The following is a 115,343-nucleotide window of genomic DNA, read 5'->3' on the forward strand; positions in this document are numbered from 1 at the left end:
CAAGGAAAATCAGTAGGTTAAAGATACATTAGGGAAGAAATATTTTTTTTAATATATTTTTGTAACAAATGTTTGACATCTATACAAAAGAAATCAAAAATAGAAAAGAAAAAATATATAAAAAGAAATCAAATTGTGATATAATAATGTTTGGAATATAATAATAAATAAGGAGAGGGTATAATGGCTAGAAAAAAAGCTGAAGAAAAAGAAAAGGATGATAAAGCGTTAAGCGAAAAGGAGAAAATGCTTGACTTGGCACTAAAGCAGATTCAGAAGGACTATGGTGATGGTGCTGTAATGAAACTTGGTGAAAATCAGAAAATGAATATAAGGGCTATTTCTACAGGAAGCTTGAATTTGGATATAGCGCTTGGAATTGGTGGGGTGCCAAGAGGAAGAATTGTTGAGATTTATGGAGCGGAATCTTCAGGGAAAACAACACTTGCACTTCATATTATTGCGGAAGCTCAGAAGGCTGGAGGAACGGTGGCATTTATTGATGCGGAACATGCTTTAGATCCAGTTTATGCAAAGGCTCTTGGAGTAAATATTGATGAACTTTTAATTTCACAGCCTGATACAGGGGAGCAGGCACTTGAAATTTCAGATATGCTTGTAAGAAGTGGAGCAATGGATGTAATTGTTGTCGATTCAGTTGCGGCACTTGTTCCAAAAGCTGAAATTGAAGGAGAGATGGGCGATCAGCAAATGGGGCTTCAGGCAAGACTTATGTCAAAAGCACTTAGAAAATTAACAGGAAGTATCTCAAAATCTGATACAGTTATGATTTTTATTAACCAAATAAGAGAAAAAATTGGAGGATTCTCATTTGTTCCAGGAGTCCAGACAACGACTTCAGGAGGACGTGCTTTAAAATTCTTTTCAACTGTAAGAATGGAAGTAAAAAGAGTAGGTTCTGTTAAGCAGGGAGACGATGTTATTGGAAGTGAAGTTGTAGTAAAAGTTACGAAAAATAAAGTTGCACCGCCATTTAAAGAAGCTAAATTTAATGTTATGTATGGAACAGGAATTTCTAAAATTGGGGAAGTACTTGATGCGGCTATTAATCTTGGAATTGCTTCAAAAAGTGGAGCATGGTTCAGTTATGGCGATGAGCGTTTAGGACAGGGACGTGTAAATGTTGAAAATATGCTAAAGGAAAACAAGGAAATATATGAACGGCTTGAAAAGCAAGTGCTTGATGCTATTCGTCCAAAACAGGAAACAGAGCAACTAAAAATAGTAGAAACTGTTGAATCTGAAAATACTGAAAATAAAGAAGCAGAAACAGATGAAGATTAATAAAATTTATCGTAATAAGATATATCTTGATACTGAGGAAATTATGGATATAAGTCCTCTTATCAGGCAGAAATACGATTTAAAGGTAAATGACAATATTGAGAGGTTTTATGATGAGATTTCGTATGAAGCCGCTCTTGAAAAAGGGATTTTTCTGATTTCATTAAAAGACAGGACAAAAAAAGAAATACGATTAAAGCTGGAAGAAAAATTTAGAAACAAGTCAGCTATTTTACAGGCAATAGAGAAGTTGGAAGAACTAAGGTATCTAAATGATCTAAATTATGCTATTTCGTATATTGAAGGCAGAACTTATGGGAAAAATCGTATTTCCTACAACCTTTTTCAAAAAGGAATTGATAAAGTCACAGTTGAAAAGGCTTATCTGACTTTAGATGAGGAAAAAGAAGAAAATGTCGATGACACAAAGTTAGAAAAATTAATTGAAAAAAATAGTAAAAAGATTAATATAAATAATGAGAGGGAAGAAAAAAAAGTAAAGGAAGAACAGAAATTTATACAGTACTTAGCAAGACAAGGTTTTTCCCTTGACAAAATTTTTAGAAAGCTGAAAGAATATAAAGAAAATTATGAATAACGGTAAAGGAGGAAAATCGTATGAGAACGATATTTTACCATCTTGTGTTAGTTGGAACTTTTGTTTATGGAAGTTTTGTTCATATATGGTATCTAATATTCAATAAAGGCGAAAAAAGATATAGATATGTATGCCGAGTAGCCAAAAATTGGGGGAAAAATCTAATTTGGGGAGCTGGAAGCAAAGTAAAAGTTATTTATAAAAATGGCAGTGAAGAAGAAATAAAAAAAATACGAGACACAAAAGAAGCAGTTATATTAATTTCAAATCATCAGAGTAATGTAGATATTCCTGCATTATTAGGATATTTGCCACTTGATTTTTCTTTCATTGCAAAAAAGGAAATGAAAAGATGGCCTGCAATTGGACGTTGGATGCGTTCCTTTGACTGTATATTTTTGGATAGAAAAAATGCAAGACAGGGAATGAAGGATATGAAAGATGCGATAAGTAAAATAAAAAAAGGGCATTCTTATGTAATTTTCCCTGAAGGAAGCAGAAGTGAGGATGGTACAATTGGTGAATTTAAAAAAGGAAGCTTTAAACTTGCAACAGATACAGATGCAAGAATTTTGCCAATCACAATTATTGGAACTTATGAAGTGCAAAGCCGTAAAAGTTTAAAGGTAACGCCAAATAAAAATATAAAAATTGTTGTGGATAAGCCAGTAGATTTAAAACCTATGTCAAGAGAAGAAAAAAAGGAAGTTCACAATATTGTAAATAAAATTATAAAAGATAATTATACAGAAGAAAAAAATCTTTAGGTGGGGGTAAGTATACCCCTATTTTGCGTGAGAAAGGAAAGCGATACAATGAAAGTATTTTTAGCGACTAAAAATAAGGGAAAAATAAAAGATTTTGAAAAACTGACAGAAGGGATGGATTTAGAAGTTGTAACAATTTTAGATGGACTTGATATTCCTGATGTTGTGGAGGATGGAGAAACTTTTGAGGAAAATTCACGAAAAAAGGCAAAGGAAATTGCGGATTATACAAATATTGTAACAATTTCAGATGATTCAGGACTTTGTGTAGATGCTTTAGATGGAGGGCCTGGAGTTTATTCAGCAAGATTTGGAGGAGAAAATGCGACTGACAGCGAAAAGAACCAAAAAATGCTGGAACTTCTGAAGGATGTGAAAAAAGAAAATAGAAAAGCACATTTTGTATCTGTTGTAAGTATTGCCTTCCCAAATGGGGAAATTCATTCGTTTCGTGGAGAAATAGAAGGAGAAATTTTGTTTGAAGCAAGAGGTAATAATGGATTTGGCTACAATCCAATTTTTTATTCGTATGAACTAGAAAAATCATTTGGAGAAGCAGATGACGAAGAAAGAAAAAGTGTGAGCCATCGGGCAAGAGCATTTAGAAAGCTCATTGCATCAGGACTTCTGGAAGAAAAATAAATATTAATTGTTTTTCAGACTAAAAAATAGATTTGGATAAATTATAAATTTTGATTTCAGTTTTTAGTATTGTTTGTTAAATAAAAAAAGGCTGGAAAGGAGCTGTTTATTATGGAAATTACTAATGAAAAAATTGAACTAAATGGATTAATTCACAAGGGAGTGGATAAAATTCTGATATTAATGGCGATATTGTCTATTGTTTATGGGATAGCATTTACTTTGCTGGAAAAAATTCCAGTTGCAAGGACAATTTCAGCTTTTTTGCCAGTTGCTGCCATTGTTGTCTGGATTTTGTTTATTTTTTTGAGAATTGACAAGTTAAAAGTTGAAAATGGGGCAGTTTCATTAAATGGAAAAAATTTGGATAGTAAAAATACGACAGGATACATGGATAAATATGTGGGAACACCAAGAATACATTTGACAGTTAATGGAGAAAAAATATTATTCGAACCGTATGTAAACCGTTACAGTAGAAGCGACACTTCTAATAAAATCACAGCAATCGGATTTTTCCTAAAAGAGAAAGGAATACCTGAAATACAGTATCAAAAAATTTATCGTAAAATCCTGCTTTTGAGATTAGTTATCCTTTTAGGAATAATGGCTCCATTAATAATAACAGTTTAGGAATTTGTCAAGGAGAGAAACAATAAAAAATGTTAGTAAATTTGGAAATAAATAGGGAAAATCTAAAAAGGAACTTGGGAAAAATACGTTCTATAAATAAAAATATCGTTTGTGTAATTAAAGATAATGCTTATGGACTGGGAATTGAAAATATTTTTCCTATATTGTTAGAAAATAATTGTAATTACTTTGCAGTGGCATATATTGAGGAAGCGATAAAAATTCGTGAAATTCTAAAAAAATTTGAAAAAGAAAAAAAACTAATTTTTTTGGAAAATAAAAAAATAAAGATAATGGCACTTAATTATATTGAGCCTAAAAATTTGAAATATGTGATAGAAAATAATGTTGAATTTACAATTTTTAATTTTTCACAATTATCCGATTACTTAAAAATTTTGGATAAATCCTTTGAAAATACAGTTTTGAAAATCCATATAAAAATAAACAGTGGAATGAACAGGCTTGGATTTAATGAAAATGAGATTTTGAAATTAATTGAAAAAATAAAAAAATATGAAATAAATTCTAAAAATAACAAACTGGAAATAATCTCGATTTTTTCTCATATTTCAGATGCAGAAAATCAAATTGAAACTGAAAAGCAAGTTGAAAAATATGAAAATATTTTAAAGATATTTGATAAAAATAATGTAAAATACCAGTACAAACATTTGCAGGCAAGCCCGTTACTCTTTAAATATGGACAAAAATACAATTATGATTTTGCAAGGGTAGGAATGGCACTTTATGGAATGGAGCCTTTATCTTATGATGTGGGATTATTAGACGTTATAACAGTAAAATCACAAATTATAAACATAAGAAACGTGAAAAAAAATGATAAAATTTCCTATGGAAGTAAAGGCATTGTAAACAGAGACTCTAAAATAGGCATTGTATCAATAGGCTATGCACATGGATTTCAAAAGCAAATTGAAAATTCAGAAGAAGCATATGTTTTAGTAAATGGACAGAAGGCAAAAATTATTGGAGAAATTTGTATGGATATGATTTTTGTTGATTTAACGGACATAGAAAATGTGGAAGTAAATGATGAAGTTGTAATTGTTGGAAGTCAGAAGAATATTGAAAATGGAATTACCAAGAGAATAACGTTGAGGCAAGTGGCAAAGTGGGCTGGGACTATACAGGATGATGTGCTGACTAAGTTTTCGGGAATAAAAAAACAGTAGATTGATTTGGATTTGAATTTTTTTATATTTATATCACGCGAATTACTAATGAAAAGAGGTGTTAGATGCCAAGTGAAAATGTGAAATGGAAACGGGAAAGCATTATAATGAAATGGATTGAAGTCGGATTTTTTCATGAAGATTTAGGCAATTGGATTTATAATGACAGGTATGAAATAGAGATGATTCAAATTATGAAAAAAGATAAGGTCGTATTTTGGGGTGAAGAATATAATTTAAAGTGGAGAAATTATTATGGAGAAAACAAAAATGAGGAGAAATACAACTGGGAACTTACTAATGGTGAGAATGTTTACTTGCGTAGATTTGGAAATATGATTTATACTGTTCCAAATTATCTTGAGGCACACGAAAAACATTATTTTTTCACATCTATGGGATTTACTGTGGAAAATATGAAACTGATATATTCTAATAAGGAAATATTGGAAATAGAGATTTTGACACTAAAGGATGTTATCTATCAATGGTTATTTACGAGTCATTACAGTGATGATTTTATAAATAATTTGAAAGAATATGCAAGTGCATTAATAAATCAGATTTATTTTGTTGATGATGAAAGAATAGATGAGAATATTGAAAAAAATTTTAGAAAAATAGTTAATTTGGAAGAAAAAGAAGTAAAACTTGAAAAAATAGATATTTCTAAATTTGAAACGGTTGATGTATATTTAGAAAATAGAACAGTTTGGAAGGCATTTTTACGAAAGAATGAAAAGTTATATTTAAATACGGATGTTGATGTCAGCATTCGGATATTGTAGAGAATTTTGAAATAAAATTTAAAGATTAGAATAATTTAGATTAAACAATAAATTTAAAGAGAAAACTTTATTAGAAAAAATACTAGAATCATGGTTTGAGTAACTGTGATTTTTTTATAATTTGATAACTTTGTTAAAAAAAATTAAATTTAATTCTTAAGTATCCATCTTAAAGATTTTTGTAATTTTATTTATAAATATTATTATTAATAAATGTTTTTTCTTATTTCATTTATATGTTTTTTTAACGTAAGGGCATCAGACGCCATGCCCTTACAACCCCGCTTACGCAAAACTTTCTTATAAAGAAAAAATAAAACTCGCTTCGTAAAACTACGCTCACTTTCGCAAATAAGAGTTATTTTAACATAAATAAGTTCTATCATTATAAAAATTATGGCGAAAGAAATACATTCGTATTTAGTTATTTTTCCTTTAACGAAATTTTGCTTATTTAATATTTTCTAAATACAAAAGCCTAGAATTTAAATATAGTAATCTATATAATTTAGCATAGAATGTCGTGATTTTTTTGGAATAAAAACGACTAAACACATTTATGTGTTTCTTTCGCCAGAACCTTCATAGTAAATATATTTTATAGAGCTGCTCTAATCTTTATTTGCGAAAGTGAGTGTTAGCGAGTTTCGTTTTCGTAGTAATTTAGGTTTATCCAAATAATAAATGTTTAGGCTACTTTCCCAAATAAAATTTGGGAATATTTCAAAAAAATGCTTAGACGAGCCAGGGTTAGTGCGTAGCACTTTCGCCATTCTCTTTAATATTCTATTAGTTAAATATGTTAAAATAACTATTATTGCGAAATGACGGGAAATGGCGATTGATTTCCCTTGCTTATATAAAAAGAAAAAACATGGAATTATGAAAAAATATTTATTAATAATCATAGATTGTATAATATATTGCGACAAACTAAAAAATGACTTTGATTTCATAACTTTTTTGATTTTTGCTCTTTAAATAGGAAATAGTATTAATAAAAATATTATTCTATAATTATATAGTTTATATTTTTATAAATTTATTTATAAATTATTTGATTAGCATTGAAAAAAACTGTAAAAAATTGTAAAATAGGTTATAATTATAAAATATGGAGAAAGTAGGGAAAATAAATGGATTTGAACAAATATGAAACATTAAAGGATAGATTTTTGAAATATGTAAAGATTGAAACTAGATCGAATGAAAAAAGTGAGAGTATTCCATCGACACCAACACAGCTTGAATTTGCCAAAATGCTTGTAAAAGAGCTGGAAGAAATAGGGATGGAAGATGTGTATGTGAATGAAAATTGCTTTGTTAATGCGACTTTGAAAAGTAATGTTGATAAAGATGTGAAAACTATTGGATTTATTGCACATATGGATACTGCTGATTTTAATGCAGTTAATGTAAATCCACAGATTGTGGAAAACTATGATGGGAAAGATATTGTCTTGAATACGGAACAAAATATTGTATTATCTACTCATGAATTTCCAAATTTAAAGGAATATGTTGGAAAAACTGTAATTACTACTGATGGAACAACACTTCTGGGAGCTGATGACAAGGCTGGAGTTGTGGAAATTATTGAGGCTATGAAATATTTGATTAATCATCCAGAAATCAAACATGGAACGGTAAAAGTGGCGTTTGGGCCTGATGAGGAAATTGGGCGTGGAGCAGATAACTTTAATGTAGATGAATTTGGAGCGGATTTTGCTTATACAATGGATGGCGGACCAGTGGGAGAACTTGAATATGAAAGTTTTAATGCAGCTGGAGCTGTATTTAAAATAAGAGGTAAAAGTGTTCATCCAGGAACAGCCAAAGGAAAAATGATAAATGCAAGTTTAATAGCTGCAGAGATTATAAATAGCTTTCCAGCAGATGAAGTGCCTGAAAAGACAGAAGGATACGAAGGATTTTATTTTCTTGAAAAAATTCGTGCAAATTGTGAAGATGCTGAATTATCATACATTTTAAGAGATCACGACAGACAGAAGTTTGAAGAAAAAAAGAAATTTGCTCAAAATGTCGCAAAAAAAATTAATGAAAAATACAAAAAAGAATTAGTAACAGTTGAAATAAAAGATCAATATTACAACATGGGAGAAATTATAAAAGATCACATGGAAATCGTAGAAATAGCCAAAAAAGCAATGGAAAACCTTGAAATAAAACCAATAATCAAGCCAATCCGTGGTGGAACAGACGGTTCAAAAATCTCATTTATGGGACTTCCTACACCAAATATTTTCGCAGGTGGAGAAAATTTCCATGGGAAATATGAATTCGTGGCACTTGAGAGTATGATTCTGGCAACTGATGTGATTGTAGAGATTGTAAGATTGAATGCATTAGAAGAGTAAATTCAAAAAGGGTATACGAAGGAGATATAAATAAATGAAAGTTATAATTTATTTTTTATTATTGCAAGTAGTAATTTTTTCTGAAGCCAAAAAATTAAGAGAAATAACTTATTATGAATATTATCCAGTTATCACAGAGAAAATTAAAACTGGAATGGAAATTCAAATAATAAAAGGATACTGTGTAATTTTTGAAAATAAATGTTCTAATTTTTTGTATGTTCCAAAGTATAAAATAGGCGGAGGATTAGATATAAATGCTATAAAAAAGATAAATATCGATTTATTAAATTTTAAAACAACATTATTTAGTAATGTTTTATTTGATAATAATTATCCATATTTTGACAATGAAAAGCAAATGATATTAAAAAATAAGAATATAAGACAAAAAATTCTAAACCTACGAAAAAAACTTTTAGACTTTGATAAGTTTAATGAAATTAAAAAGAATCAAATTTTGCTGGCAGAAGATGAGTGGATAGAACTTGATGAATTACCAAAGGTTTTTTCAAATTATATTGTAATTAAATTACCAGAACTATCTTTGCCATATATTTTAAATTATAATTCTGTTAAAACAAACAATAAATCTGATTTTGATGATAATCTTTATGAATTGAATGAACAAATTATAGAATTGGTTAATTTACTGGAAATACAATAAAATTAAACCTGAAGAAAAACTTATTAATCAAAAAAGTTTAAAAAAGTAAAAAAATTTGATTTTGAATGCTTAAGGGGGACTTAAGAGTTAAAAATAATAAAAAGGGAGTGATGAGAATGAAAAAATTTTTATTGGTTAGTTTTATTTTATGCAGTTTTTATGGATTTTCGGCAAAGGTAAATACATCAAAAAATAATACTTCGGTAACTGAAAATAAAACTAAAAATATTGGTGAAATGACTATAAAAGAAACAATTGAGAAACTTAGCGAAAGTGATAAGAAAAAATTTAAAGAGATAGACCTGGAAAAAAAGGAACAGAAGGAAGTAGAAGATTTGACTAGAAAAGAGTTAAATGAACTTGGCATTAATAAAAAGTCTATTGAAACAACATTTAAGGCTATTGAGATACAGGATGACTATGAAGAGGCGAAAAAATTGTTTTTACAGGCAATAGAGGAAGACAAAAAAAATTATTTACCATATTATTATTTGGGAATATTAGTTTATCAGCAAGAAAATAATATTAAACGTTCAATGGAGTATTTCGAGAAAGCTATAGAGGCTAATCCCAAAAATCCAATGGCATATAATAATCTTGCAGTAAGATATGGACAAGTGAATATGGAGAAAGAACAGTTGGCTCTTGTTAAAAAAATGATAAAATTATTTCCTGATTTTCCAGAAGGATATTTTTCGTTAGCTGCAATACATTTTCGGAATAAAAATTATTTAGATTCGATAAAATATGTAAAATTAGCAATAGAAAAGTATAAAAAAATGAATAAGCTTGATTACTCTTATATAACAGAATCATTAAAAAATAAATATGAAGCAGATGCTTATTATCTTTTATTTTTAAATTATATTGGAATGGAAAAATATGACGAAGCATTTGAAAATTCTAAAGAAGCTTATATATTTATGGCACAGAAGGATAATGAATTGAGATACACTATGTATGATACGCTTGTTGATATTGCACAAGAGATTAAAAAAACAAATAAAATAAAATACAAGGAATACAGTGCTGTTTTAAACAGTTTACAATTTGCAGAGCAACTAGTAAAAGCAAATAAAGATTTGCAAGAAAGGAAAAGTGGAGATAAAACAATAAACTCTAATCCTTTGAAAATTGATTAAATTAAAAAATTTTAATTTAAAATATGGAATGAAAGGTGTGATTAAAATGTTTGATCTGGCTGGGGAAGTTGCTCTTGTTACAGGTGGGGCAAAAGGCATTGGAAAGGGAATTGCAAAGGCATTGAAGCAGGCAAGGGCAAAAGTGATTATAGGAGACATTGACAAAAATAGAGGAAAAGAAGTTGCAAATGAGATGGGAGTTGAATTTCGTCATTTTGATGTTACAAATAAAGATTTGGTAGATTATACAATTCAAAGTATTTACGAAGAATACGGAAAAATAAGCATACTTTGTTCAAATGCAGGTATTTTTCCTAGAACAAGTATTGAAAAAATGACAGAGAAAGACTGGGATGAAGTACAAAATATAAACATGAAAGGGACTTTTTTTGTAACAAAAGCAGCACTAAAATATATGAAAAAGCAAAGTTATGGACGAGTAATACTGACCTCTTCGATTACAGGGCCTATTACAGGACTATCGGGATGGGCACACTATGGAGCTAGCAAATCCGCTCAACTTGGATTTATGCGAAGTGCAGCTATAGAATATGCAAAATATGGAATTACAGTGAATGCAATTCAACCAGGAAATATTATAAGCGATGGACTTTTAAGCATGGAAAATTCTAAAAGCTATATGAATCAAATAAAAGAAATAATACCAGTATACACTTTGGGAAAACCTGAAGATATAGGGTATACAGCAGTTTTTCTAGCAAGCCGAGAAGCTGGATTTATTACAGGACAAACAATAGTAGTAGATGGCGGACAGGTTCTTTTAGAAACTCTGACTTTTATTTAGCATCTAAATTAACATAAAATAGAAAATCTTTTGAAAAAAAGTATTGAAATTATGACTTATTTCGTGCTAAAATGGTATAATTTAAAAAAGAGTTTTTGTAAAATTTCACTTGGTTTACTAAACTTGCAGGATAAATAATTAAAATTTTAAAAATAAAATGAGGAGGATGTTTAAAATGAGTCAAAAAGATAAAATTGTAATTTCTGAAGGATTGACTTTTGATGATGTACTATTAATTCCACAGGCATCAGATGTGGTACCGCACGAAGTGTCACTGAAAACAAATTTAACTAAAAAATTGGTACTAAATATACCAATACTAAGTGCCGCAATGGATACAGTTACAGAATCAAAACTTGCAATTGCGCTTGCAAGAGAAGGTGGAATTGGATTTATTCATAAAAATATGACAATTGAAAGACAGGCTGAAGAGGTATCAAAAGTAAAAAGATACGAAAGCGGTATGATTACAAATCCGATTACATTAAAAGAAGATGCTATTTTAAAAGATGCAAATGACTTGATGAAAAATTATAAAGTCTCGGGACTTCCTGTAGTTGATAATGATGGTAATTTAAAAGGAATTATTACTAATCGTGACTTGAAATATAGAGAAGATTTATCATTAAAAGTTGTAGATATTATGACGAAAGATAATTTGGTAACTGCCCCTGTTGGAACAACTCTTGAAGGTGCAAAATCTATTCTTCTGGAAAATAGAATAGAAAAATTGCCAATAGTTGAAGGTACTAAATTAAAAGGTTTGATTACAATTAAAGATATTGACAATGTTATAAATTATCCTAATGCTGCAAAAGATGAACACGGTAGACTTAGAGTGGGAGCAGGAGTTGGAGTTGGAACTGATACAGTAAGAAGAGTTACAGCTCTAGTAGAAGCTGGAGTTGATATTATTGCTGTTGATTCGGCACACGGACATTCAAAAGGAGTTATTAATAAAATAAAGGAAATTAGAGAGGTTTTCCCTGATTTAGACATAATCGGAGGAAATATCGTAACTCCAGAGGCAGCGCTTGACTTGATAGAAGCAGGAGTAAATGCAGTAAAAGTCGGAGTTGGACCAGGTTCAATCTGTACAACTAGAGTTGTTTCAGGAGTTGGAGTGCCACAAATTTCAGCTGTAATGAATATTGCACAAGTTTGTAAAGATAAAGGAATCGGACTTATTGCTGATGGTGGAATAAAATTATCTGGAGATGTTGTAAAAGCTATTGCGGCTGGAGCGGACTGCGTTATGCTAGGAGGAATGCTTGCGGGAACTGATGAAGCACCAGGAGAAGAAATTTTGTACAACGGAAGAAAATTTAAGACTTATGCAGGAATGGGATCGCTTGCGGCAATGAAGAGAGGTAGTAGTGACAGATACTTTCAGCTTGAAGCAGCAACAGAAAAATTAGTTCCAGAAGGAATTGAATCAATGGTTCCATATAAAGGTGCATTAAAGGATACAGTTTACCAAATTTGCGGTGGACTTCGTTCTGGAATGGGATACTGTGGAACTGGTACAATTAAGGAATTAAAAGAAAATGGAAAATTTGTAAAAATAACAGGAGCAGGACTGAAGGAAAGCCATCCTCACGACGTTATTATTACAAAGGAAGCGCCAAACTACAATAATTCAAATAACTAGAAAATATCTAAAAAATTTAAAAATTGAATTATGAATTAATGAAAGGATGAGAATGAATAAAGTAAAGAAAATAGCACTTTTACTTACGTTGGTAATGGGAATAAGTGTTTTATCCTATTCCTATGAGGACTATTATGAAAAAATCTATAGTGTAAAAATTTCTAAAAGTGATTTGTTTAAAGCTATACATGCTAATAAAAATCAGCAAATAAAGTTATCAAAAATATTTGATGAATATCAAAAAAAAGCTGAAGGAGTAGAAAAAGAATTGATCCGATTCGACAAGAAAAAAATAAAAATTGGAAAAATAGAGCAGGAAAGATACAGAGCAATTGCAAAAATTTTGACAAATGAACAGTTTGAAGCCTATAATTCCTATATAAACTCTCAAAAAGCATTATTTGATGAAAAAATTGATAAAGTCAAAAATTTTGTTGATAGTATTAATTTGACAAACGAGCAAAAATCACGTATTTTAAAATACGAACGTGACTTTAAACGTGAAGTTGATAAATTGAAAGATCAAAGATTAACAGAAGAAAGCTTCATTGCAAAATATAATGAATTAAAGCAGGAAAGAAACGAAAAAATGCGAACAGTTCTACTTGATGATCAGGTAAAATTGATAGAAAGTTTTTAGAGTATTGACAAAAGTTATAAAAAAATGTTAGAATACTATGATTAATCACACTTTGTATTATTTAAGGATAGGGTGTTGGAATTTTAAAATTTATTTTTATAAATATTATAAAATAAAAAGTAAAAATTACAATCTGTCTTTTAAAGAAAAGTGGGAGAAAAACCAAAAAAAATTAGGAGGAAAAACGTAATGGCAGTAATTACAATGAAACAATTATTAGAAGTAGGAGCACATTTTGGACATCAGGCAAAAAGATGGAACCCTAAAATGAAACCTTACATTTTTACAGAAAGAAATGGAATCCATATTTTGGATTTACACCAAACTTTAGGAGCAACTGAAGCAGCTTATGAATTTGTAAGACAAATCTCTGAAGAAGGTGGAAAAGTATTATTCGTAGGAACTAAAAAACAAGCTCAGGAAGCAGTTAAGGAAGAAGCTGAAAGAGCTGGAGGATTCTATGTAAACCACAGATGGTTAGGTGGACTTTTAACTAACTTGGAAACAATCAAAAAAAGAGTAAAAAGATTAAAAGAACTTGAAGAAATGGATGCAGATGGAACTTTAGACGAAGCATACACTAAAAAAGAAGCTGGATTATTAAGAAAAGAAATGGCAAAACTTTCTAAAAATATTGGTGGAATTAAAGATATGAACACTTTACCAGCAGCATTGTTTGTAGTTGACATCAAAAAAGAATTCTTAGCATTAGAAGAAGCTAAAAAATTAGGAATTCCTGTAATCGCATTAATCGATACAAACGTAGATCCTGATTTAGTAACTTACAAAATTCCAGCAAATGATGATGCTATAAGATCAGTAAAATTATTTGCACAAGTTATTGCAAATGCTGCAATTGAAGGAAACGGTGGAATTGAAAATGTTGTTGAAGGAGCAGAAGTAGAAGTTCCTGCAAACGAAGAAATCGTTGAGGAAGTAGTAGAAGAAGTAGTAACTGAAGAATAATTTTTAAAAATCAAAGATATATATAAAATTTGATGTGCCAAAATACAAAATTATTTAATTTTTTAGAAAAGATTTACTTTTTCTTTTAGTTAAATAATTTACTATGAAATGTATTTTAGGAGGAAATAATATGAAAAAAAAATTATATAAATCATTAAAAGATAGAAAAATAGCAGGAGTTTGTGGAGGAATAGCAGAATATTTTGATATTGATTCAAATGTTATAAGAATATTCTGGGTTATTTTTGCATCTGCATTTGGAACTGGAATACTACCATACATTGTCTGTGCTATAATTTTAAAAAACAATCCAGACGAATATTAATCATAATCAAAATAAATATTTTTTTACCGAATTTAAAGGAACTGATAACAATAAATAGGAGGGAAATAAAGTGGCAATTACAACAGCACTTATTAAAGAATTAAGAGAAAGAACAGGAGCAGGAATGCTTGACTGTAAAAAAGCTTTACAAGAAAATGATGGAGATATTGAAAAAGCAATTGACTGGTTAAGAGAAAAAGGAATTGCTAAGGCAGCTAAAAAATCTGGAAGAGTTGCAGCAGAAGGATTGGTATTTGCAGCAATATCTGAAGATAGAAAAAAAGGTGCTATCTTAGAATTCAACTCTGAAACTGACTTCGTTGCTAAAAATGATGAATTCAAATCTTTTGGAGAAAAATTGGTAGGATTGACTTTAAGCCATGACTTGACAAGCGAAGATGAATTAAAAGCATTTGAACTTGAAGGAAAAACTGTTGAAACTCATTTGACAGAATTAATTGCTAAAATTGGTGAAAATATGAATATTAGAAGATTAAAAGTTGTTTCAACTGATGGATTTATCGAAACTTATATTCACTTAGGTGGAAAAATTGGTGTATTATTAAATGTTAATGGAGAAGCTACTCCTGAAAATATTGAAAAAGCAAAAGGTGTTGCAATGCACATTGCAGCAATGGATCCAAAATATTTAGATAAATCACAAGTTACAGCTGATGATTTGGAAAGAGAAAAAGAAATTGCAAGACATCAGTTAGAATCAGAAGGGAAACCAGCTAATATCATTGAAAAAATATTGGATGGAAAAATGAGAAAATTCTACGAAGAAAACTGCTTAGTACAACAAAAATATGTTAGAGATGACAGTGTTACTATCGAACAATTTATTGCCCCAAGTACAATAAATTCATTTGACAGATTTAAAGTTGGAGAAGGAATCGAAAAAGAAGAAGTAGATTTCGCTGCTGAAGTAGCTGCACAAATTTCTGGAAATTAATTATAAGGGGAATTATCCCCTTATTTTTTCGTAAATTTTTAAACGGGGGTTAGAGTATAACCTATAAAATTCATGGAGGCTCCTATAATGCTTAAATATAAAAGAATATTATTAAAACTAAGTGGAGAAGCACTTGCAGGGAACAAAGAATTTGGTTTTTCAAATGAAGTGCTTGAAAGTTTTGCAAAACAGATAAAGGATGTGCATGAAAAAGGTGTGCAAATTGCTATCGTTATTGGTGGTGGAAATATTTTTCGTGGAATAAGCGGGATGGAAAAAGGCTTTGACAGAGTGACTGGAGATACAATGGGAATGCTTGCAACAATCATGAATGGGCTTGCACTGCAAAATGCGATTGAAAGCATAGGAGTACCAACAAGAGTTATGACAGCGCTTCAAATGCCGCAAGTAGCCGAGCTTTATATCAGACGTAAAGCAATAAGACATCTGGAAAAAGGAAGAGTTGTTATTTTTGCAGGTGGAACAAGCAATCCTTATTTTACGACAGATTCTTCGGGAGCATTGAGAGCTGTGGAAATTCAGGCAGATGTACTTGCGAAAGGAACAAAAGTTGATGGAATTTATGACAAAGATCCGATGAAGTTTGATGATGCTGTAAGATATGATACAGTAACTTTTGATGAAGCTATTTCAAAAAATCTTGGAGTAATGGATACAGCAGCACTTTCATTATGTAGGGAAAATCAAATGCCAATTGTGGTATTTAACGCCTTGGAAGAGGGGAACATCTTAAAAATGGCTCAAGGTGATAATATAGGAACAACTGTAAAAAAATAATTGATATAAAATAAAAAAACAAAATATTTTAATAAAAAATAAAAAGGTGGTAGGAATGTTAGATGCAATTTTAAAAGAAGCTGAAGAAAAAATGCAAAAATCTTTAGAAAACACAAAAGATAAATTTTCTCACGTAAGAGCAGGACGTGCAAGCGTTTCTATGCTTGATGGAGTAACAGTAGAAGCTTATGGTGCTCAAACTCCTCTTAATCAAGTTGGAACAGTTTCAGCTCCAGAAGCTAGATTATTAGTAATAGACCCTTGGGATAAAACATTAATCCCAGTAATTGAAAAAACTATTTTACAGGCAAATCTAGGATTTAATCCATCAAATGATGGTAAAGTTATTAGGCTTGTCGTGCCAGAACTTACAGAAGATCGTAGAAAAGAATATGTAAAAATGGTAAAAAAAGAAGCTGAAGAAGGAAAAGTTGCAATCAGAAACGTAAGAAAAGACGTAAATAATAAACTTAGAAAACTTGAAAAAGACAGCGAAATTACAGAAGATGAACTAAAATCAAGCGAAGAAAAAGTACAAAAATCAACAGATAAATATATCGCACAAGTTGACGATGCTTTGAGTAAAAAAGAAAAAGAATTATTAACAGTTTAATTTTTTGAATAAAATTTAGGAATGAAATAAAAATAGGGAATTATTCTAGTTTTGGTAGAATTAGAATAGTTCCCTTTTTACATTTTTTATGCTTTAGTTAATACTTGAGTTTTATCTTTATTTAAAAATATTATTTCCAAAATAATTTATCGAATAATGTTTTTCGAGGTGGCATTCCATCAAGTTTAACTCCATTCTTAATCCAGTATGTTTTTTTGGAAATATCATAAAGTGGCTTGTCTGCTAGACTGTCAGAGTAAAATTTTATGATATCATATTCAAAATTATTTTGCTTTGCCCATTCGTTCAATTTTTTTACTTTTTCGTCTCCTTTATTATTTTCTCCATCAATTTTGGCAACGAAAGTTTCCTTGTTATCGTTTACAAAATTTGTACCAAAGACTTTGTCATAGCCAAGTGATAATAAAAATTTTTCTATTAGGAATAATGGGCTTGCTGAAGACACGATAACCATTTCGCATTCTTTTTTGTTTTTTTCCAGCTCGTCCTTTATCCAAGGATAAATTTTATGTTTTTTAGTTTCCCAGAAATCTGCTACTAATTTTTCAATTTCTTCTCTTGAATGGCTTTCTAAAAATTCAAAATATCTTTCTTTCAAAGTAGTCAGATTTATTATTTTTATCAGATAAAAAAGTAAATCTTTTGAATATTTTATCAAAAATAAAATAGATTTTAGTGGATATTTTTTTAAATAAAATGTAGAAAAATTAACACCAGTTTCTCCATCATATATTGTCTTGTCAAAATCATAAACTATAATTTTTTTTTTCATTAATTAACTCTCTTTCTTTAATTATATTCATTTAAAATCAATTTTTGATATACAGTTAAGTTATCGGCAGATTTATTAAAATTTTTGTATAGAAAATTCCAATGTTTTTCCGTACAAAACATATTTTGTATTTTGTAATTCTTTAATATTTTTTGCATTTAAGGCGCACATTATCATTTTGCATTCAGTTTTCCAGTTTTCCACAGTTTTGATTATGTTTTCAACATCATATTTTACAGCTAACTCTAAAATCGTTCTGGAAAGACCAACAGCCTTTGCTCCCAAAACTAGGCATTTTATCATATCCAACGGATTTCTTACACCGCCACTTGCGATAATTTCCACTTTGCCAGTATAATCTTTTAAATTTAAAAGGCAGGCAACAGTAGTTTGTCCCCAGTTATTTAGATAATCAAGGCTATTTTCACGTCGCATATTTTCAATAAAGGCAAAACTTGTGCCACCACGTCCGCTTATGTCAAAAGTTTTTATTCCTAGCTTAATTCCCTGTTTTATGGTATCTTCAGTCATTCCAAATCCAACTTCTTTTAAAATAATTGGAATTTCTATATTTTGGACAAATTCTTTTAAATTGTTTTCCCATTCGTTAAAGTTTCGGCTGCCTTCTGGCATAATTAATTCCTGCATTAGATTTACGTGAACTTGTAAAAATAATGGATTCAGAGCCTTTATAGCGGCAATTCCAGCTGTGTAATTTTTATCAATTCCAATATTTGTGGCAAGCTGTAAATTTGGATTTTCCTTTTTTACAATATTAAATGAATCATCATCAGAATTTTTTAGAGCGGCACTATACGAGCCTGTTACGAACAGCAAATTGCATTCATTTGCAACTTTTGCCAGTTTTTGATTAATCTTTTTCGCATTTTCGCTTCCGCCTGTAATTGCATTAATAAAAAATGGAAATTCAAAATCGTGGCTTGCAAAATGAGTTGATAAATCAATTTCATCCAGATTATATTTTGGAATGGAACTATGAATAAGTTCAACATCGTCAAAGCTGTTATATTCACTTTCGTGTTCCAATGCATATTTGATATGATCATCTTTTCTATTTTTCATATTTCTCCTATTTTTATTTTTAATTAATATATCATATATTTTTTCTTTTTTGATACGTAAAGGAATTAGTGAATTGAATACCATTTAAATAATGAAATTATTAAAAAGCTTGGTATTTCTAAATAATAAAAATATAATTTTAATAAAAGTCGAAGTCTAGCCATAGGTTATTGCGTAGCAATCTTGCCAAATATTTTGATTATCAGGATAAATCTTTACTGCAAGATAAGGATTTGTGGCAATGAGCAATCCTGCTAAAATAAATAAAGGAAAGATATTTATTTTAATGATATAAAGACAAATTTATAAAATTAATATTTTTTATAATTTTTCAGCATACAGCAATTCAATCCCAAATTTTTCCCATCTATCGATAATAGTTTTTGTATCATTTTTATTAAAGGAAAGGGCAATTCCGCAATCTCCACCACCAGCACCGCTACTTTTGGCACAAATATCCAGTTTTTGAGCAGAATTTACTAATTTTAATAATTTTTGGCTATAAATATTTTCATTTAAGTTTTGAAGTAATTTTCCGTTTTTATTAATGCATTTTTTTATCATTGGCTTATCTCCATTTTTCATGGCAATTCTCAAATCTTGTACGATATTTTCTACATCTTTTAAAAAATTTTCGTCAATCGAACTTTTTACAATGTTTATTAAATTACTAGAAATAGCAGGTTCTTTTGTCCATCCAACTAAAAAATTACAATTTAAATTGTTTTTGTTAAAGTGAAGCTCGGAAATTTCGTAATTCCAGTTAGTTTTTAGAACACTTTCCAGAGTTTCGTTTTTCATTAACTCACTAATTTTTTTTCTGTCAAAAGATCTGTAAAAAATTAAGCTTTCGTAGGAAATGCAGGCTATATCGCCCATAGATCCATTATCTCCACGTTTTAGCAGAACATAGGAAGACAGCTTGAAAAGTGTTTCCTTTGAAACTTTTAGATTATATAGACTTAAAATGGATTTTATTGTTAAAACAACAACACTGCCACTTGAGCCGATTCCTAGTTTTTTGTTATCTATTTCCATTTTTCCATTAATTTCCAGATTAAAAGGCTTGATTTCCAAATTTTGAAATTTTAAATATTCAGTCATAACGGATATTGTTTCACAGATGAGTGAATAATTTTTGTCAAAATTTTGTGAAGCTTTTTTATCGAAATCCGTTTTTTCAAGAGTTATGGTATAATCAAACATATCTGAAAAAATTGTATATTTATCAGCAAAATTTATTTTTGAAGTCATAAAAAGGTTTATGTTTTTTATGATTGCACTTTGTCCAGCTGTTAGAATGGAATATTCTCCAGCAATATAAAGTTTTCCGCAAGTTTGGTTAGTTATTATTTTATTTTTTGACATTTTTTTCTCTTTCATTTTTATAAAAGGTAAGGCATTAAAAATGCTTATAATAACCAATTATACCATAAAAAACGCCATAGTAAAACCACTTTGAAATTAAATTTTTAAATTATAGTTATTATGTCAAAATAATGATTTTTTCTAGTTTATATCATTATAATCTTGGAGAAATTTAATGTTTTCAAATAGTTTGACAATACAAATATAATGTGATAACATTAATTAAATAAATTTTAAAAAGGGAAGTGATTTGAATGAATGAATTGATAAAACAATTGCAAAATAGACGTTCTGTAAGGGAGTTTACAGGTGAAAAGATAAAAGAAGAAGATTTAAAGACAATACTTTGCAACTGCTCAAAGAGCGGCAAATTCAGTTAATGGACAGCAAACTTCATTAATTGTTGTAAGAGATAAGGAAAAATTAGCAAAAATTGCAGAACTTTGTGGAGGACAGAAGCATATTGCACAGGCTGACGCTTTTGTATTTGTATTGGTTGATTTTCACCGTGGAGTTTATGCATCAAATTCTCTTGGTAAGAGAAATATCGCTCCAAAATCTGCAGATGGAATTCTAGTTGGTGCAGTAGATGCGGGAATTGTTGTAAATGCCTTGCAGACAGCAGCTCTTGCTCTTGGATACGGAAGTACTGTAATTGGTGCAATTAGAAAGGAAACAAAAGAATTTATAAAAATGCTTGGATTACCAGAATATGTATTCCCAATAGTAGGGAGTACACTTGGAGTGCCTGTGGAAAGAAAATTAACTAGAGTAAAACCAAGAGTTCCGTTAGATACATTTGTATTTGAAGATACCTATGATGCGAAAAAAGTAGAAGAAGGCGTGGAATTTCACGAAAAAGATACAGTGGCTTGGCGTGAAGAAAATGGAACACCACAATTACCGTCATACAAGGAAATGACTGTAAGAATCTACGAAAATTTCTATAATACATCAAAACAGGACTTGGAAAGTCAAGGATTCAGATTTGCTGATGAACTAGATGAGAAATAATTAATGGAATTTTTTTAAGCTGACGGATTAGTTTATTTTAAAAAATGAAAATCATATTTTAATTATTTGAAAATATTAGGTTTATATCCTTTAGTTGGAAAAGTTTATAATAACTTTATTATTTAAAGGGCTTTAGTATGAAATTGCTAGATTGAATTATTTTTGAAATTAAATGAAAAAGTAGGAGAAATTCTAAATTTGTTTAATTTTTGTCATTTAATCTGGTTTAGTTTTAAAAGTAAAATAAGAAAGAGAAAAGATTATGAATTTTTTAGCACATTCACTAATTTCGCTTGAAATTGATGAGCAGGAAAATAAAAAGACATTATATGGAAATTTTGCAGGTGATTTTTATAAGGGGCTAGTTGATAAAATAGAGCTTCCTGAAGAATTGAAAGAGGGAATTGTTCTGCATCGGATAATTGATGGTATTTCTGACAGGAATGAGAATTTTTTGAATGAATTACTTGTGGAAAAATTTGGTATTTTTAAAGGAATTGTATCGGATATGTTTATTGACCATTTTTTAGCCAAAAATTTTGATAGGCTATTCAATGAAAATATTAATAATATTGAAAAGAAGATACTGTATAATATATCTGAAAATCAGAGTTTTTTTCCAAAAAAATTTGCAGGAACATTTAAATGGATTGAAAGTGAAAAAGTAATGTCTAATTACAAAAATATAGATTTTTTGGAACGTGCATTTTATGGAATTTCTCAAAGGGTCAGAAAAGGAGAAATTTTAAGGCTAGCTGTAAAAGAGCTGGAAAAAGATTATACTGCCTTTGAAGAAAAATCTATAAAAGAATTTTTTTATGTAAAAGAAGAAAGTGTAAAAAAATTTTTAGTATAATTGGCTAATAATTAATTTTTTATAGTTAATGAAGATAATTTAGACATCCATATAGGAAAAAATTGATTTTACAAAATTGCAGGAAGAAGGAGAATGATAAAGATTATGAAGATAAAAAAAATTTTGATGGGGTTAATGGTTTTTGGGGGATTGATGACTATACCAAATTTAGCGGTTGCAGCACCAGCTGGAAAAGAGTCTGTAGAAATAAAAAAATATGATACTTTAAATGCTGCAGCTGAAGATTATGCAAAAGTTTTGCAGGAAATATCAAATTATGGTTCAAGAAAAATGCTTAAATCAATAAATCCAGATGTGGATAAGTATGTGGAAAAAACAAATGATTCAACATTAAAAAAACAATGGGAAGAATCAAATACAATGCTTATTGAGCAGTTTGAAGTTTCTGTATATCAAGTAAATGAAAAGGGAAATAATGGGGAAGTTGTATTTTTAGTAAAAGGATACGATGAAAAAGCTTTGGATAAGTATTTAGGAGATAATGCTAAAAAATATGTAACAAAGGTTGATAACAGTAAGGATGAAGTCGAAGTTGATATTGAAAAATACATAAAATTACAATATGATTATTTGAAAAAAACTAAGAAAATAAATTTGGCAACATCAACAGTTAAATTTACAAAAGGTAACGACAATAAATGGCAAGTTGTTAAATAGTTAAACATAATTTAATAAAAAATCAATAAAATTTTTAAAACTTATAGGATTTGATATTCTATAGGTTTTTTTGTTTTTTATAAGGAAATTAAATTCATATTTTTTAGGTATTTATTGATATATTTGATAATTTTAAAAGAGGCGTCAACCTCTTTTACTCTTCTTTTGCCAAATAAATATATAAATGTCTACGACAAAATATCCAACCTAGTTGGATTAATAAAATATTAATAGTATTTTTTGAGGGGCGGATGTCTGTAATGATAAAATTCCCATACAATCATTTTAACCTTGCATACTGGACAGTAAAAAGGATTCATCCCGAAAGTCTTGTACATCTGCCTTTGATAAAATGAATATCTTGACACGGCAATGTTTTTCCTGAAAGTATCAATTGCCTCTTTAAGCCTGTCAGTAATAGTGTCAACGTTGAAGTATCTCATTTTCCTGAACTCAAGATTTTTATTGAATCCTCCTAATGAAACAATGGCATGAACATGAGGGTTCCATTTCAGGTCCCTGCCAAAAGTATGAATGACAGAAATGAGACCATAATGTACAATATTGGAATCAGTAAAGTAAAATTTTGAATGTTTAGAAATTTTGTTTTTTCTTTTTCTTTTACTGCTGATATTGTGAAAGATGAACTTGAATACCTGGTTAACAGCAGTGGAAAGTTTTGACAGAAGGGATCTGTCATAAAAGAAGAACTTTCTGGATTCTTCAGGGACAGTAAAAAGAACATGCCGGTGTTCAATATTGAGAATATGTTTTTGAATATTTTCAGACCATGTCATAGAATACTTGTAACCACAAAATCAGCCGAATTTCTATTCGGCTTTTTTTATTCTTTATTAAAAATTTATTCTCGTTTTTAAACGTTTAGTACGAACTAGAAAAAATCAAAAAAAATTGGTATAATTAAAATGTATTTAATACTATATTCGAACCCATTTAAAATTGAACTTCTAGAAATTATATAATTTAGGGTTTGAGTAAAATAGTCATAATTTTTGAGTTCTGTTTTAAACTAGTATTACTATAAATTCCGTTTAAAAATAGAAATAATTTTTTAGATATTTTGATTAATAAATATTTTTTTATTTTTATTTTCGTAGGATTGATCATTGCCGCAAAACCTTATCTTGCAGTAAAGGTTTGTCCTAATAATTAAAATTGTGGCAAGATTGCTACGCAATAACCTATGGCTAGTCTACGACATTTTTCTGCACTGACAAAAAACTCGCTATGCTCAAACAGTTTTGCCAGTTCAGAAAAATGCTCCGACGGATTATTTATATTAGACTTTATTCAAAAAATGAAAATTATATTTTGATTATTTGAAAATATTAGGTTTATATCCTTTATTAAAAAAGTTTGTAATAATTTCGTTATTTAAATGGGGTTTAGTATAAAATATATATTGTTGAAAGAAAAAAATAAATAATTTTGATTTTGAAATTAAATAGTTTATAAAAAGGAGAGTTAGTGTGAATAAAAAGATTATTTTTTTAATTATATTACTAATATTGACAACTTTTTCGTGTACTTCACTTTCGGAGGGGCTTACGATGAAAAGTGAGGTTTATAATGCGGATAATGTTGAATTTTACTACGATTTAACGTATAAAAAAGATGGAGAAACTCATTATGAAAGGCAAATTTGGGAGCAGGCTTATGATATTTTGGATAAGGCGGAAGACTTCTTCCTGATGGATATTTTTGTATTTAATGACTATCTTGGAAAAGGTGTTAAGGAGAAATTGCAGCCATTGCCTATTGCAGAAGAGTTTGCACAGAAGATACTTGAAAAAAGAAAAAGAGATCCGAATGTTGAAATATATTTGATACTTGATGAAAGTAACACTTTTTATGGAGCGTTTGACAACAAAACTCATAAGAAGCTGGAGGAGGCTGGTGTAAAAATTGGATATGTGGATTTGACAAAATTGAGAGATCCGATGCTTGTTTATTCGGCTCCATGGCGTCTTTTTGTCCAGCCTTTTGGAAATCCGAAAAATCGTGGGAAAACTAAAAATCCAATTTACGAAGGTACTGACAAAGTTACAATCCGTAGTATTTTAAGAGCGTTAAATGCAAAAGCTAATCACAGAAAACTTATTATGAATGAAACTACGGCAATGCTGACATCAGCAAACCCACACGCAGAAGGTTCAAAGCACTCAAATGTGGCATTTAAGTTTTCATCGCCAATTATTAGGGAAATTTACGAGGGAGAAAAGCCAGCTGCAAAAATTACTAAAAAAGATGGAAGCTTAAAGCAAAAATTACCAGATAAGGATTTTGGTAAAATTCCATTTTCTAAAAATGACAAGCTAAAATTACAATATTTTACAAACGGAGCAACAGCTAAGGATATTTCGGAAGAATTAAAAAACACACAGTTTGGAGATAAGGTTATTATTGCCCAGTTTTTCCTTGCAGACAGAGGAATAATTAACGATATAAGAAAAGCGGCACGGCGTGGAGTAAAATTTGAGATAATTTTGAATAATTCAAATGCGGGACTTCCAAATAAAGCTGCTGCTGGAGAACTAATGAAATATGCAAGAAAACATAATTATGACATAAATGTCAAGTTTTACAATAAAGGAGAGGAAATGTACCACGTAAAAATGCTTTCTATTTTGAAAAATGATTATTTGATAACTTACGGAGGTTCAACAAACTTTACAAGACGTAATATGCGTAATTTTAATTTGGAAAATGAACTAAAAATTATGTCAGCTTATGATCAGAAAATTTCCAAAGATATTTTGGATTATTATGACAGATTATGGACAAATAGGGATGGAGAATTTACATTACCTTATGACACAGAAAAAAATGAGAAATTGATGAATGATTTGTTATTCAGGTTTATGGAAATGAATGGATTTGGGGCATTTTAAAAGTTATTGTTTCTTGCCTTAAATCCTTATCTTGTGGGAAAGGTTTATTCCAATAAATAAAACAATTTATTTGAAAAAATTAAAGAATAAGTTATAAATTGTATTAAAAGAAAAAGAGTGATTTTTATGGAAAGTGTAATTAAGGCGAATAAGATTAAGATAGAAAAGATAAATGAGAATGACTATAATCGAATTTTTGTAATGTCAGATATTCATGGACAGTACGATTTGTTTTTGAAAATGTTGGATAAAATTGACTTAAAAAGAGAAGATTTACTTGTGATTATAGGGGATATTTGTGACAGAGGAAAAAAGTCTTATGAAATTTATATAAAATGTATCAAAATGATAAAACTTGGGTATAACTTGAAGTTTATTTTGGGAAATCATGAAGATATGCTTCTTGAAGACTTGGAAAATGATTATCCATTAAGATATGAAACAGAATATTCAATTTATAAACATTCTAAATATTTTGAAAATAAAACGATGACAGAATGGCACCAAGAAAATTTTTTTGATGAAATTAGATGGTTTGTAAAATGGCTCAAAAACTGTCCTTTAATAATTTATGGAAATAAAAATATTTTTGTTCATGCAGGGCTCGATTTGAATATAGCTTTGACAAAACAAGAAAAGGAAACAGTACTTTGGACTAGAGATGAATTTTGGATTATGGAAAATGTAGAGCTTGAGGAATATAGGGATAAAAACATATATTTTGGTCATACTCCTAATATAAATGGAAGAATCTCTAAAAAGACTGATAAAATAAAGGGAATAGACTGCGGCGCATTTTTTACGCATTTTTTAGGATGTATAGAAGTAAAAAGTCAAGAGGAAATTTATGTTTATGAAGATGAATTTATAGAATTTGATGAGGTTTCAAGCAAAGTATTTTTGGAACTTTGGAATGAGGAAGTGGCGGAGTTTATAAATTCTGAGAAATATAAGATTAAAAGTGGGAAAGGGAAAATAATAATTTTAGAAAAATTAGATAAAAATGAAAAAAAAATTTTAGCAGATTTTTGGAAAAAATATGAAAAATTGCTTGGAAAGAATATTGCAAATTATATTAAAAAGAAGAAATTATAAGTAAAAAAATTTTTGGGGATTGACATTTTTATAAAATATGCTATAATAGATATGTAAAAATCCCTAAGGGTGACTTTGTATAATATTTAAAAAAAATGTGCTATAAATTAGACTGGAAAAATCCAGTCTTTTTTGTTATAATATTTTAAGTGAGTTTTAGCACAACTCACAAAATATTATATAAAGGAGGTAGTGAGATGGTAGATTTCATTGCGATATTTATTCTTTTTGTAATTATTTATTACAGCTTGAATAGATAGAGCATGAATTTCACCTCTACTCCTCGCCCTTAGGGGGACATTTTTAAATTTAAGGAGGAAATATTAACAAGAAATTTGTTAAAATAAAGGATGAACAAAATTAAAAATATTGCAATTATTGCACACGTAGATCACGGAAAAACGACTCTTGTCGATGCTTTATTGAAACAGGCAGGAACATTTGGGGAACATGAAAAAGTAGATGAAAGAATTATGGATAGTAATGATTTGGAGAAGGAAAGAGGAATTACGATTTTTTCTAAAAATGCTTCATTTCATTATGATGGATATAAGATAAATATTGTGGATACTCCTGGCCATGCAGATTTTGGTGGAGAAGTACAGAGAATCTTGAAAATGGTAGATTCTGTTTTGCTTCTAGTAGATGCATTTGAAGGTGTTATGCCACAGACTAAATATGTATTAAAACAGGCATTAGAGCATGGACTTCGTCCAATTGTAGTAGTTAATAAGATTGACAGGCCAAATTCAGATCCTGATGCAGTTGTGGATTCTGTTTTTGATTTATTTGTAGATTTAGGGGCAAATGATATTCAGCTTGATTTTCCAGTAGTTTATGCGTCTGCAAAAAATGGATTTGCTAAACTGGAACTGGAAGATGAAGATAAGGATATGAAACCGCTTTATGATAAAATTATGGAGCATGTAGAAGATCCTGAAGGAGATGTGAATGAGCCACTTCAAATGCTTGTTACAAATACTGAATATGACGAATATGTAGGAAAATTAGGAACTGGAAGAATTTACAATGGAAAAATTGAAAAAAATCAGGAAATTACGTTGATTAAGAGAAATGGTGACTTGGTAAATAGTAAAGTTACTAGAATTTATGGATATGACGGACTTAAAAAAGTTGAAATGGAAGTAGCGTATGCTGGAGATATTGTAACAATTGCGGGAATTGATAAAATTGACATAGGAGAAACTGTAGCAAGTAGAGAAAATCCTAAGCCATTACCATTAATTGACATTGATGAGCCTACACTTGCTATGACATTTATGGTAAATGATTCACCATTTGCAGGACAGGATGGAAAATTTGTAACTTCGAGAAATATTTTGGAAAGATTGCAAAAGGAAGTAAATCATAACGTGAGTATGAGACTTGAAATGACAGATTCGCCAGATGCATTTATTGTAAAAGGAAGAGGAGAGCTTCAATTATCTATTTTGCTTGAAAATATGAGAAGAGAAGGCTACGAAGTAGCAGTTTCAAAACCTGAAGTTATTTTTAAGGAAGAAAATGGACAGAAAATGGAACCAATCGAACTTGCAATTATCGATGTTGCCGATGAGTTTGTAGGAGTCGTAATTGAAAAATTAGGGCTTAGAAAAGGTGAAATGGTAAATATGAATCAAGGAAGCGATGGATATACAAGACTTGAGTTTAAAGTACCATCACGTGGATTAATTGGATTTAGAAATGAATTCTTGACGGAAACAAGAGGAACAGGAATTATAAATCATTCATTCTTTGAGTATGAACCTTTCAAGGGAGAGGTAACAGGACGAAGAAGAGGAGTTTTAATAGCAATGGAACCTGGAACAAGTTTAGGGTACTCGTTAAATAACTTACAACCAAGAGGAATCCTGTTTATAGGGCCAGGAGTAGAAGTTTACGAGGGAATGATAGTCGGAGAGCATTCAAGAGAAAATGACTTAGTTGTAAATGTATGTAAAGGTAAAAAACTTACAAATATGAGGGCCGCTGGAAGTGATGATGCTGTGAAATTGGCACCTCCAAAGGAATTTACACTGGAATTGGCACTTGAATATATTGAAAATGATGAGTTAGTGGAAATTACACCTAACTTTATCAGACTTAGAAAAAAATATTTGAATGCTAACGATAGAAAAAAATATGAAAACTCTAAAAATTAAATATTAATATAAATTAGTAGCGATGTGATTTTTATGGATAATATAAAACTTCAAGAAAAATTAAAAGCCGAGTTGTCAGATGAAAAAATAAAATTTATTGAAAAATATAGTATGGAAATAAATTCCAGAAGGCAATGGATAACTAGAAGAAATAATACACCAGAACGCTTATATTTTTCGCATAAATTTATTTCACAAAATAATATTTTAGAAATAGTTTTTAGAAAATATCAGCTTTGTTTTGCAAAATTGAAATATTTTAGAGCAAATATTGAAAAGTATGATTTTTATAAATATACTCCAAAAGAAGGTTTTATAAAGACGCAATTGTGGGATGTAGAATTTTTTTATCATAGAAAATCAGAAAAAATAATAGATTTAAGATATTTACAGCAAATAAGAAAAGTAGAAGATTTTTTGGAACTTATCGAATGGCTTGATAGTTTTGAAAAATAACAAATAAAAACTGGAGCTAAAAAAATTTCAATAGTTCCAGTTTTTTTATTGTTTTAAATTTATAAAATTTATTAGACTTGTTTGGAAATTTAATATTCCTTATCTTTTTACATGTAATATTTATTTTGTTATATTTCCAAATTTATACAGTTATTAAGCAAAGCTGTTAATTTTTTTTAGTTTCTACCATTTTAGCCTGCTTTAAAATACTGTCTGGTATTTTTATTCCTAATAACTGCATATTTTGCTTATTAATTTCAATCTGTAAATTTTTAACTGTTTCTATTGGAATTTCACTTGGTTTTTTGCCTTTTAGTAAAATTTCCGCTGCTATTTCTCCAGAACGGTAACCGATATTGTAGTCGGTAGTTCCTTGTGAAATTAGCCCTCCTGCATTTGAGTAAACGTCATTTGTAGCTAGAATCGGAACTTTTGCATTGTTAAAAACATCAAGTATTGCTGCAAAATATGATGCTACTGTATTATCTTGAATAGCATAGTAGATATCAATATTCTTTGAAATAAGATTTGCTGCGGCAACCATTTCTGTACCATTTGTAACAGCTTTTTCCACTACTGTGAATCCATACTCTCCTGCCAGTTTTTTCAAATTATTTACTTCAGAAACTGAATTTTGTTCAGACGAATTATAAATGATTCCTATTTTTTTCGCTTCTGGTAATAATTCTCTCATTAATTTTAAATTTTCTGTAATTGGGGCTGCGCCACTTGTTCCTGTAACATTAGGAATTCCTACTAGTCCTGCACTTTTTGGATCTGTAACTGAACCAAATATAACTGGTGTTTCTTTTCCAATCTGATTTTTAGCTGCTTGTGCAGTTGGTGTTGTAATTGCAAATACCAAATCTTTTTTGTCTGCTGCAAATTGCTGCATAATTAGAGTCTGATTACTCATGTCATTATTTGCAATTTTATCATCATAATCAGCCTTTACTCCGGCTTTTGCTAATGCATCTTTAAAACCCTGCTTTGCTGCATTTAATGCTGGATGATCTACAATCTGTGACAATCCAATCTTATAAACCTTTTCATTAACTTTGGAATCCTTTTTTTGTTCTTGAGAATCATTACTTTTTTTATTTCCGCAAGATAAAAGCATCCCTCCTAACATACCAAATAATAGTACACCTCTCATAATTTTTTTCATCTGTTTTCCTCCTAAAATAAATAATTTTTGAATCGTATTATTATTTTACCATATTTTTTAAAAATTTCCAGCATATTTTAATAAATTTATCAATTAGAGTAATTTAAAACAGGAAAAGAAAAAAGTAAATATTAAAATTACTAAATTTAAGTTTAGTAAAATAATTAATATTTTTACCAAAAAGATTAAATGAAATATTCGAGTTAAATAAAAATAATAGATATTTTGAAAAAGTCCTCTGTATTTATCTTTGTAATTTACTAATTTAAATGTTCAAAAAAATACTTGACAAAAAACGATTACTATTGTAAACTATATAATATAAAAAGATTACGAATGTAAACATTTGAAGGAGGTAAGAATGTGAAAGAAAACTGCAAAATCGATAAAAAACAACATATAACAGATGCAGAATGGGAAGTAATGCGTGTTGTGTGGGCAAATAGCGAAGTTACTAGCAAGTTTGTGACAGAGGTGCTTTGTGAGAAAATGAATTGGAAGCAGGCTACAATAAAGACGCTGTTAAATCGGCTGCTGGAAAAGAATATTTTGAAAAAGAGGGAAATTGGGAACAAATACATTTATTCGACGGATTTTACGGAAAAAGAAGTGGCTAACAGTTATATATTGGGAACTTTTGATAAAATTTGTAAAACAAAAGTTGGAGAAATGATAGGGAAAGTTATTGAGAACAGTGAACTGAGTTTTGGCGACTTGGACTTAATTTTAAAGGCTGTGGAGAAAAAGAGAAAAACGGCTGTGAAGGAAGTTTTGTGTGATTGTGTTGAAGGGCAGTGTAATTGTGAACATAGTGGACATAAGCATATTTAAAGATATATTGTACTAAATGAAGGAGGAAAAGATTATGGCAGAAAAAAACTATACAGTAACTGGAATGAGCTGTGCAGCTTGTGCCAATGCTGTGGAAAAGGCACTTAATAAAAATAATGATATTAACGCTTCAGTTAATATTGCAACTGAAAAATTGAATATTGAATATGATGAGAAGAAATATAATTTTGATAAAATTAAGAAAATAGTCGAGTCGGCTGGGTATGGACTGGTTGAAGATATGACGGAAGATAAAAAGCTGGAACTTTATCAGGAAAAAATAACAAGTTTGAAAAATCGATTAATTTTGGCAGTTATTTTTGTTGTTCCACTTTTATATATTTCGATGGGGCATATGCTTGGGGCAACACTTCCTGAATTTTTGAATCCTAAGGTAAATCCGCTTAATTTTGCATTGGCACAGTTTGTATTGACTTTGCCTATTATTTATGCTGGAAGAGATTTTTTTTCACATGGATTTAAAAATTTAGTAAGAAAATCTCCAACAATGGATTCGTTAATTGCTATTGGGGCAACAGCGGCAGTACTCTATGGAATTTACGCCACTTTTAGAATTGTAACTGTAGATCCTGAAGCGCATATGGATTTATATTATGAGTCAGCTGGTACAATTATTACGTTAATCTTGTTTGGAAAACTGTTGGAGGCAAAAACAAAAGGTCAAACTTCGTCGGCAATAAAAAAACTTATCGGACTTCAGCCTAAAAAGGCTAAAATTATTGAAAATGGAGTGGAAAAGGAAGTCCTGATTGAAAACTTGAAAGTTGGAGATATTGTAATTGTAAAGCCGGGAGAAAAAATTGCGGTAGATGGAAGGATTGTGGAAGGGTCGACTTCTGTTGATGAATCAATGTTGACAGGAGAAAGTTTGCCAGTAAGCAAAAAAGTTGGGGATAAGGTTGTTGGAGGAAGTATAAATAAAAATGGAAGTATCAGATTTGAGGCGACTGAAATTGGTAAAAATACAGTTTTGTCGCAAATTATAAAACTGGTTGAGGAGGCACAGGGTTCAAAGGCTCCTATTTCTAGAATGGCAGATATTGTGGCGGCGTATTTTGTGCCGATTGTTATTGGGATTGCGATAATTACAGGAATTGCTTGGTTTCTGAGTGGAAGTGGATTGGTTACTGCATTGTCGTTTTTCATCGCTGTACTTGTAATTGCGTGTCCGTGTGCATTGGGACTTGCAACACCTACATCAATAATGGTTGGAACTGGAAAAGGGGCTGAAAACGGTATCCTTATCAAAAGTGGAGAAGCTCTTGAAACAGCATACAAAATAAAAACAGTTGTATTTGACAAGACTGGTACGATTACGAAAGGAAAGCCTATACTTACTAATTTGATTGCTTATGGGAAATATAATGAAAATGAATTGTTAAAAATTGCTGCAAGTGTGGAAAATGATTCAGAACACCCATTGGCAGAAGCAATCGTAAACAAAGCAAAAGAGAAAAATATTGAAATTAAGCCGTATGAAAAATTTAGGGCAATGCCAGGTTACGGTATTCGTGCAACATTTGAAGGCAAGGAAGTTCAAATTGGAAATAGAAAATTGATGGAAAATCGAAAAATCAATGTGGAAATTTCTCAAAAAGATTATGATATTTTGTCGAATGAAGGAAAAACGCCAATGTACATTTCGATTGATAACGAATTTGCGGGACTTGTTGCAGTTGCAGATGTTATCAAGGAAACAAGCAAGGAAGCCATAGAAAAACTGAAAAAAATGGGAATCAAGACAATAATGCTAACTGGAGATAACGAAAAAACTGCCAAATTTATCGCAAAACAAGTGGGAATAGATGATGTAATTTCAGAAGTGCTGCCTAATCAGAAATCTCAAAAAGTAAAGGAACTTCAGGAAAAAGATGAATTTGTTGCAATGGTTGGAGACGGAATTAACGATTCACCAGCACTGGCTCAGGCAAACGTTGGAATTGCGATAGGAAATGGAACGGATGTTGCCATAGAATCAGCTGATATCGTCTTAATTAGAAACGATTTGAGAGATGTTGCGGGTGCAATAGCATTAAGTAAAGCGACAATCACAAATATAAAAGAAAATTTGTTTTGGGCATTCTTTTATAACGTACTGGGAATTCCATTTGCCGCTGGAATATTTTATGCATTTTTCAATGGACCAAAATTGGATCCGATGATAGCGGCTTTTGCAATGTCGTTTAGTTCAGTATCTGTTTTGGGTAATGCTTTAAGATTGAAATTTTTTAAAGTTAAATAGAATTTTGAAAAATAGGTTGAATTTATCCTACATTTATGATATTATACTTTATAAGAGGTGAGTAATATGAAAGTAGAATTAGATAACTTAGTTTCGATGAAAGAAGCTAACCAAAATTTTTCTAAAGTAGCAAGAATGGTCGATAAAGATGGAGCTGTTGTTATTTTAAAGAATAATATCCCAAAATATATTTTAGTCGATTACAATTTAACAAAAGAAGTTGAGAAAAAGCCAGTAAAATTTGCGGAAGATAATGAACTGGAAATGGTTTCTTCTAAGATTTTAAAAAAATATAAAAAAACATTTGAGGAATTGGCGAAATGATTCTTTTGTCCAAGAAACAAATAATAAAACTTCATTCTGAATTAGTAAAAGAGTTTGGAGGAATTGACGGTATTAGGGATAAAGGTTTAATTGAGAGTTCGATAAGTAATGTTTATCAATCTTACTTTGGAGTTGAGAAATATCCAACAATAGAAGAAAAAGCTGCAAGATTATGTTATAGTTTTATCAAAAATCATGCTTTTTTAGATGGAAATAAGAGAATTGGAATTTATGTTATGATGGTTCTCCTTGAATTAAATGGAATTAGTTTAAGTTGTTCTGATGATGAACTTACAGAATTAGGATTAAAAATAGCAGATTCTAGTATAGGATATTTTGAAATTCTTGAATTTATCTATAAATTTCAATGATGATGATAAATAATATTGTGTATTTTTAAATAAGGCTGTTCTAAAACGGACAGTCTTTTTATTAAATTAAAAATTTAAATATTGACAATTTTAGAAAATTATATTAAAATAAATTGTAATGATTACAAAATTAAATGAATTATTATGAAATAAATAAAAATTAAATTTGGAGGTATGGAAAATGGATTTTAGCTTGAATCTTGGTGCTTTAGATGAAGGAAAATTAGTAAAAATTGATGAAAATAAACTTTATGATGTAACTGTAGTTGGTTCTGGGCCTGCGGCTGTCTCTGCAGCAATTTATGCGGCTAGAAAAGGGCTTAATGTAGCGATGGTTGGAGTGAAAATTGGTGGACAAGTTCTTGATACAAATGAAATTGAGAATATTATCGGAACTATTTTGACAACTGGAGCTAAATTTGCAGAAACTTTGGAAAAACATTTAAAAGAGCATGAAATTGCATTTAAAGAAGGGCATTTAGTAAAAGAGATAAAAGAAGACGGAAAAGATAAGATTTTGGTAACTGATGATGGAAAAAGTTATAAAACAAAAACAGTTATTGTAGCAACTGGAGCAAAACCTAGAAGTTTAAATATTCCTGGAGAAGCCGAATATGTTGGTAAAGGAGTGCATTACTGCTCAACTTGTGACGGACCTTTTTATAAAGGGTTAGATGTGGCTGTAATTGGTGGAGGAAATTCAGGTGTGGAAGCAGCGCTTGACTTATCTGGAATTGCAAAATCAGTTACACTAATTGAATTTATGCCAGAATTAAAGGCAGATAAAGTTTTACAGGAAAAATTAGCTGAGCAGCCAAATGTAAAAACTATTTTAAATTCTGCAACAGTTAAAGTAAATGGAAATGAATTTGTGGAAAGCATTGTTTATAAAAGCAGAGAAACTGATGAAGAAAAAACATTGAATGTAGAAGGTATGTTTGTGGAAATTGGGTTGTCACCAAGAAGCGAAGTTGTAAAAGACTTGGTTGAAACAAATAAAATTGGAGAAATTGTAATTAATCCTGAAAATAATTCAACTTCTGTGGCTGGAATCTTTGCTGCGGGAGATGTTACAAATATCAGACAAAAACAAATTATTATTGCAATGGGAGAAGGTGCAAAAGCTGCATTAGGAGCATTTGAGTATCTGATTACAAAATATTAATTATTAAAAAATAGGAAAAATGAACTGCATCTAAAATCTTGAACACAAGATAAGAGGTGCGGTTTTTTTATGAAAAAATTTAAAAAAGAAGATTAATGAAATTACTTATTTTCATAAAAAAATACTCCAATTAATTAAAATTAGAGTACTTATAATGATAAGAAAATTCATATTTTAATTAGCAATTCCAAAAGTAATTATTTTAAAAAATTCTTCATTTTCATCACTAATTACCCAGTCTTTACCATTTTTTACATATTTTACATCTAGTGTTTTTTCTAAATATTTTAAATCTTTGCTGTTAAATTTCTCGTTAAAGAATTCTTTTCCAACTTGCATAATTTCTTTTTGTAAATCTTCGTTATTTTGGGGCATGGATTTAGACATTCTTTCAGAGAGCCTAGTTTGAAGTTCACCTATATATGAAGATAAATTGGGAGCTTTTACAGTGACATTTATTGTAGCGGTGTTTCCTTTTGACTCGACTTTATTAACTTTGTAAGTTATTTTTTTCATTCCTTCACCGTATACTTTGCTAAAATTTTCTAAAATAGTACTAACATTTCCTTCAGATTTGCCAAATTTTGACATATCTCCTGATTGGATTATTTTCATTTTTTCCTCAAAAGCTTTTTGTGCAGGATGAGTTCCACAGCTTACTACAAATAAAAGCATGCTTAGTAAAATTAAAATTTTTGCCTTCATAAATTTCTCCTTCAATTTTTTCTACATTGTACTATGTTTATATAATTTTATAGACAGTATTTGATTAGATTTATATTATTGAAGGTTTTTTAGAAGCATTGTTGCAAATTTAAAGTAGATAATAAGTGTTACAGCATCTGAAATAGTAGTTATTAAAGGAGTTGCCATAACAGCTGGATCTGCTTTTAAAATTTTTGCTCCAAGTGGAAGCAATGCTCCTACTATTTTTGAGATTATTATTGTAAATACAAGAGTTATTGAAACAATAAAGGCGATTGTCGGATTTATTTTTTCTAAAGTAATTAGTCTTACAAAATTTAGAACTGATAGGACTATAGAAACCATAATACCTATTGAAAATTCTTTTCTAAGTACTTTGAATGCATCTTTTGGAGAAATTTCCCCTAGTGCTAGTGAACGGATTACAACAGTTGAAGATTGTGATCCAACATTTCCTCCACTTGACATTAACATTGGAATAAATGCTGTCAAAATAATTGATTTTGCAAGTACTTTTTCATATCCCTGTATTATATTTCCTGAAATTGTGTCAGAAATCATAAGGACTGCAAGCCATCCAATTCTTTGTCTTGCCATTGTAAAAACGCTTGTTTTTAAGTAGGAATCATCAGTAGAAGAAGTAATCCCCGCCATTTTATGAAAATCTTCAGTAACTTCCTGATCGACAACATCCATTACGTCATCTACTGTGATAATTCCTAAAATTCTGCCTTCATGATCTACAACGGGCATAACGATAAAATCATATTTTTTGAACAAATCTGCAACAACTTCCTGATCGTCATCTGTATGAACACTTACAAATTTTTTGTTCATAATATCTTCAATTACTGTATTATCTTTTTTTGCAATTAATTCTTTGAGTGAAAGTACTCCCTCGAGTTTTCCATTTTCACTTGTAACATAGCATGTATATATATTTTCTTTATCTTTTCCTGTTTTTCTTAATAATTCAATTGCTTCTGAAACAGTCATATTTTTTTGAAAATCGACATATTCAGTTGTCATAATGCTTCCTGCTGAATTTTCAGGATACTTTAATAGTTGATTTATTAAATGTCTGTCTTTTTTATCAGTATTTTTCAATATTTTCTTTACAACATTAGACGGCATTTCTTCAATAATGTCAACAATATCATCAAAGTATAGTTCGTCAAAGATTTCACGTGTTTCAATATCAGTCGATGCATGAATAATCATTTCTTGACGTTCTGAATCCAAATATGGAAATACATCTGCCGCTTTATCTTTTTTTAACAGTCGAAAAATCATTATCACAAGTTCAGGCGATTTGAACTGGTTTAATATATCAGAAATTTCAACTGTATTTAATTCATTTAATTGTTTTTTTATTTCGAAGTATTTTTTTTCTTTTAAAAGAGCTTCAATTATTTCTTTCATTTTTCCTCCTTACTTTCCTATTTTTTTATTTATAGATACTTAATATTTATTTTATGATGTTGCTCAAAAATATAGTTGCAAATCTAAAATAGATAGTAAGAGTTAAGGCATCAAGTATTGTAGTTATTAATGGACCTGCCATTATTGCTGGATCCATTTTAAATGTCTTTGCAATGATGGGCAAGAAAGCACCTATTATTTTTGAAATTATAACTACAAAGACAAGAGTTACCGAAACTGTTATGGCAACATTCAAAGGGGTTTTTGTCAAAGATATAATCCTTAGAAAATTAATTGCTGCCAGAACAATGGCGACTATAAATGAAATAAGAAACTCTTTTCTTAGTATTTTAAAAGTATCTTTTATATTGACCTCTCCTAATGCTAAGGCACGGACTACAATGGTTGAAGATTGTGCTCCTGCATTTCCTCCAGTATCCATAAGCATTGGGATAAATGAGGAAAGTATAACTACAGACTGCAGTACATCCTCGTAACTTTTTATAATTCTTCCTGTAAATGTGGCAGAAATCATAAGCACAATAAGCCAGCTGATTCTCTGTCTTGCCATAGTAAAGGCGCTTGTCTTAAGGTAAGACTCCTCAACTGGTGAAATTCCGGCCATTTTATGAAAATCTTCTGTTGCTTCCTGTTCCACAACGTCCATTATGTCATCAATTGTAATTATCCCAAGAAGCCTATTTTCATCATCTGTAACTGGAAGAACAATAAGATTATATTTTTTTATTATTTCAGCAACTTTTTCCTGATCGTCGTTTGCGTGTACACTTATTACATTTTTATTCATAATACTTTGGATGGGAACGTCATCTTCGCTTGTAATAAGTTCTTTTAAGGAAATTACCCCTTCCAGTTTTCTAACTTCATCAATTACATAACAAGTATAAACATTTTCCATATCTTCAACAGTATTTCTGATTTTTGAAATTGCTTGAGATACAGTCATATCCTTTTTTAAATCCATGTATTCAGTTGTCATAATACTTCCAGCTGAATTATCAGGATATTTTAGTAATTGGTTTATCAAATGTCTATCTTTCGCATCGGTATTTTTCAAAATCTTTTTTACTACATTTGATGGCATTTCTTCAATAATATCAACAATATCATCAAAATAAAGTTCATCAAATATATTTTTTGTTTCGACATCAGTCATAGTGTTAATAATCATTTCTTGATGCTCTGTATCCAAATATGAAAACACATCCGCTGCCCTGTTTTTGGAAAGTAGCCTAAAAATCATTATTAATTCAGAAGATTCAAACTGATTTAACAGTTCTGAAACTTCAACAATATTTAATTCATTCAAATATTTTCTAATTTCAAAATATTTTTTTTCATTTATAAGTGTTTGAATAGTGTTGTTTTCCATCGTTATCTCCTTTCTTTTTTGCAATTTGTTAAAGTTTTTTACTTCTTATGCAAATTAAAAATTAGGAGAATAACAACACGAAGAGATTCCCTTTATTTGCATAGATTAGTAAATTTTAGATTATTCAGTTTCTCTTCCGGGACTTCTTCGTTCAAAACATTCACCTCCATAAAATATAAAATCAGCATAAATTTCTAAAAAAATGAACTTTATGCCCATAAAATTTTATCAGACAAACCAATGATTGTCAATAAATTTCTAAGAAATTTCTTTTAATAAAAAAAGGGACTCAATTTAAGAGTTTCCCTTTAATCATAATTATTTATGCAGATAATAAAAATCAGTCTTTTACGTATATTTTTTTTACCCTTCCTGTATAAACTATATGAGGCTCTTCTTTTGTGTATAGTTTTTCAGGTATGCTCTTATCTATGAAGTTTTCAGGTTTTATATCATCTATATATAATTTTTCGGCTACAATAACTAATTTTGCTTCTTCAAATGCAGGCACACCATCTAAAAATATTGGATTAAATCCAACTTCTGCAATTTTATCTACATCTCTTCCTGATTTCAGTCCAAGTACATGAAGTTCCTTTTTATAACCACTAAAAAAACTTAAAGAAAAACAATTTTGCTCATCTACAAATTTTTTAGTATATCTTGTAGGTCTTATATAAACTGAAATAACAGGGCCTCGCCAAAGATAGCCCATCATTCCCCACGTGACAGTCATCGTATTTATCCCATTCTCATCTCCCGCCGTAACAAGGCTCCAGTCCTTACCTGTACTTGTAAAAGGATTTAAATCAAAATCCTGAATTTTAATCTCATGAAATCCCATTTCTAACACCTCCGAAATCTTTTATTAGAGTTTCAAGTATTTTTATTATAACATATTTTTTGAAAAAGTAAATATTGACATAAATAATATTTTATAGTAAAATATTTTTATTATCAAAGTATTTTTGGAGAAAAATTAACGGAAATTAAAGAATTTAATACACAGGAATGAGGAGGAAAATATGTTAAAAAAATTAGCAATTTTAAGTTTTATTGTAGTTGGAATGATGGCATTTGGAGATGATAATGACACATTTAATGTAAAATTGGAAGAATCAGTAGTAACAGCCACAGGATTTGATGATGTGCAAAGCAATCAAATTAAGAATACTACAATTGTAACGGCTCAGGATATACACAATAAAGGATATAACACTATAGAAGAGATATTGAAACGTACACCAGGTATAAATTTTGTTAATAATGGATTTGGATATATTGTGGATGTAAGAGGACAAGGAGTTCAGGGAGCTGCTAAAAATGTAAAAGTTCTTGTGGATGGGTCTCCTTTAAACATACTTGATATGTCGCATGCAATTTTACCTCTAAATTCAATTTCAGTTGAAGATATTGAAAAAATAGAAATTATTAACGGTGGAGGGACTGTACTTTACGGTGGAGGAACTGCTGGTGGAGTAATTAACGTAATTACAAAGAAAACGCAAGAAGAGCCTGTAAAAAATAAGGTTTACTATCAAAATAGTTCATTTGACACAAATAAATTAGGTTTTGGAACAAGCATAAAATTTGCAGATAATTTCTTGTTAGATTTGGGATATGAAAATATTAATGGAAATGGGTATAGACAAGGTGATAAGAGAGATGGCGAAAATCTAAGAGGTGGATTTACATATAACATCAGTGATAATCAGACATTAAGATTTAAAGCCACAAAATACAAGGAAGAATCAAAAGAATCCGACGGTATAACTAAAGCACAGTTAAATAATGATAGAAAACAGGCAGGAACAACTTTGACAGAATCTGATTTGGATAGAACAGAATACAGCCTAAATTATGAAATCAAGCCTACTGATAATTTAACTTTCTCGTTGTTAGGATACAATCAGAAAACAATTAGAGATTATGATCAGGAAGCTCCAGCTGGAAGAATGACTCATAAGACTGATGGACAGTTTAAAGATAGAAAAACTGGAGTTGACTTAAAAGGTAAATATAACTATGGTTCAGGAAATGTAATCTTTGGATACGAATATATAAAAAATAATTCAAACAGAAGTTCTTATGGTGCAATGTATATGAGAAACAGAAGATTATTCCCAACATCTACTATAGACATTGATTTGCAAAAAAATACTCATTCAGTATTTGTTCAAGGAAGACACTCTCTTACAGATAAGCTTGAGGGAACTTTAGGTTATAGATATGAACATGCTGATTATGATATTCACAGAACAGATGGAAGAAATGTTATAAATAAAAACACTAAAAAGAGTAACAATGCTTATGAAACAGGATTAAACTTTAAATATTCTGATACGGGAAATGTTTATGCAAAATATGAAAGAGGATACAGATCTCCAAGTCCAACAGAAATGGTTGATAAATCAATTACAAGAGGATATGTGCTAAACAATCTGAAGTCTGAAAAATACGATACTTATGAAATTGGTATAAAAGATATGATTGGACCTTCATTTGTAAGTTTGACAGGATTCTATACTAAGAAAAATGACGAAATTTTAATTGATATGCCAAGCGGACATGGATTAAACTGGACATATAAAAACTTGCAAAAAACAGAAAGAAAAGGTTTAGAACTATTTGCAGAGCAATATTTTGGGACATTTAGAATAAATGAATCAGTTTCTTATGTAGATGCAAAAATTAGCAAAGGTGCAGATAAAAACAAAAAAATACCTTATGTATCGAAAACAAAAGCAACTTTAGGAGCTAATTATGAAGTGTTGACAGGATTAAATCTGACAGCCGATCTTAATTACTTCTCAAATTCCGTAGATGGAAACTATGAAAAAATAAAAGGTTATTCTACAACAGATTTAGGAATAAGTTATGCTCATAAAACAGGTTTAGGAGTACAAGCAGGAGTTAAAAACGTATTTGATAAAAAATATTACAGATATAAAAATGGAGATTCATATATCCCAGAAGCTGAAAGAACATATTATGTTGGTGTAAGTTACAACTTCTAAAAATAATTTTAAATATGGAAAGTGGCAGTCAAGCAATTGTTATAAAGTTGTTTGGCTGTATTTTATAAACAAATAAAATTGTTAATTTTTATAAGGTACAGTTGTTAATAAGTATTTTTTTGAAATATTCCCAAATTTTATTTTGGAAAGTAGTCTAAACATTTATTGTTTGGATAAACCTGAATTATTACGAAAACGAAACTCGCTGATGCTCGCTTTCGCAAATAAAGATTAGAACAACTCTATAAAATATATTTGCTATGAAGGTTCTGGCGAAAGAAACACATAAATGTGTTTAGTCGTTTTCATTTCAAAAAAATCACGACGATTTTAGTTTAATTACAACAGTTATTTTAATAAAAAATCCTTAAGCAAGATTGTAAAAAAATGGAATTAATAGTCTTAAATAAAAAAAGATTAATATAAATTAAGAAAAAATATTAATAAATGTAGATAAGGAATAAAAGATGAAAATTGAAAGTAGAAAAGTAAAATATAAAAAGTGTGACAGTAATATGTGGAAAATGTATTCTGGAATAACAATTTTTATAATTATAGTGGCATTTTTGTCTTTGAAAATAGGAACTGTGAATATTTCGGCAAAAGATATATTTAGAAGTTTTTTAGGCGAGAAAATGAGGGATGAATCGATGAAATCAATAATAATTGATGTGAGGTTGCCGAGAATTATTATGGCAGTGCTGATTGGGATGTTGCTGGCTAGTTCGGGGACGGTTGTGCAGTCGGTTTTTCAGAATCCGTTGGCAGATCCTTATATAATTGGTATTTCGGCTAGTGCTACGCTCGGAGCTGTTATTGCGTATGTCCTTAATTTTCCTGATGTTATGTATGGAATTTTTGGATTTATTGTATCGGTTATCGTGGCGTTGATAATTTTTAGGATTTCGAGAAGCAGGACTAGGACCGATGTGGCTGTGCTTCTAATAGTTGGGATTGCGATTTCGTCTTTTTTAGGGGCATTTACGTCGTTCAGTATGTATCTGATTGGGCAGGATTCCTTTAGAATAGTAACGTGGATGATGGGATATATGGGAAGTGCCTCTTGGCTGAAAATCGGAGTTCTTATGATACCTCTTGTAGTTTCTGTTGTTTATTTTTATTTGAAAAGATATGAAATGGATTTGTTGATGAGTGGGGATGAAGAGGCACATTCGCTTGGAGTGAATGTGGATAGGCTGAAAAGGAATTTATTGATTGTTTCGGCACTGATTGTCGGTTTTTCTGTGGCATTTACTGGAATGATAGGATTTGTTGGGCTTATTGCGCCGCATACGGTAAGGCTCGTGCTAAAAAGTGGAAGCAATACTAGGCTACTGCCTTTAGCAACATTGGGTGGAGGGCTGTTTTTGCTAATTTGTGATACGATTGGACGAACAATTTTGGCACCGACGGAAATTCCGATAGGAGTGGTAACTTCATTTTCTGGAGCACCATTTTTTCTATATTTGGCGATAAGAAGGAAAAAAGGTGGATAGGATGAGTAGTGGAAATAATAATTCAGAAATTTCGATAAAAAATGTAAGTTTTAGTTATGATAATTCCCAAAAAAAGATAATTGATGGATTAAATATAAATATAAAAAAAGGTGAATTTGTCGGGATTCTTGGTGCAAATGGGAGTGGAAAATCGACACTTTTGAAAATGATTTTGAAATATTTTCCTATAGAAACTGGGAATATTGAAATTTCTGACAAAAATATCAGTTTGTATAGTCCTAAGGAAATGGCAAAAATAATAAGTTTTGTTCCTCAAAAGTCGGCTTTGAATATGCCGATAAGTGTAATTGAAATGGTTTATATGGGACGTACGCCACATATTAAGAATAAGTGGACTGGGTTTGATAAGGGAGATGAGCGAAAAGTAAATGAGATTTTGGAAAAATTACGGCTTGAAAAATTTAGGGACAGATCGATTTTTTCACTTTCGGGTGGAGAATTTCAGCGTGTTCTGCTGGCAAGGGCATTAGTGCAGGAAACGAGGATTATTTTACTGGATGAGCCGACTTCTGCATTGGATATGAATTATGCTCTTGAAATTATGAAACTTACGTCGGATTTTGTGAAGGAGAAAAAGATTACGGCTGTAATGGTTTTACACGATCTGAATCTGGCTTCGATGTACTGTGATGATGTGATGTTTTTAAAGGATGGAAAAATTGCATATTCAGGGAGTCCAAAGGAGCTTTACAAAAAGGAGATTTTTTCTGAAATTTATGGATTTGAATGTGAGATTGTGGAAAATAATGAACTTTTGTATGTAATACCTAAAAAAATTTAATAGGAAAGGATTGGAAAAATGAAAAAAATAATGAAAAATTCTTTTTATTTGGCATTGCTAATTATTTCAATGTTTATAATTTCTTGTGCAAAGAAAAATGCTGAAAATGGTAAAAAGGAGGAAAATAAAAAATATAATAGGATTGTTGTGCTGGATCCTGCGACTGTTGAAATGATTTATATGCTTGGAGCAGAAGATAAAATCGTGGGAGTTGCTAATTTGGAGCGTTCAAAGGTATGGCCTGAAGAAAAGGTCGCAAAACTTGAGAGTGTGGGAACTTTTATAAAGCCGTCGCTTGAAAAAATAATTGCCCTAAAGCCTGATTTGGTTATAATGTCAGCTCTTACAGGCGAAGAGCTGAATAATGGGCTTAAATCAAATAACATTGAAGCAAAAAGAATTCAGGCAAATTCGATAGAAGAAATATTTACCAATTTTATGGAAGTAGCAAAAATGCTGGGGAAAGAAAATGAAGCAAATAAAATAATTGCTGAAAAAAGAGCAAAGCTGGAAGAAATTAAAAAGATGGCAGCGATCAATAAAAAAGGGCTGTTTGTTATGTCAGCTTCACCGCTTATGGTGTTTGGAAACGATAATTTACCAAATGATATAATGAAATTGCTGAATATTAAGAATATCGCAGAAAATCAGAAGGGGAGAAATCCAATTGTAACACCTGAATTTATAATGAAGGAAAATCCAGACATCATAATTACATTATTACCAAACCCATCTCAAATTGTGGCTACAAATCCACAGTTAAAAAATGTGAATGCAATAAAAAACAGCAAATTTATTGTTGTAAATTCATCACAGATTTTAAGAGGTTCGCCAAGAACTATTGATCAGATTGAAGAAATTGCAAAAGCGGTTGCAAAGTAAGAATTTGAGGATGATTTATTAAATCAAAATAGAAGGAGTGAAAAAAATGGATATAAGCATAGAAAGAATTTTGGATCACATGAATAACGATCATGGAGATGTTTTACCTTTGTATGTAAGGCATTTTTGCAAGAGAGAAGATGTGAAGGAAGCAAAGCTGATTGATGTGAATGAAGAGGGGATGACTTTGCTTTTGAACGGCAATGAGAGAGTTCAGATTAAATTTACGAAAAAAATTGATTTTAAAGGAATCCATCTGGAAATGATAAAGATGGCAAAAATTGCGAGAAAAGCCTTGAATGTACCTGCACCCGAACATTACAAAGATAAGGGACATCAGGAAGAGGAAAAAATGAAAATGGAAATAAGTGATTTTATTGGAAACTTTAAATCAGTTATAATTGGAACTGTGTCGGAAGAAGGAGAGCCGAATGCAAGTTATGCACCATTTTTTAAATATCATGGAGACAGTTACTTATATGTTAATGAAACAGAAGCATATTTTGAAAGTTTTAAGAAAAATGGAAAGGTAAGTTTACTGTTTATTCAGGATGAAGGACAGGCAATGGTGCCATCAATGAGACAAAGAGTTACATATAATGCAGAAATTCAATTTTTAGAAAAAAATGATTACTATAACGAAATTTTGGACGAATTTCAGAAAAATGACTTTTCAATACAAATGACTAGAAATGTGCCAGTTTTTCACTTGGTAAAAGCAAAATTAATAAGCGGAAGATATGTGAAAGGACCTAGACAGGCTTTTGACATCACAAAGGACAGAAGGATCGTGGAAGTTACGCTGGAAGTGTCTGAAAACAACTGAAAAGAAATGCCAAAGGAAATGCAAAAAGGTAAAATTTCAGAGTCAAATTTGGAAGAACAGGGAATTTTTCCAAAGAGATTTAAGTCACATAATGATTCGGTAGGGATTGTGTCAGATTATTTTCGGAAAAATAAGAAATTTGGAACAGAAGCAGAACTGCTGGAAAGAATGCAGAAACCTGCGGAAAATGAACTTGGAACAATTTACGTCCATACTCCATACTGCGATAAAATCTGTTCATTTTGCAACTTGAATCGAAAGAAGATTGATAATGATTTGGAAGATTACACAAGTTTTCTTGTCTCAGAGTTCGAAAAATACGGAAAAACGCCTTATATGAAAAGTAAAAAAATAAATGTAATTTTCTTTGGCGGCGGAACACCGACTATTTATAAGGAACATCAGCTGGAACGAATTTTAAAGGCTATAAATGATAACTTTACGTTAACAGACGACTGTGAATTTACATTTGAAACAACATTGCATAACTTGAATCCAAAGAAAATAAAAATTCTAGAAAAAGGCGGAGTAAATCGGCTAAGTGTCGGAATTCAGACTTTTTCTGATAGAGGAAGGAAGATTCTGAACAGGACTTTTTCAAAGGAAGAAACTGTAAAAAGACTGAAAAACCTTAAAGAGAGTTTTAGTGGAATGGTTTGTACTGATATAATTTACAATTATCCCGATGAAACGGTTGAGGAGGTGCTGGAAGATGCGAGAATTGTTAAGGAGCTCAAAATTGACAGCACAAGTTTTTATTCACTTATAATTTATGAAGGCTCTCAAATGTCTAAGGATATACGAAATAACACGCTGGAGCTGAATTATGAACTGGAAAAAGACTTTGAACTGCATGACGCTTTTCTTAAAAGTATGCTTGAAAGTGGAGATTATGAAGTGATGGAGCATACAAAGATTGTTAGAAAAGGAAGAGATGAGTATAGGTATATAAGAAATACACATCAGGGGAAGGATATTCTGCCGATTGGAGTAGGTGCAGGTGGTAAAATTGATAATTTTGAAATTTTCAGATTGAGTCAGGACAAAACATTTTATGCGATTTCTTCAAATGAAAATGAGAAGAAAATGAAAAGGATAAGCGGGCTTTTACAATATCCAGAAGTTTATTTTGACAAATTAAAAGAATATGTTTCAGATGAAATTTTTGATGAGATTTATAAGATTTTTGAAAATTTTGAAAAAAAAGGATACTTGAAAATTTATGACACCCACACAGAACTCACTCTAGAAGGAATTTTCTGGGGAAACAACATAAGTGCGACAATATTAAAAAAATGTTTAGGAGGTACAAAGGATGTCAAGTCTAGTAGTCTTTTCCACATCAACAGGAAACACAAAAAAAATAGCTGATGCCATTTTTTCAGCTTTAAAAGACAAGGATAAAAAAATAGTAAATGTAAATGAAGTAAACATTGTAGATATCAATGAATTTAAGAGAATCATCATTGGAGGCTGGATTGATAAAGGAGAAATTGATGAAAAAGCCAAAGAATTTGTGACTAAGTTAAAAAATAAAAAACTTGGACTTTTTGTAACAATGGGTGGAAATCCAGAAACAGACAGGGCAAAAAACTGCTTTCAGGAAATAAAAAAATCATTGGAAAAAAATGGAAACATTGTAGAAAAAATATTTATATGTCAAGGTGCAATTGACCCCAATCTAATAAATAAATTTCGTGAAATGACAAAACAAGGTATAGCAGGGCCTTTTGCAGCAACTCCAGAAAGAGAAGCCAGATGGGCAGAAGCGGCAAAACACCCAAACGAAAAGGATATTGAAAATGCTAAGAGAATATTTGGAGGATTGTAAAATTAAGAATAAAAATAAGGGGGGTAAATTGTGAAAATAATTTATGTAATTGCAGGATTACTGGCAGTAGCCTTGGGATTTATAGGAGCTTTTCTGCCAGGGTTGCCGACGACACCATTTTTATTATTAGCTAGCTTCTGCTTTGCAAAAGGCTCAAGGCGATTTGACAGATGGTTCAAATCAACAAAGCTGTATAAAAACTATCTGGAAGGCTTTGAAAAAAATAAAAGTATGAGTTTAAAAGCCAAAATAGGAATATTACTTTTTTCAAGCGGAATGATGCTATTTCCAATAATTAAATTTAGTAATCCTTATGTAAGAGGCATATTTGTTTTGCTGGAAGTTTTTAAATATTATTATTTTATTTTTAAAATAAAAACAAAATTTTAAGACAAGTGAAACAAATGTCTTTCTTTGCATCCTTAACTTGTTTGATGCTATTTTTATTATATTTTTCATTTCATAAAGTCATTATAAATTCAAATAAAAGTTGTAGTCTAGTCGTAGGTGCAGGATTTGTGGCAATAAGCATTCCTGAGAAAACTAAATAAAGAAAAAATTTAAAAATTATAAAAAATATTTATTAGTAATGATTACTTGATATATTTCAAATAAAAATAATACTTAAGAATAAATTTTTTTTAAAATATGATATAATAACAAAAAAAATTAGTAAACAAAAATTGGGGAAAATAAAGAGATGAAAAATTATTTAAAAGGTATAAATCAAAGACTTGGAAATATTTTTATAAATGTTCGGACTTTGGAGGAATTGGAAAAAAAGACAAAAAGTGTGGTAAATGAAGAGGAGAATGTATTTGAGTACAATCAGAATGTTAAAAAAGTTAATGATTTTATAAAAAAGGGAGAATTTAAAAGGGCGAGAAGTGTTTTGGAAGAGATGAAGGGGCTTCATCGGATGGGGTACTATGAGCTTGGGAAGTATTATTATTTTTGTGAGAGGGATTTGAGCAAGGCAGAGAGCAATTTGTATATTGCATTTGAAAATGGGATTATAAAGGCTGGATATTGTTTAGGTCTGTTAGAGGGAAAGAGCGGAAATATAAACTTGGCTAGAAACTGGTATGTTACCAGTTTTAATTTTTCTGAGAAGTCTGTTATGAAGCTGTTTTATTTTGCGATAAGAGAACAAAATTTCTGGGCAATAGATGGATATTTTTATTATTTGTTGCAATACGGCGAGAGTGCTAAAAATCTGTATGAATTTGCCAAATATTATTTTTGGAGAAATGATGCTGAAAAAATAAAGGAAATTCAGAATAAACTGCTGAATGAAAGCCAGATTTTGTATTTAACAAAAGAAATTTTATATAATGTCGAATGTATGCTCGGAGATGAAAAGAGCAGGGAATACATAAAGTTTGTGGAAAATGCTAAAAATCTTGAAAAATTGGGTGAAGTTGAGAAAGCGGAGAAATTTTATAAAAAATCCGTTGAATACAACGAATATGGAAATGTAGAAATAGCTAAATTTTATGGAAAATTCGCAGAATCTGATAAATATAAAAAGTTAAAAGAAATTTTTAAAAATAATTTTTTAAGAGAAATACGTTCAGAAGTATCTTATCAGCTTGGAAAGTACAGTGAACATCAAAACAATCTTTACGATGCGATAAACTGGTACGAAATATCTGCAAAAAATGAGAATTATAAATCTTTCTATAAACTTTCAAAATTACAAAATCCAAAATTTTCTGAAACAGAAACAAATTTACAGAATAGCTATTATAAATATTTAAAAAGCTCTGCAGCTTTAGGATATGCACGAGCAATGATTGAAGTGGCACTTGATTCTCATTTAAACAGTCTGGAAAGTTTTGAGATGGCAGAGAAGATTTTGACACAGAATAATGTTTTTGAACTGACAAAGGCAATAATGAATGAGGCAAAAATGATTTATTTTGGAGATGAAATTAAGGAAGTTCTAGAAATAAATTACGAAGAGTAGAATACAAATACCATAAAAATACTGTTTGAAAATGAGAAGAAAAGAAAAAACCGTTTTAAATGAATTAATCAAATAAAGCGGTTTTTTGTTTATTTTTTAAACTAATCTTTTTTTATAGATGGTTTCAAGAATCCAAGTACTATAGCCGCAATTACACTTCCAATTAGAATTGCAATTAAATACATAAGGAATCCACTATGCCCAGCTGCATTTTTACTTAATCCCATTACCAAAATTCCACCATGAGGTGCAGGTATTTTAATTTGGAATAATCCCACCAAAGCTCCAGTTATTGCTGATCCAATAACACTTGCTGGAATGACTCTTGCTGGATCTGCCGCAGCATAAGGAATTGCTCCTTCAGTTATAAATGATAATCCCATAATATAGTTAGTCAATCCTGCTTCTTTTTCTTGCTCAGTAAATTTATTTTTAAAGATTTGTGAAGCTAGTGCGATTGCAATTGGAGGAACCATTCCACCAGCCATAACTGCTGCCATTGGGAAAGTTCCGCCACTAGTCATAGTAGCCGCTGTCAATGTTCCTGTTCCAAATACATAGGCAACTTTGTTTATTGGGCCTCCCATATCTACAGCCATCATCCCTGCTAGTAAAGCACCTAATAAGACTGCACTTGCACCTTGCATTGAAGCTAGTCCATTATTCATCCATACATTTAATGCAGTTGCTAATGGGTTGACTACTAGCCACATAATTGTACCTGTTATTAATACTGAAAATACTGGATAGAATAAAATCATTTTTAGTCCATTTAACGCTCTTGGAAGTCCTGCAAAAGCCCATACTAGGAATTTAACCACATATCCTGCTAAAAATCCACCAATTAATGCTCCGATAAATCCTGAAACAGGACCATCTTTAATTATAGGAGTTGTTGCTAAGAATCCTGCAACTAATCCTGCAGATAAAGCCGCTCTTTCACTAATGCTATAAGCTATATATCCACCTAGTATTGGTAAGAAAAGTCCAAATGCTGCTTTTCCAACTGTCATTAATAATTTTGCCAATTCGTGTGTTGAACCAAAATCTTTTCCTGCATTTGCATGCCCAGTTAGTGTATCAACCAAGAATGCCAACGCAATCAATATTCCTCCGCTTATTACTAATGGAAGCATATAAGAAACTCCGCTTAATAAGTGTTTGTAAAGTCCTTTTTTCTCAGATGAAGATGATTCAGAAGAAGATGCAGAAGAATTACTTGCGTGGAAAATAGGGGCTTTCCCATCTAAAACTTGTTGAATTAATGCTTTTGCATTGTTAATTCCTTCTTTTGCCTCGACTTGAATTAATGGTTTACCATCAAATCTGTTAACTTCAATATTTCTGTTAATTGCTAAAATTACACCTGTTGCTTTTTTTATATCTTCATCAGTTAAGACATTTTTTCTTCCATCAGCACCATTTGTTTCAACTTTTATATTTACTCCCATTTCATCAGCTGCTTTTTTAAGTGCTTCTGCTGCCATATAAGTATGGGCAATTCCTGTTGGACAGGCTGTTGCTGCGATTATATAAGGAGCATTTTCATCAGATGAAGTCTGTACAGGTTCTTCTTCTTTCTTTTCTTCCTCTGCAAATTTCTCTGCTTCAGCCTTGTTAATAATATCCAATACTTCATCAGCAGTTTTTGCATTTTCTAATGCTGCTTTAAAATCGTCATCCAGCAATAACTGTGATAATCTTGCAAGTGTTTCGATATGAGTATTGTTCGCACCATCTGGAGCTGCAATCATAAAGAATAATGTAGCAGGTTCTCCATCCAATGAATCATAGTCGATTCCTTCAGGTTTTCTTCCCATAGCAAGTGCAGGTTCTTTTACAAACTCTGTTTTTGCATGTGGAATTGCGATTCCTTCCCCAATTCCAGTTGAACTTTGTTCCTCTCTTGCCATCAATGCTTTGACATAGCCGTCATAGTTATTTAAGACACCTGTTTTTTCATGCAGTTTTGCAAGTTCTTTAATAACATCTATTTTATTTGTAGATTGTACATCTAGTTTTATTCTATCTTTAATCAGTAAATCTGATATTTTCATCTTTACACCGTCCTTATTAGTTTATTTTTATTTGACATATTTTTTATTCTATCATAGTAAAACCACTTTAAAACTGGATATTTTAGTTTAAGTAGTGTATTTTAAAAAGTTTCCTTTGAAATTTCAATTTCGTCATACAGCTTATTTACTAAATCTTTTTCTGCAAGTCCATAAGAATAAGCTGTTGCACTTCCTGAAGCAACTGCCAGCTTAAATGAATCCTCTGGAGAAAGGCCTTTTACAAATCCAGCAATAAATCCTGCAACCATAGAATCTCCAGCACCAATCGAGTTGATTAATTGCCCTTTTGGAACGGATGCCTCTAATACGAAATCTTTGTTTACAAGCAATGCTCCTTCGCCACCTCTGGAAAGAATAACATTTTTTACGCCTTTGTCCAAAAAGAATTTACATTTTTCGACAATTTCAGCTTTTGTTTCCAATTTTTCATTAAACATTTCCCTTAGTTCGTGAATATTTGGTTTTACAAAAAGATTATTGTGAATGTTGTCTTGCAGTAAGTTTCCTCTTGTATCAAGTACTATTTCTACATTTGCTTTTATGTTTTCAGATAATTCCTTGTAAATTTTGCTACTGATTGAAGATGGGATACTTCCAGATAATACAAGGATATCTCCGTCTTTTAGATGGGAAATCTTGTTAGTCAGCTCCTGTAATTTTTCAGATGTGATTTCTGGTGAGACACCGGTAAGTTCTGTTTCCTTGTCATTACCATTAACTTTTACATTGATTCTAGTATTTCCTTCAAGTTCCACAAATTCAGATTTTATGTTGTCTTTTTTTAAATCTCTGACAATAAAATCTCCGACAAATCCAGCCACAAAGCCAATTGCTGTAGATTCTACATCCAGATTTTTCAATACTTTTGAAACATTAATACCTTTTCCTCCAGCCCTATAATTTACTTCGTGAGCAAGATTTAAATGTTCAGCCTGTAAATCATCTTTCAGATACATATCATAGTCCAATGCTGGATTCAATGTCAATGTGTAAATCATCATTTTCCTCCTTAAAATTAAATTTTTAATATCTTATTTTTTACTATATATTTATATCATTTGCTAATCAAAAAGTCAAACAATTAAAAAATATAAATATAAATTAAAAAACTGCATTTTTAGTCTTGTTTGTTTTCAAGCTTCCAAATGCAGTTTATTTTGATTGTTTAGATAGATTTAGATTAATGTTTATGTCCGCAACCACAAGAATGTGAGTGCATATCGATTACCATACGTCCCTGAATTTTTCCTTCTTCCATTTCTTTAAAGATTTCAGGAGCTTCATCGATAGTTCTTGTTTGAACTACAGGAACAACCAATCCTTCTGCTCCGAATTGGAATGCTTCTTTTAAGTCTTCCCTTGTTCCAACAAGTGATCCAATTACTTCGATACCATCTAATACTGTTTTTACGATTGGCAAGTCCATAGTTTCTGATGGAAGTCCAACTGCAACAACTTTACCAGCAGCTCTTACTGAATCAATAGCTTGATTAAATGCAACTTTTGATACAGCAGTAACTACAGCAATATGAGCTCCAATTCCACTTAATTCTTTAATTTTTGCAACAGGATCTTCTTTTTTACCATTTATAATATAATCAGCTCCAACTTCTTTTGCAAGTGCTAGCTTGTCATCATTTATGTCAACGGCAATTACATGAGTATTAAATACTTTTTTAGCATATTGAACTGCCAAGTTTCCTAATCCTCCTGCACCGTAGATTACTACCCATTGTCCAGGTTGAGGTTTTCCAACTTTTATTGCTTTATAAGTTGTAACTCCTGCACAAGTGATACTGCTGGCTTGAGCTGGATCCAGCCCTTCTGGAACTTTTACTGCATAATCAGCTGTAACTATACATTGTTCAGCCATTCCTCCGTCAGCAGAATATCCTGCGTTTATTACCTCTCTGCATAAAGTTTCTTGTCCATTGATACAGTATTCACATCTTCCACACCCTTCAAAAAACCAAGCAATACTTACTCTATCTCCAGGTTTTAGTGATGTTACACCCTCAGCAACTTCTCTTACAATTCCAATTCCTTCATGTCCCAAAACTCTTCCTGGCACTTTTCCAAAATCTCCATGAGCCACGTGCAAGTCAGTATGGCAAACACCGCAATATTCCACATCAACTAATGCTTCTCCCGCTTTTAGCCCTCTTAATTCTTTTTCTACAACTTCTATTCCAGTTCCTTCTTGATTAACTACTACTGCTTTCATTATACTATTTCCTTTCTATTTAAAAAATTCATATTAATGTATGTGAATATGTTCACATAATAATATATACCCTATAAAATTAAAAAAGTCAAATATTTTTTAATAATTTTTTATTTTAAAAATAATATATAAAAAAAAGAATTATTTCTAATACTATAAAAATTTAGAAATAATTCTTATATTTATACTCAAACTTACTTAAATTTAAACTACTAAAAATTATATAAATTTAGGGTTTGTGTAAAATAGTTATAACTTTTGAGTTTAGTTTTAAAGCAGTTTTACTATAATATTATACTAAACCCCATTTAAATAACAAATTCGTCAAAAACTTTTTTAATAAAGGATATAAACCTAATATTTCAAATAATCAAGATATTTAAAAAATAATAAAAAACAATTTAATTGAATGATTATGAATTAGCTATTAAATAACCTTATTATAAAGATTTATTCCTATTTTCAAATAAAGTTTAAAGATAATTTATTTAATAAATTCCAAAAACTTTTTTAATAAAGGATATAAACCTAATATTTCAAATAATCAAAATATCTAAAAAATAATAAAAAACAATTTAGTTGAATAATTTATGAATTAACTATCAAACAATCCTACTATAAAAATTTATTCCCATTTTTAAATGGGATTTGGTATAAAATTTTTTATTTAATAAATTCCAAAAATTCTTTTACTTGTTTTTTCAAGGCTTCTTTATGTTCATCAGTAAGAGTTAAAACTCCTGTTTGCCATGCTTCTGCTGGTACGACTAAACCTGTTCCAATTCCTTCCATTGGATTCATACGGATGTAAGCAAGCAATGTTGAAAGATTTTGTCTTACAAATTTTCCTTCTGTAGAACCTGCGATACTGCTTACAGTTGCTGGTTTTCCTGCGATAACTGTTGGTGTCTCTCTATCGAAGGCTACTAATGGACGAGATAACCAGTCGAGTACATTTTTAAGTATAGCGGGGTAAGAACCGTTGTATTCTGGTGAGACAACCCATAATGCATCTGCTTTTTCAGCTTGGCTACGAATATTTTTGACTGCCTGTGGTGCTGGAAATTCTGTATCTTGTTCTAATAAAGGAACATCTCTGTAATTTAAGAATTCCACATTTGCTTCTTTTTTTAATTCTTCTGCAATATAATCTGCAACTGTTTGGTTAAATGAATTTTTTCTAAAAGATCCTACGATTAATAATACTGTTTTTTTTGACATTTTGTTTCCTCCATTTTTTATTGTTCTAAAATTATATTTTGATAACTAAATTTGGCATGTTAAGTAAAAATTTTTGAAAGTTAGAAAAAATGAGTTTATTAAGTTTAATTCTAAAATAGATTTTATATGTTTTTAAATTTTCTTAAAATTTTTATTAATTCCTGTTTTTCTTCGGATGAAAGGATACTATAGGTATTTTTTATTTCATTACGGTGTTCAGGTAAAAGAGTTTCAAATAGTTTTTTTCCCTCATCTGTCAAACCTACTAGAAACGCACGCTTGTCTGTTGGGCAAGCCTTCTTGTATAACCAGCCTTTTTGTTCCATATTTTTTATAACAACCGTAATATTTCCTGAAGTTGACAATGCTTTTTCAATAAGTTCGCAAACACGCATTTCACCTTTTGTATAAAGCACATCTAGAACACTAAATTGTGAAACAGTAATCCCTTTCTCCCTAAAATCTTTTCCAATTTTATTATTAATGCTCTTAATAGCCTTTTGCAATATAATCTGCAAATGAATATCCGAATTTTTTTCCCAGCTTGTATCCATAAATCATCTCCTTAACAATTTCACTAATTAGTAATTAATTTATTTTATCACTAGTTAGTGATTCTGTCAATATTTTTTTGTATATCCAAATAAAAAAGAAAAATAAATAATGGAATATAATAAAAATAAACTATTAAGAGTAGATAGAAAAATAAAAGTCTAATTATTGGGAAATTCTGAATAATTAAAAATAGTCGTAAATAGAGAACCAAGTATATTAAGTGCTTAAAAAAATTATTATAAATTAAATTTATTATCTAATCCTAAGATAGTAATAAATACTTGTATAGTTGTAATTTTGTTAAAATTAGAATTTTAATCGATAAAATTACGTTTATTGACAAAAATTATTAGTAAAAAAAAGATAAAAAAATTGAATAAAATTTTTGTTATAATTTCATTTTTTGAATCTTGACAAAAATAGAAAACAAGTTATACTTCTAGTAGTGTAATAGAGAATAGTAGATAAAAGAGAAATATCTTGGAGGTCAAAATGATATATACGAATTTAAAAGATACTTTGCAAAATAAAAATATTGCTAAAAAAGTTCAGGAATGTATTGAATATACAAATAAAAATTTAGAGGAACTAAAAAAACTTGATGGTGGAGCGTATGATATTGAATTAGGCATAAAAATGCATGTGAATACCTACGAAACAGGCACAGAGGAAGATAAAATTATGGAAACTCATCTAAAAAATCTAGATGTACAAATAATGCTTTGTGGAGAGGAATATGTGGCATTTAATACTTCGGATAATATGAAAATTGAGAAAATAGATAAAGAAAAAGATTTAGTTATTTATTCGGGCGATGTTTTATTTAACATTTTGTTAAAGAATGAAGATGTATTGGTGTTGTATCCAAATGATGTGCATATGCCAGGATTAAAAGTGAAAGAATCAAAAAAAATAAAAAAACTTGTTTTTAAAGTACCGTTAAATGAACTTTAATTTTTATTTTTAATTAAAATAAATGAAGTTCAGTCTTTATTAGACCTGTTCGATAATTGAAAATACAATTAGATAGATATTGCTCTGAAAAGAGCGAGATATCTTAGTTAGAGATAAAAATACAATGTTACCGAACAAGTCTATTATTATTTTCAAATTCTACTTAGATATATCTAAGTTATTATCAAATCAAAAAAAACTTTTGTTTTAAAGTAATTATTTTTTGGAAAGGAGGGAAAAAAGTGAATGTAAAAAAAATTTTTTCAGATGAATTACCATCGTGTTATGCGGTTAATCGTATTCAAAAAGATGATAAAGATTATTTGATGGTAGCTTCGGAAGTTGAAAATTCTTGTTTTGCTTATGATGTAAATGATAATTTTTCAAAAAAAGTTGTCTGGGATACTGTAGGTGGAACAATGAGTATTATTCAAGTTCCGGGTACGCTAGATTTCTTAGCAACTCAAAAATTTTATCCAGGTTTCAGCTCAAAAGAATGTCAAATTGTTTATGGAAAATATAAAGATGAAAAGTGGGAAGTAAAAAAAATTATAGATTTTCCGTATTTACATAGGTTTGACCTGATAAAACAAAAAGATGGAAAAATATTATTTGTTGGTTGTACGATTGCAAATTCTAAAAAATTTGTTGAAGATTGGTCTGATAAAGGAAAAATTTTTGTTGGCGAATTTGATTTAGATAACGCAAAATTAAAAAATTTGAAAGAATTACCGCTAAGATTGTTAAAAAATCATGGATATTATGAAGTTCAAAAAGAAGGATACTCACTTATTACAGCTGTGGAAGGAATTGTGAAATTAACTTATCCTGAGTATTCTGACACAGAAGACTGGAGACTTGATATAATTTTTGGCGAAGAAACGAGTGATATTGTTCAAGTTGATTTGGATGGCGATTCTCAAAAGGAAAATGTCATAATTCAAGGATTTCATGGAGATATACTTAGAGTTTTTAATGAAGACTTTTCAAAAGAATTATATAAATATCCAGAGCCAACAGAGTTTGGACATGCTATCTGGGGTGGAAAATTACAAGGTAAAAATGTATTTTTATACGGTTATAGAAGTGGAAAAGCTGATTTGTCGCTATTTAGTTATGAAAATGGGAAATTTGTTCAAAATATAATTGAAGAAAAATGTGCATCAAGTAATGCAATAGCCTTTGAAAAAAATGGAAAAGCGTATGTATTTTCAGCAAATAATGGAAATCATAAAGTGACGCTTTATGAAGTTTCAGAAATTTAAAGTTTTAATGATAAATAAAAATATTGGAGGTATTAAATGGCAAAAGAAAAAGTATTAGTAACAGGGATTGTACCAAAAGAAGGACTTACAGAATTAATGGAAAAATTTGATGTGACTTATTCAGAAGAACCTTTTACTAGAGAATATGTGCTAGAAAATCTGCATAAGTATGATGCACTTTTACTGATGGGACAAAAAGCGGACAAAGAGCTTATAGAAGCAGGAAAAAATTTAAAACTGATTTCACTGAATGCAGTAGGATTTGACCATGTTGACATTGAATTTGCAAAGAGTAAAGGAATCGTGGTTGAAAACTCACCGCAAGCAGTAAGAGTTCCCACAGCAGAAATGACTTTTGCGTTATTATTGGCTGCGACAAAAAGATTGGCATTTTATGACAAAATTGTTAGAGAGGGAAATTGGATTGATCCAAGTGAAAGAAAATATCAGGGATTGACATTGGAAGGAGCAACTTTAGGAGTTTATGGATTTGGTAGAATTGGTCAAACAGTTGCAAGATTAGCTCAAAGTTTTGGAATGAAAGTTTTGTATCATGATACATTTAGACTTAGTGAAGAAAAAGAAAAGGAATTAAATGTAAAATATGTTGAATTTGATGAATTGTTGAAAAATTCAGATGTAATAACAATTCATGCGCCGGGATTACCTACAACAAAAGGTAAATTTAATAAAGAAGCTTTCAAAAAAATGAAAAATAGAAGTTACCTTATAAATGCAGCTCGTGGTCCAATTATAGTGGAAGCTGATTTGGTTGAAGCATTGAAAACAGGAGAAATTGCTGGAGCAGGACTTGATGTATTTGAGTTTGAACCTAAAGTTTCAGAGGAATTAAGAGCTTTAGACAGTGTGATTATGGCACCTCATGCTGGAACGGGAACTGTTGAGGGAAGAATAACTTTGGCAAAAGAAGCTGCTGAAAATATCATTGAGTTTTTTGCAGGAAATTTAAGAAATGTGGTAAATCCATAAAAAATTAAAATAAAAATTTTAAGGAGAAAATTATGTTAAAAGTGTTTAGTGATATATTTAATACACTGGGACCAGCAGTAGTTGTACCGATAATGATTTTTGTAGTGAGTGTAGCACTTGGAGTGCAAGTTAAAAAATCGATTATGAGCGGACTTTATGCAGGAATTGGTCTTACAGGATTTGGATGGGTAATAGGAAGTTTTGCACCAGCAGTAACTCAGTTAGTTGATCAAATGGTAAAAGCTACAGGATTGAAGCTGGAAGTAGTGGATATGGGATGGCAAATGGGTTCTAAAATGTCATTTTCAACAACTATTGGACTTTCATTTTTTGTATTTGGGTTACTGATTGAAATTTTATTATTTGTAATTGGAGTAACTCGTGTATTTGTTCCATCAAATTTATGGAATAATTTTGGATATATGATTTGGGGAGCAATGGCATATCAATTTACTCAAAATTTTGCATTATCATTTGCATTTATGATTTTTATGTTACTTTACTCACTGCTTTTATCAGAAACAGTTGCTGATAGATGGTCTGAATATTATGGAGTTAAAAATGCAACAATCAATTCAATTCATAATGTGGAATCATTAGTTCCAGCGATTATTCTTGATCCTTTGTGGAATTTATTGGGACTTCACAAATCAAAATTAAACCCAGAAACATTAAAGAGAAAATTGGGAGTTTTTGGAGAACCGACAATGCTTGGAGCAATTTTAGGACTTATTATGGGAATTTTTGGGAATATAAAATCATTAGGAACTTTAGATGCCTGGGGGCAAATTTTAGGATTTGCTGTTGCATTATCAGCTGTTATGACAATATTTCCATTGATTACAGGAGTATTTGCAAAAGCGTTTGGACCGCTTGCAGAAGCAGTTGAAAAAAATAAAAAGCAAGATGCTTCAAATGAACGTGAAACTGATAAAAGAAGATGGTTTATTGCAGTTGATGATGGAGTAGGATTTGGAGAACCTGCAACAATTATTGCAGGAGTGTTATTAATTCCTGTTATGGCAATACTGTCATTTGTTTTGCCAGGAAATAAGACATTGCCAATGGTCGATTTAATTGCAATTCCTTTTATAATTGAAGCAATGATAGCTGTTACTAAAGGAAATATTTTAAAAACAATATTAAATGGAATAATTTGGCTAAGTTTAGGACTTTATGCAAGCAGTTTTATAGCACCATATTATACAAGTGCGGCAATCGCAACAAAAGCTTTACCTGCAGGGGCAGCATTAATAGCAAGTTTTAATTTGACAGCTAGACCACTGAATGCACTAATTTTCTTCGCTTGGATTTCAGGAAATCCTATATTAATAGGAATTACAATAGTTGTATATCTAGTAGGACTATTCTTCTTAAGAACAAAACGAGAAAGTATCTATGCTTATTTGAAAAAAATGGCTGATAAAAATAGTGGATTTGAAGGAAGTAAAGAAAAAATATTTATGGGACAAGATTAAATTAGAAAAATTGAATTATAATTTATAATTATGTAATTAAAGGAGAAAAAATATGAAAAAAATAGATGCACACGCACATATTGTAAAAGCAGTTGCTGGATTCAATAAAAAAGGGAGAATGACTCCGCTTGGAAATGGAAAAGTAATATGGGATGATGGAGATGTAACTCAATTATTTCCTGAAGGTTATGGAGACACAGAATTTACAGCAGAATCATTTTTAAAGTTGCTGGATGAAAATGGTATTGAAAAATCTGTACTTTTACAAGGACATTTACATGGATATCAAAATTATTACACTTATCTTACAATAAAAAAATACCCAGAAAGATTTATAGGAGCTTTTTCAGTAGATCCTTATGCTAAGGAAGCGCTTGAAATTACTAAAAGATATGTAGAAGTTTTAGGGTTTAGAGCAATAAAATTTGAAATAAGTGAAGATGGAGGAATTCATGGATATAGAAATACAAATCCATTTAGACTAGATACAGATCCGTTTGTAACAAGATTATTTAATTATTTGGCAGATTATCCTGGATTTGTTGTTACAGTAGATTATGGTAATTGGGATCAAATAAGCCATCAGCCACAAGCGATTGCAAATCTTGCAAAACTTTATCCTAATATTGATTTTGTAGTTTGCCATTTATCATTCCCACATGCAGCAACTCCTGAAAGAGTGAGAGCAGATCTTAATATGTGGAAGGAATATCCTAATATTTATACTGATTTATCGGCTATTCAAGATATAGATAGCCCTGAAGATTATCCATTTCCAAATTCGTACAAAAATGTAACTATTGCAAAAGAAATTTTGGGAGCAAAACGACTTATTTGGGGGACAGATTCTCCTTGGTCTGCAACATTTAACACTTATAATGAATTAGCAACTTGGCTTGAAAATGTAGATATTTTTACAAAAGAAGAATTAGAGGATGTTTTCTATAATAATGCTCAGAAAGTATATTTTAAACCTGAAGCAGTAAAAGCTATAAAAGAATCTGTTGATCCTGCAACAGAAGGAATAGATATAAATATTTAAGAATTTTAAAATATTTAATTTGAAATACAAGGAGCTTTTGTTTCTTGTATTTCTTAATGTTGACTTTTTGTAAAAGGAGAATAGTTTATGAAATATTTTTTGAGTATAGATTATGGGGGAACAAACACAAAAGCTATTATTTTTGATGAGAATGGAAATGAAATTGGTGTCTCTTCTTTTCATACGATGAGAAAAGAAGTAAAACCAGATTACAGGGAAGTTGATTTAAAAGAAACTTCAGAAGCTATTTATGATTCGATAAAAAAAGTTCTAAAAAAATCAAATCTAACTGGAAGAGATATCAGTGCAGTCGCTTGTGTTGGTCACGGGAAAGGACTTTATGTACTAGATAAAAATCACAAGGAATTTATGAACGGAATTTTATCAACAGATGGAAGAGCGGGAGAATTAGCTAATAAATTTGAAAATAAAATAAAAAAAATATGGAATAAGACAAGACAGCATGTTTTTGGCGTTCAAAATCCGGTATTGTTACGTTGGTTAAAAGAAAACGAACCTAAAGCTTATAATAATATAGGAGCAATTTTATCTGCAAAGGATTATGTTCGTTTTAAACTAACTGGAAAAGTAAATCAGGAATATGGAGATGCTTCGGGAAATCATTGGATTAATTTTGAAACAGGAGCCTATGATGATGAAATTTTAGAATTTTTTGAAATTCCTGAAATGAAAGAAGCACTGCCGCCATTAGTTGATTATAATGAAATTGTCGGAGGAGTTACAAAAGAGGTTGCTGAAATTACAGGGCTTTTAGAAGGAACTCCTGTTGTAGGTGGATTGTTTGATATTGATGCTTGTGCAATAGGTTCTGGGGTTTTAGACAGCTCTACATTTAGTGTTATTGCAGGAACTTGGAATATAAATACTTATCCATCGAAAACACCTGCATCATATGAAAGCGGTCAAATGAACTCGTATTTTCCAAATCGAGATTTTTTAGTAGAAGAATCGAGTCCAACTTCTGCTGGAAATCTAGATATTATTTTAAATATGCTGATGTCTGAAGAAATGTCCAGCCTAAAAGAAACAGAAAGTATTTATATTGGACTTGAAGCATTTTTAAAAGATACCACGGCTTCTTATAGCAAAGTTATATTTTTGCCATTCTTGTATGGAAGTAACACCCGTACTGAGGCACCATCATGTTTCTTGGGACTTACAGCGACAACTACAAAATTAGAAATGGTTCGTTCTGTTTATGAAGGAATTGTATTTTCTCATAAACAGCACTTGGATAAACTGGAAAAAAATTTAGGTAAAAGGCCAGATGTAATTCGTATTTCAGGAGGTGGAACTAATTCAAAACAATGGTGTCAAATTTTTTCTGATATTTTAAATATTCCTGTTGAAACTTTAGAAGGAAGTGAGTTAGGTGGACTTGGCGGAGCGATTGCAAGTCAGCAGGCAATAGAAAAAACTTCGTTAGAAGACACCATAAAAAAGATGGTTAGAATAAAAGACAGATACGAGCCTGTTGAAGAAGAACATAAAAAATATATAAAAAAATATGAAGTATATCAGGAAATCCTAAAAAGTATGGATACAACTTTTCATAGTTTAAAAAAATTAAATGAAGAATTATAAAAATTAAAAATATTATCCATTTAAAAAAGATAAAATAAGTGGGTAATATTTTTATTAGTTATAGAAATATTTATCTTAACTTGCATATTGAGTATTGAAAAAATATTTATGTTTATAGTAGAAGTATTTTATTACAATTAGTATTTCATTTCATATTATCTTAATTTATATTCGTAAAATTTCAATTTAACAATTTCATTAATTATTAGCTTTATCAATAATTTTTTGTATATCCAAATAAAAAGAAAAATTGATTTTTATTAATTCATAAGGTATAATTAAAAAATAGATAGTGAATAAAGATAAAAAATAAATAGAGTGTAAGATTACTTAAAATTCTAAGTAGTCTTTTTTTGGAATAAAATATTTGTGATAATTGTTTTATTTACTAAAAGAAAAATTATTTATATTTATTAAGAGATATGCTATAATAATTTCAAGTGAAATGAAAAATAAATTTATTTTGTAAAGAGGGCTGTTTTATGGATAAAGCAAAAAAAGAGCTGGTTATAATAACTGGAATGAGTGGGGCTGGAAAATCTGAGGCAATGAATTTTTTTGAGGACAGGGAATACTTTTGCATTGACAATTTTCCTATTAATTTATTTCAGTATTTGAATGAGATATTTATTAGCAGCGAGAAGAGAAATCGGGTTGCAATAGCGATAGATGTTAGAAATCAGGAGTTTATAGAACAATTGACAAAACAGCTCGAAATACTGGATAAAGAGGAAATCTTGCATACTATGATTTATCTGGATGCAAGAACAGATGTTCTTTTGAGCAGATATGAACTTTCCAGAAGAAAACATCCTCTAAATCTATATGATACATTACTTGCAAATATAAAAGCGGAACGTAAAATTATAAAAGATTTTATGGTAAAAGCAGATTTAGTGATTGATACAAGTACGTTATCGGTAAAGGAGCTTCAGGAAATTTTAGAAAAGGAATTTTCAGGTCAAAGAAAAAAAATAAGCATCAATTTAACATCTTTTGGCTTTAAATATGGAATTCCACTAGATTTACATTTAATGTTTGATTTACGGTTTTTACCAAATCCTTACTACATTGATAACTTAAAAAATAAAACTGGAAATCATAAGGAAGTTCAGGATTATGTAATGGGACTGCCAGAAAGCCAAGAATTTTACAAAAAGCTGTTAGATATGCTTTTGTATCTGATTCCAAAATATGAAAAAGAAGGGAAATCACATTTGCGTATAGGAATTGGATGTTCAGGAGGACAGCATCGTTCAGCTACCTTCGTGAATAAACTTTATGATGACCTTTCACAAAGGATGGATTATCATATTGGAAAATTTCACAGGGAAGTGGGAGAGAAAAAAGAAATTTAATTTATTCAAAAATATGAATGCAAATTATAAAATAATATAGAAAAAGAAGAAATATGGAAAAATTAAAAAAACTGAAAATTGAAGAAGAAATAAAATCACCAATTAAATATAAAGATATTCCGACACATCCTGGAGTTTATCTGATGAAAAATGCTCGAGGAAAGATTATTTATGTTGGGAAAGCGAAAAATTTGCAAAATAGGGTGAAATCTTATTTTATGAATGTAAATTCGCATAATCAGAAGACGCTGGAATTAGTAAAAAATATTAGGGATATTGAGTTTTTTATCTGTAAATCAGAAGTTGAAGCACTTATTCTAGAAAATAACTTGATAAAGAAGAATAAGCCAAAGTACAATATTTTATTAAAAGATGAAAAAACTTACCCATACATAAAGTTTACAAAAGAAAAATTTCCTAAAGTGGAAATTGTAAGAAGCACAAAAAAATTAAATGAAAATGCAGAATATTTTGGACCATATCCAATGGGAATATTTTTTGCAATGAAGTCGCTCATTAAGATATTTCCAGTGCGAGACTGCAATCGAAGTATGGATAAAATAACAAAACCTTGTTTAAAATATTATATGAAAACTTGTCCGGCACCTTGTAAGTACAAAGATATCGAAGATGAGTACAGTACAAATGTCAAAAATTTTAAGAATTTTTTGAAGGGACATTCTGACAAAGTTATTGAAATGCTGGAAATCCGAATGAAAAAATTTAGTGATGAAATGGAATTTGAGCGTGCGATTAATGAACGTGAAAAATTGGCTGTGATGAAAAAAATGCTGGAAACACAAATTATTGAATACAGTAAGGAGATTGATGAAGATGTTTTTGTGTTTGAGGAAAAAAGAGAAAATGTGTTTTTATGCGTATTAAATATTCGGGAAGGGAAGGTTATTAATAAGAACCATACGATAATTTCGATGGAGAGAAGTCAGGAGGAGAATCTGTTTGAGCGATTAATTACTTCGTATTATGAAAAAAGAAATATTCCAAAGCATATTATTTGTGATGAGAGATTTACGTCAAGCGAACTTTTAATAAAAGAATGGGCAAAAATTGAAAAACATAGAGAAATAAAATTTCATTTTCCAAAAATAAATAGCCGAAGATTGCAGCTGTTAGAAATGGGATATTTAAACCTGCGTGAAGAAGTGGAAAAATACTACAGAAAACGTCGTATGGTTCAGGAAGGACTGCGTAATTTGAAAAAAGAACTGCGGTTAAAAAGTTTGCCTTACCGAATTGAATGTTTTGATATTTCAAATATTCAAGGAAAAGATGCGGTTGCGGCTATGACGGTGGCACTTGATGGAGAAACAACGCCAAAGGAATATAGACATTTTAAGATTACCGTAAAAGACACGCCTGATGACTTTTTAATGATGAGAGAAGCATTGACACGAAGATATTCCAAAATAGAAAATGACCAAATGCCCAATTTAATTTTAATAGATGGTGGAAAAGGGCAGCTCGGTGTAGCTGTAGATGTGCTGGAAAAACTTGGAAAAATAGAGTATACCGATGTAATTGGGATTGCAAAAAGAGAAGAGGAAATTTTTAAAAGTTATGAAAGCGAGCCATATTTATTTGAAAAAACGGATGAAACATTGAAAATTTTGCAAAGATTGCGGGATGAAGCACATAGATTTGGAATTACACATCATAGAAAATTAAGAAGTAAACGAAATGTAAAAAGTGCATTAGATGATATTGCGGGAATTGGACCAAAACGTAAAAAGGAATTAATAAAAAAATTTGGATTGATAAAAAATATACGAAATGCAACATTGGAGGAACTGATGGAAGTTGTACCAGAAAACATTGCGATTTCTATAAAAGAAAATTTATAAAAATATTAGGAGGAAAAACTTGAAAAAATTAATAATTTTGATGTTGCTTGGATGCAGTATGACGAGTTTTGCTCTTTTTGATAAAATAAAAAAGGAGATAAAATGGAAGGAAGAAGAACAGCCACGATTTAATCAGGTAAAAGTGATTATTAATGGAGAAGAGAAAATGCGAAAGGTTATACCGGGGCGTTACGAGATAAAATTGTTCGAAATTACTTATCCGACAGATTTGTTTGGAAAGAACAGATTTTACAATGAATTTAACACCTTTTTAAAAAATATAAAAAAAGGAAAGAAATATTCATTGCTTCTAGAAAATAGATTTTATCAGGAAATGCAGGATATAAAAATTGATCAGCTTTCGGAAGAGGAAAAAATATTAGAGTTGCCTGCATCTTCTTTGGATGAATATTATAGACAGCAGATGGTTGCAATGTCAAGCGGTGCTAATTTGACAGAATACCTTGGGACAGATCAGGAATATTTGAATAGACAGATTTATGTGCTTTATGAACTTTTAAATAAAACTGATTTTAATCCCAAAAACGTTTATTCAGAACTGGATAAGGAGTTTTTAATCGAAGAGTTGAGAAATAATCGGAAAGAAGTTGTAGAAAATTTTGAAAAATCAAATGTTGAATTTTTTATAAAAGAAACTTATGAAAATTCAGGATTAAACAAGTTTAAAGATGATTCTGTGTACAAATTTGATAAAGATATTCTAATTTCTGATAAACTAGAAGATCAGGCAGTATTGCCGGAACTTCAAAGAAATGTTTATCTAACAGGTTTTCCTAACGAAATCATAGAAGAACTTGCGAAAAATCAGCTAAAATTAAAAAGAACACCATTACTACTTGAAAATAGTGAATATCATGGCTATACTTATAATGAAAACAATACAGTAGTGTTCATAGGAGGAAAAAATCCAAAATATTATTACAAGGATTATAAGATAAATGTCGTGAAAAAGCCAATAGAAGTACTTAGTTTGTTAAAAACAAGTTCAAACTACTATGTATCAGACTTTTTTTAACATTATATTTTTTATATAAATAATAAATTTGTTTAATATAAAATCTTAAATCATTTATTTAAAAATTTCTGTTAATTTAAAAATAACTAAAAAAGTTTTTTGATGAATGATTTATGGATGAAAAAATATTGAATAAGGATAAATCTTAGAGAAGTAGGAGGAAAAATGAGCGGATATATTTTGGAAATGAAAAATATACGTAAAGAATTTTTGGGCGGAAAAATTGTCGCAAATGATGATATTACGCTAAAAGTAAAAAAAGGGGAGATTCATGCAATTGTTGGGGAAAATGGAGCAGGTAAGTCTACGCTTATGAAGATTTTGAATGGATTGTATTCTCCGACTTCTGGTGAGATTTTTTATAAGGGGGAAAAAATTGATATTGAAAGTCCTACGACTGCGGCAAATTTGGGAATTGGAATGGTTTATCAGCATTTTATGCTAGTTGATACATTGACAGTTGCTGAAAATATGGTTTTAGGATTTGAACCTAAAAAGGGTGGAGTATTTTTTGATTTGAATACTGCAAGAAAGAAGGTTAGGGAAGTTTCTGAAAGATATGGACTGAATATTGATCCAGATGCAAAAGTGTCAGATTTATCAGTTGGAATTCATCAGAGAATTGAGATTTTGAAGGTGCTATTTAAGGGAGCAGAGCTATTGGTATTTGATGAGCCGAGTGCAGTGCTTACACCTCAGGAAGTAAAAGAACTTTATGAAATTATGAGAAATCTTGTAAAAGAAGGGAAAACAATAATCTTTATTTCTCATAAATTACAGGAAGTACTTGATTTATCAGATAATATCACAGTTATTAGACGTGGAAGCGATGTTGGAGAACTCAAGACTGAGGAAGCGACGAAAGAAAAAATTGCAAATCTTATGGTTGGACGTGTTGTACTGTTTGAAGTGAAACGTCCAGATGTGAAACTGGGAGATGTAGTTGTAAAAGTTGATAATTTAACTGTGAAAAGTGGAAATATTGAAAAATTAAAAGGTGTTTCATTTGAAATAAGAGAAGGAGAAATTCTTGGAATTGCTGGTGTAGAAGGTAATGGACAAACTGAGCTGATAGAAGCTCTTGCAGGACTTATAAAAGTTGATAGTGGAACATATTTTATAGATAACAATGAGTTGGAAAATAAATCACCAAAACTTATTAAGGAAAAAGGGCTTTCCCATATACCTGAAGACAGACATAAAAGAGCAACTATTGATGATTTTACTATAGAGGAGAATATGGCTTTAGGACTTCAGGATCAATATTCTAAAGGAATATTGCTAGATTATAGTGAAATTGAGAAAAAAACTAATGAATATATAGAAAAATATGATATTAGACCTACAGATGGAAAAATAAAATTTGGCGGACTGTCTGGAGGAAATCAGCAAAAAGTCGTTGTAGCAAGAGAGCTGGAACGTGAAAATAAATTTATTATTGCGGCACAGCCTACAAGGGGAGTTGATATTGGTGCAATTGAGATGATTCATAATACGATTTTGAATGAAAAAACTCAGAAAAAGGCTATAATGCTTGTTTCAGCAGAGTTATCAGAAATAATGGCGTTAAGTGACAGAATTGCAGTAATGTATTCGGGAAGAATTGTAGGGGTTTTGGATAGAAAAGATGCAACAACAGAAAAAATAGGAATATTAATGGCAGGAGGGAAAATAGATGATTAAAAATAAGATAAAGGATTTTCTACCATCTATAATTGCAGTATTAATCGCATTAATTATTGGTGGAATGATAATGATAACAAAAGGTGTAAATCCATTTACAGCCTATACCGATATGATGCGAGCAGCTTTTTATCAAACTTCGCCAAGATCTCCATTATTTAGTGGACTTGCAAAGACATTATTTATTGCAACACCATTAATATTTTCGGCACTTGCTACAATGGTAGCCTTTAAAGCGGGATTATTCAATATAGGAATGCAGGGACAGATGATTGCAGGAGGACTTGCGGCTACTTTCTGGGCAATTACATTTAAAAATTATGTTTTTGGAAATGTGATTGTTGTAATAATTGTTGCTATAATTGCTGGATTTCTTTGGGCTGGAATAGCTGGACTGTTACGTGCAAAATTTGGAGTAAGTGAAGTAATCAGTACGATTATGTTAAACTATATCATGATTGAAGTGCAAAATTTCTTGTTAAATGGGCCTTTAAAAGATCCTGCTTCACAAAATACACAATCTCCACGTATCTTTGAAGGAGCAAGATTACCGCTACTTTTTGCAAAAATTACAAAACAAAACTTAAATTTTGGTTTTATAATCGCAATTCTTCTGACAATAGGAATATTTTTCTTTTTCAAATATTTTAAAAAAGGATATGAAATAAAAGCAGTCGGGCAAAGTGATACAGTTGCTGAAAATGCAGGAATCAATCCAAGACACATTATGTTTTTGGCAATGGGAATCGCTGGAGCATGTGCTGGACTTGGAGGAGCTGAACGTGTTTTAGGTGGAGCATCACAATATACATATACAGAGCTTATAATGGGAGATTATGGATTTACAGGGCTTGCTGTGGCACTCCTTGGAAAAAACAATCCATTTGGAATATTAGTTGCGGCGATATTTTATGCAGCACTTGAAGTTGGGGGACAAATGTTGCAGCAAAGATACCAGATTGATAAAGATATTGTATTTATTATACAAGCATTAATCATTATTTTCGTAGCATCAGAAAATTTATTTAAATTTATGCTTAATAAAAAGAAAACGGTATAAATTTAATTGTCAAATAAAAAATATTGAGTCAGAAAGGAAAAATAAAATGATTGTATTAAAACAAATATTTAATTTATTGCAGCAAACAATAATAATAGCACCTCCAATTTTAATAACAGCTGTAGGAGCGTGTATTTCTGAAAAAAGTGGAGTTATTAATATTGGACTTGAAGGAATTATGCTAAGTTCAGCATTTGCAACAGCAGTTGTCAATATTGCTACAGGAAATCCATATTTAGGAATAATTTTTGGAGTGATAGTGGGGGTCTTAATCTCACTAATTCACGCAGTAATAAGTATCAATCTTAAAGGAAATCAAATTATAAGTGGAGTTGCAATAAATTTATTTGCAGCTGCAATCACTTCGTATTCTATAAAAGCCATCTATAAAACTGCTGGAAGTACTCCATTGGCAAAATCATTGGCAAATCGTCCATTAATGATAATCGTAATTTATGCAGTCGCCATAGCAATGTACTTCTTTTTATATAAAACTGTATTAGGTTTAAGAATCCGTTCCGTTGGAGAACATCCTTTAGCGGCCGATACAGTTGGAATAAGTGTTTATAAGACAAGATACATCGCTGTGCTTATATCGGGTGCATTAGGCGGACTTGGAGGAGCTTATCTTACAGCAGTATTGCTTCCATCTTTTTCAAACAATATGTCAGCAGGACGCGGATACATTGCCATGGCTGCAATGATTTTTGGAAAATGGAATCCATTAGGAGCAATTTTGGCAAGTTTATTATTTGCTTTTGGACAAGCATTTGCAGATATTTCCAAAACAATAGGACTGCCAATATCTCAGCAATTTTTGACAATGATACCATATGTTTTGACTTTATTGGCATTAGTTGGATTTGTAGGAAAATCGAAAGCACCAAAAGCATCAGGATTGCCGTATGAAAAATAAAATTTAATAATTAATAATTAAAAAAAGGAATAAAAATGTCAAAATCTTATCAAGAAATAAATGCAGAAACAATTGACCGTTGGATTGAAGAAGGCTGGGAATGGGGACAGCCAATTAGCCATGAAACTTATTTAAATGCTAAAAATGGTAATTGGTATGTCCTCTTAACACCAACAAATCCTGTACCTCACGAATGGTTTGGAAACTTAAAAGATAAAAAAATATTAGGACTGGCTTCTGGTGGTGGACAGCAAATGCCTATATTTAACGCTTTAGGTGCAAATTGTACTGTGCTGGATTATTCAGACAAACAGCTAGAAGCTGAAAAAATGGTTGCAGAACGGGAAAAATATGAAATAGAAATTATCAAAGCCGATATGACAAAAAAATTGCCATTTGCAGATAACAGTTTTGACATAATTTTTCATCCAGTAAGCAACTGCTACATCGAAAAAGTTGAACCAGTCTTTAAAGAATGTTACCGAATCCTGAAAAAAGGTGGAATTTTATTGTGTGGTCTGGATATTGGAACAAATTATATTGTAGATGAAAAGGAAGAAAAAATCATCAACAGTCTTCCATTCAACCCATTAGTCAATGAAGATCAAAGAAAACAGCTGGAAGAACAGGACTGTGGAATTCAATTTTCTCACACAATATCAGAACAGATAGGCGGACAGTTAAAAGCTGGATTTAGACTAACAGATATTTACGATGATACAAATGGATTTGGAAGGTTGCATGAACTTAATATTGCAAGTTTTGTAGCAACAAGAGCAATAAAAGAATAAAAATGAAAAAGCTGTTTTGTAAGTTTTTCAAAAATAACTTACTTGTGAAGCAGTCTTTTTTTGTGTAAAAAATTTTTATGGACTGGAGTATAAAAAAATGGTAATATTAGATGATGAAGAATATAATAAAGTCTGGGATATAGTTTATGATAGATTTAATTTTAATCCTAGTGTTGATAAAAAAGAAATAGCGTTTGAATTTAAAGAGCCATATATAGTTTATGATATTAGTTATCATTATGAAAATTTAGAAGAAATTAAAGGGTTTGTAGATTGGGGATTTAAAAAAGAAGTTCGAGATAAAATAACGGAAATCTTTTTGAAATGTACTAAGGAAAATGAGGAATTGTATGCATTGGATTGGCAACATTCTTGCTTTAGATATAATCCTCGTATCAAAGATGAACCTAAATTTATAGAAGTTAAAGATGAACGCTACTGGGGTGGCGGTTATACTGCGTATTTTCCAACGTATTGTCCAAATGGGGATTATTATTTTTTTATTGATGTTAATTTTCGTTTTGGATATTTAGGACATCCATGGCAACAAAAAGTTTGGATATATGGAAAAAAATTGATTGAAGAATTTAAAAAAGCTGATTTAGAGGGATTTAGATTAATTGAGGAGAAAAATTAGAGAGGAACATTGAAGAAAATGAAAGACAACAAAATAAAGATTATTGGAGCAAGGGAACATAATTTGAAGAATATTGATATTGAGATTCCTAAGAATGAGCTTGTGGTAATTACAGGAGTTTCGGGGAGCGGGAAATCTTCACTTGCGTTTGATACGATTTATTCGGAAGGGCAAAGAAGGTATGTGGAGAGTTTGTCGGCTTATGCGAGAATGTTTATTGGGCAAATGCAGAAGCCTGAATTGGATAGCATTGAGGGGCTTTCGCCTGCGATTTCGATTGAGCAGAAAAGTGTTTCTAAGAATCCACGTTCGACTGTTGGGACAACTACGGAAATTTATGATTATATGAGGCTTTTATGGGCACACATTGGAGAGGCACATTGTCCAATTTGCCATCAAAAGGTGGAAAAGCAGTCGATTCAGGAAATTGTGGATAATCTTGTGAATGGTCGAAATGAAAAGGACAAATTGATAGTGTTATCGCCTGTTGTTATTGATAAAAAGGGGACTCATAAAAATTTGTTCTTGAATTTGCAGAAAAAAGGATTTCAGAGAGTTCGGGTAAATGGAGATATTTTGGACTTGAATGACACAATTGACTTAGATAAGAATAAAAGACATAATATTGAAGTTGTTGTAGATAGACTTGTTGTAAAAAAAGATGACAAGGAATTTTTGAGTAGAATTACAGAAGCTATTGAAACAGCGAGTGAGCTTTCCAATGGGAAAATTATTGCAAATGTGAATGGAGAAGACAACAAGTATAGTGAAAATTTTTCCTGCCCAAATCACCCTGATGTGATTTTTCCAGATGTTGTGCCAAGACTGTTTTCGTTTAATGCACCTTATGGGGCTTGTGAAGTTTGTAATGGGCTTGGCTCAAGACTGGAAGTGGATGAGAACAAATTGATTGTAGATAAAAATTTATCGATTAATGAAGGTGGAATTGTTTTTCCAGGAGCGACTACGAAAAAGGGGTGGAACTGGGATTTATTCACAGCAATGGCAAAAGCACATAAAATCGACTTGGATAAAAAGGTGTCTGAATTGACTCGAAAAGAGAAGGATATAATTTTTTATGGAAGTAATAAGAAGTTTAAGTTTTCTTGGAGCGGGGATAGTTTTAGTTATAATGGAAATAGAGAATTTGAAGGAATTGTGAATGGTATTGAACGTCGATATAGAGAAACTGCTTCGGAATCGGCAAAGGAAGAAATGGAAGCAAAATATATGACGGAAAAGACTTGTAAAACTTGTAAAGGGAAAAGGCTGAAAGACGTTGTTCTAGCGATAACTATAAATGATAAGAACATTATTGACCTGACAGAAGTAAGTGTTGTTGATGCACTGAAATTTTATGAAAATATTACACTTACTGAAAAGCAGATGCAAATTGCAGCTGAAATATTGAAAGAGATAAAAGAGCGGCTAAAATTTATGATAAATGTAGGACTTGACTATTTGAGCCTTTCCAGAATGACAAAAACCCTATCTGGTGGGGAATCGCAGAGAATAAGGCTGGCAACTCAGATTGGAAGCAGGCTTACAGGTGTTATTTATGTGCTGGATGAGCCTAGTATTGGACTTCATCAGAGAGATAACGATAAATTGCTTGCAACTTTGAAGGATTTACGTGATATTGGAAATAGCCTGATTGTCGTTGAGCATGATGAGGATACAATGAGGGAAGCTGATTATCTGATTGATATAGGGCCAGGAGCTGGAATTAATGGTGGAGAAGTCGTTGCAGAAGGTACTCCGAAACAAGTTATGAAAAATAAAAAATCATTGACTGCACAATATTTGAATGGAAAAATAAAAATAGAAGTACCTGAAAAGAGAAGAAAGGCCACTAAAGAAATTGTTTTGAAAAATGCGAAGGGAAATAATCTGAAAAATGTTACAGTACACATTCCACTAGAAGTATTTACTGTAGTTACAGGAGTTTCTGGAAGTGGAAAATCTACATTGATAAATCAGACACTTTATCCAGAACTTCACAATAGACTGAATAAAGGTAAATTATACCCGCTGGAAAATGGCGGAATAGAAGGACTTGAGCATTTAGAAAAGGTAATTGACATAAATCAATCGCCAATTGGAAGAACTCCTCGTTCAAATACTGCAACTTATACGAAAATATTCGATGATATAAGAGATTTATTCGCTCAGACAAATGATGCGAAAGTAAGAGGATACAGTAAAGGAAGATTTTCGTTCAATGTAAAAGGTGGACGATGTGAAGCCTGTGGTGGTGCTGGAATTAATAAAATTGAGATGAATTTCTTGCCAGATGTTTATGTGGAATGTGAAGTTTGTAAGGGAAAACGTTATAATAGAGAAACATTGGAAGTACATTATAAAGGAAAAAGTATTTCGGATGTGTTAGATATGACAGTTGAGGAAGCATACGAATTTTTTAAGAATATTCCAACTCTTGAGAGAAAATTGCAGACATTAATTGATGTAGGAATGAATTATATACAACTGGGACAGCCTGCAACTACCCTTTCTGGAGGAGAAGCTCAAAGAATAAAACTTGCCACAGAACTTTCTAAAATTTCACGTGGTAACACAATTTACGTACTTGACGAGCCTACAACAGGACTTCATTTTGAAGATATTAGAAAACTGCTGGAAGTATTAAATCGACTTGTAGAAAAAGGGAACACAGTGCTTGTAATTGAACATAACCTTGATGTTATAAAATATGCTGACTATATAATAGATATAGGTCCTGAAGGAGGGCATAAAGGCGGACAAATTATTGCACAAGGGACTCCAGAGGAAATAATAAAATCTCGAAAATCACATACAGCAAAATTTTTGAAAAAATATTTGAAGTAAAATTTCGTAATAAAAGATAAAACTAATTTTAAAAATATGAAATAATAAATAATATTTTGTATTATTAGGTCAAGCAAATACTTGAAAATTATTTTAAAATATACTCGAACCATTTAAAATTGAACTGCTAGAAATTATATAATTTAAGGTTTGGGTAAAATAGTTGTAACTTTTGAGTTCTGTTTTAAACTAGTTTTACTATAAGTTCAAGTAAATTGTAACAAAGAAAAGGAGAAAAAGATTGGTTATGAAAAGTAAAAATTCATTTTTAAAAACGGCATTATTAATGTTGATAATGATGTTTGGAGTAATTTCCTGCGATTTTTTGGAAAATAAGACGCTTCGTGTGCCAAATTCAATAATTGAATCAAAGGCTAAGGAAAAATTTCCAATTACAAAAAATTTTTTGGTAGGGAAAATTACTGTAAAAAATCCTAAGATTTCATTTAAGGATAACAGAATTTATGTTGTGACAGATTACGATGCCTCACTTTTGGCAGATAGGTCAGAAGGAGTTATTGAAATAAATAGCGAAATCAAGTTTGATGAAAAAACAAGCCAACTTTATCTAGTGGATATGCAAGTGGAGAAAATACTGGATAAAAATGGGAAAGATATGGTTTCGACGCCTGTCGCAAGATCAATGAAGTCATTAATAGCAAATTATTTAGAAACAAACCCGGTTTATAAATATGAGCCAGACGGTAAGAAAAAAATTAAGGTAAAAAATATGTTTATAAAAAATGGGAAGTTATTTGTACAAACTTAAAAAGAAATTTTATAACATTGACAATATTTAAGAAAAATGATATACTGATTTAGTCATACTAGCCGGGGAGTTAGCGGTGCCCTGTATCTACAACCCGCTTTAGTAGAGGTGATGTCAAATTTGAGGAAAGTTTTAGTGTCAACGCCTTATTTCAAAAGTGTTGAGAAAATAGTCCTGTATTGTAGAGAGTTAGCGAAACGTGTCAGGTCGGGAACGAAGCAGCACTAAGTTAGTTTCTCTAGGTTTATAGGGTAGCTGTTTTTGAGCTTTTGGATTAAGAAACAGACGGTAAAATATTTTCGAGAATTTGATGTATGACTTTTTATTTAGATAATTACAATAATATTTTAAAATTAGATTTATTTAGCTTAATTTTAAAAAGTTGAGAGTGTTTTAATAAAAGTTCTTTTAAGTTATAGTTTCTTTTGCTATGAATGGAGGTTTCATAATGAAGGTAGTCGAATGGGATAAAAATGAGACTATCAGTAAAGTTTTAATAGATTTATTAGAGATAGATCAGAAATTTTCTTTTGACAAGGAAAAGGAGGATATATTTTTTTTATATAACGATGAAGAATTGTATGGTTATGCAATTATAGCTTTGAATGATATCGCAGAACTCAAAAAAATATTTATTTTGCCAAAATTGAGAAATAACGGATATGGAACATTTTTTTTAAAATATATAATTAATTGGCTTACAAATAAAAATTTTGACTCACTAATCATGACTAATCATAAAAAAATGAACAATTTTCTTGAAAAACAGCGATTTGTAAAAACAGAAGATGGATATATATTGAATAATCTGGCAGAAACTAAAAGACAGAAAAAAAATATGTTATTTATTTCCAAGTTTGCTATTTGTATAAATATTGTTTTGGCTTTATTAAAAATTATAGCTGGAAAAATTTTTTACAGTATGTCGTTGCTTTCTGATGGATTAAATTCACTTTCTGACTTGATTACCAATGTATTGGTTATAGTGGGATTAAAGGTTGGAAGCAATCCTGAAGATAAGGAGCATCCATTTGGGCATGGAAAGATAGAGTCTGTTTTTAGTGTAATAATTGGTACATTTATAATGATAACAGCTTTTGAGCTTATAAAAGATAATTTTTCAAAATTAATTTCCTTTAACAGCGAAAATAATGTAAATACCACATTTATTCCAATAATTATAACCGTTCTAGCAATACTGATAAAAATTTTTCAATTGGTTTTTATGCAAAAAAAAGCAAAAAAATATAATAATGCTTTGATAAATTCACTTCTTGAAGATTACAAGACAGATATTGTAATATCAACTTCTGTTTTGATTGGGCTTACTCTATCAAAGATTCATCCTGTATTTGATACAGTGGTAGGATTTATTGTATCACTTTATATTATAAAGAGCGGTTATGAACTGATAAAGGAAAATTCTTTGATATTGCTGGATTCACAAGATGATGCCCTGATTGAAAAAATTCGTTCAGAAATATTACAATTTGAAGAAATTGAAAATGCGCACGATTTTCGCATGACTACTTCTGGAAAAGACATTTATATGTTTGTAGATGTACGAATGGATAAAAATAAGACGATTGAAGAAGCACATGATATTACAAATAAAATTTCAAAAAAAATTAAACACAAATATAAAAATATAAAAAGACTTTTGATTCATATTGAGCCTGTTTATGAAGATGATTAAATTTTTTGAAATAGAAATTAAATAAGTTACTAATTTATAAAAATATAAAGGAGATATAGTAAAATGATAGAAAAAATAAAACATGAGAAATACAAGATTTTAAAAAGAAATATTATTGAAGATTCTGATTTTACAAAGGAAACAATGTTTATTCTGGTTTGTGCAATGATTATAGCTTCAGTAGGATTAAATACAAATTCTGTTGCAGTAATTATTGGAGCAATGTTGATTTCGCCACTAATGTCGCCAATTCAGTCGCTAGGATTGGGATTATCAAATGGAAATTTAAAAAGAGTTTATGTATCACTTTTTAGATTGGGAATTTTTATATTAATAAGTGTAGTAAGTTCCACTTTTTATTTTTTAGTAAGCCCTATAAATGATGCAACACCACAGATACTAGCAAGAACTTATCCTACTTTATGGGATGTTTTAATCGCAATTTTTGGTGGAACTGCAGGAGTAATTGCAAAAACTGAAGAAGATGGTGGAAATGTAGTTCCTGGAGTAGCTATTGCAACAGCATTAATGCCTCCTTTGTGTGTAGTAGGATTTGGGATTGCTCATGGGAATCCGAAAATTTTTCTTGGAGCAGGATATTTGTTTATAATAAATGTATTTTTTATAATGATAGCAACATTAGTTGGTTTGATAGTTTATTCTGGAAATATTTTTGAAGCAAGAAATAAAATTTCAATAAAAAAACAAATAATATTTTATATAGTAAGTTTAATCATAATTATTCCAAGTATATATACAGCAACAACTTTAGTTCAAGATACAGCGAGAGAAAATTCATTAAAAAAATTTATTTCAGGGGAATTAAAAAATCATTATGTTTTTGATAATTCTATTAATAAAAAAGATAAAACTGTTACTTTAAAAATTGTAGGAGATGCCTTTAAAAAACAGGATATTGAGAAATTAGAAAAAAAACTGGAAAAATATAAATTGAAAAACTATAAATTAAAAATACAGCAGTTATCCAATGAAAAGTATTTAACAGCACAGGACTTATCAAAATATCTGAACGAAGAAAAAATAAAAGAAAATGCTGAAGATGTTTCATTACCGATTGAAAATAAAAATCAAGAAATTTTGGAAAATGATTTAAAAACTGTTGAAAATATTTTATATAAAAATTTTTCAAATAATATTAGTGAAGTTAAAATTGGGAAATTGATAGATGCAAATAATAATGAGAACTTTGTTGTTTTAGTTGTTGGGAATGAAACAATGACAGATGAAATTTCTGAAAAGATAAAAAATATTGAATTCGATACTGAAAAAAAATATCAAATTATTATTGAAAAAAATAAGCAAGAAAAAGTTAATACATTATCTGAAGAGAATCAAAAATAAATTTTTGAAAAATTAAAGTAACAGAAATTCAATAAAAGTTAGAAAAAAAATAAAAAATCTTGTGAATAAATGGAAAAAATAGATTAAAGCCTTGACAAATGGCTTTATATTTATTATAATAGTTTGTATAAATGTGAAAAAATTATGATTTTTTATAATTATTTTTACAATATTAAATTAAAATATTAATGATATAAAAATTAGAAAGGAGTCGATAAATAATGGCAGTACCTAAGAAAAGAACTTCTAAAGCAAAAAGAAATATGAGAAGATCACATGATTCTATCAAAGCTCCAAACATTGTTGTAGAAGCTGATGGATCAATAAGAAGACCACACAGATTAAACTTAGAAACAGGAGTTTACAGAGGTAGACAAGTGTTAGCAGGTAACGAAGCAGCTGATGCTGAATAGTTTGTTGAAGCAGGATTTATGTCTTGCTTTTTTTTTGATTTTATTATTTTTCAATTTGAATGTTTTTAGTTGTATTTTTAATAGAATTATGATAGACTTTAGTAGATAATTTTTAAACTGAGAATTGGTATAAAATTATAAAGAAATAAAAAAGATAGAGAAAAAATAAAATCTGAGGTGAGATATGAAAGTTGGAATTTTAGGAACAGGATCTTATGTACCTGAAAAGATAATGACAAACGATGATTTGGGAAAGATTGTGGATACAAATGATGAGTGGATAACAGTTAGAACCGGTATCAGGGAAAGAAGAATTATAGATGAGAATGAAGGAACATCAGATTTAGCATTTAGGGCTGCACAAAAAGCAATTGAGGATGCAGGAATTGATAAAAATGAAATTGACTTAATTATTGTTGCAACTATGACATCTGATTATGGAACTCCATCAACTGCCGCACTTGTTCAGGATAAATTGGGAATAAATGCAGCAGCATTTGACTTGAGTGCAGCTTGTACGGGGTTTGTTTACGCTTACTCTGCTGGACATAGTTTTGTTAAAGCTGGGATTTATAAGAAAGTATTGGTTATTGGAGCAGAAGCAATGTCAAGAGTAGTTGACTGGACTGACAGGGGAACTTGTATTCTATTTGGAGATGGTGCAGGAGCTGTTGTACTTGGAGAAGTAGAAACTGGAGGATACTTAGCGAGTCATCTTGTAGCTGACGGTTCTGGAGCATGTGAATTATTAGTGCCTGCAGGAGGTACTAAAGAGCCTGTATCTAAAGAAAAGATTGATAATAAGGATATTTATCTGAAAATGAATGGAAGAGAAATTTTTAAATTTGCAGTAAGGGTTTTCCCAGAAACTGTAGAAGATGTATTGACTCAGGCTGGAATAACTGCTGATGATGTTGATTTATTTATTCCACATCAGGCAAATATCAGAATTATTGAGTCAATTGCAAAAAGATTTAAGCAACCACTTGATAAATTTTTTGTAAATTTGGATAAATATGGAAATACTTCGGCTGGATCAATTCCGATAGCACTTGATGAGGCAATAAAGGAAGGAAAACTTAAGAAGGGTGATAAGTTTGTTGCTACTGGATTTGGTGGTGGACTGACTTATGGTTCGATTTTGGTAGAAATTTCAAAATAGTTGTAAAATAATTAGAAATTAAGTTTTTTTGTAGTCAAAGTTAGAATAATACGGAAAGATAAGATTAAAAAATTAATTGATGTGATTTTATGGACTTTTTTAGAAATGAATAAAAATAAAAAATTATAGGAGGAAAATTATGAATTCAAAAATATTTTGGGGATTGGTAATAATTGTTTTAAGTTTGTTTAAATTTATACCTGAGGATATTATGAAATATATTGTAAACTATCAGGTTGTAATGATTCTTGTGGGAGGTTATTTTCTTATTAAGAAGAAAAAACATGGTTGGATTTTCTTGATTGTAGGAATATATTTATATGTTACTCAATATGTATGGGAAGACTTGCCATTATTTATAGTTCCATTAATTTTAGGACTACTTGTCTTTGGACTTGGTATAAAAGAAATTACTGATAAAAATAAACTAACTAAATTTAGCAGCAAAGATGTTAAAGAATCAAAAAATGAAGAAATAGTGGATGCAGAAGAAGTAAAAAAATAAATACAATGAATATTTATTTAAAATCATTTGAATTTTTTCAAAATTAAAATAATAAATTAGTGAATTTTAAGGTTTAAATAAAATTAAAATGAATAATTTTATTATAAAAAATATGAAAATAAGAGGAGAACTTTATGTCAAAAATTGCTTTTGTATTCCCAGGACAAGGGACTCAGTATGCTGGGATGGGAAAAAAGTTGTATGATGAAGTGAACGATGATAATAAAAAATTAATTGATGAGATTTTTAAAAACAATGAAGATGTGAAAAGAGTTATTTTTGAGGGAACAGATGAGGAGCTAAAAAATACAAAATATGCACAGCCTGCAATTGCACTATTTTCAGTTGTTTTAACAAAATTATTGAAAGAAAAAGGTATAAATGCTGATTTTGTGGCTGGACATAGTTTGGGAGAATACAGTTCCTTATATGCGGCTGGAGTTTTAAATGAAATCGATACATTAAAATTGATTTCAAAAAGAGGGGAAATAATGAGCAGTGCCAATATTGATGGTGGAATGGCTGCAATATTGGGACTTAGTGCAGAAAATGTGGAAAATATATGTGGTGAAATTGATGGAATTGTGGAGGCAGTAAACTATAATGAGCCAAAACAGACAGTTATTGCTGGAGAGAAAGAAGTAATTGAAAAAAATCTTGAACTGTTTAAGGAAAAAGGAGCAAGAAGAGCATTGCCTCTAGCAGTTTCAGGACCTTTTCATTCATCATTAATGAAACCTGTTGCAGAAATTTTGAAAAAAGAATTTGAAAACTACACTTGGAATAATCCAGCGACTCCGATTATTGCGAATACCACAGCAAATATTTTAAATTCTGCTGATGAAATTCAAAATGAACTGTACAGTCAAACATTCGGACCAGTAAAATGGGTAGACACAATAAATAAACTGGCTGAAAATGGAGTTACAAAAATTTATGAAATCGGACCTGGAAAAGTATTGGCAGGACTAATTAAGAAAATTAATAAAGAAATTGAAGTTATTAATATTGAAAATGTTGAAAATTTATCAGATTTAATAGATTAATAAATACTTTTTCTTTTAGAAAAACTTTGTTTTGAAAATATAAAAAAATTAAAATTTTAAAAATAAGAAAAGCGTGAAAAAGGCTGGCTTAGAAAATGAATTCTAGGTACAGTCTTTTTTTTTGTAAAAACTAAAATTTAAAAAAAATTAATTAATTTTTAAAATAATTTAATTTATATATTGACTTTTATTTAAAAATATAGTATAAATTATTAAATAAAAATTAATAAAAAGAGGTGGTTAATCGTGGATAAGGTTTTAAAAAAAGAAAAGAGTAAAATTGAAAAAATGAAAAGAAGGGAGAAGCTCAAAGAATTAAGGGATAGAGAAAAAGGGTTTACGCTTGTAGAGGTGATACTGGTAGTGGCGATTATTACGATAATATCGGCAATTGCAGTACCACAAGTTGGGAAATATTTAAATAAGGCTAATAGAAGCAAGGTAATTGGAGCAGTTGCGGAACTTAATAATACGACAACTTCTTGGAGCATTGATCATGGTGGAGATGCACCTAAGAATTTACAGGATATTTTAACAGAGCATGGAAATCTAAATAAACTTGGAATTGGGCTTGATAACAACGGGAAATTTAAGATTGGAAATATTGAAGGAAATGTAGTTTATCAGAATGGAGAAGTTTTTGCCAAAGTATCTGCAGGAAGTAAGGCTTTTGCAGGGGAAGAAATTAGGAAATAATGGATATTGTGCTTGAAATTGTGAAATATTGTATTTTTTTTAGAATTATCTGGATTGATTTGAAAAAAAGGATTATTCCTGAAGAAAGTTTTGTTATTTTACTTGCATTAGGATTGATATCAGCAATTCAAAATATTAATTTAGAAGGTTATTATCTGGGAATTTGTGCTTATTCAATGCCAATGATAGTACTTTATATTTTAGAAGATTATTTTGGAAAAACGTTGATAGGCTTTGGAGATGTGAAACTGATGATGGGAATTGGTGGTATTTTGGGATATTTTGGAGTGGAGAAGATTATAAATTTTTATATGATTTTGTATATTTTTTCTGGAATAGTTGCTTTTTTATTTTTATTTTTGAAAAAGTGGAAAAAGTATGAATATATTCCATTTGCACCATTTATAATCATAAGTTATGTTATTTTTGAAATTTTTGGAAAATAAAAGTTGGGGAAAAAATGAGAAGGAATAAGGGAGAAACGTTAATTGAGAGTTTAATTTCGATGTTTTTTGTAACAGTTATCATTGTACCAGTTGCAAATTTATTTTTACAGACATTTAAAACGGATATTAAAGTTGATAATTTAAATGAAAAAAATGTAAACATTGAAAATATGGTTGAAATATTAAAGGCAAAAAAATATGATGAAATTGTAAATTTTATCGGAAAATATGAGATTTCAAAAGTAGATGATTTTTATAATAGATTTGCAATTGAGAAAAAATATCAATTTTTGAAAAAATTGGAACAAAAACTAGATAAAAAGGGAAAGTTTCAGGAAGATAAAATAAATTTAGAAATAAAGAAGGCGGATGGGTATTTTATGAATGAGTTTGGACAGAAAGAATATATTTTTGAAATAAATATTGATAAAATAAAGGATTATTATTTTCCAAATATTGATGAAAGCAGTTAAAAAATTAGTTTGCAGGAGGAAAATAAATGAAAAAAAGAGAAGGATATTTATTAGTCGAAATATTAATAAGTATGTTTATATTTTCTGTTCTTGTATTCGTAATTTCTGCGTTCTTAAAACGTGTGGTTATTGTGGAAAAGGCAAAGAAGGATAATCAGAAAATGTATGAGAAAATGTATTTTTCGATGGATAAAATTGTTTTGGATATAAAGAATAGAGATATTCAAGGATTTTCTTATGAAGGAGAGAATAATAACATTTTTGTTAAAGAAAATCAAATAGTTTTTAAATTGAATGAGCTATTTTACAAAATTGAATTTGATAAAGGAAAATTGTATATTTCTGATGCGGAAAATTTGAAAAAATTTGGAAGTAGAGCAGAAGTTGGAAAATTTCGTGAGGCAAAGTTTGAGAAAGTGGGAGAATTATTCGTTATTAGATTAAATAGTAATAAAAATAATAGTGTTAGGGCTGTGAGAATTTAAATTGAGGTTTTGGATAATGAGAAATAGATATTTTAGGTTATTGAAAAATATAAAACTTGGGGGAAAAAATAAGAATATAGAAAAAAGAAATGAGGGAGCTAGCCTTGTTTATGTTTTAGTAATTTTGTCAATAATTTCAGCATTTTCAATTAATTTTGCTTACTATGTGCGACAGAAAAAGGAAATGGTGTTTTTGAAAAGCCAAAAGGAAACTAAAGTTGAGAAGAATTTTTTGATACAGAAGGAAAATCAGAATGTAGAACGAATTTTGAATAAAGGGATTTTATTTGATGGTAATACAGTTTCGTTAGATAGGAGAGAGCGATATTTTGATAGTGTTTTAAAAAAAGATGGGCAAGTTGTTGAGATAAAAAATTTGATTTTTTTAGCAAAAGATACTGAAAGTATTGGGAATTACAAGGTTAAGTCAATAAGGGACAGCAATGATAATGAATATTCATTACCACTTGCAGAAAATAAGGTTTATAGTGAATTGAAAGTTGTTTTTGCAAGAAAAATTTTGGATGAAGAGATATTGTTTCAGGAAAAGGTAGGGTTTAGGAGATTAAGTTCGCTGGAAGTGGAAATGAGAGTTGTGGAATCAGGTTTTTTATAGAACTGTCCCAAATGGAATACTTAGAAATAAGATAAAAGATTAAAGGGGGAGTGATGGGAGAAAAAATAAAAATATATATAAGAAGTAAAAATAAGATTTATATATATTTTAACGAAGAAATATATTTTTTTGAAAATCAGGAGCTTGAAATGGCTTTAGAATCGTTTTTTGAGGAAAATCAGATTGAAAAAAATACGAAAGCGATTGTAATTTTACATTTTTCATATTTTTTATTTAGTAATTTTGGAGAAAATGTGGAAAAATCTGATAAAAAAGAAAATAATGTTGAAAAGTTAGAGAAAAAGTCTGTAAATTTGGAAGATATTTCGGAAATTTTTAAGAAAAAAATTAATTTTGTGAATAGAAAATTGGTTATAAATCATTTGGAAAATCAATTTTTAGATATTTATTTGGATAAAAGGGAGATTAATAAAGTAAAAAATTGCCTGAAAAAATATTCTGTGGTAATTTCGGAGCTGAAAATAGATTTTGACGCTGTTTATAATTACTATAGGGACGGAAATTTTGAAATAAATCAGAATGAAAATTTTGAAAATGAAAATAATTTTTTGAAAAATGAAGAAAATTTTCAGAATATAATAGGAAATTTTGAAGGTATTCAGGAAACAGGAGTTATTGAAAAATTAGATATCAATAGGAATTTGGGTGAAATAGAGGAAATTGATATAAATGAAGAGAGTAGCGATAATCAAAAAATTTTTGATAATGGTGTAAAGTCAGGGAATAAAAGTGATAGGATAGAGATTTTGCAGATTGGGGAAGAAAATAGCCTTAGAATTTTAATTGTGGATGAGAAAATTGCTGAAATAGAAAAAATTGAGTTGAAAACTGAGGATGTGGATGATGTTGAAAACTTTGATTTTGGAGATATGATAGTTGTTGGAAGTGGAGAAAATGATGTAAAAGTTATATTTACAGGGGCTGAACTTTCGGATAGTCCTGATTTTGTGAATAAAACAGCAATTTTTGATAAAGAGAGCGTAAAAAATATAAAATTTTCTGATGTTGTTATTGCTGGAATTTGTATCATTGCGTATTTTTGGATCTATAATTCAATTCCGCTTCAGAAAAAGACTGTTGAAAATGAGATTATTCAGAAGGAGATAAAATCGCTGGAAAAGGATTATCTAAATAAGAAGGCTGAGGAAATTCCAGATTATTCAAAGGAGCTTGCCACACTTCGTGAAATTGATGAAGGGATAAAAAGGAGAGAATATTATTCGGTTATAAAATTTTTGGTTGAAAATAGTAAAAATGGTATTGGTTATACGAAAATTAATTATGAGAATACAAAGTGGACTGTGCAGGGGGAAATGGAGAATTTTAGTAATTTTGAAAAATTTGAGAATAATATTTTGAGAAAATATCCAAGCTCTGAATTGGGGTATTTGAAGGATAATGATACTGCAACGGTTTTTGAGTATGTACTTGAACCATTTTAAATTTATAAGTATTAAATAGTTTAAGCCAAATAGTCAGAAATTTTTAAGTTTTAGTGCGTAATTAAACTTTTTAATAGAATAAAGATATATAGGAAGAAATAAGATGATAAAATTAAATTTGAAGATATTGATACTTGTGGCTGGGGTTGTTTTTATGCTGATAAGTATTAACAAAAAGTATGGGAAATATAAAGAGGTTTTGAATAATAGAAAGATTTTGATTGAGAATAAAAGGAATCTGGAAAGTAAGATTCTAGATGTAGTGGAGGAGAAAAAGTCAGAACGTGAAAGAATTATGGGAGAATACAATCAAATATTGGCATTGACTCAAAGATTGTCGTTTTTGTCAATAAAAAATGAATCTGAATTTAAAAAGATGATTTATGTGTTTTCGCATGACAGCGGGCTTAAAATGAAAGAAATCTCAAAGTCGGAAAATGTGTGGGAACGTAATGGATACAGACTTAAATATATTCATTTTACAATGTATGGAAGTCTTAATGATTTTGGGAAGTTTATTTATTTTGTGAATAAAAGCAGAAAATATATTGATACTTCCAAAATGTTTATGGAACTCACGAGCGATGGATTTAAAATTTCGCTTGGCTTTATAGAGAAAGTTACGGATGAAAAGAAAATTAATGCTGAAAATAAAGGGAAAATTGCATAAATCACATATTTGAAAGTGGGGATTAGAATTTTGAAAAAAAAGAGAAGTTACAGATTGTTAATTGTTTGCTTTTTTGCTTTTTGGATTGCTTTGAGTAATGTTTTTGGAGCAAAAACGGCTGATTATGTAAATAAGAGTGATGTGGAAAATGCTAAAAAAATATTTATTTATGAAGTTCCGAAGAAAGTGCAGGCTGAAAAAAAGGAAAATAGTGATAATAAGAGGAAAAATAGTAATAAGCAGGATAATAAAAATAATAATTCTGTAACTAAAAAAGAAGAAAATAAGAATCAGGGACAGAATCAGAATAATGTACAGCAGACTGTAAAGGAAGTTAAAAAGAAAACTGGAGAAGTTGATTTGGAATACAGAAATGTAAAGGATATTATCGAGGCACTTAATGGATTTTTTGGATTTGAAGTTATTGGAATTGATAATAAAGTAATTTTTAGTGGAGATGAGAGTAAAGTTGAGGAGATGAAAAGGATCATAAAGTCGCTAGATAAGGAAAAGGAGCAGATTATAATAAAGGGAACTATAATTGATACAAGTTCAAATTTATTTGAGCGGCTTGGAATCGACTGGAGCATAAATAGTAATAATTCTAATGCGACTAAGGATAATCTAGTAGCAAAATTTTTGAATGGAGAAGTTTCGATTGCGTCAATTTTTTCAAAAGGAGGACGATTTTTAGGAATAGATTTTAATTTGCTGAAGGAAAATGGAGATATACGGATTGAGGCCATGCCGACACTTATGATTATGGAAAATGAGGAAGGAGAATTAAAGGTTACAGAGGAAGTGCTTGTTGGAGAAAAAAAGACTACAAAGAAAGATACAGAATATGTAGAGCCAATTTTTTCTGAAGCTGGTATAGTCTTTAGAATAAATCCTGAAATTAGAAAAATTAACGGAATAAAGAAAATATTGCTCAAAATTGATACGGAAATAAGCAATTTTAAGCTAACTTCAAGCTATAACGCATCTTCTGGAGCTAAACAGAAGAATCAGACTAAAACAACAATTACGTTGAATAATGGTGGATCGACTTTCATTGGAGGATTAAAGCAGGATGTGAGCAAAGAAACGATAAGAAGAGTGCCAGTGTTATCAAAAATTCCTATAATTGGTCCATTGTTTAAGTATCGACGTACTAATAGGGAAATGCGGGATATTTACATTGAAATTGAAGCAGTGATTCAAGATAAAACTCAATAAAAAAATAATCATTTTAAATTTTTTTCAGTTCAAATGAAAAACTTTACAAATTATACTGCAAATTTCCAAAATATGTAGTATAATACTAAATAAAGATTTAAAATTAAAAATATAATTGAAAATTTTAAATTAATGAATTTGAATTAAGGAAAGGAAAAAGATGATTTCAATTCAAAGGCTTGAAGAAATAATAAAAAAATTTAACAGTGTTAGAATTGCTGTAATTGGTGATATGATGCTGGATGAGTACCTAATTGGGAAAGTTAACAGGATTTCTCCGGAGGCACCTGTTCCGATTGTAAATATTGAAGAGGAAAGATTTGTTTTAGGAGGAGCTTCAAATGTAGCAAATAACTTGACTTCGCTTGAAGCAAAAGTTTTTGTTTACGGAGTAATTGGTAATGATGCAAATGGAGAAAAATTTATAAAGGAACTTGAAGATAAAAACGTTAATCCTGCTGGAATTGTGAAGGATGAAACACGTCCAACAATTATTAAAAGTAGAGTTTTGTCACAAGGTCAACAGTTACTTAGATTAGACTGGGAAAAAGATACTGATATTTCAGAAGATATTCAAAATCAACTTTTGGAAAATTTTGAAAAAAATATTGAAAATATTGATGCAGTACTGATTTCTGACTATAATAAGGGACTTCTTACAAAATATTTATCAGAAAAAGTAATCGAGATAGCAAAGAAACATAATAAAAAAGTAATGGTTGATCCAAAGCCGCAAAACTTTAAAAATTATATTGGAGCAACTTCAATGACTCCAAACAGAAAAGAAATTTTAGATTATTTTGGAATGAAAAAATTTACGAGCGAGGAAGAAATTGCTCAAAAAATGGCTCAGTTAAAGGAGGATTTAAAGCTGGACAGCGTTGTGCTTACTCGAAGTGAAGAGGGAGTTTCGTTATTTAGAACAAAACATAAGAGGATACCGACTGTAGCAAGGGAAGTTTATGATGTTACAGGGGCTGGGGACACCTTTATATCGACATTTTTACTTTCAATATGTGCTGGAGCGGATTTATATGAGGCTGGGGTAATTGCGAATATGGCATCTGGAATTGTAGTGGCAAAAATAGGAACGGCTACTGCAACGCAAGATGAAATAATAGAATTTTACAAGGATAATGACAATATATTAAAAAATATATAAAAATGAAATGTCATTTGATTTAAAGATGTTATAAAATAATAAAATAAAAATACAAATAAGAATTTAAAAAGAAAAGGAAGTGAAATTATGGCAATTATTGCAGCAGTTGAAGCTGGGGGAACAAAATTTATATGTGGATTGGGAACTGAAGATGGTAAAATTATTGATAGAATAAATATTCCAACTACAACTCCTGAAGAAACAATGGCACAAGTTATTGAATATTTTAAAGACAAGGAATTTGATGTGATGGGAGTTGGGAGCTTTGGGCCGATTGATCCTGTAAAAGGCTCTAAAACTTACGGATATATTACAAAAACTCCAAAACCTCACTGGAGTGATTACAATTTAATTGGAGAATTGAAAAAACATTATGATGTTCCAATGGAATTTGATACAGATGTGAACGGAGCAGCACTTGCAGAAAGCTGGTGGGGTGCTGGGAAAAATCTGAAAAATGTTATGTATATTACTGTTGGAACTGGAATTGGGGCTGGAGCGGTTGTTGATGGGAAAATGCTTCAAGGTTTGACTCACCCTGAAATGGGACACATATTTTTGAAAAGACATAAAGATGATAAATTTGAAGGAAGATGCCCTTTTCATAAGGACTGTATGGAAGGAATGGCAGCAGGTCCTGCAATAGAAGATAGATGGGGTAAAAAAGGATTTGAACTTGCCGATAGAGATGAAGTTTGGGACATGGAAGCATATTACTTGGCTCAGGCTGTTGTGAATTACACTTTAATTTTATCGCCACAAAAAATAATTATGGGTGGAGGAGTTATGAAACAGCAGCAACTGTTCCCATTAATTAGAAAATATGTACTGGAATTTTTAAACGGTTATGTTCAAAAAGAGGAAATTTTAGAAAAAATTGAAGATTATGTTGTTTATCCAGGGCTTGGGGATGAAGCTGGATTTATCGGATCGATTGCATTGGGAAAAATTGCGTTGGAAAACAGTAAAAAATAATGATTGATTTGTAATTAATCAAGGGGGGATTAATTAAAATGATAAATATTGTAAAAAATAATAAAAGTGGAATTAATGAAAAAGAATTGTTATCATTTACTAAAAGTGTATATTATTTATTAAATGGTAAAATTTCACTAATTGATACACTTGGAATTGTTGCACAGAATTATAGTGGAGATTTGAAAAGTAAGATAATTGGTACAAAACAGCAAATTGAAAAGGGAGTTTCTCTTCATAGGGCTTTTTCAAAGATTACTATGAATAAGGAATTTATGGAAATGATTAAAATCGGAGAAGAAACTGGAAATTTGGAAATAGTTTTTAAGAATCTGTATGAAAAGTACGAGTTTAATCAGAAAATAAAAAAAGATGTGAAAAATTTGAGCATTTATCCAGTAACAGTTATAGTTACAGCATTAGTAATTGTGTTTATATTGTTAAAGTTTGTTGTACCTAAATTTGTACTAATTTATTCTGACATTGGGCAGGAATTGCCAAAAATTACGCAAATTGTGATAAATATTAGTAAAATAACGGATAAATATAGTGTCTTTATTTTAATTGCCATAATTTTTTTTATTTTTGGATTAAAGAATTGGAAAGAAAAAAATGAAAAGAATTTTGAAAAAATTTTTTTAAAAACAAAAATGATTGGGCAAATGTATAAAAATATTTGCATATTGAATTTTACTAGAAATATGTATTCTTTGACAGATGCCAATGTTCCATTGATTCAATCTTTAAAAATGTGTACGAATTCCAAAAGTCATATATTGAATGAAGAAGTAAAAAAGATTATTTTGAAAATAGAAAAAGGAGAAAGTATCCAAAAATCTTTTAAAAATACAACTTTTTTTGATAATGAATATATTAGTTTTCTCACTATTGGGGAAAAGACTGGAGAAATGAAAATTTCTTTTTTTAATTTAAATGAAATTTATTATGAAAAAGTGAGTGAAAAGATAAAATGGTTCTTGAAAATGTTTGAGCCACTTTCTATAATTTTTATTGGAGTAATTATCGGAATTATTGTATTTTCAGTTATGTTGCCTATTTTTAAAATGGGGGAAATGCTCTAAATATAAAATTAAAAATATAAAAAATTAAAGTTAGAAATGAAAATTTTGGATTTTACACAGATAATGTAAATACAGTATTTGTTATTAATCACTCTTAATATAAAGAAGTCAAAATTCCTTATAAATAAAATATAATATATGGTTTATAAAATGGAATAAATTGCTAATTTATCTAAAATAATTTGGATTAAAGCAAAGTTTAAAGTTGAAATTAAAAGTTATGAGTATACTGTTCAAATCTTATAGATTCAATTTTAAAGAGATGTTAGTATACAATAAAAGAAAAAAGGAAAATTTATGATAGAAAATTTTATAGAATCATCGAAATACGCACAGAATTTATTTAAAATAAAGAATGAAATTATACACGAGATAAAAAACGAAAGTTTAGATGAAAATGTGCCGATTATTACAGATGAAGTGCTAAATTATATGATTTTTACAGCTAGAAATATTAAAGCTGAAAATATTTTGGAAATTGGAACTGCGACAGGCTATTCAGGGCTATTTTTGGCACAAATCGCTAATGAAAATAGCGGATTTTTGACAACAATGGAAATTGACGAAATTCGTTATGGAAAAGCTGTGGAAAATTTCAAGAAACTTGGATTATTCGAAAAGAATAAGATGATTTTGGGAGATGCTTTGGAGGAAATTCCAAAACTTAATAAAAATATGAAATATGATTTTATTTTTATTGATGCTTCAAAAGGGCAGTATTTGAAGTTTTTTGAAATGAGTTATGAACTTCTCAATGAAAATGGAATTATTTTTATTGATAATCTAATGTTTCGTGGACTGGTTGCAACAGATAAGAAAGAAATTCCGAAAAGATATAAGACGATTGTAAAAAGGCTTAAAGAGTTTATAGAAAAATTGAATGAAGAGTATAATTTTGTACTGCTTCCGTTTGGAGATGGAGTTGGGATAGTAAAAAAATAAATGTTTATTATTTGATAAATTAAAATAAAAATGTGTAAAAAGTAGTGGAGTATTTATAGATACGTATAATTTGCTGCTTTTATTTTAAACTGGAATTGTTGTAAAGTAATTTTAATATAATACAATTTTTTAAATATGGGAAAGAGAAGTGAGAGGAAATGAAATTTCTTTTGTATAATATTCGATATGGAACAGGAAAGTATCTGAATCAGCCATTTAAGCATATACGAGGATATTTAGGGCATTCAGTAAAACACATTTATCGGATTGGGAAATTTATAAATAAGTATAAGCCTGATATTGTGGGACTTGTAGAAGTTGATCTTGGTTCATTTAGAATGTATAGCAGAAATCAGGCTACACTTCTTGGAAGAATTACTAGAAATAATAATGTTTATCAGTACAAATATGAGGAAGATTCCAACTATATGAAATTTCCGATGGTAAGAAAGCAAGGAAATGCATTACTTTCTAAAAAACCTGTTTTACGGGAAGAATTTCATTATCTGGATATTGGAATGAAAAAATTGATTATTGAGGTGGAAACAAAAGATGTAGTAGTATTTCTAGTTCATTTGGCACTTGGTGGAAAAACAAGACAAAAACAGATTGTGCAGCTTTACAATATTATAAAAAATTGTGGAAAGCCAGTTATAGTTGCTGGAGATTTTAATGTGTTCTGGGGAGAAGAGGAAATTGAGATGTTTTTACAGGCTTCCAATTTAAAAAATGTGAATACGAGGAAAGATCCGACTTTTCCAAGCTGGAATCCAAAGCGGGAACTTGATTTTGTACTTTGTTCAAAGGAAATAAAAGTAAAAAGTTATGAAGTTATACAAACACAGCTTTCAGATCATTTGCCAATATTAGTTGATTTTGAAATTATGCATTGATTATTAGTCTTTTACTTTTTGTAAAAAATATACAGGATATAAAAGAATGTACATCTACAGACATTTATTACAAATTATAAGTTAGTCAGAAAGAATTATATTGAAAGAATAAAAAAATCATAGTTAAATAGGGGGATTTATGAAAATTTTTAGAAAAATTATAATATCAGCTATTTTAATTAGCTGTATAATTTTTGGTGATTCAAATATTGAAAATAAAATTGCTCAGATTAGGAAAGATTATACAAGTACGAATGCTGTAAAAAATTATGTAGTAAAGGAAATTGAGGATAGTGAAAAGAGTACAGATGGTGGTGCTATAAAATATTATTTTCAAAATGGAACTATTAAAAAAATTATAACAGAATATTATAGTGAAAGCTGGAACAGTTTAACTGAATACTATATAAAAAATGGAAAAGTTTATTTTATTTATGATAGAACTCAAAAATATAATGTTCCGTATTATATAAATGCGAATTGGTATAAAGAAAACAATCTGAAAGTTGGAGAGGTTTTCAATAGTAAAAAATCAAAAATTAGTGAAAAAAGATACTATTTTGATGAGAATGAAAAACTGATTCAATATATTATCGGGAATAAAAGAATTGATGAAAATATTCAAAAATTGAAGGAAATTGAAAAAAATGTGTTAAGTGAGTATTTTAAAATAAAAAATAAAAATTAAACAGATACATTATAAATTTTCAATCTTTTTAGATTCATAGATTTTATAATTGAGAAATTGTGATATTATTTGAATTTATCAAAAAAATTTAAAGCATAAAATAAGAAATATTTTTATAACATAGATTGTATAATATATTACGACAAACTAAAAAAATATAAAAAAATAAGAATAATATGTTGAAAATTTGGGAAAAATGTACTAAAATGATATTGAAGATTTGACATTCAGAAAGGAGATATTGGTGAAATCAATTATAAAAAAAATATCAGTATTAGCAATTACGGTTTTAATGGCAACTACATTAAATGCCTCTAATATTATTATGGGAAATAATCATAATGCATCAAAAATTGATAATCAAAAAGTAACGAAAAGCAAAGAATTAAGAGGAGTATGGGTAGCCAGTGTAAGTAATATTGATTGGCCGTCAAAAAAAGGACTTAGTGTTGAGCAGCAAAAAAGAGAATTTTTGACAATTCTTGATAATGTGAAAAAATGGAATATGAATGCAGTATTTGTGCAAATTAAGCCATCAGGGGATGCTTTTTATCCATCTAAATATGCACCTTGGTCTGAGTACTTAACAGGGACTCAAGGAATAAATCCAGGATATGACCCACTAAAATTTATGGTAGAAGAAGCACATAAAAGAGGGATAGAATTTCATGCATGGTTTAATCCATATAGACTTTCGGTATCTAGTTCAAGAGATAAATTATCAAAAGATAATATTGGACGTAAAAAACCAGAATGGACAGTAGCTTATGGAGGACAATTGTACTTAAATCCAGGTATTCCTGAAGTTAATGATTATGTTGTGAACAGTATCGTTGAAGTTGTAAAAAATTATGATGTTGATGGTGTTCATATGGATGACTATTTTTATCCATATAAAGTTAAAAATCAAGAATATCCTGATTCTGCACAGTATCAGAAATATGGACATAAATTTTCATCAGTTGGTGACTGGAGAAGAGACAATGTAAATAAATTAGTTGAGAAATTGCATTCTTCTATAAAAAAAGAAAATGAAAATGTAGAATTTGGAATAAGTCCTTTTGGAGTATGGAGAAATGCGTCTACTGATCCATCTAGAGGTTCTGAGACAAAAGCTGGAGTTCAAAACTACGATGATTTATATGCAGATATTTTATTGTGGATGAATAAAGGGTGGATAGATTATGTAGCACCGCAAATTTACTGGAATCAGGGGCATAAAGCTGCTGAGTACAATACACTTGTAAAATGGTGGAGTAAATATGCAGGTCAAACAAAAACAAATCTATATATAGGACAAGCTGCATACAAAGTTAATGATTGGCAAAATGCAAAAGAATTAATAAATCAGGTAAATTTCAACAGAAATTATCCAGAAGTAAAAGGAAGCATATTCTTTAGCTATAAATCATTATTAACTAATCCTAAAAATGCAACAAGCAGTTTAGCACAAGGGCCTTATGCTAATAGAGAAAATCAAGGATTCTAATTACAGAAAAAAAGATTAAAGAAAAGGAGAAATCAGTAATACTGAAGTTGTTATGACTTCAGTAGTGCTGATTTTTTTATAATTTATAAAAAATTTGAATAAAATTTGAAAAATATAAAAAATTGGATATAATATAGAGTGTAAATATAAAAATAAGTTTGTGTTTTTTGTAAGGCAGTTTTTCAAATTGAATAGAAAAATTTAATTATAAACTCAAAAAATATCAAAATCTTGTTTGAAAAAATATTTATTTTATCTTATAGTTTGTTATTAAATAAATTTATATATAGCTTAAAATATTTGAAATGGATTAAAAACAGGAGGAAAGTACTATGAAAAAAGAATCTGATTCTTTTAACAGAATTAAACTGAAAAACAAAATACAGGGAATGTTAGAAGACACACTATCCAAAGGGACTGTATCAATAATAGCATGGCTTGCTGTAACAATGATTCTTACAGTTGTTGTATTTTCATTTGTATTAGTTTTGATGAATTTGAGGCCTGATAATGAAACTGGAAGTTTAAGTTTAATTGAAGCGATTTGGCAAAATTTCTTGCGTGTAATAGATCCAGGTGGTTTGCAAAATGACAGATTATGGGGATATAGAATTGTGTCAGCTGTAGTTACGTTACTTGGAGTATTAATCTTTGGTGCATTAGTTGGAGTTTTGACAACAGGGCTTGATAATTTATTTATTGAAATTCGTAAAGGAAAAACAGAGATTGTAAAAAAAGATTTTACGCTTATTTTGGGATGGAATCCGACAATATTTAAGATAATAAGTGAACTGGTGATTTCAAATGCAAATCATAAAAATAAAAAAATAGTGATACTTTCTAAAAATGATAAAATAAAAATGGAAGACGAAATAAATTTAAGAATAAATCAAAAAGAACTTTTGAAAAATTTTTATAATTCTCTAGATGGAAAAAGTCATAAAACTTATCAAACTAAAATATATTGCCGTTCAGGAAGTATAATAGATATAGATGACTTAAATATTGTTCATCCTGAGAACGCAGAATCAATAATTATACTTTCCTCAGAAGAAGATAGAGAAGATATAAATACTATAAAATGTATTTTAGCGTTAAGAAAAAAAGCTAAAAAGATAATTACAGAAATAAAAGATGAACATAATAAAGAACTGATGGATTTTTGCTTCCAAAATGAAAAAAATCAGAATATACTTTATATTCCAAGTGAAAAGTGGTTATCACGGATTACAGCACAAGCAAGTAGACAGCCAGGATTTAGTGTTATTGCAACAGAAATTTTAAATTATGATAATGATGAAATTTATTTTTCTAAAATTGGTAAGGAGCTAATAGGAAAAACATTTAAGGAAATTTCGTTAAATTGCGTTACAAGCATTGTATTAGGAATATGTAAGAAAAATTTGGATAAAAATAACTTGAAAGAAATTTATCAAAAAGAAATGGCAGAGGGCAAGTTATCAGGAATACAAAAAAATATAATTTTAAATCCTTACGAAAAATTTAATAATAATATAATAGATGGTGAAAATATAGGATGTGTAATAGAGGAAGGAGATGAGCTTATTCTTTTTCAGTCTGACGATGGTTATCCTGAATTCCATTTTGAAGAGTTAAAAATAGAAAAATTTCAATGGAAAAGTGGTACGGAAGATGTAATTTTGCCTAAAAGCAAGACATTAATTTTAGGGTATAATAAAAGAATATATAAAATAATTGATGAACTTTACGAATATGTGAGTGTAGATTCAGAAGTTCATATAATTGCAAAGATGGATAAGGAAGTGGAAAAACATTTAAAGGATAATTTGGGGTACGAAAATGTAAAAAATGAAGATATAACAGATTACAGAATTTCTGAAAAAGAGTATATTGAAGAAAAATTCAATCTTGAAAGTTACGAAAGTATTATAATTTTAGGTTATGACGAACTTGAAACACAAGAAAAGGATGCTAAATCAATGCTTACAATGTTATTAATAAAAAAAATGCTGGAAAAAAACAGTAAATCTTCATTGAAGGAAAAAAGTATTGTTATCGAAATATACGATGAAAAAAATAGAGAAATCGTAGAATTAACAGAAGTATCTGATTATATAATAAGTGACACTATAATAAGTTCAGTAATTAGTCAGCTGTCTGAAGAAAAAAGACTTTATTATGTTTTTGATGAATTATTTAGTGGAGAAGGCTGTGAAATTTATATGTTTTCAGCAGATAACTATATTGAAAATTTTGACAGAGAATATACTTTTAAACAACTTTCTACAATTGTAGCAAATGAAGAAACTATTTTATTAGGATATAGAGATATGGATGAAAGAGTGGAAAAGAAAAATGATTATGGTGTTCATTTAAATGTAAACAAGAATAAGAAAATCAAATTAAATAAAAATGATAAATTAATTGTACTGTTTGAAGGAGGCAATGAGAAAAACAAAAAGAAAGTGATTTAATTAATTTGCTATTTGATATAGTAAAATACAGAGAAAAGCTCTTAAATAAAGGAATAAATGGAATAAGAATAAAATTTGCAAAATAAATTCAATTGGAGTATAATAATTCTAGGTAACAAAGAATATTGAATCTTTGCTCAAAGTTGGGAGAAAGGAGGGAGATAATGAAAAATAAAATTTTAAAATTTTTGGGATTTTTATTTCTTATGATGATTGTTGTGAATATAATTTTATCAATTATTTCCACATTTTTACCAGTAAAATTTGAATCACCAAGTTCAGTTGTTGAAGCACCGCATTATTTTAATTTTGTTTTTTGGAACTTTAAATTTTCGCTTAGCCAGACAGTACTTAATACTTGGGCAGTTATGCTGATAATTATATTTATCGTAAGAGCAGGGACAAAGAATATAAGTGTAGAAAAGCCTAGTAAAATGCAAATTGTTATGGAAGAATACTATCATTTTATTGAAAATACCTTTTTAACTACCTTTGGAAAACATAAAAAAACTTATATACCATTTTTTGCAGCATTGTTTGCATCTATAATGTTTTCGAATTTAAGTACTTTCCTATTTCCATTTATTATGATGTCAGTTAAGGAAAATGGAATTAGAACAGTAAAACCATTTTTTAGAACGCCAACAGCGGATCCAAATACGACAATTGGGCTATCACTTGTGGTAATTGTTGTTTTCTTGGCAGTTTCTATAAAGCAAAAAGGTCTAAAGGGATATATAAAATCATTGTTTGAGCCAATGTGGTTTATGTTTCCATTAAATATTGTGGATATTTTTTCAAAAGTACTGAACACTTCAATGCGGCTATTTGGAAATATGCTGGCAGGACTTGTAATTGTAGGACTACTATATAGCCTTGTTGGACGTGGATTGCTTCAGTCTATGACAAATAATATGTTAAAGGGAAGTTTTTCGTTTTCAGTTGGATGGCCAATGCTTATACAACTATATTTAGATTTATTTATCGGTATAGTACAGGCTTTTGTATTTACAATACTTTCTTCAGTTTATATAAGTGAAGCATTAGGTGAGGAAGAATAGAATTAAAAATTATAGTTTTGTAATTCTTTTATATGTTCAAAGTCTTTAATTTTAGAGATTTTGTATAAATAAGAGCATTATGATATAAAAATTATGTTTAATAAAAAATAAATTAATAAAAATTAGGAGGATTAGAGAATGGAAGGAATAGTTCAAGCAGCAGCTTTATTAGGAGCAGGAATTGCAGCGATAGGAGGAATTGGAGCAGGATTAGGTCAAGGGATTGCAACTGGTTATGCAGTAGAGGCAGTATCAAGACAGCCTGAAGCAAAACAGGATATTATGCAAACATTAATTACAGGGCTTGCGATTACAGAGTCATCAGCAATTTATGCGTTAGTAATAGCTTTCTTGTTAATTTTCTTAAAAGGGTAAGAAATAATAAATTTTAGAGAAACAAAAATAGGATTAATAATGTAAATTAAGGAGTAAATATGAATGAAGGAGCAAGATTAGTAAACATTGATTTTACGATGGCTATTCAGATAATAAACTTTATAGTATTAGTCTATTTTTTTTCACGAACTTTTGCAAAAAAGATTGATAAAGTGCTAGAAGATAGAAAAAAACTGGCTTTGTCTGAAATGGAAATTGTTGAAAACGAAAAGGAAAAATTGGAAGAACAGAAAAAAACAATGGAAAAATTGAAAAAGGAATCCAAAAGACGTGCCAATGATATTCTAATAAAAGCCGAAAGACAGGCAGATGACAGAAAAGATCAGATTGTATCACAAGCTATGAGTAATCGTGAAAGAATGATGATGAAGGCTGAAGCTGATATTGAGAAAATGCGGCAAAATGCTAAATTTGAACTTCAGAAGGAAGTTGGGGAAATGGCAGTTGAACTTGCAGAAAAAATCATTAAGGAAAATATTGATGAAAAGCAGGATGAAACTATAAATAAGTTTATTGATGAGATAGGAGATTAAAATGGCTAGGGATGAGATTGCAAAAAGATACGCATCAGCAATTTACAATATAGCAAAATCTTCTGACAGTATAAATGAAGTTAGGGAAGTACTGAATATTTTTATGGAAAATTATGAGGAAGAGGAGGAATTTAGAAAAATTTTGGAAGATCCTCTCAAAAAATTTTCAGAAAAAGAAAAGTTTTTAGAAAAATCGTTTGACCACTTTACAAAAGAATCGCTAGGGATAGTTAAATATATCGTAAGAAAACAGCGTCTATCATTAGTTGGAGATATAAAGGAATATTTTTTAAAACTTTATTATGAGGAAAATAACAAACTTCCAATAACTGCTATATTTGCAAAGGAGCTATCAGAGAAACAAAGGGAACTGCTAATAGAAAAACTTGAAAAAAAATACGGTAAAAAAATTGTTTTAAATCTTGAAGTTGATAAAGAAATAATCGGTGGAGGGATTTTAAAAATTGGGAATGAAGTTATTAACGGTTCAATAAAAAATCAGATTGAAGAAATGAAGAAAAATTTTTAGAAACGGAGGTGCTTTTCTTTGAGAATCAAGCCAGAAGAAATAAGTAAAATAATCCGAAGCGAAATCGAAAATTACAAAAGTTCACTGGATATTTCCAATACTGGAACAGTCTTGGAAGTAGGAGATGGAATTGCCAGAATCTACGGATTAAGTGACGCTATGGCAGGAGAACTTTTAGAGTTTGAAAATGGAACTATCGGAATGGCGCTAAATTTGGAAGAAAGTAACATTGGAGCAGTAATTTTTGGAAAGACACAAGGGATAAAAGAAGGAAGCATAGTAAAGGGGTTAGGAAAAGTAGCTGAAGTTCCAGCTGGAAATGAGCTGCTTGGAAGAGTAGTCGATGCACTTGGTAACCCAATTGATGGAAAAGGGACGATAACAGCTGATAAATATATGCCGATTGAGAGACAGGCATCAGGAATTATCGCAAGAAAACCTGTTACACAGCCTATGCAGACTGGAATAAAGGCAATAGATGGAATGTTTCCGATTGGAAAAGGGCAAAGGGAATTGATAATTGGAGATAGACAGACTGGAAAAACAGCGATTGCGATTGATTCAATTATAAATCAAAAAAATAATGATGTTATATGTGTTTATGTCGCAATTGGACAAAAAAGGTCTACAGTTGCACAAATTTATAAAAAACTTGAAGAGGCAGGTGCATTGGAATATACGATTATTGTTGCAGCTACTGCTTCAGAATCAGCACCACTTCAATATTTAGCACCATATTCAGGGGTTGCTATGGGTGAATATTTTATGGATCAAGGAAAAGATGTGCTAATAGTTTATGATGATTTGTCAAAACATGCGGTAGCTTACCGTGAAATGTCATTACTGTTGAAAAGGCCGCCAGGAAGGGAAGCGTATCCAGGAGACGTTTTCTATCTTCACTCAAGACTTCTTGAAAGAGCAGCAAAATTAAGCGACAAACTGGGTGGAGGTTCAATTACAGCACTTCCAATTGTAGAAACACAGGCTGGGGATATTTCGGCATATATTCCGACAAATGTTATTTCAATAACAGATGGACAAATATTCTTGGAAACAGATTTATTTAATTCAGGATTCAGACCAGCGATAAATGCAGGAGTTTCTGTATCAAGAGTTGGAGGAGCAGCACAAATTAAGGCTATGAAGCAAGTTGCTTCGAAAGTAAAACTGGAACTTGCCCAATACAATGAATTATTAGCATTTACGCAGTTTGGATCAGATTTGGATAAAGCAACTAGAGATCAGCTTAACCGTGGATCTAAAATTATGGAAGTATTAAAGCAGCCACAATATACTCCATTTAAAGTTCAGGAACAAGTAATTTCGTTTTACTGTGTAACAAATGGATATTTTGATGATGTTCCAACTGAAAAAGTCAGAACATTTGAAAAAGATCTGATAGAAGCACTTAAAAATAATTCAGAAATTTTAACTGAAATTCGTGAGAAGAAAGAATTAGACGATGAAATGAAAAGCAGACTAGATGAATTTATAACGAACTTTAAAAAAGAATATGTGTGGTAAAGCAGGTGAAATGATATGTCAGCAAATATGAAAGAAATAAAGGAACGTATTGACAGTGTAAAAAATACAAGCCAAATAACAAACGCAATGAATATTGTTTCTTCTACAAAATTTAAAAAATTTCAGGTTTTAACTCTAAAATCTAGAAACTATGCATATGCTGTAAATGAGGCTTTTGATAATTTAGTTGCAAGTCTTAAGGGAAATAAATTTGTAATTTTTGATGGAAAGCCAGAAGTTAGAAGAGTCGGAATTATAGTGATGACATCAGATCGTGGGTTATGTGGAAGCTTTAACTCAAATACTTTTAGAAGGCTTGAGAGCATGAGAAAGCAGTTTGAGAAGGAAGGAAAAGATGTTTCAGTTGTAACAATTGGAAGAAAAGCAAAAGAATATTGTAAAAATCGGGATATCAATGTGGATAGTGAGTATACACAGATGATTCCAGAAACAATGTTTGAAACTGGTAAAAAAATCAGTGAAGATGTAGTGCAGTTTTATTTAAACGATTTTTATGATGAAGTCTATATGATTTATTCAAAATTTGTATCAGCAGTTGAGTATAATATTCAGGTGGAAAAATTGCTTCCAATAGAAAAAAAGGAAGGATTGCCAACAAAGGAATATGTGTTTGATCCGTCAGAGGAAGAAGTGTTGAACTCGTTTGTTCCACAAGTTTTGAATATAAAATTATATCAGTCGTTACTTGAAAATTCGGCAAGTGAGCATTCAGCTAGAATGTCGGCAATGAAACAGGCTAACGATAATGCTTCTGAAATGATAAGAAATTTGGAAGTGCAGTATAACCGTGAAAGACAAGGAAAAATAACACAGGAATTGACAGAAATTATAAGTGGTTCTTTAGGAGTGCAGTAATTATTTTTACAACCTTAAAGAATCTGAGCATAAATTAAGAAGGAGGTTAAAGGTAACCGATGAATAAAGGTAAATTAGTGCAAGTTATTGGGCCAGTTATAGATGTAAAATTTGAAAAAAAATTGCCTGATATTTATAATGCACTTGAAGTGTATAAGGAAAACGGAGAAAAATTAGTAGCTGAAGTTCACGCCCACAACGGAAACAATGTTGTAAGAGCAGTTGCAATGTCTGGAACTGAAGGATTAAGACGTGGACTGGAAGTTATTGATACTGGTAAACCAATTCAAGTTCCCGTTGGAAGAGCTACATTGGGAAGAATTTTCAATGTACTAGGAGAAGCAGTTGATGATGGTGAAAAATTGGATGCAGATGTGTTAAGGGAGTCTATCCATAAGGATGCACCGTCTTTTGAACAGCAAGGAACAGATTCTGAAATACTTGAAACAGGAATAAAAGTAGTAGATTTACTTGCTCCATACTTAAAAGGTGGAAAAATTGGACTGTTTGGAGGAGCAGGAGTTGGAAAGACAGTATTAATTCAGGAATTAATTAATAATATTGCCAAAGGGCATGGAGGGCTTTCTGTATTTGCAGGAGTTGGAGAGCGTACACGTGAGGGACGTGATTTATATAACGAAATGACAGAAAGTGGAGTTATTGATAAGACAGCATTAGTGTATGGACAAATGAATGAACCACCTGGTGCAAGACTAAGAGTAGGGCTTACAGCACTTACAATGGCGGAATATTTTAGAGATAAGGAAGGGCAAAACGTGCTTTTATTTATTGATAATATATTCAGATTTACTCAGGCAGGATCAGAAGTATCGGCACTGCTTGGAAGAATGCCATCAGCCGTAGGATACCAGCCAAACTTGGCAACTGAAATGGGAGCCTTGCAGGAAAGAATAACATCAACAAGCACAGGTTCAATTACATCAGTACAAGCTGTATACGTGCCAGCAGATGACTTGACAGATCCGGCACCAGCAACAACATTTGCCCATTTGGATGCAACAACAGTATTGTCAAGACAAATTGCATCACTTGGAATTTATCCAGCAGTAGATCCTCTTGATTCAACTTCAAGAATACTTGAGCCTGAAATTGTTGGAAATGAGCATTATAAAATTGCAAGGGAAACTCAGAAAGTATTACAAAGATATAAGGAATTGCAAGATATTATAGCAATTCTGGGAATGGATGAGCTGGATGAAAATGATAAATTAACAGTAAACCGTGCTAGAAAAATCCAAAGATTCTTTTCACAGCCTTTCTCAGTAGCAGAACAATTTACAGGAATGAAAGGTAAATATGTGCCTTTAAGAGAAACAATACGTGGATTTAAGGAAATATTAGACGGTCTTCACGATGATTTACCAGAACAGGCATTTTTATATGTTGGAACTATTGACGATGCAGTTGCAAAAGCACGAGAACTGATGAGTGAATAATTTTTAAAATAATATTTAATAGAAACAGGGATAATACACTCCCTGTTTTCCAATACTTAAAGTTAAAAGTAAGCATACTTTGGAACGGAAGGAGGCTTTATGGCAGCAGAATTTATTTTGGAAGCAGTAACTCCAGAAAGACTAGTTTTTGAAAAGCCTGTTGAATTTGTAAAATTACGTACAGAAAATGGAGATATCGGAATACTTGCAAAGCATATTAATTATATTACACCAATTGGTGCAGGAGAAATGCTTGTTCGTGAAAAAGATAAGGAAGATGTCACATACTATCTGGAAGGTGGATTTTTGGAAGTAAGACAAGATAAAGTTGTCATTCTAGGAGTAAATATTGTTGAGGCAACTAAGGCAGAAGCTGAAAGAATGGCAAGGGAAGTAGCAATTGAAAGAGCAAAAAGACAAAAAATACAGGAAGATCAGGATATTTTAGGAACGAAAAAACGTATTAAGAGCAATTTGAGCAGGAAATAAATTTTGAAATTCTAAAAAATGTGGTATAATATGTATAAAATATAGTTAATTTAGTAATAATTTTAAATAAATGACGTAAAGGTGGTATGGGAATGGAGCAAATAAAAAAAAATAGAAGCAGAACACATTATAGAAATTACGTAAATGAAAAATTAACTGGAAATATAACAAGAAATTTGAACAGACTGGAAAGATTTATTTCGCTTGAAGTTATTGAAAAGGAAATTATTGAAAGAGTTTTAATAAAGTACTTTTTGATAAAGAGAAGCAGAACGTTTTATAGAAATTTTGTAAATAAAAAATTGGTAGGAAGCCTAGGAAAAAGATACAGAAAATTTTTCAAGGATATAGACTTTAATTATGAAAAAATTTCGCCAGATCAGATAAGACGTAGATATACTGAGACTGAAATTAATCGTTCAAAATATGCAAAAGGTGTAGAATTTGATGGAAAATCCGACCATGATGATATTTACTTCGATAAGGCTCCATTACCAGCATCATATTTTGTAGATGAAATCGTTCTAATGCCAAAAAATCCTACAACACTATATGTTTATTGGGAAATTCGCGATGATACTTATGAAAGATTGGCTTCAAATAACGGAATTATTGACAATGTAGTTATAAAACTTTACAAAGACGGAAAAGAATACAGAAAAATTATAAGACATGAAAGAATAGGATCTCATTATATTACTGAAATTGATGTAGATCAGCAACATTATGAAGCTTCTATCGGGTATGAAGACCAGTACGGGAACTACTCTGAAGTAGCTCACTCAGTAGAAGCAATCTCACCAAATGACAAAGTTTCTGATAATATTGATTTATCGTGGGGAACTGTAAAACTTGATAAAAATACAAATCAGCTTATAAAATATATAAATACTCCAGTTTCAACGCCAGAAGGAAGAGAGCTTTTAGGAGTACCTGCAGATTATGATGTGGATGAAAATAATGAATTTATAATTGAAGTTATAGAAAGATTGACAAAAGTAGGAGCTTCAGAATCATTAATCGAAAGAAAAGTGATAAAAGGAAAACTTCCAAATCTTAGACTGGATATGGGTGGTTCAAGAAGCAGTTAGAACATTTTTATAAATGTTTTTATAAATGTTTTTATAAAAATTAGAATTAAAGGAGATTTAAAATGGCAATGTTAAATATGCTGCACGCTTGTTTACGTGTAGAAAATTTAGAAAAATCTATCGAATTTTACGAAAAGGCATTTGGATTTAAGGAAGATCGACGTAAAGATTTTCCAGAACATAAATTTACTATTGTTTATTTGACTCTTCCGGGAGAAAGTTTTGAAATTGAGCTGACTTATAATTATGGTCACGGTCCATATACAATTGGTGACGGTTTTTCACATCTGGCAATTGCTTCGGACGACTTGGAAGGAGATAATGAAAAACATAAGGCAATGGGATACAAGACAACAGATCTTATGGGCTTGCCTGGTAAACCTGGACATTATTATTTCGTAACGGATCCAGATGGTTACCGTATGGAAGTAATTCGTGCAGAATAAAAGTTAGCAATAAAACATATTTAAAGCAAATAATAGAAATATCATAAGAAAAGACCGAGATTTTCGGTCTTTTATAGTAAAACTATTTATACAAAATTTTAACAGGTGCAAGGAGAAAATATGAAGATAATAGTATATGGTGCTGGAGTTATGGCACAGTATGTAAAAGAATCAGTAATAAATTCTGGAAATGAATTTGCTGGGCTGGTTGACCCGCTTGGAAATGGGGATTTTGAAAATCTGAAGGGAAAAGATGTGGATTTTGATGCAATTATTGATTTTTCGCATTTTAGTTTGCTGGAGGATGTACTTGAAGCGGGAATTGATAAAAAAGTTCCAGTTCTAATTGCTACAACTGGACATTCAGAAGAACAGCTTGAAAAAATCCAGGAAGCATCAAAGCAAATACCGATAATTAAAGCGACAAATACTTCAGTTGGAGTAAATATCGTAAATGAAATTGTAGCCTTTGCGACAAAATTATTAAAGGATTTTGATATTGAAATAATTGAAAAGCATCACAACAGAAAAATTGACGCACCAAGCGGTACAGCGAATACTTTACTTGAAGTTGTCAAGGAAAATCTGGATAATGATGGAAAAGATTATAGAACAATTTACGGAAGAGAAGGGCACAGTAAACGTGCGGAAAAGGAAATAGGAGTTCACGCCATACGTGGCGGAAATATAGTCGGAGAACATACCGTAATTTATGCAAAAAATGATGAAATTATCGAAATAAAGCACGAAGCATTATCAAGAAAAATGTTTTCAGACGGTGCAGTCAAAGCTGTAGAATTTCTTGCTGGAAAAAAAGCAGGATTGTACACAATGAAAGATGTACTTGGTTTATAATAAAAAAACTCTAGTTTATTAGACTGGAGTTTTTTTTTTAAAAATTATTTTGTATCTTCACAATAAACGTTTCCACTAGGGTATTTATAACATTTAGTTCCTTTTTCTGCCATTCTTTGATCAACTCGATTCCAATAATTCGGACTAAAAAGTTCACAACTATCCACACTTAACCCAACATTTTAAAAATGTTTTTCATAAAATATCACTCCTTATATTTTAATAGTAAAAATTATAACGTAAGGGCATCAGGCGCCATGCCCTTACAACCCCGCTTTACGCAAAACTTTCTTATAAAGAAAAAATAAAACTCGCTTCGTAAAAACTACGCTCAGACAGTTATTTTTCCTTTAACGAAATTTTGCTTATTTAATATTTTCCAAATTTAAGAACTTAAATATATAATTTTTATAAGTTAATGTATAATGTCGTGATTTTTTTGGAATGAAAACGATTGTTTGAGCGTTAGCGAGTTTCGTTTTTATTTCAAAAAAATGCTTAGACGAGCCAGGGTTGCAAGGGAAATGGCGATTGATTTCCCTTGCTTATACAAAAAGGGAAAACATATAATTATGAAAAAATATTTATTAACAACAAGTAATTTTTCAAAATTTAAATAAAAATCCCTTATTTGAATACTTAAAAATTAGATTCAATTTTTTTAACAAACCTATCAAACTAATTATTATATAATTTAAAAATATTCTGCTATTTATATAATTATAACAAATAAAATAAAAAAATTTAATATTTATACGGTAAATTAAATACTATATTTTGATTGTTTTTTTTTTTTTTTTTGAAATTTTAATAATATACTCGAATCATTTAACACTAAACCCCATTTAAATAACGAATTTATTATAAACTTTTCCAATGAAGGATAAAAACCTAGTATTTCAAAATAATTAAAATATTTTTTTGTTTTAATAAACCGACGGAGCTTTTATTTGTTCAGCTACGACTGTTTGACGACTGGAAGGAGGAGTTTCGGAGTTGAGCAAATGAAAGTCGTAGTCTGGCCATAGGTGCAGGATTTGCGGCAATGAGCAATCCTGCAAAAATAAATAAAGAAAAAACATAATAAAAACAGTAAAAACCATTATTAAACAAAATAATCTTATACTTAAAGCATATTAGAGACTAGAAATATTCGTCATTCAAACTGGGAATAGCATAAAATTGAACTGATAGAAATTGGTTTGAGTAAAATAGTCATAACTTTTGAGTTCTGTTTTAAACTAGTTTTACTATATAATGTATTTAAAAATTGTTATTTTTTTTCATTTATGTTATAATAACAGTTGTTATATAAACAAATTATTTTGAAACCAAAATATTTTGTTTTAAATTACTTGCTTTGGAGGAGAGAAATGAATAAATTTATAAATGAAAATTTGCTAAAAATGAATACAGAAGAATTTCTGTCTAATATAAAAAAGGCTTTCAATGATGTTTTTTCAAATGGAAATATTGAGAAAATAAATTTAATGAACTATTTATCAGAGAAGAAATGGTTAAGTATAAAAAAATGTGGACTTTTACTGCCTTTTCTGCCAGAAAAATTTGGGGGAAGAAAAAATAGTCAGCTTGAAATTCAGGAAGTTCTTAGAATCGCTGGGAACTATGGCGTACCAGTTACACTTAGAACAGGAATTGAAGGAGCATTAGTATTACAGCCGCTTGTTGAATATGGGAATGAGGAGCAGATTGAAAAAGGTCTGGAAATGATATTTAACGGAGAAGGCGGAGGACTGGCTATAACGGAGCCTGAGACTTCTGGATCTGCCATAGCAAAAGAAATGCAGTCTTACTATGAATATGTTGATGAAAATACAATTCATGTTAAAGCTGATAAATATTGGCAAGGAAATTCTCAAAGTGATTTTTTATTAATTGCAGCAAAGGAAAAGAAAGACGGTAAATTATCAAAAGTAATTAGCTTAATTTTAGTTCCAAGAAAATATATAACTTATGATGTGTTAAATTCGGAAGGTCTAAAAGCAGTAAGATATGCTGTAAATCATGTTGATGCAAAAATTCCTGCAAAATATATAATAAAACTTTCAGAAAGCAAGGCAAATTGTCTTAGAGAATTTCAAAACATCTTTATAAGAAGTAGATTGCAGCTAGTTGGAATGACACATGGAATTATGGAATATATCGTAAAAAATATAAATAAATTTGCTAAAAAAGAAATACTATTTGTTCAAAACGAATTAAATGAAATTGAAAATACTTACGATGTATCAAAAATTATGTATAGCTATACTTGTAACAATGTCTCTCCAGATAAGTCTGTTTCAGATAAATTAATGGAAGCAAATATTATAAAGAGCCTTGCTACTGAATATACTTACAAGGCAGCAAAAATTGCACAGAAACTTCTAGGGGCAAAAGGATTTGAAGCTGGGCATCCGATGAGCAATGTGGCAATTGACTTTAGACCGTTTACTATCTTTGAAGGTCCGAATGATATGCTTTACGCTGAAATTTATGATCAGTTTTCAAAAGCTACGGCTGTGGAGAAGAAGGAGGGAATCCGAATTAATAAAAATTCTACAATTTATGAAAGATTTATTTCGGATAGACGGTTTGAAAATATATCGGTAAATAATATTATTAATGAGATAGACGATTTAATCAGTTTTCTAAAACATCATACATTAAATGAGATGGATCAGATAAAAAAAGTTTTTGTTGGTAAAATACTGGCAAGATTGTTTCTTTTAATTCAAGCAGAATCAGATAATTTAATAAAATTTTTGATAAGGGATATTAGAAAAGATATTTTAGATTTTGAGTATAACAGTTAAAATAATAAAAAAAGAAGGATAACTAATAAAAGCTATTCTTCTTTTGTTTTTTTATTCAAATTATTTATTTGAAAAACTGTGTAAATATTGTAATAATACTAATATTTGCAAAGTCAATGAAAAGCGATCCAACTATTGGAATTACGAAAAATGCCATTTTTGAGTAGATGTATTTTTCAGTAACCGCTTTCATATTTGAAATTCCATTTGGGGTTGCCCCTAGTCCAAATCCACAATGACCTGAAACCATAACAGCCGCATCATAATCAGATCCCATCGCTTTAAATGTTATCCAGATCAGATAGAAATAAATCAATATAACTTGTGCAACAAGTAAAATAAATACTGGAAGTGCTAAATCAATAAGTTCCCATAATCTTAATGTCATTAGTGCCATTGCTAGAAATAGGTTAAGTGCCACATCTTCAAGAATACTTATTTCTTTTGTCGGAGCATTCAATGCTTTTACATTGTCAGACAAATTTCGAATAATTGCAGCAACAATCATTGGTCCAATGTAAACAGGAAAATGTGCCTCAAAGTTTGTAAAGCTCATAAGATAGTCAATAAATATTGATAAATATGAACCAATTCCCATTGCAATCAGAATATAGAAAAATGCCATAGAAAAACGTTCCCCATCAAGAAAAGGCTTCTGTCTTTTTAATACTTCTTCATCGATGTCTTCATCTCCATGCTGTATCCCATCTTTTACAAAATGTTCTGGTAATAATTTATGTTTTTTTATAAGTCTGCTGGCAATAGGCCCTCCCATTGCAGATCCCATAATAAGTCCAAAAGTTGCTGAAGCTATTGCAATTGCATTTGCCCCTTTATACATAGGTCCAAGAGCTTCGATTGTTGGAGCTACGGCTGCAGATGTTCCATGCCCTCCAGTCATCGGAGTAGATCCTGTCATTAATGCCAATAACGGCGGAAGTCCTACAAATTTTGACAGTCCGACAGCAACAGCATTTTGTAAAATACATAATCCAGCTGCAACAAAAAGGAAAATAACAACTTTTTTTCCACCTTTTTTTAGCACTTTAAGACTGGCATTAAATCCTACACTTGTAAAAAACATTACCATAAAGAATTTTTGCAATGTATCATCAAATTTAATTTGAGCAATATTTGTTTGCCTTAAGATAAAAACAATTATTGAAAATAAAAATCCACCAATAACAGGTGCTGGAATACAATATTTTTCAAAAAAATTAATTTTTTTTCTGAGTCTTATTCCAATTAAAAGCAAAACAACTGCTAATCCAATTGTCTGAATCATATCCATGTTAATTTTAACCATAAATAACTCACCTCGCTATAAATTTTTTTGTAATGCAACATTATACTATAAAATCTAAGAAAATGCAAATCTAAAAGAAAAACACTTTTATTTTAAAATTCTTTTATTCAAATCTCTTTTTTAAAACATAAAATAAATAAACTATAAAAAAAGAAGCTGAATTCAAAATTTTAATCATTTTGAAACAGCCCCTTAAATATTTATTTTTTAGAAATAATTAAATTAATTTTTTCCAAGTTTATCTGCTACAAGTATTGCTGCAAAAACATCATCGGCAGTAACTTTGAATGGCATGTTATGAATTGTTTCACCTTCAGCTGTACTTGCTTTTGCTACTTCATATAATCTTTCTTTGGAAACACTTCCCATTCCTAATTCATCCAATGTTGTAGGAAGCCCTACACTCTTACAGAACTCTACAACTTTTTTGATTTCGCATAAACATCTGTTTTCCAGAACTAATTGCGTAATTGTTCCGAATGCAACTTTTTCTCCATGATACATGTGATGTCCTTCTTCCAGAATTGTAAGTCCGTTATGAATAGCGTGAGCTGCCGCAAGTCCTCCACTTTCAAATCCAATTCCACTCAAATAAGTATTTGCTTCGATTATATTTTCAACAGCTTGCGTAACTACTTTATTTTCTACTGCAATCTTGGCTTTTAAACCATCTTGGAATAAAGTATCCTTACATAATTCTGCAATTGCAATAGCAGCTTTTGTAATGCCACCTCCAGCGATTGAAGAAGCGTTTGAATCAACACAGGCTTTGGCTTCGTAATAAGTGGCAAGTGCATCTCCAATTCCAGCGACAAGAAGTCTGGCAGGTGCATTTACGATTACATCAGTATCCATTATTACCATATCAGGATTTGCCTTTAAGAACAAGTATTCTTCAAATTCTCCATTTGGAGTGTAGATTACTGATAAGGCACTGCATGGTGCGTCTGTTGAAGCAATTGTTGGAACAATAAAGACAGGAATATTTTCGTAATATGATACTGCTTTTGCTGCATCAAGAGTTTTTCCTCCACCGATTCCAAATACTGCATCACATTTTTTTTCTTTTAAAATATCAATATTTCGGTTAATTTCATTTTTTGAACATTCTCCGCCAAAAACTTCAACATGGTAGTTTATACCTTCTTTTTCAAAACTTTCAACAATTTTATCCTTAAAATTATCAAAAATAAATTTATCTACTAAAAGATATGCTCCGCTGTTACCACGTAATTTGTAATAAGTTGCCAAATTACCGATTTCATCTTTTCCTTGAATGTATTTTGATGGCGAATTAATAATCTTTCTCATAAAAAATCATCTCCTATAAAATTTAGAATTCTTTAATAATATTATAGTGCATTTTTTCACAAAGTCAATAGTAAAACTAAAATAAAAAATCAAGAAATTATTCAAAGATAAAGTTTGAAGTAACTTCCTGATTTTTAAATTTATTAAATTTTCAAAATGTTTTTCAATTCCTCTTCTAATTTAGTATAATCTGGCAAATGAAGTCCTTTGATTCCTTTATTTTCGGCGGCTTCAATATTTTCCTTCATATCATCAATAAACAATGTTTCTTCTGGAATTAATCCAAATTCATAAAGAAGAGTGTCATAAATTTTTTCTTCTGGCTTTAAAAGTTTGAAATAGCATGAAATTAGGCAGCCTTCAAATAATTTAAAGAAATCGTTGTGTTTGAAGACATATTCGTATGAATCCTTGTGGAAATTTGAAAGCACATATAATTTATATTCATAATGATCTCTTAATTTGTAAAGAAGCTCAATATTTTCTTTTATAGGCTTTAACAATTCAAAAAAGTCCTTGTCAAAAAAATTATCAATTTCAGTAGCCAAATGAGGGCTTCTTTCCTTAAAAATCTTTTTAGCTTCAGGATAAGTCAAAGTTCCCCTGTCAAGCATTAACCATTCCTTTGTACCAATCACATTATCATGAAAATCTTTTCTTTTTTCTTTTGGCAATTTTTCTTTTAAATAAGTGTCTTTGTCAAAATTTATTAAAACATTTCCTAAATCAAATACTATATTTTTTATTTTTTTAGAATTTATATTTTCCATTTTGTTTACACCTCCGACTACTTGTCTATCTTTTAATTAATAATTTTTCTATTTTCAACGTTTCTAATGATTGCATATTGTTTCCTAAATTTCATAATATCACACTTTTTCCAAGTTTTTGCATAATTTTTTAAATATTTCTCAGCTTGCGGATATTCTTCACCATTAATTCTGCAATCAGCAATGTCAAAAATTTTATTCTGCCATAAAATTCTTTACAAAATTCAAAACTTCCTCAACTTTTACATCTGTACTTTCTCCAGTTTTTCTATCTTTCACTTCTACAATTCCATCAGCTGCGCCTTTTCCAACGACTATTTTTAATGGGAAACCTATTAAGTCGGCATCTTTGAATTTGAATCCTGCTCTTTCATTTCTGTCATCTAATACAGTTTCAATTTTATTTTGATTTAGTTCATTATACAATTTTTCGCCTATATTTACCTGTGTTTCATCTTTCATATTGGCGATTATTACATCAACATGGTAAGGGGCTATTGCTTTTGGCCAAATTATACCGTATTCATCGTGGTTTTGTTCAATTGCGGCTGAAATTATTCTTGACATTCCCATTCCGTAACATCCCATTTTCATAACGGCTTGTTTTCCGTTTTCATCAAGAACAGTAGCATTTAGGGCTTTTGAATATTTTTCTCCAAGTTTGAAAATATGTCCAACTTCTATTCCACGTGCAATTTTAAGAACTCCTTTTCCATCAGGGGAAATATCTCCAGCTCTTGCAGTTCTAATATCTGCAACTAAGTCATATGCCAAGTCTTCAAGATTTACGTTTATATAGTGATAATCAGCTTTATTAGCACCTAAAGCAAAGTTTCTTACATATTTTACAGTTTCGTCAATTACAACGTATAAGCCTTCTTTTTTTTCATAAGAGCCTGCATATCCAGCAACCAGCCCGAATTTTTCGCATTCTTCCTCGCTCATCATTTCAAGTTCTGTAGAAGCTCCAATTACATTTTTTAATTTTATAGGATTTACATCCAAATCTCCACGAATTAGGGCTAGCACAAATTTTTCTACATCTTCAAGAACTTCCTTCAGCATTACTGCCTTTACAGTTTTTTCTTTAGGGATATTCAAGAAATTAGCCAGCTCTTCAATTGTTTTTGCATTTGGAGTTTCAACTAATTCTTTTGGAAGTTTTTCTTCGTTGCTTTCTTTTAGTTCAATAATGCTTGTTGCTTTTTCAACGTTTGCCGCATAATCTGAAGAGTCATTGTATAAAATATCATCTTCTCCGCTTTCTGCAAGCACCATAAATTCGTGCGAAGCATCACCTCCGATAGAACCAGTATCAGCCTCGACTGCCCTGTAATTAAGTCCCATTCTTTCCAAAATTCTTGAATAAGTGTCTTTCATATTCAAATATTCCTCATCAAGCGATTCCTGTGTCAAATGAAAACTGTAGGCATCCTTCATCACGAATTCCCTTCCACGCATAAGACCGAATCTTGGACGCATTTCATCCCTAAATTTTGTTTGAATCTGATAAACGTTAAAAGGCAGTTCCTTGTATGATGAAATTGAATCTCTTACAACATCCGTAATAACTTCCTCGTGAGTAGGTCCAAGCGAAAATTCCCTTTCGTTTCTATCTTTTAATCTCATAAGTTCAGGCCCATAAGCAAACCAACGTCCAGATTCTTCCCAAAGTGAAGCGGGTTGCAGTACAGGCATAAGAAGTTCCTGAGCTCCTGCTTTATCCATTTCTTCTCTTGTGATATTTTCTATTTTTTTTAGAACTCTGTATCCAAATGGCAAATAAGTATAAACCCCTCTCGTAAGCTGCTTAATCATAAACG

Annotated in this window: 108 protein-coding genes, 1 other RNA gene and 1 pseudogene (1 of these 110 running past the window's edge); 91 read left to right on the forward strand and 19 right to left on the reverse strand. The window is 30.1% G+C overall.

The window, feature by feature from the left end:
* The first annotated feature begins 183 nt into the window (after positions 1-183).
* The 18 genes from recA (at position 184) to frr (ending at position 16,869) form a co-directional block, all read left to right on the forward strand.
* Positions 184-1,305, forward strand: a complete 1,122-nt coding sequence (gene recA, locus ACEG17_RS04670) for a recombinase RecA (protein WP_372582752.1) — start codon at positions 184-186, stop codon at positions 1,303-1,305.
* A complete protein-coding gene (locus ACEG17_RS04675) occupies positions 1,295-1,903 on the forward strand; it encodes a regulatory protein RecX (protein ID WP_372582753.1) in 609 nt (202 codons plus the stop codon). The genes recA and ACEG17_RS04675 overlap by 11 nt, the downstream gene beginning before the upstream one ends.
* A 20-nt stretch (positions 1,904-1,923) precedes the next feature.
* Positions 1,924-2,670: a lysophospholipid acyltransferase family protein gene (locus ACEG17_RS04680; protein WP_372582754.1), complete on the forward strand. Its 747-nt coding sequence runs from the start codon at positions 1,924-1,926 to the stop codon at positions 2,668-2,670.
* Positions 2,671-2,718: 48 nt separating this feature from the next.
* The gene (locus ACEG17_RS04685; protein ID WP_372582755.1) at positions 2,719-3,312 is read left to right on the forward strand and encodes an XTP/dITP diphosphatase; all 594 of its coding nucleotides are present in this window, start codon (positions 2,719-2,721) and stop codon (positions 3,310-3,312) included.
* A 111-nt stretch (positions 3,313-3,423) separates the two neighbouring features.
* The gene (locus tag ACEG17_RS04690) at positions 3,424-3,945 is read left to right on the forward strand and encodes a hypothetical protein (protein WP_006804757.1); all 522 of its coding nucleotides are present in this window, start codon (positions 3,424-3,426) and stop codon (positions 3,943-3,945) included.
* Positions 3,946-3,974: 29 nt separating this feature from the next.
* Entirely contained in the window at positions 3,975-5,141 is a 1,167-nt protein-coding gene (gene alr, locus ACEG17_RS04695) for an alanine racemase (RefSeq protein ID WP_372582756.1), read from the forward strand.
* 65 nt (positions 5,142-5,206) lie between these two features.
* Positions 5,207-5,929: a hypothetical protein gene (locus ACEG17_RS04700; protein WP_372582757.1), complete on the forward strand. Its 723-nt coding sequence runs from the start codon at positions 5,207-5,209 to the stop codon at positions 5,927-5,929.
* A gap of 1,136 nt (positions 5,930-7,065) precedes the next feature.
* Positions 7,066-8,307, forward strand: a complete 1,242-nt coding sequence (gene pepT, locus ACEG17_RS04705) for a peptidase T (RefSeq protein WP_372582758.1) — start codon at positions 7,066-7,068, stop codon at positions 8,305-8,307.
* A gap of 34 nt (positions 8,308-8,341) precedes the next feature.
* On the forward strand, positions 8,342-8,974 hold the full coding sequence (locus ACEG17_RS04710) for a hypothetical protein (protein WP_372582759.1): 633 nt from the start codon (positions 8,342-8,344) through the stop codon (positions 8,972-8,974).
* A gap of 116 nt (positions 8,975-9,090) precedes the next feature.
* Complete coding sequence (locus ACEG17_RS04715; protein WP_372582760.1) at positions 9,091-10,116, forward strand: tetratricopeptide repeat protein; 1,026 nt, start codon at positions 9,091-9,093, stop codon at positions 10,114-10,116.
* A gap of 46 nt (positions 10,117-10,162) precedes the next feature.
* A complete protein-coding gene (locus ACEG17_RS04720; RefSeq protein WP_147005057.1) occupies positions 10,163-10,921 on the forward strand; it encodes an SDR family NAD(P)-dependent oxidoreductase in 759 nt (252 codons plus the stop codon).
* A gap of 175 nt (positions 10,922-11,096) precedes the next feature.
* Positions 11,097-12,572 carry an IMP dehydrogenase gene (gene guaB / locus ACEG17_RS04725; RefSeq protein ID WP_372582761.1) on the forward strand — a complete coding sequence of 492 codons (1,476 nt, stop codon included), beginning with the start codon at positions 11,097-11,099 and terminating at the stop codon, positions 12,570-12,572.
* Positions 12,573-12,624: 52 nt separating this feature from the next.
* Entirely contained in the window at positions 12,625-13,212 is a 588-nt protein-coding gene (locus ACEG17_RS04730) for a viral A-type inclusion protein (RefSeq protein WP_372582762.1), read from the forward strand.
* Positions 13,213-13,401: 189 nt separating this feature from the next.
* A complete protein-coding gene (gene rpsB, locus ACEG17_RS04735) occupies positions 13,402-14,178 on the forward strand; it encodes a 30S ribosomal protein S2 (protein WP_372582763.1) in 777 nt (258 codons plus the stop codon).
* Positions 14,179-14,308: 130 nt separating this feature from the next.
* Positions 14,309-14,503, forward strand: coding sequence for a PspC domain-containing protein (locus tag ACEG17_RS04740; protein ID WP_372582764.1), 195 nt, complete (start codon positions 14,309-14,311; stop codon positions 14,501-14,503).
* 70 nt (positions 14,504-14,573) lie between these two features.
* Positions 14,574-15,458, forward strand: a complete 885-nt coding sequence (tsf, locus tag ACEG17_RS04745; RefSeq protein ID WP_021744241.1) for a translation elongation factor Ts — start codon at positions 14,574-14,576, stop codon at positions 15,456-15,458.
* Between the two features lie 87 nt (positions 15,459-15,545).
* The gene (pyrH, locus tag ACEG17_RS04750; RefSeq protein WP_147005068.1) at positions 15,546-16,256 is read left to right on the forward strand and encodes a UMP kinase; all 711 of its coding nucleotides are present in this window, start codon (positions 15,546-15,548) and stop codon (positions 16,254-16,256) included.
* A gap of 55 nt (positions 16,257-16,311) precedes the next feature.
* A complete protein-coding gene (gene frr, locus ACEG17_RS04755; protein ID WP_021744239.1) occupies positions 16,312-16,869 on the forward strand; it encodes a ribosome recycling factor in 558 nt (185 codons plus the stop codon).
* Positions 16,870-16,999: 130 nt separating this feature from the next.
* Here frr and ACEG17_RS04760 read toward each other — a convergent pair whose 3' ends face one another.
* The 3 genes from ACEG17_RS04760 to ACEG17_RS04770 form a co-directional block, all read right to left on the reverse strand.
* Positions 17,000-17,662, reverse strand: a complete 663-nt coding sequence (locus tag ACEG17_RS04760; protein ID WP_372582765.1) for an HAD family hydrolase — start codon at positions 17,660-17,662, stop codon at positions 17,000-17,002.
* Positions 17,663-17,737: 75 nt separating this feature from the next.
* Positions 17,738-18,745 (reverse strand): type 2 isopentenyl-diphosphate Delta-isomerase, encoded by a 1,008-nt coding sequence (gene fni / locus ACEG17_RS04765; protein ID WP_372582766.1) that lies wholly within the window; start codon positions 18,743-18,745, stop codon positions 17,738-17,740.
* A gap of 321 nt (positions 18,746-19,066) precedes the next feature.
* The gene (locus tag ACEG17_RS04770; RefSeq protein WP_372582767.1) at positions 19,067-20,113 is read right to left on the reverse strand and encodes a phosphomevalonate kinase; all 1,047 of its coding nucleotides are present in this window, start codon (positions 20,111-20,113) and stop codon (positions 19,067-19,069) included.
* Between the two features lie 254 nt (positions 20,114-20,367).
* Between ACEG17_RS04770 and ACEG17_RS04775 the strand changes: the two genes are divergently transcribed.
* From ACEG17_RS04775 to ACEG17_RS04790, 4 genes are all read left to right on the forward strand, one after another.
* Complete coding sequence (locus ACEG17_RS04775; protein WP_372582768.1) at positions 20,368-20,493, forward strand: hypothetical protein; 126 nt, start codon at positions 20,368-20,370, stop codon at positions 20,491-20,493.
* Positions 20,494-20,512: 19 nt separating this feature from the next.
* Positions 20,513-21,127 carry a nitroreductase family protein gene (locus ACEG17_RS04780; protein WP_372582890.1) on the forward strand — a complete coding sequence of 205 codons (615 nt, stop codon included), beginning with the start codon at positions 20,513-20,515 and terminating at the stop codon, positions 21,125-21,127.
* Positions 21,128-21,389: 262 nt separating this feature from the next.
* The gene (locus ACEG17_RS04785) at positions 21,390-21,983 is read left to right on the forward strand and encodes an acyl carrier protein phosphodiesterase (RefSeq protein ID WP_372582769.1); all 594 of its coding nucleotides are present in this window, start codon (positions 21,390-21,392) and stop codon (positions 21,981-21,983) included.
* A gap of 93 nt (positions 21,984-22,076) precedes the next feature.
* Positions 22,077-22,661 (forward strand): hypothetical protein, encoded by a 585-nt coding sequence (locus tag ACEG17_RS04790; protein WP_372582770.1) that lies wholly within the window; start codon positions 22,077-22,079, stop codon positions 22,659-22,661.
* Between the two features lie 227 nt (positions 22,662-22,888).
* Here ACEG17_RS04790 and ACEG17_RS04795 read toward each other — a convergent pair whose 3' ends face one another.
* Positions 22,889-23,458, reverse strand: a complete 570-nt coding sequence (locus ACEG17_RS04795) for a transposase (RefSeq protein ID WP_372582771.1) — start codon at positions 23,456-23,458, stop codon at positions 22,889-22,891.
* A gap of 275 nt (positions 23,459-23,733) precedes the next feature.
* A pseudogene (locus tag ACEG17_RS04800) lies at positions 23,734-23,930 on the reverse strand (hypothetical protein).
* Positions 23,931-24,232: 302 nt separating this feature from the next.
* On the opposite strand from ACEG17_RS04800, the gene ACEG17_RS04805 reads away from it, so the two are divergent.
* The 4 genes from ACEG17_RS04805 to ACEG17_RS04820 all read left to right on the forward strand — a co-directional run bounded on the left by ACEG17_RS04805 (position 24,233) and on the right by ACEG17_RS04820 (position 29,286).
* Entirely contained in the window at positions 24,233-25,573 is a 1,341-nt protein-coding gene (locus ACEG17_RS04805) for a phospholipase D-like domain-containing protein (RefSeq protein ID WP_372582772.1), read from the forward strand.
* Positions 25,574-25,699: 126 nt separating this feature from the next.
* Positions 25,700-26,668, forward strand: a complete 969-nt coding sequence (locus ACEG17_RS04810) for a metallophosphoesterase family protein (protein ID WP_372582774.1) — start codon at positions 25,700-25,702, stop codon at positions 26,666-26,668.
* A 350-nt stretch (positions 26,669-27,018) separates the two neighbouring features.
* The gene (gene typA, locus ACEG17_RS04815; protein WP_372582775.1) at positions 27,019-28,830 is read left to right on the forward strand and encodes a translational GTPase TypA; all 1,812 of its coding nucleotides are present in this window, start codon (positions 27,019-27,021) and stop codon (positions 28,828-28,830) included.
* A 33-nt stretch (positions 28,831-28,863) separates the two neighbouring features.
* The gene (locus ACEG17_RS04820; RefSeq protein WP_372582776.1) at positions 28,864-29,286 is read left to right on the forward strand and encodes a hypothetical protein; all 423 of its coding nucleotides are present in this window, start codon (positions 28,864-28,866) and stop codon (positions 29,284-29,286) included.
* A 166-nt stretch (positions 29,287-29,452) separates the two neighbouring features.
* Here the strand turns inward: ACEG17_RS04820 and ACEG17_RS04825 are convergent, their stop codons facing one another.
* On the reverse strand, positions 29,453-30,454 hold the full coding sequence (locus ACEG17_RS04825; protein WP_372582777.1) for an ABC transporter substrate-binding protein: 1,002 nt from the start codon (positions 30,452-30,454) through the stop codon (positions 29,453-29,455).
* A gap of 363 nt (positions 30,455-30,817) precedes the next feature.
* Here ACEG17_RS04825 and ACEG17_RS04830 point away from each other — a divergent pair, with 363 nt between their 5' ends.
* From ACEG17_RS04830 to ACEG17_RS04850, 5 genes are all read left to right on the forward strand, one after another.
* Entirely contained in the window at positions 30,818-31,285 is a 468-nt protein-coding gene (locus tag ACEG17_RS04830) for a CopY/TcrY family copper transport repressor (protein ID WP_372582778.1), read from the forward strand.
* Between the two features lie 34 nt (positions 31,286-31,319).
* Entirely contained in the window at positions 31,320-33,548 is a 2,229-nt protein-coding gene (locus ACEG17_RS04835) for a heavy metal translocating P-type ATPase (RefSeq protein WP_372582779.1), read from the forward strand.
* Between the two features lie 66 nt (positions 33,549-33,614).
* The gene (locus tag ACEG17_RS04840) at positions 33,615-33,872 is read left to right on the forward strand and encodes a type II toxin-antitoxin system Phd/YefM family antitoxin (protein WP_015768851.1); all 258 of its coding nucleotides are present in this window, start codon (positions 33,615-33,617) and stop codon (positions 33,870-33,872) included.
* On the forward strand, positions 33,869-34,243 hold the full coding sequence (locus ACEG17_RS04845) for a type II toxin-antitoxin system death-on-curing family toxin (RefSeq protein WP_372582780.1): 375 nt from the start codon (positions 33,869-33,871) through the stop codon (positions 34,241-34,243). Before ACEG17_RS04840 ends, ACEG17_RS04845 begins: the two co-directional genes overlap by 4 nt.
* Before the next feature lie 181 nt (positions 34,244-34,424).
* Positions 34,425-35,408 carry an FAD-dependent oxidoreductase gene (locus ACEG17_RS04850; protein WP_372582781.1) on the forward strand — a complete coding sequence of 328 codons (984 nt, stop codon included), beginning with the start codon at positions 34,425-34,427 and terminating at the stop codon, positions 35,406-35,408.
* Positions 35,409-35,582: 174 nt separating this feature from the next.
* Here ACEG17_RS04850 and ACEG17_RS04855 read toward each other — a convergent pair whose 3' ends face one another.
* The 4 genes from ACEG17_RS04855 to ACEG17_RS04870 all read right to left on the reverse strand — a co-directional run bounded on the left by ACEG17_RS04855 (position 35,583) and on the right by ACEG17_RS04870 (position 39,772).
* Positions 35,583-36,113 carry a DUF5105 domain-containing protein gene (locus tag ACEG17_RS04855; RefSeq protein ID WP_372582782.1) on the reverse strand — a complete coding sequence of 177 codons (531 nt, stop codon included), beginning with the start codon at positions 36,111-36,113 and terminating at the stop codon, positions 35,583-35,585.
* A gap of 75 nt (positions 36,114-36,188) precedes the next feature.
* Positions 36,189-37,535 (reverse strand): magnesium transporter, encoded by a 1,347-nt coding sequence (gene mgtE / locus ACEG17_RS04860; protein ID WP_372582783.1) that lies wholly within the window; start codon positions 37,533-37,535, stop codon positions 36,189-36,191.
* 46 nt (positions 37,536-37,581) lie between these two features.
* Positions 37,582-38,928, reverse strand: a complete 1,347-nt coding sequence (gene mgtE, locus ACEG17_RS04865; protein WP_372582784.1) for a magnesium transporter — start codon at positions 38,926-38,928, stop codon at positions 37,582-37,584.
* A 340-nt stretch (positions 38,929-39,268) separates the two neighbouring features.
* Positions 39,269-39,772 (reverse strand): flavin reductase, encoded by a 504-nt coding sequence (locus tag ACEG17_RS04870; RefSeq protein WP_372582785.1) that lies wholly within the window; start codon positions 39,770-39,772, stop codon positions 39,269-39,271.
* A gap of 181 nt (positions 39,773-39,953) precedes the next feature.
* On the opposite strand from ACEG17_RS04870, the gene ACEG17_RS04875 reads away from it, so the two are divergent.
* The 9 genes from ACEG17_RS04875 (at position 39,954) to ACEG17_RS04915 (ending at position 49,751) form a co-directional block, all read left to right on the forward strand.
* Entirely contained in the window at positions 39,954-41,945 is a 1,992-nt protein-coding gene (locus ACEG17_RS04875; RefSeq protein ID WP_372582786.1) for a TonB-dependent receptor, read from the forward strand.
* Between the two features lie 515 nt (positions 41,946-42,460).
* Positions 42,461-43,441, forward strand: a complete 981-nt coding sequence (locus ACEG17_RS04880) for a FecCD family ABC transporter permease (RefSeq protein ID WP_372582891.1) — start codon at positions 42,461-42,463, stop codon at positions 43,439-43,441.
* 1 nt (position 43,442) lies between these two features.
* A complete protein-coding gene (locus ACEG17_RS04885; RefSeq protein ID WP_372582787.1) occupies positions 43,443-44,243 on the forward strand; it encodes an ABC transporter ATP-binding protein in 801 nt (266 codons plus the stop codon).
* Between the two features lie 18 nt (positions 44,244-44,261).
* On the forward strand, positions 44,262-45,125 hold the full coding sequence (locus ACEG17_RS04890; protein ID WP_372582788.1) for an ABC transporter substrate-binding protein: 864 nt from the start codon (positions 44,262-44,264) through the stop codon (positions 45,123-45,125).
* Between the two features lie 46 nt (positions 45,126-45,171).
* Positions 45,172-45,951, forward strand: a complete 780-nt coding sequence (locus ACEG17_RS04895) for a DUF2470 domain-containing protein (protein WP_372582789.1) — start codon at positions 45,172-45,174, stop codon at positions 45,949-45,951.
* 6 nt (positions 45,952-45,957) lie between these two features.
* Positions 45,958-47,322 (forward strand): radical SAM protein, encoded by a 1,365-nt coding sequence (locus ACEG17_RS04900; protein WP_372582790.1) that lies wholly within the window; start codon positions 45,958-45,960, stop codon positions 47,320-47,322.
* Positions 47,267-47,782 carry a flavodoxin family protein gene (locus ACEG17_RS04905; RefSeq protein ID WP_372582791.1) on the forward strand — a complete coding sequence of 172 codons (516 nt, stop codon included), beginning with the start codon at positions 47,267-47,269 and terminating at the stop codon, positions 47,780-47,782. The genes ACEG17_RS04900 and ACEG17_RS04905 overlap by 56 nt, the downstream gene beginning before the upstream one ends.
* 30 nt (positions 47,783-47,812) lie before the next feature.
* A complete protein-coding gene (locus ACEG17_RS04910; RefSeq protein WP_372582792.1) occupies positions 47,813-48,172 on the forward strand; it encodes a YbaN family protein in 360 nt (119 codons plus the stop codon).
* A gap of 310 nt (positions 48,173-48,482) precedes the next feature.
* Positions 48,483-49,751 carry a hypothetical protein gene (locus ACEG17_RS04915; protein WP_372582793.1) on the forward strand — a complete coding sequence of 423 codons (1,269 nt, stop codon included), beginning with the start codon at positions 48,483-48,485 and terminating at the stop codon, positions 49,749-49,751.
* Positions 49,752-49,852: 101 nt separating this feature from the next.
* Here ACEG17_RS04915 and ACEG17_RS04920 read toward each other — a convergent pair whose 3' ends face one another.
* The 5 genes from ACEG17_RS04920 to ACEG17_RS04940 all read right to left on the reverse strand — a co-directional run bounded on the left by ACEG17_RS04920 (position 49,853) and on the right by ACEG17_RS04940 (position 55,828).
* A complete protein-coding gene (locus tag ACEG17_RS04920; RefSeq protein WP_372582794.1) occupies positions 49,853-51,808 on the reverse strand; it encodes a PTS fructose transporter subunit IIABC in 1,956 nt (651 codons plus the stop codon).
* A 101-nt stretch (positions 51,809-51,909) separates the two neighbouring features.
* Positions 51,910-52,827, reverse strand: a complete 918-nt coding sequence (gene pfkB, locus ACEG17_RS04925; RefSeq protein WP_372582795.1) for a 1-phosphofructokinase — start codon at positions 52,825-52,827, stop codon at positions 51,910-51,912.
* Positions 52,828-53,009: 182 nt separating this feature from the next.
* On the reverse strand, positions 53,010-54,053 hold the full coding sequence (gene adhP / locus ACEG17_RS04930) for an alcohol dehydrogenase AdhP (protein WP_372582796.1): 1,044 nt from the start codon (positions 54,051-54,053) through the stop codon (positions 53,010-53,012).
* Between the two features lie 663 nt (positions 54,054-54,716).
* Complete coding sequence (locus ACEG17_RS04935; protein ID WP_372582797.1) at positions 54,717-55,274, reverse strand: NADPH-dependent FMN reductase; 558 nt, start codon at positions 55,272-55,274, stop codon at positions 54,717-54,719.
* A gap of 122 nt (positions 55,275-55,396) precedes the next feature.
* Positions 55,397-55,828, reverse strand: coding sequence for a MarR family winged helix-turn-helix transcriptional regulator (locus ACEG17_RS04940; RefSeq protein WP_372582798.1), 432 nt, complete (start codon positions 55,826-55,828; stop codon positions 55,397-55,399).
* Between the two features lie 493 nt (positions 55,829-56,321).
* Between ACEG17_RS04940 and ACEG17_RS04945 the strand changes: the two genes are divergently transcribed.
* The 51 genes from ACEG17_RS04945 to ACEG17_RS05195 all read left to right on the forward strand — a co-directional run bounded on the left by ACEG17_RS04945 (position 56,322) and on the right by ACEG17_RS05195 (position 110,133).
* On the forward strand, positions 56,322-56,783 hold the full coding sequence (locus tag ACEG17_RS04945; RefSeq protein ID WP_372582799.1) for a YhcH/YjgK/YiaL family protein: 462 nt from the start codon (positions 56,322-56,324) through the stop codon (positions 56,781-56,783).
* 242 nt (positions 56,784-57,025) lie between these two features.
* Entirely contained in the window at positions 57,026-58,048 is a 1,023-nt protein-coding gene (locus ACEG17_RS04950) for a hypothetical protein (protein ID WP_372582800.1), read from the forward strand.
* A 36-nt stretch (positions 58,049-58,084) separates the two neighbouring features.
* Complete coding sequence (locus ACEG17_RS04955; protein WP_372582801.1) at positions 58,085-59,038, forward strand: NAD(P)-dependent oxidoreductase; 954 nt, start codon at positions 58,085-58,087, stop codon at positions 59,036-59,038.
* A 32-nt stretch (positions 59,039-59,070) separates the two neighbouring features.
* The gene (locus ACEG17_RS04960; RefSeq protein ID WP_372582802.1) at positions 59,071-60,516 is read left to right on the forward strand and encodes a PTS galactitol transporter subunit IIC; all 1,446 of its coding nucleotides are present in this window, start codon (positions 59,071-59,073) and stop codon (positions 60,514-60,516) included.
* A 52-nt stretch (positions 60,517-60,568) separates the two neighbouring features.
* Positions 60,569-61,558, forward strand: a complete 990-nt coding sequence (locus tag ACEG17_RS04965) for an amidohydrolase family protein (RefSeq protein ID WP_372582803.1) — start codon at positions 60,569-60,571, stop codon at positions 61,556-61,558.
* An 87-nt stretch (positions 61,559-61,645) separates the two neighbouring features.
* Positions 61,646-63,163: an FGGY-family carbohydrate kinase gene (locus tag ACEG17_RS04970; protein ID WP_372582804.1), complete on the forward strand. Its 1,518-nt coding sequence runs from the start codon at positions 61,646-61,648 to the stop codon at positions 63,161-63,163.
* 482 nt (positions 63,164-63,645) lie between these two features.
* Complete coding sequence (rapZ, locus tag ACEG17_RS04975) at positions 63,646-64,521, forward strand: RNase adapter RapZ (RefSeq protein WP_372582805.1); 876 nt, start codon at positions 63,646-63,648, stop codon at positions 64,519-64,521.
* Between the two features lie 53 nt (positions 64,522-64,574).
* Positions 64,575-66,383: an excinuclease ABC subunit UvrC gene (uvrC, locus tag ACEG17_RS04980; protein WP_372582806.1), complete on the forward strand. Its 1,809-nt coding sequence runs from the start codon at positions 64,575-64,577 to the stop codon at positions 66,381-66,383.
* 19 nt (positions 66,384-66,402) lie between these two features.
* On the forward strand, positions 66,403-67,419 hold the full coding sequence (locus ACEG17_RS04985; protein WP_372582807.1) for a hypothetical protein: 1,017 nt from the start codon (positions 66,403-66,405) through the stop codon (positions 67,417-67,419).
* Between the two features lie 165 nt (positions 67,420-67,584).
* Positions 67,585-69,102 carry an ABC transporter ATP-binding protein gene (locus ACEG17_RS04990; RefSeq protein WP_372582808.1) on the forward strand — a complete coding sequence of 506 codons (1,518 nt, stop codon included), beginning with the start codon at positions 67,585-67,587 and terminating at the stop codon, positions 69,100-69,102.
* The gene (locus ACEG17_RS04995; RefSeq protein ID WP_372582809.1) at positions 69,095-70,162 is read left to right on the forward strand and encodes an ABC transporter permease; all 1,068 of its coding nucleotides are present in this window, start codon (positions 69,095-69,097) and stop codon (positions 70,160-70,162) included. The genes ACEG17_RS04990 and ACEG17_RS04995 overlap by 8 nt, the downstream gene beginning before the upstream one ends.
* A gap of 46 nt (positions 70,163-70,208) precedes the next feature.
* Entirely contained in the window at positions 70,209-71,078 is an 870-nt protein-coding gene (locus ACEG17_RS05000) for an ABC transporter permease (RefSeq protein WP_372582810.1), read from the forward strand.
* 35 nt (positions 71,079-71,113) lie between these two features.
* Positions 71,114-71,869, forward strand: a complete 756-nt coding sequence (locus ACEG17_RS05005) for a class I SAM-dependent methyltransferase (RefSeq protein ID WP_372582811.1) — start codon at positions 71,114-71,116, stop codon at positions 71,867-71,869.
* Positions 71,870-71,966: 97 nt separating this feature from the next.
* Entirely contained in the window at positions 71,967-72,506 is a 540-nt protein-coding gene (locus ACEG17_RS05010) for a DUF2716 domain-containing protein (protein WP_372582812.1), read from the forward strand.
* Between the two features lie 18 nt (positions 72,507-72,524).
* On the forward strand, positions 72,525-75,353 hold the full coding sequence (gene uvrA / locus ACEG17_RS05015; protein WP_372582813.1) for an excinuclease ABC subunit UvrA: 2,829 nt from the start codon (positions 72,525-72,527) through the stop codon (positions 75,351-75,353).
* Positions 75,354-75,600: 247 nt separating this feature from the next.
* Positions 75,601-76,122 (forward strand): DUF1439 domain-containing protein, encoded by a 522-nt coding sequence (locus ACEG17_RS05020; RefSeq protein WP_299570724.1) that lies wholly within the window; start codon positions 75,601-75,603, stop codon positions 76,120-76,122.
* A 53-nt stretch (positions 76,123-76,175) separates the two neighbouring features.
* An RNA gene (gene ffs / locus ACEG17_RS05025) (signal recognition particle sRNA large type) lies at positions 76,176-76,440 on the forward strand.
* 130 nt (positions 76,441-76,570) lie between these two features.
* A complete protein-coding gene (locus ACEG17_RS05030) occupies positions 76,571-77,818 on the forward strand; it encodes a GNAT family N-acetyltransferase (protein WP_147005135.1) in 1,248 nt (415 codons plus the stop codon).
* 63 nt (positions 77,819-77,881) lie between these two features.
* On the forward strand, positions 77,882-79,180 hold the full coding sequence (locus tag ACEG17_RS05035; RefSeq protein ID WP_372582814.1) for a DUF389 domain-containing protein: 1,299 nt from the start codon (positions 77,882-77,884) through the stop codon (positions 79,178-79,180).
* 221 nt (positions 79,181-79,401) lie between these two features.
* Positions 79,402-79,593, forward strand: coding sequence for a 50S ribosomal protein L32 (gene rpmF, locus ACEG17_RS05040; protein WP_021745125.1), 192 nt, complete (start codon positions 79,402-79,404; stop codon positions 79,591-79,593).
* Positions 79,594-79,777: 184 nt separating this feature from the next.
* Positions 79,778-80,755 (forward strand): beta-ketoacyl-ACP synthase III, encoded by a 978-nt coding sequence (locus ACEG17_RS05045; protein ID WP_299570578.1) that lies wholly within the window; start codon positions 79,778-79,780, stop codon positions 80,753-80,755.
* A gap of 139 nt (positions 80,756-80,894) precedes the next feature.
* The gene (locus ACEG17_RS05050) at positions 80,895-81,260 is read left to right on the forward strand and encodes a hypothetical protein (protein WP_372582815.1); all 366 of its coding nucleotides are present in this window, start codon (positions 80,895-80,897) and stop codon (positions 81,258-81,260) included.
* 134 nt (positions 81,261-81,394) lie between these two features.
* On the forward strand, positions 81,395-82,306 hold the full coding sequence (gene fabD, locus ACEG17_RS05055; RefSeq protein ID WP_372582816.1) for an ACP S-malonyltransferase: 912 nt from the start codon (positions 81,395-81,397) through the stop codon (positions 82,304-82,306).
* A 246-nt stretch (positions 82,307-82,552) separates the two neighbouring features.
* Complete coding sequence (locus ACEG17_RS05060) at positions 82,553-83,002, forward strand: type II secretion system protein (RefSeq protein WP_372582817.1); 450 nt, start codon at positions 82,553-82,555, stop codon at positions 83,000-83,002.
* Complete coding sequence (locus ACEG17_RS05065; protein WP_299572679.1) at positions 83,002-83,448, forward strand: prepilin peptidase; 447 nt, start codon at positions 83,002-83,004, stop codon at positions 83,446-83,448. The genes ACEG17_RS05060 and ACEG17_RS05065 overlap by 1 nt, the downstream gene beginning before the upstream one ends.
* A 14-nt stretch (positions 83,449-83,462) precedes the next feature.
* Positions 83,463-83,921 carry a type IV pilus modification PilV family protein gene (locus ACEG17_RS05070; RefSeq protein ID WP_006803433.1) on the forward strand — a complete coding sequence of 153 codons (459 nt, stop codon included), beginning with the start codon at positions 83,463-83,465 and terminating at the stop codon, positions 83,919-83,921.
* Between the two features lie 26 nt (positions 83,922-83,947).
* Complete coding sequence (locus ACEG17_RS05075; RefSeq protein ID WP_299572672.1) at positions 83,948-84,406, forward strand: prepilin-type N-terminal cleavage/methylation domain-containing protein; 459 nt, start codon at positions 83,948-83,950, stop codon at positions 84,404-84,406.
* A 16-nt stretch (positions 84,407-84,422) separates the two neighbouring features.
* Entirely contained in the window at positions 84,423-85,022 is a 600-nt protein-coding gene (locus ACEG17_RS05080; protein ID WP_372582818.1) for a hypothetical protein, read from the forward strand.
* A gap of 53 nt (positions 85,023-85,075) precedes the next feature.
* Positions 85,076-86,485 (forward strand): PilN family protein, encoded by a 1,410-nt coding sequence (locus ACEG17_RS05085; RefSeq protein WP_372582819.1) that lies wholly within the window; start codon positions 85,076-85,078, stop codon positions 86,483-86,485.
* Positions 86,486-86,588: 103 nt separating this feature from the next.
* Positions 86,589-87,155, forward strand: coding sequence for a hypothetical protein (locus tag ACEG17_RS05090; RefSeq protein WP_372582820.1), 567 nt, complete (start codon positions 86,589-86,591; stop codon positions 87,153-87,155).
* Between the two features lie 30 nt (positions 87,156-87,185).
* Complete coding sequence (locus ACEG17_RS05095; RefSeq protein WP_372582821.1) at positions 87,186-88,373, forward strand: type II secretion system protein GspD; 1,188 nt, start codon at positions 87,186-87,188, stop codon at positions 88,371-88,373.
* Positions 88,374-88,533: 160 nt separating this feature from the next.
* A complete protein-coding gene (rfaE1, locus tag ACEG17_RS05100; RefSeq protein ID WP_372582822.1) occupies positions 88,534-89,535 on the forward strand; it encodes a D-glycero-beta-D-manno-heptose-7-phosphate kinase in 1,002 nt (333 codons plus the stop codon).
* Positions 89,536-89,622: 87 nt separating this feature from the next.
* Positions 89,623-90,510 carry an ROK family protein gene (locus tag ACEG17_RS05105; RefSeq protein ID WP_372582823.1) on the forward strand — a complete coding sequence of 296 codons (888 nt, stop codon included), beginning with the start codon at positions 89,623-89,625 and terminating at the stop codon, positions 90,508-90,510.
* A gap of 38 nt (positions 90,511-90,548) precedes the next feature.
* Positions 90,549-91,592, forward strand: a complete 1,044-nt coding sequence (locus tag ACEG17_RS05110; protein ID WP_372582824.1) for a type II secretion system F family protein — start codon at positions 90,549-90,551, stop codon at positions 91,590-91,592.
* Positions 91,593-91,889: 297 nt separating this feature from the next.
* A complete protein-coding gene (locus ACEG17_RS05115) occupies positions 91,890-92,534 on the forward strand; it encodes an O-methyltransferase (RefSeq protein ID WP_372582825.1) in 645 nt (214 codons plus the stop codon).
* Between the two features lie 158 nt (positions 92,535-92,692).
* Positions 92,693-93,427 (forward strand): endonuclease/exonuclease/phosphatase family protein, encoded by a 735-nt coding sequence (locus ACEG17_RS05120; RefSeq protein WP_372582826.1) that lies wholly within the window; start codon positions 92,693-92,695, stop codon positions 93,425-93,427.
* Between the two features lie 139 nt (positions 93,428-93,566).
* Positions 93,567-94,115 (forward strand): hypothetical protein, encoded by a 549-nt coding sequence (locus ACEG17_RS05125; RefSeq protein WP_372582827.1) that lies wholly within the window; start codon positions 93,567-93,569, stop codon positions 94,113-94,115.
* A 244-nt stretch (positions 94,116-94,359) separates the two neighbouring features.
* Positions 94,360-95,604 (forward strand): glycoside hydrolase family 10-like protein, encoded by a 1,245-nt coding sequence (locus tag ACEG17_RS05130; RefSeq protein WP_299573918.1) that lies wholly within the window; start codon positions 94,360-94,362, stop codon positions 95,602-95,604.
* 332 nt (positions 95,605-95,936) lie between these two features.
* Positions 95,937-98,060 carry a CASTOR/POLLUX-related putative ion channel gene (locus ACEG17_RS05135; RefSeq protein WP_372582828.1) on the forward strand — a complete coding sequence of 708 codons (2,124 nt, stop codon included), beginning with the start codon at positions 95,937-95,939 and terminating at the stop codon, positions 98,058-98,060.
* 164 nt (positions 98,061-98,224) lie between these two features.
* Positions 98,225-99,121 carry a F0F1 ATP synthase subunit A gene (gene atpB / locus ACEG17_RS05140; protein WP_372582829.1) on the forward strand — a complete coding sequence of 299 codons (897 nt, stop codon included), beginning with the start codon at positions 98,225-98,227 and terminating at the stop codon, positions 99,119-99,121.
* Positions 99,122-99,259: 138 nt separating this feature from the next.
* Positions 99,260-99,496, forward strand: coding sequence for an ATP synthase F0 subunit C (gene atpE, locus ACEG17_RS05145; protein ID WP_021745099.1), 237 nt, complete (start codon positions 99,260-99,262; stop codon positions 99,494-99,496).
* 59 nt (positions 99,497-99,555) lie between these two features.
* Positions 99,556-100,050, forward strand: coding sequence for a F0F1 ATP synthase subunit B (gene atpF, locus ACEG17_RS05150; protein ID WP_372582830.1), 495 nt, complete (start codon positions 99,556-99,558; stop codon positions 100,048-100,050).
* A gap of 1 nt (position 100,051) precedes the next feature.
* Positions 100,052-100,579 (forward strand): ATP synthase F1 subunit delta, encoded by a 528-nt coding sequence (atpH, locus tag ACEG17_RS05155; protein WP_147005155.1) that lies wholly within the window; start codon positions 100,052-100,054, stop codon positions 100,577-100,579.
* 18 nt (positions 100,580-100,597) lie between these two features.
* Positions 100,598-102,103, forward strand: coding sequence for a F0F1 ATP synthase subunit alpha (gene atpA, locus ACEG17_RS05160; protein ID WP_372582831.1), 1,506 nt, complete (start codon positions 100,598-100,600; stop codon positions 102,101-102,103).
* Between the two features lie 15 nt (positions 102,104-102,118).
* Positions 102,119-102,979 (forward strand): ATP synthase F1 subunit gamma, encoded by an 861-nt coding sequence (gene atpG, locus ACEG17_RS05165; protein ID WP_006803458.1) that lies wholly within the window; start codon positions 102,119-102,121, stop codon positions 102,977-102,979.
* Between the two features lie 59 nt (positions 102,980-103,038).
* Complete coding sequence (gene atpD, locus ACEG17_RS05170; protein WP_021745094.1) at positions 103,039-104,436, forward strand: F0F1 ATP synthase subunit beta; 1,398 nt, start codon at positions 103,039-103,041, stop codon at positions 104,434-104,436.
* A gap of 99 nt (positions 104,437-104,535) precedes the next feature.
* Positions 104,536-104,925, forward strand: coding sequence for an ATP synthase F1 subunit epsilon (atpC, locus tag ACEG17_RS05175; protein WP_021745093.1), 390 nt, complete (start codon positions 104,536-104,538; stop codon positions 104,923-104,925).
* 92 nt (positions 104,926-105,017) lie between these two features.
* Positions 105,018-106,016 (forward strand): DUF4912 domain-containing protein, encoded by a 999-nt coding sequence (locus tag ACEG17_RS05180; protein WP_372582832.1) that lies wholly within the window; start codon positions 105,018-105,020, stop codon positions 106,014-106,016.
* A gap of 62 nt (positions 106,017-106,078) precedes the next feature.
* Complete coding sequence (gloA, locus tag ACEG17_RS05185; RefSeq protein ID WP_006803462.1) at positions 106,079-106,462, forward strand: lactoylglutathione lyase; 384 nt, start codon at positions 106,079-106,081, stop codon at positions 106,460-106,462.
* Between the two features lie 120 nt (positions 106,463-106,582).
* Positions 106,583-107,317 (forward strand): 4-hydroxy-tetrahydrodipicolinate reductase, encoded by a 735-nt coding sequence (gene dapB, locus ACEG17_RS05190; RefSeq protein ID WP_372582833.1) that lies wholly within the window; start codon positions 106,583-106,585, stop codon positions 107,315-107,317.
* Positions 107,318-108,690: 1,373 nt separating this feature from the next.
* Entirely contained in the window at positions 108,691-110,133 is a 1,443-nt protein-coding gene (locus tag ACEG17_RS05195) for an acyl-CoA dehydrogenase family protein (RefSeq protein ID WP_372582834.1), read from the forward strand.
* Between the two features lie 64 nt (positions 110,134-110,197).
* On the opposite strand, the gene gltS is transcribed toward ACEG17_RS05195, so the two are convergent.
* The 4 genes from gltS to ACEG17_RS05215 form a co-directional block, all read right to left on the reverse strand.
* A complete protein-coding gene (gene gltS, locus ACEG17_RS05200; protein WP_372582835.1) occupies positions 110,198-111,439 on the reverse strand; it encodes a sodium/glutamate symporter in 1,242 nt (413 codons plus the stop codon).
* 222 nt (positions 111,440-111,661) lie between these two features.
* Positions 111,662-112,750, reverse strand: a complete 1,089-nt coding sequence (locus tag ACEG17_RS05205; protein WP_372582836.1) for a glycerol dehydrogenase — start codon at positions 112,748-112,750, stop codon at positions 111,662-111,664.
* 143 nt (positions 112,751-112,893) lie between these two features.
* Positions 112,894-113,520: an HAD family hydrolase gene (locus ACEG17_RS05210; protein ID WP_372582837.1), complete on the reverse strand. Its 627-nt coding sequence runs from the start codon at positions 113,518-113,520 to the stop codon at positions 112,894-112,896.
* A 195-nt stretch (positions 113,521-113,715) separates the two neighbouring features.
* Positions 113,716-115,343, reverse strand: partial view of a proline--tRNA ligase gene (locus ACEG17_RS05215; protein WP_372582838.1) — the 3' portion only. It continues 85 nt past the right edge of the window; only the last 1,628 of its 1,713 coding nucleotides appear in the window; the start codon falls outside the window, past its right edge; its stop codon occupies positions 113,716-113,718.

Source organism: Leptotrichia hongkongensis (genome assembly GCF_041538065.1).
Taxonomy (GTDB): Bacteria; Fusobacteriota; Fusobacteriia; order Fusobacteriales; family Leptotrichiaceae; genus Leptotrichia; species Leptotrichia hongkongensis.

Excerpts from the sequence above, each read along its gene's own strand:
- ACEG17_RS04700 (WP_372582757.1), top strand. The coding sequence starts at position 5,207 with ATGCCAAGTGAAAATGTGAAATGGAAACGGGAAAGCATTATAATGAAA.
- ACEG17_RS05035 (WP_372582814.1), top strand. The coding sequence starts at position 77,882 with ATGATAGAAAAAATAAAACATGAGAAATACAAGATTTTAAAAAGAAAT.
- ACEG17_RS05070 (WP_006803433.1), top strand. The coding sequence starts at position 83,463 with ATGAGAAGGAATAAGGGAGAAACGTTAATTGAGAGTTTAATTTCGATG.
- ACEG17_RS04675 (WP_372582753.1), top strand. The coding sequence starts at position 1,295 with ATGAAGATTAATAAAATTTATCGTAATAAGATATATCTTGATACTGAG.
- ACEG17_RS04820 (WP_372582776.1), top strand. The coding sequence starts at position 28,864 with ATGGATAATATAAAACTTCAAGAAAAATTAAAAGCCGAGTTGTCAGAT.
- ACEG17_RS04770 (WP_372582767.1), bottom strand. The coding sequence starts at position 20,113 with ATGTCAAAAAATAAAATAATAACTAACCAAACTTGCGGAAAACTTTAT.
- ACEG17_RS05030 (WP_147005135.1), top strand. The coding sequence starts at position 76,571 with ATGAAGGTAGTCGAATGGGATAAAAATGAGACTATCAGTAAAGTTTTA.
- ACEG17_RS05005 (WP_372582811.1), top strand. The coding sequence starts at position 71,114 with ATGTCAAAATCTTATCAAGAAATAAATGCAGAAACAATTGACCGTTGG.
- ACEG17_RS04715 (WP_372582760.1), top strand. The coding sequence starts at position 9,091 with ATGAAAAAATTTTTATTGGTTAGTTTTATTTTATGCAGTTTTTATGGA.
- ACEG17_RS04945 (WP_372582799.1), top strand. The coding sequence starts at position 56,322 with ATGATATATACGAATTTAAAAGATACTTTGCAAAATAAAAATATTGCT.
- mgtE (WP_372582783.1), bottom strand. The coding sequence starts at position 37,535 with ATGAAAGAAATAATTGAAGCTCTTTTAAAAGAAAAAAAATACTTCGAA.
- ACEG17_RS05000 (WP_372582810.1), top strand. The coding sequence starts at position 70,209 with ATGATTGTATTAAAACAAATATTTAATTTATTGCAGCAAACAATAATA.
- fabD (WP_372582816.1), top strand. The coding sequence starts at position 81,395 with ATGTCAAAAATTGCTTTTGTATTCCCAGGACAAGGGACTCAGTATGCT.
- uvrA (WP_372582813.1), top strand. The coding sequence starts at position 72,525 with ATGAAAGACAACAAAATAAAGATTATTGGAGCAAGGGAACATAATTTG.
- ACEG17_RS04740 (WP_372582764.1), top strand. The coding sequence starts at position 14,309 with ATGAAAAAAAAATTATATAAATCATTAAAAGATAGAAAAATAGCAGGA.
- ACEG17_RS04785 (WP_372582769.1), top strand. The coding sequence starts at position 21,390 with ATGAATTTTTTAGCACATTCACTAATTTCGCTTGAAATTGATGAGCAG.
- gltS (WP_372582835.1), bottom strand. The coding sequence starts at position 111,439 with ATGGTTAAAATTAACATGGATATGATTCAGACAATTGGATTAGCAGTT.
- atpC (WP_021745093.1), top strand. The coding sequence starts at position 104,536 with ATGGCAGCAGAATTTATTTTGGAAGCAGTAACTCCAGAAAGACTAGTT.
- ACEG17_RS05105 (WP_372582823.1), top strand. The coding sequence starts at position 89,623 with ATGGCAATTATTGCAGCAGTTGAAGCTGGGGGAACAAAATTTATATGT.
- ACEG17_RS04835 (WP_372582779.1), top strand. The coding sequence starts at position 31,320 with ATGGCAGAAAAAAACTATACAGTAACTGGAATGAGCTGTGCAGCTTGT.
- ACEG17_RS04850 (WP_372582781.1), top strand. The coding sequence starts at position 34,425 with ATGGATTTTAGCTTGAATCTTGGTGCTTTAGATGAAGGAAAATTAGTA.
- atpB (WP_372582829.1), top strand. The coding sequence starts at position 98,225 with ATGAAAAATAAAATTTTAAAATTTTTGGGATTTTTATTTCTTATGATG.
- atpF (WP_372582830.1), top strand. The coding sequence starts at position 99,556 with ATGAATGAAGGAGCAAGATTAGTAAACATTGATTTTACGATGGCTATT.
- ACEG17_RS04795 (WP_372582771.1), bottom strand. The coding sequence starts at position 23,458 with ATGACATGGTCTGAAAATATTCAAAAACATATTCTCAATATTGAACAC.
- pfkB (WP_372582795.1), bottom strand. The coding sequence starts at position 52,827 with ATGATTTACACATTGACATTGAATCCAGCATTGGACTATGATATGTAT.
- ACEG17_RS04810 (WP_372582774.1), top strand. The coding sequence starts at position 25,700 with ATGGAAAGTGTAATTAAGGCGAATAAGATTAAGATAGAAAAGATAAAT.
- adhP (WP_372582796.1), bottom strand. The coding sequence starts at position 54,053 with ATGAAAGCAGTAGTAGTTAATCAAGAAGGAACTGGAATAGAAGTTGTA.
- ACEG17_RS04855 (WP_372582782.1), bottom strand. The coding sequence starts at position 36,113 with ATGAAGGCAAAAATTTTAATTTTACTAAGCATGCTTTTATTTGTAGTA.
- ACEG17_RS04905 (WP_372582791.1), top strand. The coding sequence starts at position 47,267 with ATGTCAAGTCTAGTAGTCTTTTCCACATCAACAGGAAACACAAAAAAA.
- atpD (WP_021745094.1), top strand. The coding sequence starts at position 103,039 with ATGAATAAAGGTAAATTAGTGCAAGTTATTGGGCCAGTTATAGATGTA.
- ACEG17_RS04940 (WP_372582798.1), bottom strand. The coding sequence starts at position 55,828 with ATGGATACAAGCTGGGAAAAAAATTCGGATATTCATTTGCAGATTATA.
- ACEG17_RS04900 (WP_372582790.1), top strand. The coding sequence starts at position 45,958 with ATGCCAAAGGAAATGCAAAAAGGTAAAATTTCAGAGTCAAATTTGGAA.
- ACEG17_RS04760 (WP_372582765.1), bottom strand. The coding sequence starts at position 17,662 with ATGAAAAAAAAAATTATAGTTTATGATTTTGACAAGACAATATATGAT.
- ACEG17_RS04775 (WP_372582768.1), top strand. The coding sequence starts at position 20,368 with ATGAATGAATTGATAAAACAATTGCAAAATAGACGTTCTGTAAGGGAG.
- ACEG17_RS04875 (WP_372582786.1), top strand. The coding sequence starts at position 39,954 with ATGTTAAAAAAATTAGCAATTTTAAGTTTTATTGTAGTTGGAATGATG.
- pyrH (WP_147005068.1), top strand. The coding sequence starts at position 15,546 with ATGCTTAAATATAAAAGAATATTATTAAAACTAAGTGGAGAAGCACTT.
- ACEG17_RS05110 (WP_372582824.1), top strand. The coding sequence starts at position 90,549 with ATGATAAATATTGTAAAAAATAATAAAAGTGGAATTAATGAAAAAGAA.
- ACEG17_RS04720 (WP_147005057.1), top strand. The coding sequence starts at position 10,163 with ATGTTTGATCTGGCTGGGGAAGTTGCTCTTGTTACAGGTGGGGCAAAA.
- ACEG17_RS05115 (WP_372582825.1), top strand. The coding sequence starts at position 91,890 with ATGATAGAAAATTTTATAGAATCATCGAAATACGCACAGAATTTATTT.
- guaB (WP_372582761.1), top strand. The coding sequence starts at position 11,097 with ATGAGTCAAAAAGATAAAATTGTAATTTCTGAAGGATTGACTTTTGAT.
- ACEG17_RS04870 (WP_372582785.1), bottom strand. The coding sequence starts at position 39,772 with ATGGGATTTCATGAGATTAAAATTCAGGATTTTGATTTAAATCCTTTT.
- ACEG17_RS05180 (WP_372582832.1), top strand. The coding sequence starts at position 105,018 with ATGGAGCAAATAAAAAAAAATAGAAGCAGAACACATTATAGAAATTAC.
- atpE (WP_021745099.1), top strand. The coding sequence starts at position 99,260 with ATGGAAGGAATAGTTCAAGCAGCAGCTTTATTAGGAGCAGGAATTGCA.
- ACEG17_RS05065 (WP_299572679.1), top strand. The coding sequence starts at position 83,002 with ATGGATATTGTGCTTGAAATTGTGAAATATTGTATTTTTTTTAGAATT.
- ACEG17_RS04965 (WP_372582803.1), top strand. The coding sequence starts at position 60,569 with ATGAAAAAAATAGATGCACACGCACATATTGTAAAAGCAGTTGCTGGA.
- ACEG17_RS04690 (WP_006804757.1), top strand. The coding sequence starts at position 3,424 with ATGGAAATTACTAATGAAAAAATTGAACTAAATGGATTAATTCACAAG.
- ACEG17_RS04880 (WP_372582891.1), top strand. The coding sequence starts at position 42,461 with ATGTGGAAAATGTATTCTGGAATAACAATTTTTATAATTATAGTGGCA.
- ACEG17_RS05085 (WP_372582819.1), top strand. The coding sequence starts at position 85,076 with ATGGGAGAAAAAATAAAAATATATATAAGAAGTAAAAATAAGATTTAT.
- recA (WP_372582752.1), top strand. The coding sequence starts at position 184 with ATGGCTAGAAAAAAAGCTGAAGAAAAAGAAAAGGATGATAAAGCGTTA.
- ACEG17_RS04845 (WP_372582780.1), top strand. The coding sequence starts at position 33,869 with ATGATTCTTTTGTCCAAGAAACAAATAATAAAACTTCATTCTGAATTA.
- ACEG17_RS04970 (WP_372582804.1), top strand. The coding sequence starts at position 61,646 with ATGAAATATTTTTTGAGTATAGATTATGGGGGAACAAACACAAAAGCT.
- ACEG17_RS04990 (WP_372582808.1), top strand. The coding sequence starts at position 67,585 with ATGAGCGGATATATTTTGGAAATGAAAAATATACGTAAAGAATTTTTG.
- rpsB (WP_372582763.1), top strand. The coding sequence starts at position 13,402 with ATGGCAGTAATTACAATGAAACAATTATTAGAAGTAGGAGCACATTTT.
- ACEG17_RS04920 (WP_372582794.1), bottom strand. The coding sequence starts at position 51,808 with ATGAAAATATCAGATTTACTGATTAAAGATAGAATAAAACTAGATGTA.
- ACEG17_RS05080 (WP_372582818.1), top strand. The coding sequence starts at position 84,423 with ATGAGAAATAGATATTTTAGGTTATTGAAAAATATAAAACTTGGGGGA.
- ACEG17_RS04805 (WP_372582772.1), top strand. The coding sequence starts at position 24,233 with ATGAAAAGTGAGGTTTATAATGCGGATAATGTTGAATTTTACTACGAT.
- gloA (WP_006803462.1), top strand. The coding sequence starts at position 106,079 with ATGGCAATGTTAAATATGCTGCACGCTTGTTTACGTGTAGAAAATTTA.
- atpG (WP_006803458.1), top strand. The coding sequence starts at position 102,119 with ATGTCAGCAAATATGAAAGAAATAAAGGAACGTATTGACAGTGTAAAA.
- ACEG17_RS05010 (WP_372582812.1), top strand. The coding sequence starts at position 71,967 with ATGGTAATATTAGATGATGAAGAATATAATAAAGTCTGGGATATAGTT.
- ACEG17_RS04710 (WP_372582759.1), top strand. The coding sequence starts at position 8,342 with ATGAAAGTTATAATTTATTTTTTATTATTGCAAGTAGTAATTTTTTCT.
- ACEG17_RS04960 (WP_372582802.1), top strand. The coding sequence starts at position 59,071 with ATGTTAAAAGTGTTTAGTGATATATTTAATACACTGGGACCAGCAGTA.
- ACEG17_RS04790 (WP_372582770.1), top strand. The coding sequence starts at position 22,077 with ATGATAAAGATTATGAAGATAAAAAAAATTTTGATGGGGTTAATGGTT.
- fni (WP_372582766.1), bottom strand. The coding sequence starts at position 18,745 with ATGAAAAATAGAAAAGATGATCATATCAAATATGCATTGGAACACGAA.
- uvrC (WP_372582806.1), top strand. The coding sequence starts at position 64,575 with ATGGAAAAATTAAAAAAACTGAAAATTGAAGAAGAAATAAAATCACCA.
- rfaE1 (WP_372582822.1), top strand. The coding sequence starts at position 88,534 with ATGATTTCAATTCAAAGGCTTGAAGAAATAATAAAAAAATTTAACAGT.
- ACEG17_RS05195 (WP_372582834.1), top strand. The coding sequence starts at position 108,691 with ATGAATAAATTTATAAATGAAAATTTGCTAAAAATGAATACAGAAGAA.
- frr (WP_021744239.1), top strand. The coding sequence starts at position 16,312 with ATGTTAGATGCAATTTTAAAAGAAGCTGAAGAAAAAATGCAAAAATCT.
- pepT (WP_372582758.1), top strand. The coding sequence starts at position 7,066 with ATGGATTTGAACAAATATGAAACATTAAAGGATAGATTTTTGAAATAT.
- ACEG17_RS05205 (WP_372582836.1), bottom strand. The coding sequence starts at position 112,750 with ATGAGAAAGATTATTAATTCGCCATCAAAATACATTCAAGGAAAAGAT.
- rapZ (WP_372582805.1), top strand. The coding sequence starts at position 63,646 with ATGGATAAAGCAAAAAAAGAGCTGGTTATAATAACTGGAATGAGTGGG.
- ACEG17_RS04895 (WP_372582789.1), top strand. The coding sequence starts at position 45,172 with ATGGATATAAGCATAGAAAGAATTTTGGATCACATGAATAACGATCAT.
- ACEG17_RS04915 (WP_372582793.1), top strand. The coding sequence starts at position 48,483 with ATGAAAAATTATTTAAAAGGTATAAATCAAAGACTTGGAAATATTTTT.
- ACEG17_RS05020 (WP_299570724.1), top strand. The coding sequence starts at position 75,601 with ATGAAAAGTAAAAATTCATTTTTAAAAACGGCATTATTAATGTTGATA.
- ACEG17_RS05075 (WP_299572672.1), top strand. The coding sequence starts at position 83,948 with ATGAAAAAAAGAGAAGGATATTTATTAGTCGAAATATTAATAAGTATG.
- ACEG17_RS05090 (WP_372582820.1), top strand. The coding sequence starts at position 86,589 with ATGATAAAATTAAATTTGAAGATATTGATACTTGTGGCTGGGGTTGTT.
- ACEG17_RS04935 (WP_372582797.1), bottom strand. The coding sequence starts at position 55,274 with ATGTCAAAAAAAACAGTATTATTAATCGTAGGATCTTTTAGAAAAAAT.
- ACEG17_RS05120 (WP_372582826.1), top strand. The coding sequence starts at position 92,693 with ATGAAATTTCTTTTGTATAATATTCGATATGGAACAGGAAAGTATCTG.
- ACEG17_RS04885 (WP_372582787.1), top strand. The coding sequence starts at position 43,443 with ATGAGTAGTGGAAATAATAATTCAGAAATTTCGATAAAAAATGTAAGT.
- ACEG17_RS04730 (WP_372582762.1), top strand. The coding sequence starts at position 12,625 with ATGAATAAAGTAAAGAAAATAGCACTTTTACTTACGTTGGTAATGGGA.
- ACEG17_RS05050 (WP_372582815.1), top strand. The coding sequence starts at position 80,895 with ATGAATTCAAAAATATTTTGGGGATTGGTAATAATTGTTTTAAGTTTG.
- mgtE (WP_372582784.1), bottom strand. The coding sequence starts at position 38,928 with ATGGAAAACAACACTATTCAAACACTTATAAATGAAAAAAAATATTTT.
- ACEG17_RS04995 (WP_372582809.1), top strand. The coding sequence starts at position 69,095 with ATGATTAAAAATAAGATAAAGGATTTTCTACCATCTATAATTGCAGTA.
- alr (WP_372582756.1), top strand. The coding sequence starts at position 3,975 with ATGTTAGTAAATTTGGAAATAAATAGGGAAAATCTAAAAAGGAACTTG.
- ACEG17_RS04955 (WP_372582801.1), top strand. The coding sequence starts at position 58,085 with ATGGCAAAAGAAAAAGTATTAGTAACAGGGATTGTACCAAAAGAAGGA.
- ACEG17_RS04840 (WP_015768851.1), top strand. The coding sequence starts at position 33,615 with ATGAAAGTAGAATTAGATAACTTAGTTTCGATGAAAGAAGCTAACCAA.
- ACEG17_RS04825 (WP_372582777.1), bottom strand. The coding sequence starts at position 30,454 with ATGAAAAAAATTATGAGAGGTGTACTATTATTTGGTATGTTAGGAGGG.
- ACEG17_RS04685 (WP_372582755.1), top strand. The coding sequence starts at position 2,719 with ATGAAAGTATTTTTAGCGACTAAAAATAAGGGAAAAATAAAAGATTTT.
- ACEG17_RS05125 (WP_372582827.1), top strand. The coding sequence starts at position 93,567 with ATGAAAATTTTTAGAAAAATTATAATATCAGCTATTTTAATTAGCTGT.
- dapB (WP_372582833.1), top strand. The coding sequence starts at position 106,583 with ATGAAGATAATAGTATATGGTGCTGGAGTTATGGCACAGTATGTAAAA.
- ACEG17_RS05210 (WP_372582837.1), bottom strand. The coding sequence starts at position 113,520 with ATGGAAAATATAAATTCTAAAAAAATAAAAAATATAGTATTTGATTTA.
- ACEG17_RS04890 (WP_372582788.1), top strand. The coding sequence starts at position 44,262 with ATGAAAAAAATAATGAAAAATTCTTTTTATTTGGCATTGCTAATTATT.
- ACEG17_RS04680 (WP_372582754.1), top strand. The coding sequence starts at position 1,924 with ATGAGAACGATATTTTACCATCTTGTGTTAGTTGGAACTTTTGTTTAT.
- rpmF (WP_021745125.1), top strand. The coding sequence starts at position 79,402 with ATGGCAGTACCTAAGAAAAGAACTTCTAAAGCAAAAAGAAATATGAGA.
- ACEG17_RS05045 (WP_299570578.1), top strand. The coding sequence starts at position 79,778 with ATGAAAGTTGGAATTTTAGGAACAGGATCTTATGTACCTGAAAAGATA.
- ACEG17_RS05135 (WP_372582828.1), top strand. The coding sequence starts at position 95,937 with ATGAAAAAAGAATCTGATTCTTTTAACAGAATTAAACTGAAAAACAAA.
- atpH (WP_147005155.1), top strand. The coding sequence starts at position 100,052 with ATGGCTAGGGATGAGATTGCAAAAAGATACGCATCAGCAATTTACAAT.
- typA (WP_372582775.1), top strand. The coding sequence starts at position 27,019 with ATGAACAAAATTAAAAATATTGCAATTATTGCACACGTAGATCACGGA.